Source organism: Enterococcus sp. DIV1096b (assembly GCF_050498765.1).
In the GTDB taxonomy this organism is placed as follows: Bacteria; Bacillota; Bacilli; order Lactobacillales; family Enterococcaceae; genus Enterococcus_D; species Enterococcus_D entomosocium.
This window is the reverse complement of record NZ_JBMHEK010000001.1, coordinates 115,344-230,686: the sequence shown is the minus strand read 5'-3', so window position 1 is coordinate 230,686 and position 115,343 is coordinate 115,344. Positions and strand designations below refer to the sequence as shown.

The following is a 115,343-nucleotide window of genomic DNA, read 5'->3' as shown; positions in this document are numbered from 1 at the left end:
CCGCCCTCACGAAGGTCCAACGAAATCGTCGTCGTCAACTCGTGCACGCGCACATGCCACTGACCAAATGGATAAATCTCAGTTTCAATCACTACCTCCCCAAAGGGAGCCCATTGGATAAAGATGCCTTTTTCCGTCACTCGATAATCCATGACTGCGCCCTTCGTGCGAAAATAGCTGCCATCTCGAGCAATAGCTAATGTACTATCGAAGGCGCCTTCGGCATACGTGACGCCGGCTTTCGGCACACTGAAGCCAAATTTGCTCGAATAGACGAATTTGCTGTATTTTGCTTGAGCATGCGCTTGCTGTTCAAGCATCAAACCTGCAGGATACCCCAACAAATGATGGTTTTTTTCATTGTGCACCAGCAACATATTGCCTTTTTCAATCCGTTTTTGCGGCTCTCTCTTGATTGGCTCAGGTTCAGCCCGCCAAAAAGGATGCGTTTCTGCGACCGCTAAAAGCAAAAAGGTCTTAAGCCCCCAGTAAGGCGAGCCTGGTGCATTGTACCCTTCTGCCATCACTTGATTTTCATAGTGGTATCCGATGGACAAGCGACCATCGAAAGTGAAAATCTCCTGCGCCATCCAATTGCGCAAGTATTTCGCCAGTAGTCCTCGCACCTGTCCCCATGGGATCGCTTCGACATCTGCGAAAACCAGCGCCGAGAAAAAAGCACCTTGCGCAAACCGATAGGTCAGGCTGCGGCCATAGGGCAAGGCTTCGCCGTCTTCATCAAAATAATAGATGAAATCTTGGGCAAATCGGGTGGCTCGTTCTTTAAAACGCTGTGCCCATTCTGGGTCTTCGTCTTGCATAAATGTAGCGTAAATCAAGCCATAATAATGAAACGCAAAAGGAATATAGTAATCTCGCTGCGTCGTTTTCCCATCTACGTACCAACCATCGCCAATGTACATGGAATCGATCAATGCCAACTCTTGGGACAATGCTTCTTTTGCCAACGGTTCCCCACAGTGAAACAGGGCAACGCGAATCAACACTTTGAAGAATGTCCAGTTGTTCTTAGGAATCTTGCACTCAAGTGCTTGGGATAGCCAAGCCACTAGCTTTCGCTGGTTCTTCTGCGGCAACGCTGTCCAAAAAGCGTCCTTTTGCAATAAAAGAGTCAATGACAATGCGGCTGCTTCCACGATGTATTGATCATAATCCGTGATCCTTCCCCAGTAAAATGCGTGTTCAGGATCTGTCCCCGCGATCACTTTTTCCACATAAGCTGCTCGTAACGGATCATCTGAGCAAATCCTCCAATAAGGCGCCAGCCCCCACAAAGGACGCACAAGCGCTTCCATCTCAGCCCGTGTTCGGTCATACACGGCCCCACTGCTACCTAGATTCAATCCTGGATAGTCATCTGCCAAGATCGCTTCTCGCAAAGGAGCGATCATGTCTTCCACTGCCCGCTGATAATCCAGACGCGTCAAAAACGGATTCTCTTTGATTGCCATTTGCTTCATACGCTATCTCCTTCTGTCAATTTACAGAACAGAATAGCAAGCCACGACTTTTTTATCAAGCGATTTTCTACTGGCAATACTTCTGAAAAATGAGAAAAGATTTTGAGGGATTTTTAACTTAACCTGTTAAGAAAAAAAGAGGAATTGAAACTATGGGAAAGTGATTGGAGAAATGGTGAAAGTTAACTGATTTAGTATTAAGAAAATATGATAATCAATAGGAATATTTATTAAAAAAATCATAGAAAAGTTTTAAACTCATTTACTAATCAACACATACAAACACCATTGAAATACAAATACGCGACAGCAGTTGAAACTGCTGTCGCGCGCTTTGGGTCTTATGCTTTTAAAAAGCCAAGCATGAGGCACACTCCTACTTGCAACGATTGTCTGAGTTTTTCTGTTTCTATCTTTTTGCTCCCCTGCTCATTCACAGCCTTTTTTATAATTCATCTCCATTAGAAGCAATCACTTTCTTGTACCAATAAAACGAGTCTTTCCGATAACGAGCCAAACTTCCTTGTCCTTGGTCATCTTGATCCACATAGATAAAGCCGTAGCGTTTTGACATTTGAGAAGTTCCGCAACTGATCAGATCAATGCAGCCCCATGGCGTGTATCCCATGAGATCAACACCGTCTTTAACGGCTTCGCGCATTTGTTCAATGTGTTTTTTTAAATAATCGATTCGATACGCATCGTGGACTTCCCCATTGACTAACTCATCTTTCGCTCCTAATCCATTTTCACAAACAAATAAAGGTTTTTGGAAACGATCATATAATTTGATCAATGATATTCTTAACCCAATTGGATCAATTGGCCAGTCCCATTGAGAGAGCTCTAAATATTCATTTTTAATTGGGCTATCAAAAGTACCTGCTAATTTAGATGCATCTTCTCTCGCCTCCGCAACATGAGACATATAATAACTAATGGCCACAAAGTCCACTGTCCCCTCTTTAAGGATATCCGCGTCTTCTGGTCGGATATCGATGGACAAGTCATTCTCTGAAAAGTAGCTATAAATATAGCTAGGATAATACCCCCGTGCTTGAACATCTGGATAAAACATATTCAACTGGTTGGATTTCACTGCTTGCAGTTGATCTTCTGGCTTTGTCGTATGTGCATATGCTTCTATTTGATTGATCATACACCCAATCTCTACATCAGGAATAATTTCTTTCGCAGCTTTTACAGCCAATGCGCTTGCCAAGAATTGATGGTGAGACGCTTGATATGCCGCTTGCAATGAATCATCCACTAAATCTTCTAAGATCCCCGCCCCTGTATATAAGCTATTAAGATTCATATTCATTTCATTGAACGTGATCCAATACTTCACCTTATTTTTATAGCGTTCAAGAATGACTCGGGCATACTTCTCAAACAAGGGAACTAGCTCACGACTGATCCATCCGTTGTACTTCTTCGTCAGTTCGATCGGCATTTCATAATGTGACATCGTTACCAAAGGCTCAATACCATATTTCGCACACTCATTGAAAACAGCATCATAAAAAGCTAGTCCTGCTTCATTCGGCTCATCTTCAAGTCCCGTGGGGAAAATCCTCGCCCATGAGATTGATAAGCGAAAACATTTAAATCCCATTTCTGCAAATAAAGCAATATCTTCTTTGTACCGATGGTAAAAATCAATGCCCCAACGTTTTGGGAAAAGATAATGTTCAGGATGCATCGCATACTCAGCTAACTCTTTTGAAGTAACGTTAAAAGTAAAATTATTTACTTTTCCAGAAGCATAAGGGTCTTTGTATGCGGCAAAATCTGAAGTGGATAATCCTTTTCCGCCTTCTAAATAAGCACCTTCGATTTGGTTAGCAGCGGTAGCTCCTCCCCATAAAAAATCATCTTTAAATCCTGTAAATTTTTTCATTATTTTCTCTCCTTTTCTATTATTGAATGCACATCATCAAGCGCGATGTCGTTGACTCCACATGCCTATCTCCAGTAATGATCACGTCTAAAAATTCTGAGCTATTGGTCACAATGATCATTGTTGTTAGATCATACCCACTTCTAGCTATTTTTTCTAAGTCAAACCTAATGATGGGTTGTCCTTTTTCGACTGTTTCGTCTGCTGCAACAAGATAATCAAAAGATTCGCCTTGCAGCTTGACAGTATCGATCCCAACATGGATCAAAAGATCGACACCTTCTTCTGAACGTATTCCTACCGCATGCTTCGTCGGAGTCATCATCGTGATTTTCCCGGAAAATGGTGCGTAGACTACGCCTTCTTCTGGAAAAATTGCTACCCCTTTTCCCATTAGCCCTGTTGAAAATGTCTCATCTGCAACGGTCGCTAAATCTCTGACCTCGCCTTCCATAGGAGAATAAATTTCAATTGGATATTTGGTTTCAACTGCTATATTGGTCGTTTTTTCTGATGCTTTTTCTGATGCTTCTTCTTCAAATCCCAAAAACATTGTTAGAACAAACGAAACGACAAAACTAGCGATATAACCGATCAGCGCATAAATAAAATTATTCGAATCCTGAATAATGTATGTTGGTAAAGCAGTAATACCAGGAATAGAAAATGCGGTCACTTTGACAGCAAAAAAGCCAAAAATCGTTCCTCCTACAGCGCCCCCTGCCAATGAGGCATAGAAAGGTTTCTTCAAGCGCAACGTTACGCCATAGATAGCTGGTTCAGTAATTCCGAAAATTGCAGGAATCAGAGTAGAAAATGCCAAAGATTTCGTGGTCGCTTTTTTCGCCTTCAAAGCTACCCCTAAAACAGCTCCAGCCTGTGCACTATTCGCAACCAAATTCATCGGCAAAAGCATAATATCGTAGCCTAATTTTTGAAGACTAGCAAATGTTCCAGGAAAGAAAGCATAATGCATACCTGTTATGACGATCAGCGGCATCAGTCCTCCCATCAACAAGCCCGCTAAAGGACCTGCAACGGTGAACAACGTGGTAAAGATTTCTTCTAAATATTTACCTAAAAAATTTCCTAGTGGTGCAACGATCGCTAATAGAATCGGTGCCGTGACTAGTAAGGTCAACATTGGACTAAAAACGATGTTAACTGTTTTAGGAACTACTCGATCCATCCATTTATTGATATAGCTCATAAGAAGTACACCTAAAATAATCGGTAATACCGTAGAAGAATAGTTATTTAATGGAATGGCTAGACCAAATAACGATAATGCACTTCCTCCTTCTGCCGCACCATTGATCAGCGTGGGATACATGAGGATCGCTGCTAATGCAGCAGCCAGCGACTCTTTCGTCTGAAATTTTCTAGCTGCTGTGATAGCAACAAAGAAAGGCAAGAAGTAAAATACCGCATCTGAGAAGATATTCAATACTTCATAGGCAGAGCTCTCTGGTGAAAGCCACCCAACTACAACGAATAATGCCATGAGACCTTTGATCAAACCTGACCCGATGATTGCAGGCATCAGTGGCGTGAAGATTCCACTAATCACATCGAAAATTTTATCTAAGAAGTTCATTTTCTTATTCGAAGACCCTTCCATAGTAACCTCTTCCCCTAATTGATCGGCAACTTCTTTGTAGACTTCAGCCACCTTGGCACCAATGATCACTTGATATTGCCCCCCACTAAATTGACTGCCGATCACTCCTGCTAATTCATTGATCTCATTCTTTTCTACTTTCGAATCATCTATCAAATTAAATCGTAAACGGGTAATGCAATGCCAGCTTTGGGATATGTTACTTTTTCCACCAACTAAGGCAATGATTTTTTTCGCTAATTCTTTATTTTCCATTGTTGCTCCTCCTTTACTAAAGAAAAAGCCCAAGTGAAAAAAACTTCCACTTAGGCTTATGCTCTTTTCTAGATAACACACCTTATCTTTATTTAGTTGTAATTCGTTCAATATGAATGACTAAATATACCAATTCATCCTCAGAGATTTTCCAATGGTACTCTCTATCCAGCATATCTTTAATGAGCAGACCACAGGCATAACTTTTCATATATCGTTCCTGAATCAGTTCACGTATTTGCTCGTCCATCTTCAACGACGTTTTTTTGTTTTTTTGGCGCATAATGAAATAACGAATATGAGTAATAAATCGTGAATAATCTGCTGTTGTTTTATCTAAGACTGTTCCATAAAGGATTTGGACGATTTTAACAATTTTTTTGATCACTTCTGTTATTTGCAATGTATCTGCCATATTCGACTGATCAATCTGTCCATTCACAAAATGAAGCGCAATAAATGCTGCTTCCTCTGGCAATAATTGCACAGCTAACTCTTGTTGAATAAGTGCCAACGCTTGCTTACCGATTTGATATTCTTTGTAATATAGATGAGGAATCTCCCATTTGATGGGATTTTCATTTTCTACCGAATTGTTCAACGAAAAAGTTAAATGGTCTGCTAAAGAAAACAACAATCCGGTACCAAACTTTTGATTTAATTCTGCTTCCCCAAGATCAATAATTTTTGCTGCAATACTTAATACTTCCGGCGTATAATTCTCTATCTTATGGCTATGCTTCTCCTCTTCATTGGGAGTAAAAATTTTACTGATCAATGCTTCATCAACCATGTCTCCACGTTTCTTTTTAAACCCAATTCCTGTCCCAAATAAAACTTTCTCAGTCCCTTGATCATCTCGTACCAAAACAATATTGTTATTCAGTGTTTTTACTATAGTCATCATTTCCACCTCCTTAAAGACAAAAAAACACCAAACCTAAAACGAAGCTTCCTGCGCTGTTACGCGAAGAATAACTTTGCTTTTGGACTTGGTGGTGCCTGACTTGTTTATCAGTAACACTCCTGCATCTTTGACAACATCGTACTATCTACAAAAGAAAATGTCAACCCTTACATTTTCCTTAAAATCGATGACTATACAAATCGATAAGGGCACCAAGTCGCAGTATTAGTTATAAAAACCAACGATTTTTTATAGCTACTTTTTCGTAATGTTTACTCATTTATTTAGGATTGTTTTCCAGAAAATCTAATTTAATAAGGAGGTTTTTTAAATTTTCATAACCGAATGATTTGTTATTTCATTCTTGCTTCACCTGTTGTTTAAGAATTTCTGATCTTTTTCTCAAAGCAGACCACACTTACCTTCTGATCACTGACTGTTGTCACGGCTTTTCGTGTCTCTTTAAATCCTTGACTCTCCCAGAAAGATCTACCGGCTGTGTTTTCTTCAATAACAGCGAGAGAAACGAGAGAAATCCCTTTTAAGCGCCAGTCTTGTTCTACTTGCTGATAAATAGCTTGCCCGTGTCCCTTACGCCTTTCGCCAACCAGCAGCAAGCCAATATACGCAGTGCCCTCTTGCGGATAATCAACAAGATAATCCATGATAGCAATAGGTTTTTGATCATAATAAATAATAGAAAATACCTTTTGCTCTTGAGCCACAGATGGCGGTAGAACAGTCATGTCCCGCATGAGTTGTTCGATGGAAGGTGTCTCTTTCGTTAAAGCAAAATAGGCCTGGTTTTTCTGATAAATACTATAGGCAGCTTGTTGGTTTTCTGACGTGACGGAATGAAACGTATACACGTTCATGAATGCTCCTTTATTGTAGGTTTATTGAACCTTATTTCGACCAAAAGTGAAGCAAGTGGATTTGATGGCTTTTACTGCTAGTTTATCCTATTCAATTCCCCTTGTAAATTACTCTCTAAACCTCTTCCTGTTTACGTTTCATTCCTACGATGATAACCGAACTTGTCAAGGTATAAAAAAGACACCCTAGAGCCTTAAGTCAGAAGCCTGCACTTCTTCTCAAAAGCCCTTAAGATGTCTGATCATTGGCCATTTCTCTTGTCAAACAGCGAAAAAACTATTCTTCGACCGTAACTTTGTCCCACCAAGAAGTAGCGGTCTTTTGGATCACTTCATTCAAGTCTTCGATGTGCTGTTTTCCGGTACTTGCTAGCCATTCTTTGGCTGCTTCTGTTCCTTGTTTTACAAAGGGTTCAACGCCATCTTTCCACGTTGCCCGGCCGCACAAGACGCCATTGAAGGTGGAACCGGCTTCTTTGGCAAAAACCAGTGTTTCTTGGAATAAGCTGGCTGATACGCCTGCACTGAGAAAAATAAACGGCAGATGCGTTGCATCGCTTTGCGCTTTGAAATACGCGGCGGCTTCTTCCTTGGTATGCACGGCTTCTTCCTTGGCAAAATCTGCCACATAATTCATGTTGACTGGTACTTCCACCTTTAACACATCGACTTTGTACTGTGGTTTTGAAAATTCCTTCATCAATCCGATGACTTTTTCTGGTTTGCGTTGCGCATATGCTTTTGAGTCGACTTCAGGCAACTTAGCATCATAGGAAAGAACTTCTAAAAAGAAGGGCAGATCAGCGGCTTGGCATTCGCTGCCGAGTCGTTCCACAAAGACGTGTTTCAACTGATTGATCTGGGCATCTTCATCTACATCATAATAAAGCAAAAATTTGATGGCATCGGCGCCTGCTGCTTTTAATCGCTCAACTGACCATTCCCCTAATAAATCAGGCAAACGTCCCGGCGTAGTCGCATCATAGCCGGTTTTCTCATATGCCAGCAAAAGCCCCGCCTCTGGATCACGGCTTTGCGCAGCTGCTAACCCATATTCTGGATCTAATAAAATAGAAGATGCGTAAGGGGTCAATTCTTGTGAGACTAGCTTTTTAAACTGGCTGATTTTTTCTGCGTCAGCCTCCACGCCAAGTGCTGCCATCATTTTTTTCAAGGCACCACGTTGGTCGATCGCTAAAGCCGCGATTACTCCTTCTTTCGTTGACAGGCGATCCATCGCTGCTTTTTTGGCTTTCGTTACGGTTGCTTTCATTAAAATTCCTCCTTTTTTGTCCATGCCAAAGAATCAACCGCTTTCACTTTTTTCAGTGTTGGCGAAACGGTTGTCAGCATGTATAAAAATGTCTATTGATGAAGCCGTTCGACTGATTGACCACCGCACGTATCGACTTCGTACACGAAAAGATACGTGCTCGTGGTGGTCTTTCTCAGTCATCGTTAGTTGTTATACGGATGAATCGTCACGCCTTTGACCACCCGATTGACGGTACGCGTTGGCGAAGGGGTATCCGGTGTATTCCCGACTTTGATCGATGCCAACAGTGCGATCGTTTGCGCAAAAACAATGTCTGCTAAGGCAAGATAGCCATCTGGCAGTGAAGTGTCATCTGGAAAGAAAAAGTTTGTTCCTGAAAAATTCACAGCTGCCGGCTGTCCGATGGCGGTCACTGCGACGGCGATGCCGTCACTCTTTAATTCTTCCAACATATCAAGATCATACTGCCGCGTGTAGGGCGTATTGCTGACAAAGACAAAGACGAGGGTTTGATCATCTACGAATGATTTTGGTCCATGACGGAAGCCCATCGAAGAATCGAACACGGTGGCGATTTTTCCCGCAGTCAGTTCCAATACTTTTAGCTGTGCTTCCCTGGTCAACCCCGACAACGTGCCTGAACCAAGGTAAACGATTCGCTTAAAGGAACGGTCCGTCAGTACTTGGAGTTCTGTTTCTCTGTCGATCACTTCTTGCCCCAACCGGCTAAGGGTTTCAACATAATGCCCTTTTTCCGCCAGAGGCGTCTGGTCAAAAATCAGCAGTGCCGAAAGGGCCATGCAAGAAAAGCTTCCCGTCATCGCAAATCCAGCATCATTTGACCTCTCAGGCATCAATAACAGATAACTCGCTTCATCAGCGGCAGCTTGTTGTGCCAAAGATCCGTCGGCTGCACAAGTGATCGTCAAATGATAGCTGTCGGCAACAAATTGATCGACGATTTTGACCGCTGCTAAACTTTCTGGTGAATTGCCGCTTCTAGCAAAAGAAACGAGCAGTGTTGGTTCATCCGCAAATAAAACTTGTTCTGGAGCTGCGACAATATCCGTCGTAGCAATACTTTCAAAAAGATAATCCGCAGTTGCGCCGGTCTTATTCAAGTAAGGAACGATCGTATCTCCAACATATTGCGACGTCCCCGCTCCCGTGAAGACCACTCGGATTCGTTTGTCCGTCTTTTGCTTGATGGTACGTAAGAAAGTCGCGATCGCCTCTTGCTTTTCTTGATAGATCGTCAAGGTTTCTTGCCAAAGTTCTGGCTGTTGTTTGATTTCTCTTGTTGTAATATCCGCACCTAATTCTGCTAATTCCTTTGTTGACAGTTGAAACATCTTTCTTCCTCCTAGCTACTGTTTTTCCAGTATGTATTCCCAGTGACGGTGCGAGGAGCGCTTGTCTTGGATGAATGCTTAGCGATCACCCAAAGGGCAAACTTCCTCGACCTCACTGGTTTTGAATACATGCCTTTTCTTTGCTCGAGTGGATCATTTCAGACTGTCTAGGAAATGCGCTACTCGTCGTTACGCAAGTGGCGGACTTTGTATCTAAATTGGTCTGCTCGAGCAACACTCAAGGTGTATTCGATCACTTCATTTTCAATATTGAACGTGCTGCGTACCAGGTTCAACACCGGCGCACCTTCGTGGATTTTTAGCAATGCCGCATCTTTCGCACTGGCAATGCTGGCAAAAAATTCTTCGTCCGCGAGGCGGATCACTTGATGAAAGTCTTCATGAAATATATCGTACAATGGTTTTTGCTCGATCATCTCACTCGTTAAATGCATGAAGCGTTTGACGGGCAGATAAGAACGCTCGATCATCATCGGTTGGCCATCAGCAAGACGCAATCGTTTTAACTTGTAGATCGGCTCGCCGATGGAAACTTGCAACTGAGTGGCAAAATATTTTGTCGCTTCCATTTTTTTGAATGCCAATACTCTAGTTTCTGGTTGTTTCCCTAGTGCTTTCATCTGTTCGGTAAAACTATACGAACCTGATAAATTGGTTGCCTGCTTGCGGATATCCGAGACAAAGGTGCCTTTGCCATGTTGGCGATAAATATAGCCTAATTTTTCTAACTCCTGTAGAGCCAAGCGAACGGTGGTCCGACTTAACCCGTAGCGCTTTGACAGTTCTCTTTCTGAGGGAAGCATCGTGTCTGCTTCCATTTCATTTTCGATTTTTTCAATCAGTAAATTTAACAATTGATCGTATAATGGTTGTCGATTTTTATTGATATTCATAAGCCCCTCCAAACTGGTTACTACCACATAACGAGTGTACTATTTCCCGATAGGCGTGTCAAACAATCGTCTACAGGGGCTCTGTTTCCTGAGCTTGCATCTCTTCACGTAGGAAAATGAACCAATTGCCAGCACGAGCTAAGCTAAAAAGTCAGCTTTTGCTTGCTTAGCAAAACTCCTCCTACGGTTTGCGCCGTTTCTTCTGCTAGCTTGCTTATTGCGGCCAAATGGATGGATACAGACCAAAGCCAGAACCGATCAAGCCGATCACTAGCAGCAAAGCGATACATTTCAATGGCGTCCAGCCGCGTTTTGATAAGAAGAAATACAGCATCAGTGTGATGGTCAATGGAATCACTTGCGGCAAGATCCCATCGAGGATTTTTTGAATATCGATCGTCACGGGCACTTCGTTGACTTTGTTAAACGTCAATTCATATTTGCCGTTAGCCAATTCGTTGACCGCCGCATTTTCTTGCAGTGTGTCGGTCAATTGTCCATTCTCATCCGTGGTATACAGCATGTCTTCGTAAGCGGCAATGGCTGCTTGATCGTCCACGATCGTCGTCGCTTGTGTCACTTCATTGGTAGTACCGTTAGGGATCTGAATATCCAAAGACGTCGCCCCATACACGCAGGTCAAGGAACCGACAACAAAAATCCCTAAAATACTCGCTGCTCTGGTGAACTCTTTGGCATTTTCCGTTAAGATCCCAATCGCATCTGTCCCTAAACGATAGGACCAATGCATCAAGAAGAACCGTAAACCAAATTGGGCCGCATTGAATACCAGTAAGAAAATAAACGGTGCAGCGATGTTGCCGTTGATCGCCATATTGGCTGTGATACCAGCTGTTATCGGTACCAGAGTGAACCAGAATAACGCGTCACCGATCCCGCCTAGCGGTCCCATCGCGGCGACTCGCACTGCCCGAATCATGGGAATATCGGCTTTGTTTTGTTCCATCGATAGAATGATCCCCATCACAAAGTTCACGAGGAATGGATGAGTATTGAAAAACTCTAGGTTATGGCTCATTGAAGCAGCCAAGTCCTTTTCATTTTTGTGGATCTTTTTCAATCCCGGTAAAATACTGAATAACCAGCCTCCTGCTTGCATTCGCTCATAGTTGAAAGAGGCTTGTAGAAATAAGGAACGCCAGACCATATTGTTCAAGGTCTTTTTATCCAGTTGTTCTGCGGGCGCTTGTTCGCTATAAGAATCGGGAATATTATATGCCATCTTCATCGCCTCCGAAATCATAGGTATTGGCTGTTGCTACTTTAAATTTGGACTGGATTTGATAATCCCAAAAGGCTAATGCAAAACCGATAAAGGCTAGAATGATCAAGGCTGGTCCTTGCAAGGAAGGTGCCGCCATTACGATCGTGGCTAAACCAAACCCCATAAAGAAGAAGCCCCACATTTCTTTGGAAACCATCACTTTTAGTAAAATCGCAAAACCGACATACCGCATCATGCCCCCAGCTGCGCCGAGCCCACCCATCAACCATTGAGGGATCGCTGCGACCGCCTGATTCCCGAAGGCAGCACCGCCGATAAAGAATAAGACCACAATCAAGCCGAAGATCGTTCCAAGACCCACCATCGCTAAATAATTGATCCGGTCAATGCCCTTCGTATTGGCATCATGGGCGTAGCTGTCAGCTTTTGACATCACTGGCGACATTAGTGAGAAGATAATCGTCACCCCATATTGCCCCAGCAAAGAAAACGGAATCGCCGTAGCGACGGCCACTGTCGGTTCCAGCTGCAGCGTGATCGCTAAGATTGCTGCCATAATTCCGCCAATCACCGCATTTGGCGGTTGCGCGCCGCCCACCGGCATATTGCCGATCGTCATTAACTGATAGGTTCCGCCAACGATCAAGCCGGTTTGAAGATCTCCAAGAATAAGTCCGATAACCATCCCGGTAACAATGGGCTGGTACAATGATTCTAAAAAACTAAATTGATCGATTGCGGCAATGAATGTAACTATGAAGACTAAAATGATTTGAAAAATCGTGTAATCCATTTTCTTTCTCCTTCCTTATCTCTGCATCACTGAAATAATTTCTTTTCATCTTCAACAGGTGTCGTTGGAACCCGCTGAATCACTAATTGCACCCCCATTTCCTTCAGTTTTTTAAAGGCATCGACATCTGCTTCATCGACGGCAACTGTCGTAGCAACCTGTCTTTTCCCTTCTGACATATGCATATTCCCAATGTTGAGTTTCTTGATTGGCACCCCACCTTCAGCTAATTTCAACGCATCTTGAGGATTTTCAACCACCATGAAAATCTTTTGTTTTGGCGATGCTTTATGAATGATCTCGATGGTTTTTTGAATCGAGAAATACCTCGTTTGGACGCCAGCTGGCGCCGCCATATCCATCAACCCTTGTCTGACTTTGTCTTTGGCGACCTTATCATTTGCCACTAAAATTAGATTTGCCCCCAACGTACCGTTCCATTGGGTGGCAACTTGCCCATGAATCAACCGATTGTCGATTCGCGTCAACAAAATATTTGGTTCTCCCATAAATATGTCCTCCTTCTATTTACTGCATGATTTCTGCAACCGCACTGCGTTCTACTTCGATCACCGTTCCCGATTTCACCCTTAGATCGACCGTCTCTTTCCCAAGTGCTTGAATCTCCCCAATAATGCCGCCGTATAATTTGATTTTCTGCCCCTTTTTCAAGGACTGCTGCAATTCAGCGAAATAGCCTTTTTGCTTTTTCAGATGTTTCCCATTCAAGAAAGATGAGACCGCCAAAAAGAGAAAGAGAAAAACAAGCACCACGATTGAGGCTGCTAAGATCATTTCCCACATCGTTAAATCCCTTCTTCCTCATTGGTTTCCTCATGGCCTTTGATCTTTCCGTGAAAAATACCGCTCTTGCCAATCTCTGCCAGTTCTTGACAAAAACGCTCTGGATCAGTTGCCGTATATCTAGTCAACGAACCTTCCACTAGCAGCAGTAGATTGATGCCGCCGATGACCTCGACTTGCGGGTCCTCATTGGCAGCGGTCATCGCAACATTAAAAGGGGTCCCGCCTACAAGGTCTGCACAAATCACGACCCCATCACAGGTTTCCTTTAATTGATCGATTGCTCCTTGCAACTCTTTTTCAAAGTCAGCTAACGGATTTTCCTCTAAAAACGACACTGCTAGAAACTGTTCTTGCGGCCCTGCAATCATCGCAAGCGCATTTTCCATCCCTTGCGCAAATCCTCCATGACCTGTTAAAACCAAACCAAGCATCTTATGTCCTCCCCTTACTCTCAACTGGTAGTAACCACATATCCAATATAAACGCTTTCATTTTGTCTGTCAACAATTTTTTGTTTTTATATAAAAATGTCTTTGTTATCTTTAAATACGAAAAATGGCGCCAAAACAATGATTATCAATTAATAACCCAATTGATAAAGGTATTGAAATCCATCAAGGGAACGACCTTAATGTTATTTTTAACAAGTACGTTCACTGGTTTTTGAGTCTTGGTATCTAAAGAACCACAAGTCACTCACTATTCACCGATACAACAATCAACGTTGTTAAATAAAGGAACTATCAACAAATTTGCTTCCTTACTAAAAAAACCAGCTAGGTATAATCCCTAACTGGTTTTGATCATCACCAAACTCATTTTCCATTATGCGTTTTATTAAATTGTATTACCATTTTTTTTAGGAATAATTCATGTTATTAACTTAAACAGGTTAGAGATAACAAGCTACCGTATAATCCAGAAGCTTTAAGAATATAAAAACCACCCATACTAACAGAACTAATGTAAAGCATATCTTGGTGGAGCTGATGTACTCTCTGTTCAATGTTTTCACGTGAAACAAAAAAAACTAACCAACCAGCAGGATCGCTGTTTGATTAGGAAATGGGCACTGCTTTATTGTTTGGTCAACCACGTGCGCGAGTGTTCAACTTCTTCATACGTTAACTGATGACTTGGGGTCCAAACGGTTGAAAGGACTGCGCCCCGCGAGGTAAAGATCTCTTGGACGTAAGCACTGTCAGCTAGGGAAACGATCGGGTCGTTTCTGCCAAAACTCAGAAACACATGAGTGTCAGGCAAGGAATTCGTCGGTACATTCTCGACTGGATACATGGCGTGGTAGAGGATCGCTTTTTTGAAGTGGTCGCTATCATTTAGTAATAAGCGAATGGCAATGTTGGCGCCATTGGAATAACCCACCAGTACCACTTGCGCTAACGAAAAGTTGTATTCTTTGGCGGCTTGCCGAATGAAATCGGCTAATTCGTCGCCGCGAAGTGCTAAGTCGGCTTCATCGTACACCCCTTCAGCTAGGCGTTTGAAGTAACGGGGCATGCCGTTTTCTAAGACATTGCCGCGAATACCTAATAGTGAAGCTTGGGGATCAAGGGCTTTTCCTACTTCTAGCAGCGACTGTTCGTCGCCACCAGTGCCGTGGAGCAGCACCAAAACTGGTGCGTCGGCTGCTCCTTGTTGGTAGATTGCTTTCATCGAAGTTCCTCCTTTAACTTGGTCGTTTGATATCGAAAATCTCCCCAATCGTTGCGTAAGAATTTCCCGCTAGCCGGCTGACTGCTTGTAAGGCACGGGGATCGATCTTGCCGTCTTGATAGACATCCTCTGCAACCTGGTAGCCGACGACTTCCAACAATAAGAGATCGGCAGTGATCTGCTGGTCTTTTTTGATGGGTACGTGCTGATGCAGAATCGTTTCTAAGCGGACACTGGCTTCGTTCAAGCCAGGAACGGCAATCGTTTTCGATGTCGTTGTGGTAAACCCAGAAACCGTCAACTCGCTTTGGTCTGCGGGCAATAATGCCGCGGTTTTATTGGCCTCTTGGACATTTGTTTGATCCAAAATATGCACGACGGCTTCTTTCGTCGCCAACAGATTGCGGGCGGTGTCTTTCAGTTCCCCCTCTTTGCGCTGGATAGCCAACGAGAGGATCACAGGTTCTGAGCTGACGATGTTAAAAAAACTAAATGGGGCGATGTTGACGATACCATCGGCTGATTGCGTACTGACCACTGCCACTGGCCGTGGAATGATGGAGCCAATCAGTAACTTATAATTTTCTCGTTGGGTCAAATCCTTGGGATCTAAATAGTGCATACAGCGTCTCCTTTTTTCTAAACCGATAAGTCTGGCAAGCGATCCTCGATCTCTGCACGGCGGCTTTCAAATTGGGCGGGCAGCATCAACTGCTGTCCTAACGTTTCTAATGGTTCATCAACTAAAAAGCCTGGGGTTTCTGTTGCGATCTCAAAGACGATGTTGCCCCGCTCTTGGAAATAGACGGCTTTGAAATAATTGCGGTCTTTGATTTCAGTGACTCCGTATCTTTGATCGTACAAGTACTCTTGCCACTCTTTTTGCACTGCTTCCGTTGGCACGGACCACGCGATGTGATGGACGGTGCCGACACCCCAGCGCCCTGCTGGCATTGCTTCATGGGGCACGACGATCTCATGAGCGAGGGTACCTGCGGTATGGAGATGCGTGCTTTTATTTGTTTGATTAAAAATGTCCAGACCTAGATCATCTGCCAACGTTTGAATGGTCGCTTCTGGTTGTGCCGAAAGCAAGACGGCCCCATGAAAGCCTACAATCGCTGGTGTTTCCGCCGATTCTTCGGCTTCGACTAACGCCAAAGACAGGTCATGCTGATCATGAAGTTCTAAAGTTGGCCGATCAAACAATGTACTTTCTTGGACAGTTACTTGATGTTTCGCCAGATGTTCTTGCCAATAGGCACTGCTGCCTTTAGGAATACGAAACGCGATCGTGCCGACTTGTCCGCTTCCTACTCGCCCAGGATGGGCATTTGCCCAGGGGAAGAAGGTGATGATGGTCCCATTTTCTAATGCTTGATTGCTGTAATAAAGATGATACGTGTACGGATCATCAAAATTGACGGTTTGTTTGACGAGGCGCAACCCCAACACGTCGCGGTAAAAGGCAACGTTCGTTTGCGGATCGCCTACGATGGCTGAAATATGGTGGATCTGTTGAATGGGTTGCATACTATGTGCCTCCTTAGGCGCGTTTTGTATTGAAGGGTTTGATGACTCCTTCGATGTATTCACGGCGATTTTCTAAAAATGGTGCCAATGATAAGGACTCACCCAATGTTTCGTATGGCTCATCCCCCATGAACCCTGGTTCATCTGTTGCTAGTTCAAAAAGAATATGGCCGATGCGCACATACAAGGATTCAAAATAGTAGCGATCCACATAGCCGGAGTTGGCCAATCCCAAGTTATCAAAGATTTCTTGCCAAACTGCTAATGAGTCGTGGTGAGCTAAGCGAAAAGCGACATGATGCACTTCGCCATCGCCTTGTTGCGCTTGCGGGCTCGTGGTATCTTCCACTAAAACGACTTGAGCGCCATTGCCGCCTTCACCAACTTCTAGCAAATAGCGATTATCTACTTGATCAATGGTTTTGAAATCAAAAACGGATTCCAGCAGCCCTTTGAAATCTGCCAAGTAAGAAACAGACATTTCGACAGGACCTAAGCCATAAATCGCAAATTCAGTAGGAACCGGTCCTTTTTTCCAAGGAGTACCAGCTTTCACGCCAGTATTGTGTTCGTCAGAGATCAATTGATAAGCTTGCGTATCAAAATCCCAAAAACGCATCACTTTTTTCCCAAATTCGGTGGTGATTGCTTCGTGTTTTACCTCAAATTCATCAAAGCGTGCGGCATAATAATCAAGGGCAGCATCACTGGGTACTCGGAAACTGGTGCGGGTGATCGAGTTGGTTCCTTTGCTGCCGCGAGCGGTATTGGGAAAATCAAAGAACGTCATGGTCGTTCCCGGTGACCCTAAATCATCCGCAAAGTAGGTATGGTACGTATAAATGTCATCTTGATTGACGGTTTTTTTCACTAAACGCATCCCTAACACATCTGTAAAGAAATGGTAATTCCGTTCCACATCACTTGTCATGGCCGTCACATGGTGTACCCCTAATAATTGATCTTGTTTTCTCATTTTCTTTTCCTCATTTCTGATCGTAAGTTATTTTTCGTAAAATTGTTTTTAATTGTTGCAATTCTTCACTGCTGAGTTCGGAAAAACTCGCCGCAATCTTTTGTGCATGACTGGGAAAAATTTTCTCCATCAATGCCCTGCCTGCTTCCGTAATACTGACGTAAGTTACTCGTTGATCTTCTTGGCTAGGTTCCCGGCGCACGCAGCCTTTTTTGACTAATTGATCGACTACATAGGTTGTCGAGCTGCTGGCGATCAAAATTTTTTCCTTGATGGCTTGCGTCGTATGGGTGCCTTTATGGTAAAGCAATTCCAGTACAGAAAACTCTGTGATATTTAAGCCATAACAACGAACATCTTTTTTTGCCACTTGTTCCAAACGACTCGCCGTACGCAGCAAACCGATGTACGCTTTGAGCGCTTCTTCTTGATGCGCCATTTTCCTCACCTCTTTATTTCGAATTCGAGATAATCATAACTTACTTTTTGTAAGTTGTAAAAAGATATGCTTTGGTTGTTTAAGAAAATCATTCAATGCTTATTTTTATAGAGGTTAAGAACGGTTAGACACTAACGAAGGTCCCACCTTTTCTCTACGTCCCCTTCAAATCTAATAAAAAAACGGAACTCATGAAAGGTTCCATGAGTTCCGCTAAATATATATTTTACTGAAGAGGATTCGATCCATTCCATGTACCGATGAATGAAGCGCTGATTCCGACGCATACTTGTCCTTTTTAGATCATTGTGGTCGGCTGCACCTGCTTTTCCAAAGCCAGTAACCACTTTTTGCGTTCGACACCGCCGCCATAGCCGCCGATGCTGCCATCGCTATTGATGACGCGGTGGCATGGAACGATCAACGCCAATTGATTTTTTCCGTTGGCATTGGCAACAGCTCGGGTAGCTTTTTCATTGCCGATTCGCTGTGCCAATTGTTTGTAAGAGTATATTTCTCCGATCTTCATCGCCAACAGCTGCTGCCAGACGGCTTTCTGAAAATCGGAGCCGATCAATGCAATTGGAATCGTGAAAACAGTTCGATTTCCTGCAAAATATTCCGTCAGTTCTTGCTTAAGCTGCTGGATGATTGCTGTTTGCTGGGGAATAATCACTGCATTCAAACGGCTTCTCAAAACAGCGATCTCCGTTTCTAGCCCTCTGCGATCCACGAATTCTAACAAGTAAAGCTGCTGCTGGTCGCTGATCGCCAACATCGATCCCAGCTTGGTCTCAAGCCAAGCAGAAGAAAGAATCGTTTTTTCGCGGCTGTTGGAAGGCAATTCCCCCATAATCCGGGAAAACGCATCTCGAAAGCCGTTGCCAGAATCGAAGCCGGCTTCTAATTGTGCTTGGATCAGCGGTTCTCCTTCACGAATCTGCTTAAACGCTAACCCTAAACGGCGTGAACGGGAATATTCGATAAAGGTCATGCCAAAATATTTTTTAAATTGTCGACGCGCAGTATTGGGATGGATCGCTAGCGCTTCAAAATCTTTGTCGGTCCACTTTTTCTCCGGGTTGCTCTCCACCGCTTCCACAAGGCTTTTCACGTCAGGGGATAAGTGGCTAGGTGAGCTGAGCGGGCGACATCGTTTGCAGGGACGATACGCCGCCAGCAGCGCTTCTTGTGCCGTCTGAAAAAACTCGCAGTTTTTCTTGAGCGGTTTTTTCGCTGGACAGGTAGGACGGCAAAAGACGCCGGTGGTTTTTACCCCAACGTAAAAAATCCCTTCATATTGGGAATTTTTTTCAATCAGCATGTCGTAATAGTGGTCCCGTTGTCGGCTATCTTCAATCATCTTGCGCATCCCTCCTTCTTTTCTACACTTACAAAAATACTTTGTACCTGTCCAAACACACGATCAACCAATGCAGCAGCCTGCAAAGGCAGGTCGAAAATTTGCCCACATCCTTCTGATGACATACGATCACCCTTTCCTCTGAATGACCTTAGTGTACAAAGAATGGTCTTGACGCATCCCATAAAAATTAACACCAATTTTTTAAAAAGGATCGAAGGCAGTTATCCTCCGATCCTTTTGATTTCCCGTTTGCCTATTTTTCGGCGAATCTTAAAAGCAACGCCTACATGAACCTAGACCGTCGCCTTCTGCTTGACTTGCAGGGCACTTTTTTTCCGCAAGACTCGCTCCAAACGGGGGCGATTATAGCGTTGGATCATGATGAATGGGCAGTTGGCCAATAACGCATAGGCGATCATCACCCAGCCCGCCCACGTAGGATTCCAGAGGAAAAAGAACGGTGCTGGAACAATCAGCAGCCAATGGGTCAGCTCTGCTCGGCGTGTTTCGATGACGAATTTTTCCAGATAGTCCTTTTGTTGCTGAGCCAAGCGAGATTTGTCAAAGCCTTTTTTGGCAATCACAGTGCCGTCGGGCAATTTGTCTTTCCACTGACGAATACGAAATACCTCCGCCCAGATTCTGCCGCCTTTTTCAAAGGCAAAAGAACGGAACCAGTTGGCATGACGTTCAAAAAAAGCATCACTGACTTTGCGCAAGCTAAACGAGATGCCTAGATGAAACAGCAGCCAAGCCAAGCTGTCTGTAATGAGCAAGAGCAGTGGAGATAAGGTGATCAGCGGCATGTGCATCGCCTCCTATAAATTGATTTTTCGTCCTTTCCAGGTCACGGATTTCAACAAATGGGTTTGGATCCATGACCAACCAAATAAGCCTAGGAAAAAAAGAAAGTAACATGGGAAAAAAAGCAGCAAGACTCGGTTGAAGTTGCCGACACGGCGGGCAAAGCACACGGTTTGTCCAAAATAAGCAGCATAAAAAAGCAGTCCTAGCCAAAGCGGTTCCATCAGAAACGGTGCCGCCAGTACCCCAATGCTGCCGCTGATCCACAAGATGACACCTGCCATGATCAAAGGGTGAGTGAATTGCGAAGCAGTGGCAAAGTCCTTCGTCCAGCCTTGAACAAGTTGACGAACACCAGCTGGATACATCCGAAAGGCCAACAGGTCTTTTCCACCATACAAGGCGATCGGCAAGCGTTTTTTCTTAAAGCGTCTCGCTAATGCTAGATCATCTAAGATTCCTTGTGGCATGTCCTGATGCCCATTGGCTTGAAGGTACGCTGTTTTGCTGCACAAGATACACGGACCAAAGGCGCCGCCGGCTGAGAGTTTTTCGCCTACGATAGAAAAGCGGTTCAACCCGACAGGTAAGATGACATTAAAGACGGCAGATAGTTGTTCATACAGGCGCTTCGTTTGATGATAGGGCTGCACCGAGAGCAGGCCTTGTCCCGATCGCTCCTCATACGCAGCGAAAAGGCGCTCTAAGCCATCTTCTGCTAGAAAGAAGGTATCGGCATCCAAAAATAATAGATACTTGCCCACCGCTTGTGAGGCGCCTAACCAGCAAGCCGCCGCTTTCCCAGCAGAATCAGCAGCGGTTTTCAAGACCGTCGCACCGAAGCACTCGGCACAGGCGATCGTCTCGTCTTCCGATCCGTCATCAACCACCAAAATCTCCACAGGATAAAGGGTTTGCTGCTGCAAGGATGCCAACAATTGCGGCAAATTTTCTGCTTCATTGCGGGCGGGGATGATGATCGACAATTCTGCCCTCTCCTTCAAGTCTTTGGATGCGGCTGTCTCCTTGCGGGTGGGTATCGTCGGCAGGCGGAAAAAAATCAGCCAGCCTGCCAGCCAAGCAGCGCAAATACCAGCGAGCAGCAGGTACACAGTCATCATCCTTTCTTATCTTAGTGTTCTCTTTTGGTGATCATCTCACTGACTTGCTGGCCACTAAGGGTCACCATCGGCATACCGGCACCGGGATTGACCGTACCGCCAACGAAGTAAAGATTGTCGTAGCGTTCGCTGTGTTTCGGGTGTTTAAAGCCATGATTTTTTTTGCGATTAGAGACCGTGCCGTAGATGGCGCCGCGATGTGACAAATAATTCTTTTGGATGTCTTCGGGTGTCCAGCGGTCTTCATACACGATGTGCTTGCGTAGATCCGTTAAGCCCATGTTTTCCAGCTTGATCAAGATCCGTTCACGAAAGGCATCGTATTCCGCTTCCGTAAAGGGTTTATCCTGCAAATAAGGGATATGAGGCAAGATTTTGATGTTCTCATGCCCTGCCACTGTTTGCGAAGGATCGGTTTTGTTGGCATTGACCAAATAGATCGTTGGGTCTTCCGGCAGCTGATGCTGATGGAAATTTTGATCAAAGTTTTCTTTTGAGGCATTTGAAAAGAAAAAGTTGTGGTGCGCCAGTTGCGGATAGGAGGTTTTGACCCCTAAGTGCAAGACAAAGCCAGAACTTGCTGGTTCAAATTTTTCTTCCAGTTTTTGAGTAAAGGCCGGCGCTTCTTCTAACAGCTCTTCATATGCCGGGATCACTTCCATATTGGAAACAAAATAGTCCGCTTCGATCAACGTACCATCATCCAAACGAGCGGCACGGATTTGTTCTTGTTCAACGATCAATTTTTCCACTTTATGTCCCGTATGGAAGGTCACACCGATCTCTTTTGCTAAGCGAACGATGCCTTCGGCTAACCGATGCATCCCGCCTGGCACGTACCAGACACCTTGGGCATGCTGCATGTAGATCATCATGTTCAAGACGGCTGGGGCGTCATAAGGAGACGAGCCGACATACTTGATAAAATAGCTCAGCATGTCTTGCAGCTGCGGATTGCTGATACGTTTTTGAATGGCATCATGCATGGAAGAGAAATAATCAAAGCCTTTCAGCGCTTTGATCACGCCGTGATACTTCAAGATTTCTTTCGTGGTATCTAAGCCTTTCTCGAAATAGCCTTTTTCCGTGATATCATAAATCTTTTGCCCATAGTCCAAAAAGTCTTGGTACTCTGCCATGTCTTTTTCCGACAAGTGGGGGTTTTCCTTTGCCATGCGGGCAAGATCGCCATAGAGATCAATCTTGGTGCCGTCGGGGAAAAAGGAGCGCCATTCCAATGGCAATCGGCGAATCGCAACATAATCCGCCATATCGCGATTGCTGCCAGTAAATAATTTTTCAAAAATCTGCGGCATCGTCAAAATCGAAGGACCTAAGTCAAAGCCGAAGCCGTTTGTTTCCAGTCGGTTCAATTTGCCACCTAAATGGTGATTTTTTTCATATAGTGATACATCAAAGCCATTTTGGGCTAATGAGACCGCCGCTGATAGACCACCAAGTCCGCCGCCGATCACTACAACTGTTTTTTTCTCATTCATTGAATTGCTCCTCGTTTGCTTTAATAAACGTCCCTATTTAGCCAATTCTTTTCACCGAAACAGACGGTTGCGTCTCACTGCAACTGCGTGTCTTCGCACTATTTTGGCATTGGCAACTTGAATCAAAGGATCGTTTTTCTAGATAATTCTATAGTATCACACCTTTGAAAAAATGACGGGGATGAGCCTACCGGTCAACTGATGCTGTTTTTTCTCAACCATGATTTCAGCGAATGAAAAAACAACCTGCTGGAAAAGAAAGGAAACCCAGTCATTTCGCCCATTCCGAAAATATTCTTTTTATAACAACAATTATCAGAATAGTTGAACATTTTTGACGTTAATACCAGCGAAAAACAAATCTTCGTATGGTTACGAAAAAACGCGTTTGAGCCAATTTGGAATATCCTGTACATTGAATGTAGCGAAAGTCCTTCCCCCAATCATTAAAAAAAACAAATGGGCCTTCTCAGTAAGACATTGCTTAACAGTGACTCTTTTTGATAATGACACGTATTGTCGCCCTTTCCTAACACTTATAAGGAGTATTGATATGAACTTAAAAACGATCCAATCAGCCGAAGAATATGTAAACTTTTTTGACGTAGAATTTATCCACTCTCCCTGTTCTTATACACACCCAAAAATCTTTAATTTTTATCTCTCTTTGCGCCAACGATTCTTGGCGATCTATGAACAAGACGAGGGTACTTTTTTCGAAAAAATGTCGTTGCTCTTAGATATCGACGCACAGCTGCAAATACTAAAAGAACTTTATGTTTTAAAAATTTCTTCTCTAAACGAGTATACGGAAGAAGAGATCATTCAGCTGACGGTCAAAGACAAAACCTGTTTCTATCGGGAATTGACCGGTCTTCAGCTAAACCAAAAGGCGCCTTGGAGTTTGATTTACTTAAGTGAAGCCCAATGATTTCGCCCACATTGATCGATTGAATTGAAAACCGCTGGTTCCAAAGGCTTGCATCCGTACCTGATGCATTCCCCACTTCCCCTTCCCACACTCCTGCACAGCTGCGGAGAGTCAAGCCATTAAAAAAGAAAGCATCTTTCCTTCTCACTGTCTAAGCAGTGAAGGAAAAATGCTTTCTTTTCATGTAAAAGGCCCTTTCTAGCAACTCTTTAGGTCAAAACAGAATGGGAAACTAGAAGAGGTCTTTTAGGGCAAATTGGCGGGTGACGTTAGGATTGATCCGTTCAAGCAGCCGATTCCAGTCAGAAGAAGAAGGGATCGTTTTGAAGACGATACATTCAACGATATCTCGAAATTCGGTCGCATGCTCGGCATAGTTCGTCACTAGCAGATCAATGGTATTTTGTTCTAAATACTGAGCATTGACTTCCCCTGAGTCAGGATAAAAGACTTGATGGGATCGGCTAAAATAGCGGTTGGACCAGCCCTCAATGTACTGAACGATATTGTTATTTCCTTCGAAGATAAAGGCGATATTTTTTCGGGGAAACCAATGACGTTCTCGAACAGATTCAATAAAAATCACTAAGTTTGCACAAAAATCCGTCAGATACTCCACAGAATAAAGGGTGTGGTACTCGCAACTACTTTCTAAAAACTCTCGGTAAGCAGCAAACTCCTTAGAAAAAGTTTTCTTAATAAACGCATTCACATCATAAATATTACGATTGGCCGAAGTGGATAAGCACTCCTTCAATTTGGCAGAAGTAAAAAAGGATTCGATCAGAATCTGATCTTCTTTAGGCTTTTTCGACGATACATTCAACATCTGATAAAACTCGTTGGTCAACGTGCGAATCTCGGTCCAATGATTATAAGAAAGACAAAACTTTTGTTCGACGATCACATTTTGCAGTTTTTTCTTTGTGATAATACTAACAAACAAAAAGATAAGTTCATCGTTCGTCAATCGACATTGAAAGTACTTTTCAATAATGCCATTGATTCGCTGAAAGTGCATCAGCTGAATACTGTGTCGCAAGGCGTGGTACAATTCGTCGTTGATTTGCACAGTTTTGCCTTGCATAAATCGCTCAAGCGAAATATAAAGTAGATACGTATATTGTGAAAACGAAACGGTGTGATAACTATTTTTGTCAAACATCCTGCCGATTTCCGTTACTGCCTGTTGGACCGCAGCAGGCGGAAAGACAGTATGGGGTGTGCTATCTGTTTCATAGAAAAAGGTACAGAAGAAATTGCGGATATCTGCTTCTTGTCCAACGATATTCAGGGGATCTAGTGCTAGTTGGAGATCAAAACGTGCCAGTTGTTCATGAATGCGCTGCAAGTATTTTGATAAGGTACTCTTGGATAAAAACAAGCAGTCCGCCCACTCATCGATCGTCTTTAACTCTCCAATAAAAATATTTTCCAATAAAATAAAGAGCGGTTCATTCGCTAAAAGCGAGGCTTTTTTCTTTTCATACTGTGAATAATCAAATAGTTCAAACGAATAGCCTTGATTGGTGGAAGTGATCAGGATCAACCCACAGAAATAATCATTAATCTGACTGATGTCTTTGCCAATCGTCCTTGTAGTACTACTTGTTACTTCAGCCAAATGGCTGGCACTGCAAATTTCATTTTTTTCAAATTCACTTAGAATCTGCAGCCATCGGACGGTCGATTTGCTTGTGACAAAACTCAATTGAAAATTTTTCAAACATAAGCTCCTTACTAAGAATTTCTTTTTTGCGGCTAATTTACGCATGAAAGGCGCCTAAGCAGTCTCATTATATCGGTTTTCATCCTACATAAAAAATCGGTTTTTTCATAGACTGATGAAAAAAAGCGTTGTGTCCAGACTACTGTCTTATAACAATTATTTTATCGGCTATTAAAAATAGTGCAAGGATTTCGCTTTTGCTTTCATCAGATTCTGCTTAAGAAATAAGAAAATTCTTTGTATCATTTGCTTCATTTTGAAAAAAAGCTGCTATGTTGAAAATCACCTATGTTTTCTTTATTTGTCTAAATGTGTCTGTCATGATGTTTAAAAGCTGTTCATATTGCGTTTCTTGACTTACTTTTTTCATCTGCACGTTAAAGTCCTGTTCAATAAATTGTTTGGGTATCAACTGATCCATTTCTATTTTTGAAAGCATCTCGGTACATTCCGCTAACAGTTGGTAATCCTTTACGAGTGTTTGCGGCAGCTTGTATGTTTGTGTAAAAAAGGAATAGCTCGCATTCTTTTGAATCGTTAGTGCCACCTGCTTTTGAATCAAATAGTGTAATTTTTCTAATTGCTTATCTGTGACGGATCGTTCACCGTTTTGTTCAAATAATTGACAGTAATAGTCTAAAAATTCGCTATTGGCCATCACTGCCTCAAAATCCGTTTTATTTATTCTCATAAAATGTTCCCCTCTTTTTTTATTTTATGCATCACTGTGTAAAACATTCTTTTCGTTTAACAGAAAAAAAGAGCAGCTCATTTATCTCTTCTACTTTTTTATGGTTAATCATTTCTTGTTAGTTCTTTTCAACGATCAATACTGATTAGAAAAAAAGGAGTAGACTTATAATTGATGCACTTCCTGATTATTCGCTCCCCTACTTCGTTAGCAAGTTTTTATTCGTAGGGGTAATAACTGTAACGATTTTGCTTCTCCGCTCATCATCAATAGCATTCGAACCTACCATTTGTGCTGCTGGCTGACCGATCTGTTCACGCCAGTTTATGGGTTAGCAACTGTTACGGTTATGTGAAAATTATAAAGAATCTATGCACGATTTTTTTAAACATTTTTTCGGTTTTCATGAAAAAAAAATTAAAATCGTTGCTCCCAAAAAATTGCTGGAAAAAGACAAAAAAAGAAAGTATCCACGATACTCTCTTTTCGGCAATCCTTATTTTGTTAAAAAAGCGATTGGATCGACCAATTTCGCTTGGCTCAAGCTAGGCGATGCACTGACTTCAAAGTGCAGGTGTGCGCCTGTGCTATTGCCCGTACTACCCATGAGCGCAATCGTTTCTCCTTGTTCCACTTGTTGACCAACCTTCACAAGGTTCTGTTGATTGTGAGCATAGAGTGTCGTCATCCCGTCCTCATGGAGAATCGCTACATAATTCCCCCAAGAAGGATGAACCTCTGAACGGATGACCGTTCCAGATTGACTCGCCATGATGGGTGTCCCAAACGCTGCGGCAAAGTCAACGCCCCGATGAAAGCTTCCCCAACGTGGGCCAAAAGTAGAAGTGACAACGGCTTTTTCAACAGGAAAAAGATACGTCTCACTTGCGGTCACATCAGGTTTTTTCTGATCATAACGGGTCAACGCATAGGCTTCGATCAATGCGGTCAGCTTTTGATCATACGCGGTATCAGTGGCATACCGACCAGTCAAATAATGGGCAGCTTCTTGATAAGAAGCCGCTTCTGATTTCCATACACCTTTATAAAAATCAGACTGCTGTCCGACCCCTTCTTTCAACAAACGAGCATAGTCCATCAATGACTCTTTGTACCCAGTATATTGGCGGAACGTTGCCGTGATCGTATAGTGATTTCCCGAACCATCATCTTCTTGTGTCCGAAAGGCAACACCCTGTCCGTGATAGGTTCCTTTGATACCAAAGAGATTGAAGTACGGCGCCTGACTCAATCTGCTTTGACCGCCACCTGATTCTAAAATAGCCTGTGCAATCATGACAGAAGCGTACAAATCATTTTTCAAGCCAATATCTCGGGCATCTTCGCCGATTTCTTGGATAAAATCCCACACTTCTTTTACTGGTGTGACCGTCAAGCTCGTTTCGCTACCTTGCTGCGTTATAGGATCGGATTGACTTGGCCCGCTTGGTGCTTGGGTACTTGGTGGTATGATCGGAGACACAGCCGCCGGTGTTTCTTGACTTGCATCACTGTTTGCTTCTGGTGTCGGTTGCGTTTCTACAGGTTCTGACGGTTGGGGCTTCTCTGGCTGCGTCTCAGGTTTGGGCGCTTCAGGCTTCGTTGGTTTTTCTGGTTTCGGTGCTGGGGTTGGTTCTTCTGGCTGAGAAGGCTCTGGCTTACTCGGTAGTTCTGGCTCTGGTTTCGGCTCTGGTTTCGGTTCTGGCGTCGGTTGGGGATCTGGGGTTGGTTCTTCGGTTTGCTCTGTTCCCTCCGGCGCTGTCTCAGATCCTTCTGGTACACTTTCTACAGGTGCCGATCCTTGCTCCGAATCGGACACTTGTCCTTCCCCTGCTGGAGCAGTTTCTTCAACCGTCCCTGCTGTGCTGCTACTGTCACTTTCTTGTGCAGCTGTTTCTGATGTTTGGGCAACGATCGTACCTTCCGATGCAACAACCGCAGCTGAAACTGGCACACCAGCTAAAAGTTGTCCGCAAACCAAAAGAAGCGCTACCCCTTTTTGCGAATGCTTCATAGGCGATTTCCTTTCTCTCCTTTTTTCACTTAACAACCTCTATCAAAAAAACATGTTGTCATCCAAATAGTAAATAAATATCAATTCTCTTTTATTATACTACGCTTCGTTTTTTCGACTCAAGCAAATGACTCCCGTGCTTGTCAAAGAGAACGAGTTGTTGGAAGAATGGGTCTACTAGTAAAGGATCACGTTTTGCATCCAATTCGTTATCGAGTCTGGGTTGCAGCTTTTACTTTCTGTTGCCTAAGATCCTCTGGCGTCATCAGAAAAAAACACAGTTGTTCAAATGGGCACCTGCCAGTTGAACAACTGTGTTTTTATCGTCTTTTCTTACTTCATTAGCTTTTTATTTAGCGTTTGGAGCCTTTCTATTAGCGTTTCGTTTTCTCAAGTTTATGTATGATTTTTGGCAATTGGTTTCTCAGGTCCTTGCTATACTTACCGTGAACGATTGATATTCCCGGAAATGTTCTACTGGTAGTCAGAGCCTTCAAGGCACTGTGGCAAGAACGCCTAACAGTTGAACGTTTCATTATCTGTGTAAATGATTATGCTATAATTATTTAAACTTATTTTTCGGAGGCTGACATGAAAACATTTCAATTAAAATTCATGCGAAATCGTACGTTGATTCGCTGGCTGCAATTGTTGAATGAATTTGAGAAAAGTCCCTCCCGTACACTGGGAGAACTCGCTGAAGTGACCGAGAGCAGTACGCGTACGTTGATTACTGACATTGCTAACTTGCGAGAGTATTTTAAAGGGGCTATGGCGATCCATACAGCAAAAATCGGGTATCTTTTTGAAGAAATCGATCATGATAGGTATCGAAAGCAAAAGCAAGAATTGATAAAAGATGAACCGATTTTCCAGATTTTAGAAAGTATTTTTTATGATGAGCAGCAAACCCTCTTTGATTGGAGCTTAACGCTTAATATTTCTGAACAAGCGCTGATCAGCTACTTCCGGAAAATACAGCCATTTTTATCCCCTTTCTGTTTAAAAATCAAAACGGATCCCGTCTCTTTGGCAGGTTCGGAGATCGATATACGAAAATTTTTCTGTCTTTTTTACTACGAGTCTGACATTAATGTCCACACGTTATTTCCCTCGATCCATGTACAAGATGCGGTGATGGAAATCACTGACCTTTTGGAAACGAAGGCCTTACAGAGCTCTTCGTTTTCTTATTTTGCTTATATCCTTTATATTAGCGTGGAGCGCAGCAAACGCGGTTTACTTGCTGCCCCCTCTCCAGAACTAAGCGAGTTAGTTAAAAAAAATGGTTTACTTTCAAATTATGAGGACCTTAAAAAGATTATCCAGCGTTATTTTACCTTTGAGTTTCCTCAAGAAGAAGCAATCTATCTTTTGACTTGCATCATTTGTCGTCGCAAACTCAACACCGATCTAGAAACAAGCAAAGTGTTTTGTCTTAACTATAACCACTGGCCCGCGATCAAACAGATCACTGCTGATTTCTATGCCCAAAATCGCGGCAACAGCTTTGATGAACAAAAAGATTTGCTTTGGTTAGAGTCATTCTTCACTATTTTCAAGCTTCGTGAGTTGTTATCGCCAACGATGAACGTCAACATCGATGATTTGAATGCTTTCGTCAAAGAAAAATTTGCGGCTGAATATAAAAAAAATCGCCAGTTTTTGCTCTCACATCCTCTTGTGAAAACACTCTATTCTTTCGACCATTTGGATGATTTTTGTGCAAGTCTCACCTTCCACATGGAAGCCATCATTGAAGAGAATTGGGGCACACGGAGAACTATAGCTGTTATTTTTGAAGGTAACGAGTATGTTTGTGAGTACGCCGAAAGTATTATCCGAAAATATCTTGGCGTTTATCATGAAATGTACTACCCTGATTCAAACGAACTCTCCCACGAGTATTTAAAAGAAAAAAACATTAATTTTCTCATTACTAACTACTCCGAATACGCCACTGAATACTTACTGGATGTTGAAAGTGTCTTATTAAAATCAATACCCGACGCTGCCGATTGGAATTATCTTTTGAATCGAATCAATCCGAGAATTTTGCGGTTGGTCGTTCTTGATAATACGTAGTAATTCCAATCATTCACGCCGCTTCTCCAAAGAAAGAGAATTGATATTTCCTTGTCGCCTTTAAACGAACGCCTGACTAATCCTCCCATATAAAGCTGTTCTTTTTTAGTGGAAGCAGCTTTATATGGGACTTTTCCAATGAATCAAGTACGCTTTTTCCTTCTACGCCGCTACTATCAGCAATCATTGCTCTTTGGATTGATCTGCACTTAAAAATGTCCGTTTCGTAAAAGCCAGTGCGCCTACGAGGGTCATGAGTACGATGATTGGATGAGAAGATGCAGACAAGATCCCCAAAATCGCCGTCAACAGCGTGCCCGTATAACTCAAACCGACTGCCCATTGCTGAAGCCTTGAAAGCTCTCGCAGCTGCCCTTTAAAGGCCACCCCCAGCATCATTGCTCCGACAAAAGATAAAAGACCAAAAACTACATGTAAAAGTAACATTCTTTTTCCTCCTTTCTTAAATGTTCACATCGATCGCTTCAGCGATTCGTCTGCCGTATTCTGGGTCCGCACGGTAAAAATGCATGACCTGCCGTTCTTTGATCTGTTGATTTTGAACCTGTCCCAAACTTCCCGCAATCGTTTGAATTAAACGTGTTCGTTCTTCTTCTGAGAGCAAACGATAAAAATCACCTGCTTGGCTATAATAGTCTTCATCGTAATCAAAGGAACCGATCTCTCCTTCTAACGAATAGTGGATGCCCTTGGCATGCGGGTTTTCTTTGATGCCATCGAAACTGTTCGGTTCATAATTGATCCCTGAAGAATTCGTTTTGGTATTCATGAAACCGTCCTGTTGGTGATTATGGACAGGCGCTTTTGGCGCATTGATCGGCAACTGGCTGCTGTTGGGTCCAACTCGATAACGATGCGCATCACCGTAAGCAAACAGCCGACCTTGCAATAGTTTGTCCGGAGAAAAATCAATCCCTGGAACGATATTGCCCGGTGAAAAAGTGACTTGCTCGACTTCGTTGAAATAGTTCTCTGGATTGCGATTCAAAGTCATTCGTCCCACTTCAATGAGCGGATAGTCTTTTTGTGAGACTGTTTTGGTCACATCAAAAAGATTGACGGCAGCTGACCAACCTTCTTCAAAGGGAATGATTTGAACATAGAGTGTCCAAGAAGGATACTCCTTTGCCTCAATCGCTTTATATAGATCTTCAATATGATAATCAGGATTGCTTCCCGCAAGTTCTGCTGCGAGTGCCGCACTCATGTTCATAATGCCTTGATCCGTCCGAAAATGATATTTCACCCAAAAGCGTTCTCCCTCTGCGTTGAGCCAAGCGAATGTATGGCTCCCATACCCATGCATATGACGAAAGGTTGCCGGTAAGCCCCGATCCCCCATCAACAGGCTGACTTGATGGAGGGATTCCGGTGAATGGGACCAAAAATCCCATACCGCCTCTGGATTTTTCAAGTGCGTTCGCGGGTCTCTTTTTTGGGTATGGATAAAATCAGGAAACTTCAACGGATCACGAATAAAGAAAATCGGGGTATTATTGCCCACGAGATCATAATTCCCCGCTTCCGTGTAAAATTTAACCGCAAACCCCCGAGGATCGCGCAACGTATCCGCAGACCCTAGTTCTCCGGCAACCGTTGAAAAGCGAATAAACATCTCCGTTTCTTTCCCGATGGCTGAAAGAAACGCCGCTTTCGTGTACATCGTTACGTCGTTTGTTACTCGGAAGACCCCATGAGCCCCCGCACCTTTCGCATGAACGACCCGTTCGGGAATCCGCTCACGATTAAAATGTGCCAGTTTTTCTAGCAAATGGACATCTTGAATCAACACTGGGCCACGGCGCCCCGCTGTCAAAGAATTCTGGTTATCCGCTACACTGGCTCCTTGCGCAGTCGTCAACTTTTTTTTCATATCTTTCCTCTTTTCTCTATAAAATCAGTCAAGTGCAATTACTCTCAACAAAATACTTCTAATTAGTACAAAAATTATCATTATTCTTAAAATATATCAATTTATTTGCTTATAAGTAGGAATTATTTCAGATTTTTGACTATTTTCCAGCTTTTCTATCGAAGCATCCAGGTTTTGCAGCAATCCGCATGAATAGAAGAAAGCACAAAAAAGCAGCGAAGCGTTGGCTTCACTGCTTTTTTGCGTTCCATTCGATCCGAGACCACTCTACTGGCGATCAATTATTTTTGCTGCCTGCTGCTTATTCGGCAGCTTCAATATCTTTGGCGATTTTTGCGACATCGATCTCCCGCTGCAAGTAGTCTTGGTTGTCGATAGGAAAATGCTGACGAAATTCGGCTAGTTCCATCAATTCGACTTCACCAGCTGCCACTTCAAAGTCTAAGACATGTCCAGCAAATGTGCGATCATCACTAATAAAATGCAGATGGAAACCAGCAGCCGCAGCACCGTGGAACAACAACGGGGTAAAGAACCCAACGATCGTTCCGCTGATATCTTCTGCTTGAAATTCCGGCTGATGCTGGATGATCTCAATGAATTTTGGGTACGGTTTTTCTTGCTTTGGGGCAACGCGGACGTGCATCTTGGTAAATACCCCATGAATCTTGACAGCGGAAAACAAATTCGGGCTGACTTCTGTCAGGACGTGGTTTTTCACTTCTTCATCGGTCATTTCTTGGCTGACCTGCAGGTGCTTCGCCGCAGAAAAATCAACGACTGCCGCATAGGGGGTTCCTTCATTTCCTTGGAGCACTTGTACCTTGCCCGACTCGTCTACATGGTAGATTTCACCATCTAAAATAATCACTTCACCATTGGAACCAGCCAACGTACCGATCCCAAAATTGCCATATTCAAGCATTTTGCCGATTTGCTCCGTGCCATCCATTAAATCCTGCATCAACCCACCTAGGGTGCCATGCTGATATAAATAACTTTTGTTTTTCACTTTCATCTTGCTGCTCCTTTGGTCTTAATAAAATTGATCAGGTAGGATCGTTTTGCCCAGATCGGCATTGTCTGAATAATCCACAGGGATATCAATGATCACTGGACCATCCGTTGCAAAGCCTTCTTCGATGGCTGCCATCAATTCTTGTTTAGTGGTTGCCCGTAGGCCTTTGGCACCAAACGCTTCGGCATATTTTACGAAATCAACGGGTCCAAAATCAACCCCAGAAGCACGATCATATTTCATTTCTTCTTGGAATTTCACCATATTGTAGGTACCGTCATTCCAAATCAAGTGAATGATGTTTTGTTTCAAACGGACAGCTGTTTCTAACTCTTGGGCAGAAAACAAGAAGCCGCCATCGCCAGATACAGAGATCACTTGAGTATTTGGTCGCACGAGCGCTGCAGCGATCGCCCATGGCAAAGCGACTCCTAAGGTCTGCATGCCATTACTAAAGAGCAGATGCCGTGGCTCATAACTACGGAAATGACGGGCCATCCAAATGTAATGGCTGCCGACATCCACCGTTACCGTCATATCGTCGGTCACTTCTTGTTGCAAAGCATCGATGATTTCCAAGGGATGCAAGGTATTGTTACTGCCTTCGACATCCGCTGGTTTTTCATTGAGTTTGGTTTGCAGCGTCGTTAAATAGTTTTGGGCGTCTTCGCTCAAGTGATACTGATCGATGGCTTTTGATAGTTGTTCAATAATTTTCGCGATACTGCCCATCAGTTCAACTTCTGGCTGCATAAATGGATCGATCTCCATCGGTACTTCATCGATAACGATCACGCGGGCATCTTTTTCCGCATTCCAGTTGCGGGCTTCGTATTCGATCGGGTCGTACCCTACAGCAATCACTAAGTCGCTGCGTTTCAACAACATATCACCAGGCTGATTGCGGAATAAGCCGACGCGGCCAAAGAAATGCTCTTCTAATTCACGAGAAATGATTCCAGCACCTTGGAAGGTCTCTACGACAGGCAACCCAGTTTTTGCAACTAACTGACGAATCGCTTGTGTTTCTTTCACGCCTGAAGCCCGCATCCCTAAGAGTAGGACAGGCAGCTTGGCTTCTTTGATCCGATCGACGAGTGCCTGGATATCTTCTGCATCGGCACTGCCTAATTTAGGCGAAGATAGTGGTTTGATCGCTGCCCCTTGAACGGTTCCGTCCGTCACATCTTGAGGAATGGATAAAAAGCTCGCCCCTTTTTTCGCTGTTTTTGCGATGCGAAAGGCGTTGGCAATACTTTCAGAAAGGGTTTCAGGATCTTGGACTTCACTGCTGAATTTCGTGATCGGCGCAAACAATGCCGCATTATTCATGCTTTGGTGGGTCAATTTTGAAAGGTCAGAACGCTTCACTTGGCCTGCTAGTGCCAGGACGGGATCACCTTCGGCAGTTGCCGTGACCAACCCAGTCGCTAAATTACTGGCTCCTGGTCCACTTGTCGCAATGACGACTCCTGGCTCTCCTGTCAGGCGACCGATTGCTTGTGCCATAAATGCCGCGTTTTGTTCATGTCGTGCCAAAATCAACTCTGGTCCCCGATCACTCAACACGTCAAATACGCCATCGATTTTTGCACCGGGAATCCCAAAGATATAAGGCACCCGATGATTTTCTAAACTTTCAACAATGATTTCTGATCCTTTTGCACTCACTGTATTACCTCTTTTCAAAAACTGTATTAATCACAATACATATAATAGCACTTTCTATTTATTTATCAACGAAAAACACTTATTAATATCTGTACTATAAAAACGTATTTTTTTAGAGAGCGTTTGCATCTGCTTCAGACCGCAGGTGTATGTCTTTCCATTTTTCCGACAAAAAAAGGAGTGGATCGCTCCACCCCATAAATCCTTTACTGTATCAGAACACCTCTAAAAAGAAGCTTCTTTTGTCGGTTTTTTATTCTGCTGGGACATTTTTTTCCGTCAGCCAACCGACAGCCAGTGTCATGGTAGCTCGTGCAGCTTGGGTCTGATCCATCGCATTGACCATCACAAAATCATGGATGATTCCTTGCAGACGTGCTTGGGTAACTTCCACGCCAGCTGCTCGTAAATGCTGCGCATAGGCTTCCCCTTCATCCCGCAAGACATCTGCTTCCCCCGTAATGATCAACGCTGGTGGCAGATCGGCTAACTCCTCTTTGGTCGCTCGTAAAGGAGAAGCGGTAATTTGATTCCGCTGTGTTTCATCCGTCGTGTATTGATCCCAGAACCATTGCATCCCTTCTTTGGTCAGAAAATAGTTTTCGCCAAATGCTTCATACGAAGGCGTATCAAAGCGGGCATCTGTCACAGGATAGAACAATAATTGCTGTGCGATCGGAATGCCACCACGGGCTTTCGTTAACAAGGTCATAACAGTCGCCATGTTCCCACCTACGGAATCGCCAGCCACGGTCAAACGGGTAAGGTCTAAGCCTTTGACATCGATAAATCCCGGTAATTGCTGCAAGACCGCATAATTTTGTTCGATCGCCGTTGGGTATTTTGCTTCTGGCGAACGACTGTATTCAGGAAAAATGACGATCGAGTTGGTTCGTACCGCCAATTCACGGATCAATTTATCATGAGTTGCGGCACTGCCGAAGACCCAGCCAGCGCCATGGAGATAATAAATAACAGGGAGAATCGCATGATTTCCTTCGGGACGAACAAAACGAACATTGATGGCCCCCCACTCGCCTGTATCTACGGTCTGATCTTCTATCTCAACCGCCAGTTTATTGACGGGTGACTCTTGGACTTGTTCCAAGAGTGCGCGCCCTTCTTCTGGCGGTAATTCATAGATCCGTGGGTGCGGTGCATTTGCCTCACTAAATTCAACGGCTGCTTTTTCCAACGAAATTCTATCTGTCATACGATTCTCTCCTTTTGTTTGAAATCGTTCGTGTTGATCTTAAGGGTACCACCAAGTCATTCTGATGCAAAGAATCTTGCTTTCTTCTGTTTCCAAGCATTTTGTTCGACAAAAAAGGTGGTTTTTGCACTCTTAACTGCCTTGCCTTCATGACCGATAACTGTAAGACACTCGCTGTGTAAACTTCCCAAAAAACTGAAAGGCGTAGGTAAGTACGTATGAAATTCACATTAGATGAAACACAAAATAACCGTCTGCTCGCTGCTATTTTTCAAGAACTCGCTGTCATAGTCTTTGATCCGCAAAAAGAAGTTGTTTTCGCCAATGCCAACATGACTGATATCCTAGGGTACAGCCAAGAAGAAATCATTGGCTTGCCGCATCGGACCTTTTGTTTTGACCATTATGCTGCCAGTACGGATTACCAAGCTTTTTGGAATCAACTGCTGTACTCAAAGCAACGGTTTCAAGACAAAATCATCCGAAAAAACAAACAAGGAGAAAAACTGATTTTAGAAGGAATCTACTTTCCCGTCCTCGATGAGCAGCAAGAAGTCGTCAACGTCGTCAAAATCGCTTTTGACATTACCCAAAGAGAACAAGCCTTAGCGGTCACTATCAAAAAAGTGCAAGAAAGTGCTGCTTCCCTGACACGACTTTCTACCAACGGGCATCAGCAAGTCGATCATTTGTCAGAGAACTTGGCGCAAGTCAAACGGCTGTCTGATCAAAATCAAGCAACGACCCATGCCTTAGAAATGGATAGCCAACAGGTGACAGCGGTGCTGCATGACATCGACCGCATTGCACAACAAACCAAACTGCTATCCTTCAACGCTTCCATCGAAACAGCACGGATCGGCGAACAAGCAGCTGGCTTTCGGGTAGTTGCCGATGAAATGCAAAAATTAGCCGAACAGACCAAGCAGTTGACCCAAACCATTGCCGCAACCATGCAAGCCATCAACCAACAAGCCTTAGTCGTGTTAGATAGTACCGAGTCGACGACTATGAAAATCAGTGATTCGCAAAAAAGTCTCGCTGCCGTTTTGCATTCTTACGACACGCTGCGAACGACGGCCAGTCTTTTAAACGATGAAGCCGAGTATTTAACAGAGACCAACAATGCTGAGTTGGAAACCACATGAAGTGAAAGAGAGCGCCGCTGTTTGCGACGCTCTCTTTGTTTTTTTGACCAATAAATTGATTCCCTATTTGATTTCATCGATACTCAGCACTAGCCAGTCTCCCACTCTTGCAGCAACTGCTGTAATTCTTGCAAAAATGATTGGGTCGCAAAGCCCAATGCTTGAAGAGGAACACGATATTCCTGTTGAATCACCAAAAAGCTACTAAACATTTTATGCTGGACCTCAAAACCGAGGTTTTTCCAAACAATCCAGGAAAAACTGACTATTCGTTTTTCTTTCTTTTCGTACGTGCACAAATACACTCGTTCAACGCCAAAAAGCAGTCCCGCATTCGCTTTCTTGCCAGTCATCTTTGACGTTAGCAACGCAAGAGGGGTCTCCGTTTCAGGCACTTGAAAACTAGCGAGGACTTGTCTTTGCCATTGCCTTGGTAGCACTTGTCTTTCTCCAGAAAAATAGAACAAAAAATTTTGTTTTTGAAAAAAAGCATTCAAACGATTTTGCCGCTGGTTGCGCTGATGGATGGGCGCCCTTTGAATCGGAGACGCCTGGTTTCTTGACGTTAGTTTTGGCTGCTCTTGTCCAACGAAAACGTCGGCTGATGGTGCGTTTTCCCTAAGAGCAGCAGATGGCAGACTGATTTTCTTCAAAAGAGCCGCCAGCTGGGTCAGCGCAAGCTGTTTGTCCGTCAGGGGACTGGACTGGGCAATTTTGGCGTGGTCAAAGGGCAATTTGATCACCATTTTCCCACGACAATACAGACAAATCGCCGTGCCGACACCCCAGTTTACTTCTAGTTCCCCTAAACAATGGGGACATTGAATGGGAATGATATCCATGAGATCATCCTTTCGTTTTGATGCATCGATCAGAGCTATTCGTTGTAAAAATACGGATCGCATTCCAGCTGACAAACGCCAGCAGCATGACAAAAGACAAGCCGTAGAAGCCAAAATACCAAACCAATATTGCTAAGAAGAGAATCAATGCGAATTCATACGCCATATTTTCCAGACCACTGTAAAATACTGTCTTTCGGACGAGTTTCTTTTTTCGGGCTTCAAATGTCTGCAAAATAGCTATTTGATTTGCCTGTGGCTGACTGAGTGCTTGATTCAGATCCTTTTTAAACTTTTTATGTTCTTTAAAGAAGTTGATTTTTTGCGTAATCAAAAAAAATGAAACTACTAGCCAAATGACAAAAAGCACGATCGATGTGCCAATCAAACTAAAGGCAACGGCAGGCATTAAAAATCCACCAAAAATAAAATTTAAAAGGGTCCCTGAAATTATTCCGAATGAAAAAAAGGTATAGCAGAACTGCCATAGGACACTGCTGGTCTTCGAAAAACTTTTTTTCACTTGCACCAGCTGTTCACATTCAGGGAGCTGGGTTGGAAAAAGGCGTTCAGCATCGGTGCCATCAGCCACGAAAGAATAGGTTTGGTTTCCGTATTTGAATTCGCCAATGTAATAAGGAAAATACAGTTTTTCCGTATCACATTGTTTCGGAAAAAGAGTCAGTTGAACCTCATTGGCAACATCTGCTCCCACCAAATGGTCTTTGGCTTTTGCTTCAAAGACTTCCATTAGATGGGTATCAGAGAGTGCCGCTTCTCTGGAAATATCAAAGGGCAGCACCTGAACGCCTTGGCTAAGTGCCGAAAACTGCTGCATATCCGTGCAATAGGCGGCTCCTTTTTGAAGATGCAGCGGCAGCTTACCATTGATACTGTAATCCGCTTCTTTTTGGGTATCTGTAGGGAAATATTCATTGAAAATTGTTGTATTCCCGCTGTTATGTAAAGAAATGTCGGCAGTAATGCGCCCACTCCCCCTCTGCTGTTCCTCGTGGACATAGCTCCCTCTCACTTGAGCATCATAAGCAATTTGAAAATAATACATCGGGATAAATACACGTTTTAGATGAACCATCTCTAGCTCAAAAAAGATACTTTCCGAGATGGTGTCTTGCCATGCTAGTCTATTTTTCAACGCCGCTTCACATGCCTTTTCATCATAGGCAAACGGATAAAATCCTTCTTTGACGGTCCCTTGAATGCGTGACAACTCTTTCAGCGAGACGACTTGTTTTGTTTGTTCCTGTTTTTTTTGTTCTGGTTTGATCAACAGCTCATTCAAGCAATACTGACAGACTGCTTTTCCTGAGTCCCAATCAACTTCTAGACGCCCTAAGCAACTGGGGCATTGGATTTGTGTGATTTTCATTTTTTCTCCTTTTTTATGAATCATTTTTTTCAACAAGATGGCTTATCAAAAAAACCGACGAATGTTCCAAATAATATTCCAAATAAGGGTAGCGATCACGACCACATAAGCGAGCGTATCGAGCCATTCATAAAATTTCCTGATTCTTGCAAGGTGCTTCCCACGCTTCTCGTAGTTTGCTAACAAAGCTGCCCCGGTCGTTTTCTTACCTAATAATTCTCTTTGGCACTCATCTCTAAATTTTTGGGCTGTTTTGAGGTACTGTTCTTTTAGAAAGTGCAACACTATCCCCGATACTATCCAATAGACGGCAGTTGGCAGGGAACTCATGACAATCCCCCCTATGACAGCTCTGAACACTCTTCCTAAAGGGATCCATTCAGAAATGAATAGCGCCAAGATCATCAGGAGCACACCTAACGTAAAAAAGAGTACGGAGGACCAGCCAAAAACCTTACGAGCTTTTGAAAAATTCGCAACCGTTTGATAGGTAGCTTGGCACTGTGGGATAATCGGCAGCTTCATTCGGTCAGGATCTTTGCCGTCGATCGCAAATTCAAAGGATTGCTCTTGGTACTTGAAGGTGCCCATATACAGGGGAAAGTAGAGCTCTTCTGTAGCACAGCTGATCAGGGAAAGATTTAGGTGCAGCTCTTTTAGATGATCGGCAGATTCTTTCTTCTGGATCACCGCATTCGCATGAGCTCTCAATTCCGCTTGTTTTTCAGAACCAAAGAGCGCCTGCTCTTGCTCAATATCAAAGGGAAAAACATGAATAGCATGTGCTGAGACTAGCTGTTGAAATTCCTTTTGATCGGTATTAAAGTGCGGTTTTCTTTTCATTTCATCATTGACCTCAAAGCTCTGAGGAATTTCTTGTTCGATCACCTCCGAACTGCCGCATTGATAGAGTATGACCGTCTCATCTGGATGGTCGCCGCGCTTCTTTTCCCACGTGGTCGTATGCGAGCCGTCCCAAGCAATGGAATGGGTATCGTAGCCAAAGGCCCCCTCCCAGTGCATCGTATAGGTCACCTGAAATTCATAAATCGGAATAAAATATCGTTTTACCTCGCTGACTTCAAGATGAACGACAATGTCCTCAGGAACTGATTCCTGTTGGATCAGCCATTTTTTCAAGGCATTTGCTACCTCGTCTTCATTAAAGGTAAACGAATAAAACCCTTCTTTGACTTCTTGAAAAACTACGGGAGCTTGTTCATTCGAAGCTTCTTTCGTTTGTTTTGGCGGCGAATGTAGGACTGACTTAGTTAAGCAATACTGGCAGACTGCTTTTCCTGTCTCCCAGTCAACGGTTAACTGACCCAAGCAGCTGGGACATTGGATTTGTGTGATTTTCATTGCTTCTCCTTTTGCACATACTGATTTTCTTATCAATGAAGTGGCTTGGTTGCAAGTGAGGGGGAATATCTTTTTTATGGTGTTATTTGGGGGAAAGAACAAAAGGAAACTGCTGATTTGCAGATGTTTGCTCGTTTCAATCCTTTTGGTTCAAGCATCTGTTTCTAGTGATAAAGCAAACAAGTGTATTGGTATCAAGTGCCTTTTTGGAAAAGGCAACCCAAACACAAAATAGTTCTTTATGTATCATTTTATAACAAAAAATAAGGTAAATCTATTTATTATTGATAAAAAATAAATATTGATTGACGATTAGTCCTCCCTACTACTCTCATCACTATTGATGCCAGTTATTAATGGCGGATAAGTTAGGAAAAATGTTATAATTAAACTATTCACAAGAAAGGAAATGGAAAAAGTTATGGAGATATTTATTTTTGTTATTGGTTTTTTAACAATGGTTGTAAGCGGAATCTTTTTTGTTCTTAGTTTGATCAAGAAAAAGCCGCTTCGCAACAAAATCGTTATTTTTATGGGTGGTTTTCTCTTATTGATTGGCGGAGCACTAATGACTCCAGCAGCAACACCGGAGCTTCACGTAGATGAAGCAGAACTGGTTACGAATGAGCAAGGTGAAGCAGTGATCACTGGGCAAACCAATCCAGAAGCGCAACTGACGATCAACGGGGTGGAGGTTTCGCTGGCGGACGAAACATTTTCTTACACCGTGCAACTTGAAGATGAAGAGGAACAGGAATTTACTCTCCAAGCCTCAATGGGTGGAAGCACCAAAGAAGAAGTCGTCACCGTCAAACCTTCTCGCGCATTTCTAGCGAATTTACAAGCTGAAAGACAAGAACAAGCAGCACTCGAAAAAGCTGAGACGGCACTGGCGCTTGCCGAAACCCAGCCAAACCAAAAGAATTATGACGAAGCCGTGACGCTGATTCATGCTTTAAGTAAAACCTACGAAAATTTTGCTACCCGGCTAGCTGTAGTTGAAGAACACCTTGCCATCGGCAAAGCCCTTGATACCGCTGAAGCTTCTCTTGAGCGCAAGGATTTCGATCAGGCAAAAGAATTGGTCGCACAAGCGGTGTTGAACAAGGAAACGTTTGAAAGTCGGTTATCCACTGTAGAAACTAAGATTTCTGAGAAAGAAGCAGAAGCACTCGTTGCAGAAGCTGTCCAAGCGGTGGAAGCGGCAGAGGCGGAGCCGACAAAAGATACCCTTGCTCGTGCAGAAGATGCTGTCGCTCGTCTCAAGACCCCCGATGAGGAATTAGCTACTCGAACAAAAACAGTGGCGCAAACGATCGCTGCCAACGAACAAGCAGCCGCTCAAGCCAAGGCGGAGGAAGAACGGCAGGCAGCCGCCGCTGTGCCAGAACAAAGTCAGCCAGTCGCTGCTAGCAATCAAGCCCAAACGTCGGTCCTCGTTACACCAACAGGTTCGAAATATCATACGAGAAAATGCGGCAACGGTACCTACACGCCTGCCACTTTAGCAGAAGCGCAAAGTCGCGGACTTACTCCTTGCGCAAAATGTTTTCCGTAATAGCCACTAAATTTTACAACAAAAAAAGACAAACCTCATTTTTGTCTAAGGTTTGTCTGCAGTCTAAAGCGGTTGTCTCGTCGGAGGCAGCTGCTTTTTTGTCACTTGCTATTTCTCATCGTAAGAAAACTCGTACTCGTTTTGTTCATCATCGATCAGACGCTTGTCATTGTTGTCCACCATTTTGAATACTTTCTCAAAATCATCGCCAGTCATGCGCACTTCCTTTTTCTCTTGATCAATGATCACTTGGGCATTTGTCACTTCAAAGGTGTGCATAGTGCCGATGTCTGCCGCAGTCAGTGCTTTGCTTTTGGGAAACTCTGCTTGCAGTGTTTCGTTGATCTGCACTAATTGCGCCTCTTGTTCTTCTACCAAGTCCGCAGGTTCCTGATTCGGATCGACCAAAAAACTCAGCGTTTTATTGACGGTGAGCTTTCCATCTTCCAAAACGTACAAGGCATTTTGTTGATGACTGTTGCTATTGGTCAATACTTGATTTGTAGCTGCAGAGTCAACCCCTGAGCGGCTACAGCTTGCCCCAAAAAATAGCACCGCCAAACAAACGGTAGCAAACATTCTTCTACCTAACTTGCTTTTCGTTTTCATTTTTCCCCTCCTCGTTGTCCCTAAGTACCCTTCTTTCATGATTTTTCGCAAACCCGTGGGTTTGTGTTTCCTGTCAAGTTGAGTTATTTTCAGTATAGCATAAACAATTTGCTTTTATAGCTTTTTTTTATAATGAGATTAATTTCACGCGCAAAAAAACCAACCTTGTCGAGACAAGATCGGCTTTCTTTAGGATTGATTCATTGAGATCTTTGAACGTTCTCGCTGGGATATGATCGCTGCCTATTGTCCAATTAGTCCGACAACAAGCCCTAAAACGATCACTCCTAGAAACCCATTCACAAGGTGCAGCCCAACTAATTTACGGGACTGTCCCGAGTAAACAGCCATCACGAAGGTGGCGACCCCATACACCCCTAGCCACAATAAGCAAGCGACTTGCAAGGAGGTCATCAGCCAACCATCATGATCGAATGTTGCAAACCAATAGACGACTTGATAGGTCGCTGCCGATAAGAGAATCCCACCAACAATCGTGCCGCCAAAGGTAAAGAGCATGTCACCGGTCGTCATCTGCTGACCGTCCATCTTCTCTGCCATTCCTGATTCTTTCGCCCAAAACTTGCCCCACTTATGCATCGGGTTGTAAAGCAGACTTTCCACCACAACCCAGCTGAGGGTGCCGAAAATCAATGTCCAAAAATTAACCATTTTCGTTTTCTCCTATACTTTATTTTTAGCCATGTTCCTGAGAAGCGAAAAAATAGCCAAGCGGGCTGTTCCTTCTCCATCAGTTTATGCCTTAAGGGAAGGTTCTTCAACTTTTTCCACTGGTGTCCCCTATTTTTCGATGGTTCCAATAAAAACTAAGAAAAATGATCGTATACAGCAATGCGGTGAAACCTGTAACCGCTAATGGGTTAGTGATCAAGATACCGGCAAACAGCAAAAGCAACGCAAGGATCGCCCCGCCCAAAAAAATCGTATAGCCCATTTTCTTCTGCTTGCGTACCAAAACAAACGCCGCCACACTGATCAACAACCAAATCAGTAATACAGTATACGACAGGGAGCCTGCCAGATAATTGAAGAGTTTGTCGCCTAAAAAGTAAGAAAGAACGACTCCAAGATATAAAGTACCGCTGCAAAACATGATCGCTCGTTGGGGCACGCTGTTTTTATTCAGCATCGTGAAACGGCTTTTTTTCTGGCCATTGTTGCTTAACCGGAAAAACAACGTTCTTGAAGAAGCATAGACCCCAGAATTGATGGAGGAAAACAAGGCCAAAATGATCACTAAATTAACGATGTCGGAAGCAAAAGGCACATGGATTTTTTGAAACACCATTACAAAGGGACTGACATTTGGATCTGCTAATTGATTCCACGGATAAATGATCAGTAAAAGAAACATGGGAATGATGTAAAAAGCGGCAATCCGAGTCATTACTCCTTTGATTGCTTGAGGGATCGCTTTTTTTGGATTTTCTGCTTCACTAATCGTGATGGCTACTAACTCAGAACCGCCATACGAATAGATTACGACCAATAAAGAATTGATAAATCCTTTGAGACCGTGAGGGGCAAAACCACCATAGTCTGTCATTTGTCTCATCGTCGGTAAAAAGCCCAGATCAAAGACTTGCGTGGCAACCAGATAGAGACCCACCAAGATCAGCACAATCACCACACTGATTTTGGCCCACGAAAGCCAGTATTCCGTTTCTGCAAACAAGCGGACCGAAAACAAATTGATGATGGTCGTGAGTAGTGCCAAAATCAAAACAAAGATCCAAGCTGGAATATTGGGAAACCACAGCTGCAAAAAGCTTGCGGCAGCAACTGCTTCGGCGATGATGTTGATCATCCACATTGACCAGTAGATCCAATCAATGAAATCAGCTGTATGCAAGCCAAGATACGGCTGGACTAAGCCCGAAAGGCCATGTTGTTTTTGGTCAGATAAAACCAACTGTCCCAGTCCTGTCATGACGACAAATAAGATCATCCCACAAAAAATAAACGCTAGCAAGACCGCAGGCCCCGCTAACTGGATCGCTTCCCCACTGCCTTTGAATAGGCCGGCACCGATTGCGCCACCTAGTGCCAACATAGTGATGTGTCTGGTTTTCATCTGTTTTTTTAATTGATTTTTTTCTGTCATACGTTCCTCCTCGAAAACCGTTGATCCTTCATACACGGTGATTCTCTCACTGTTGCTATTTTTAATTATATGAATGATTTTTTTTAACTACCTCATAGAGAATACCAGACGTTTCTACTATTGCAACTAAGAATTGAAAAAATTATCTATTTTTTCTGAAAATTCTATCATCCTCTAATCTTTTTCACCCAAATCAAATCTTGGCGAACTTTTCTTTAGGTGAAGGTACTAAAAAAGCCATCTCCCAACATGTGGGAAATGACTTTCTGTCCGTTTCTTCAAGCAGGCTCGATGATCAATGGGTCGTAACCAACTCGTCTTTGATAGCGTCAGGGAGATCTTGCTCGGTCACCTCTTGATACGACTCCACATGTTTGCCCTTTGCATCAAGCTCTAGGTAGGCATTTTCTTTTAATTTTTGTGGTGCCCAAAACGTGATTTTTATTTTTTGTCCATCTTCATTGATTCCTTCTTGCGTATATTCATAGGCATCATGTTCTTGCGGCACGCCATACTCATCGGATGTTTTGACATAAACCTTTTTCTCCGGTACGAAAGGATTGAAACGATCCACCAGCTGAACCAGTTCGCTGGAATCATCTTTCGTAAAATAAGACCATGTAACCAATGTGACGGTCCCGATCGTTAACACGAGCAGGATCATACTAATTGCTTTTTTCAAGTGATTGTCCTCCGTTTTTTCTATCTACCTTCAGTATAAAAAAACAAGCGATAAATATAATCAAACTTAAGACGTATTTTTCCGTCGGTCATTGTGACTAAGGTATCAATGGAATATTTCCTGCTTTTTCCACCTAAATGTATAGACAAACAACTAAGTTACTCCTACAAAAACGTCCCTTCTCACAGGAAGACCAGACTGTTTAATAAGTATCGTGATTTTTCATTCTTTGTAGTAAACTAAACTGCAACAACTTACTTTTAAATACTCATGATTGAAAACTATAGAAAATCGAGGTGTCCCATGCTAGAAATCAAACTGATCGATCAAGAACACCAAGCTGATATCCGCTTGAAAAACGAACCCTTCTCCTTATGGGGGAAAATGCTGCCGTCTTATAATGAGGGCAACTGGCAGTACACGATCTGTAAATTTGCACCTGAAGACATTCAGACGATGCGTTTCCCAGATGAAAATTATTGCTATGATGAAATGAGCCGAAACAGTCTGTTTATCGGTGCTTATGATGATGGAAAATGCATCGGCTTAGCGATCGTTCAAGACGCTTTTTTCAAGTATCTGTACCTCTATGACTTAAAGGTCAACACAGACTACCGCAAGCAAGGAATCGGTCAACTGTTGATCCAACAGGCACTGAAAGCGGCCCTTGCCAAAGACTATCGCGGCATCTATACACAAGCGCAGGACAACAATCCTTCTGCCTGTCTGTTTTACTTGCGAGCAGGCTTTCGTATCGGAGGCCTGGATACAGAGGTGTACAACGGAACCAATCAGGAAGGCAAAAGTGACATTTTGTTTTATTTGGATGCAGCGGAAACGGCTGTCAAAAAATAGCTGAAAAAAGAAAAAAATTCCTCCTGCCAGATGGTACACTTAAGGCAACAATGTTTTGAAAGGTGAGGAAGAAGAATGTACGTAGGATTTGATATTGGCGGAACAAGTATTAAATATGGGGTTTTAGATGAAACCGGAGTGATCCTTGAAAAATCAGCGATCCCCACTAGCTATGAGCCAGCCCAGTTTTATCAGGATCTACTCACGATCATCGAAGATGCCCAGAGCCGCCACACGATTGATGGCATTGGGATCAGTGCCCCAGGGATCGTTCAAAAAGACGGCTTTATGTTAACGGCTGGAGCCATCAAATCGTTATATGGTGAAAATTTTAAAGCAGTCTTGGAAGCGCGTACAGGATTGCCGGTGGCGGTGGAAAATGATGCCAATGCAGCAGCGATTGCTGAAAAATGGATCGGGAATGCGCAAGAGGTAGCCAACTATTTGTGTCTTGTCCTAGGCACTGGTGTAGGCGGTGGGATCGTAATCAATAATCAAGTCTACCGAGGTGCTCATGGCATGGCTGGTGAATTTGGTTGGATGGTGATCGATCAGCTGCCAGAAGAAGGCAATATCGAGGAAAGTTCCATCAATAAAAAAACTGCCGTCGTGGGCGGCTTGATTCGCCTCTACAATTTATCTGGCGCAGCAGTTCCTGGCTTTGAACCCACCCAAGACGCCAAAGAGATTTTTGACCGCGCGCAGCAAGGCGAAGCATTGGCGTTGAAGCTGACGGACCAATTTCTAACGGATTTGTCTGTAGGGTTGATCAATTTGATCAGCTGTTTTGATCCAGAATTGGTATTGATCGGCGGCGGCATCAGTGCCAATCCTTATTTCTGGGAACGCCTGCAGGCTCGCTTGACGATCACGGAAACACGGCATGAAGCGATTAATTATTTGCGCGGACAAACCATCGCGCCTGTTCGTCCAGCGAAGCTAAAAAACGATGCCGGCTTGATCGGCGCAGTCTATCAGATCCACCAACAGCTGCACCGTTAAAAGTTCGGATATGCTATACTGGTGTAAATTGATTATCTAGGACAGCGAGGAACCAGCATGGCGCTTTTTGAACAATTAAACTTGAACAAGCTCTCTGCGGTAGAACAAGAAATCTACCGTTTTATCGTCAATCACTTAGAAAAGATCCCGTATATGCGTGTGCGCGACATTGCCGATGATGCTCATGTCTCTTCGACTTCGGTCTTTCGTTTTATTCAAAAAGTCGGCTTTCAGTCGTTTCCAGAATTTCGCTTCTATATCAAAAATCATTTAGAAAAAGCCCATTTTGACGCGCATCCTGAACACTTAGGTTTAGAAGCGCGCATCAAAGGCTTGAATATGCAGATCTTCCACCCTGATGCGGAATACCAAATACGAAAACTTGCCGAAGCGATGCGAGATGCCGATTTGATCTTATTTATGGGGATGGGGGCATCCGGTGCGATCGCGCAATACGTTGCCCGCAAGCTAGCCAGTCTCGGTTACTTTAGTATCAGCATTGATGAGCTGACCTACCCAATCAAAAGCTTTTTGCGAAAAGATCAAAAAAATGTTTTGGTTTTTCTGAGTGTCTCTGGTGAAACCAAAGAACTGATCGAAGTCATTACCGGTTTAGACAATCAAGCGATCGTGCAAAAATATTGCATTACCCCCAATCGGGAAAGTACGTTGGCACGCCTGTGCGATTATTCGATCGAGTATGCGATCAAAGAGGAACGCAAAGACATCTTTCTTGATTTGACTAGTCAATTGCCTTCAGTAGCGATTTTAGAAACACTGATCGGCTATTTACAAGATTATCGTTCCAACCCTTGATGGTTCAGTTTACTGAACCATCTTTTTTTGTAACACTGTGTTCCGGATGCGGAATTTTTTTCATTTCTTGAGAGATATGTACGGAATCCGTATCCGCTTACTTTTAGCCGCTTTCATTCGCTATAATGATGGCATCAATTAAGGAAAGGTGTTATTATTATGCAAAAATTCAATGACCTGTTAGACCGCTCGTTGGTACCAATCGCAACAAAGTTGAACAATCAACGCCACGTAGCAGCGATCCGGGATGCATTCATGCTGATTTTCCCACTGACCATCGCTTCTTCTCTCGTTATTTTGGTCAACAATATTTTATTTTCCAATGAAAGTTTCATCGTGCAATTATTTCAACTGAATCGACTTTTCCCGAATCTGGAAAGTGCCCAGCAAGTCCTAGCTTCCGTGGCGAACGGGACCATCAACATTATGAGTTTATTTATTGCGTTTCTTGTTGCTCAGCTTTTAGCCAAGCATTTCCAAGCAGATGCTACGCTAGTTGGTTTGACAAGTGTCGCTGCCTTTATGATCTTGTACCCGACCTCCTTTGCAGTAGATGATGTCAATGTGATCTCCACACAATATTTAGGCGCCCAAGGGTTGTTTGTAGCTATGATTGTGGCTTGTTTGGTCGGTGAATTCTTGCCGAAGCTTTTCAAAGTCAAACGACTGCAGATAAAAATGCCTGAAATGGTACCACCAGCAGTTTCTCGCTCCTTTTCTGGCATGATTCCGATCGTGATCATCGTGGCAGTCACTGCTTTGATCAATTTCTTAGTTTTGATGATCGCGCCAGAAGGCATCAATGAACTGATTTATAATGGGATCCAAAGTCCATTGCGGGATCTGGGGGGCAATGTCGTCGGTGTCTTGATCTTGGCGTTCTTGCAAACTACGTTGTTTGCGATCGGGATCCATGGACCAAATACTTTGAATGCGGTTCGTTCAGCGATTTTTACCGAACAGGACCTAGCTAACCTAGACTTTATCAACCAAGGCGGCTCCTTGTGGGATGTTCCTTACAAAGAAACTTGGGGCGTTTTAAATGATATGTTCGCAAATATGGGCGGTACTGGTATGACATTGGGCTTGATCATTGCGATTTTCATCGCCTCAAAACGTCCAGAACAACGTGAGATCGCTAAAATGTCCTTAGTTCCAGGAATTTTCCAAATCAATGAGCCGATGATCTTCGGTCTACCGATCGTCTTGAACCCAATCATGATCATTCCGTTTATTTTGACGCCAATGGTCAATATTTTAGTGGGTTATTTTGTCACTGTTGTCTGGCCGATCATGCCGACCCCAGCGATTGGGGTACCATGGACGACCCCCGGAATCATTAATCTCTTTTTAGGAACTGGAGGAAATGCGATCGCTGCGGTTGTCGGTGTCGTTTGTCTTGCGATTTCGGTCTTAATCTATTTGCCATTCGTGATCGCCTCTAACCGTTCCCAAAAAGTAGAATTATAAGCAAACGAATGAGTCGAGGAGGAATGAAATTTATGTCCGCAAAAATGCCAAAAGATTTTTTATGGGGCGGCGCGATCGCTGCCCATCAAGCGGAAGGCGCTTGGAATGTTGCTGGCCGTGGAATGAGTACCGCTGATGTTATGACGGCCGGTGGCAACGGTATTCCCCGTAAAATCACCAAAGGCGTCATTGAAGGAGAGTATTACCCAAACCATGAAGCCATTGACTTTTATCACCGTTACAAAGAAGATATCCAGTTATTCAAAGAGCTGGGCTTGAAATGTCTACGGACATCGATTTCTTGGAGTCGGATCTATCCAACTGGAACAGAAGAAGAACCAAATGAAGCCGGTCTCCAATACTACGATGATCTTTTCGACGAATTGCAGGCAAACGGCATCGAACCCGTAATCACTTTGTCCCACTTTGAAATGCCTTATGCCCTCTATGAAGAATTTGGCGGGTTTGCTAACAAAGAAGTGATTCCCCTCTTTGTCAAATTCGCCAAGACTGTTTTTCAACGGTATCGTGACAAAGTAACGTATTGGATGACCTTCAATGAGATCAATAATCAAGCAGATGGGCAAGAGCCGCTGCACGTTTGGACCAATTCTGCCATGATCATCGAGGATGACAGTCAAAAAGAAGCACTCGTCTTTCAAGCGGGCGTCAATGAGTTGATTGCCAGTGCGGCAGCCGTGATCGAAGGCAAAAAAATCAATCCAGAGTTTCAGATTGGCTGTATGATGGCCTATGTCCCAGTCTACCCCTACTCTTGCGCACCCGCTGATTTGATGGCATCCGTCAAAGCCAATGAACGGCGCTATTTTTACAGTGACGTCCATGTACGAGGCAAGATCCCAACCTATGTGCAAAAATATTGGGCGAAAAAAAGCATCACGATTGAGATCACGCCCGAGGAACAAGCGCTATTAAAAGCGGGAACCGTTGATTATATTGGGTTCAGCTATTACATGTCAGGAACGATCTCAACCCTTGATGAAGTGGCTGGCACACCAACTGAGGATATCCCGGGAGCAAAAATCGTGAGTAATCCTTATATCAGTGCTTCTGATTGGGGCTGGCCTATCGATCCAGTCGGGTTGCGCTATGTGTTAAATACGATCTATCAACGCTATGACTTGCCGCTATTTATCGTAGAAAATGGCTTTGGTGCTTACGATCAATTAACCAATGAACAGCAAGTCCATGATGACTACCGCATCACTTACCTGAAAGAGCATATCGAACAGATGGAAAAAGCGGTGGTTGAAGATGGTGTACCGCTATTAGGTTATACGCCTTGGGGGATCATTGATATCGTCAGCTTCGGCAGCGGCGAAATGGAGAAACGCTATGGCATGATCTATGTCGACAAAGACAATACCGGCAAAGGAACCTTGAATCGTTTGAAAAAAGATTCCTTTGCGTGGTACCAGCAAGTAATCGCCTCTAATGGTGAAACGCTCTAATTACTGCTTCCATGACTAACACAAAAACCGCCCCCTCGTTTCGCCATCCTCCTTTTTACATTAGGAGCCTGGCAACGAGGGGGCGGTTTTCTTATTAAAGAGGTGCGCCATTGCGAGGATGCTTTTCTTATCATCACTAAACACTACCTCGATGCTGTGGTACACTATAGCTATTCATTTACTTTTACGTTAAGGAGGAACTGCATGAAGCCGATATTTCGTCCGATCCAATCTCAAGATGATGCGCCATTAGCTGCTATCATTCGCAAAAGCTTGACCAACCACCAGTTGGCGGTTCCAGGAACTGCCTATTTTGATCCCGAGTTAGACCACTTAAGTGAATTTTATGCAGCAGATCCTGCTAGCCGCCATTATTTTGTCGTCACCGATGAATCGGGTACCCTTTTAGGCGGCGGTGGTCTTGCCGCTTATGATTCAGAAGGGCAAATCGCCGAGCTGCAAAAATTTTATCTTAGTGATGCCGCCAAAGGGCAGCGTCTCAGCTATCCCCTGCTGGCGAAGATCGAGGCCAAAGCTTTTGAACTAGGCTATCGGCAACTCTATTTAGAATCCCATCATTCTTTAGAAGCTGCCTTGCATGTCTATCAAAAAGCCGGCTATCGCGCATTGTCCCAGCCACTATTGGCGGCACAGCATACCACGATGGATCGCTTTTATGTGAAAACACTCGTTGAAGAAAACGAATAGAACAGCAGCCATTCCTTGATCGCTAGGAATGGCTGCTTTTCCGTTATCCTTGTCCATAATAAGCATGTTCGCCATGCTTGCGGAAATAATGTTTATCCAGCAAATAATCAGCGATCGGTGTTCGCTCTAAGGTCAAAGCTTCGGTACCTAGTGCCATTTCTGCAACCTCTTCTAAAACAATACTATTGCTGACCGCTTGTTCCGCAGATTGCCCCCAAGTAAAGGGACCGTGTCCCGCTGTGAGGACAGCTGGGCATGCAAGCGGATCTAATCCCCGCTTTTCAAACGTCTCGACAATGACTTTTCCGGTTTCTTTTTCATAGTCTGCCGTTACCTCAGAGGCCCGTAATGGTCGTGTACAAGGGACACTACCATAAAAAGTATCCGCATGCGTCGTTCCATATGCAGGAATGTCTCGCTGTGCTTGCGCCCATTTTACCGCATTTGTCGAATGCGTATGGACGATCGCCTTGACGCCTTCGAAGTGCTTATACAATAGCGCATGGGTTTTGATATCCGAGGAAGGCTTCAACGTCTTCGCCTCTTTCGGTGTTCCCGTTAAGTCGCAAACCACCATTGAATCAACCGTCATCTTCTGATAATCAACACCACTTGGTTTAATGACGATGATCCCTAAATCTCGATCAATCTCACTAACATTTCCCCAAGTCAGCTTTACTAGCCCTTCCTCAGGTAGTCTCTTATTGGCTTGATAAACTCGCTCTTTCATCAATTGAAGCTGATTGATCAAGGTAACCGACCTCCTTTAGTTTTGGTAATAAATATGCTTTGGCTTGTTCAATCTCCCCAATCGGGTCAGCGCTCGTCTCACTCCACATCTCGATGACAAAAGAACCGTTATAATTCAACCGCTTCAGCGTGCGTAAGCAGCCATCAAAATCAACACACCCAGTGCCAAACGGTACTTCTTTAAACTTTCCTCGAAACTTATCTGAGACCGCCAATGTATCTTTCAAATGAATCTGGGTAATCTCGCAAATGCCTTTTTCTAATTCATAACCGACATCATTTTCTGGCCAGGCCGACAGGTTCCCGACATCTGGATAGACTTGTAGATAGGGTGAAGGTATCTGCTCCTTGATCCGTAAATACTTTGAGATAGAATTCAGAAACGGATCATCCATGATCTCTAGTGACAAAACGACCCCCTTTTCAGACGCCCTGGCGACGGCTTCTTTTAGATTGGCAATGAACCATTCTCGGCTACAAAGACTTTTTCCCTCATAATACACGTCGTATCCGGCTAATTGGATGCAGCGAATACCCAAATCTGAAGCCAAGTCGATGGCTTTTTCCATCAGATGCATCGCGTGCTTGCGCTTTTTTTCATCGATCGAACCAAAGGGAAACCGCCGATGTCCACTGAGACATAAAGACAAGATTTTGATCCCCGAGTCATAGATTGCCTCGACGATCTCTTTGCGCTGTGCTTGGTTCCACTCTAGGCGTGCCAAGCGTTCATCGGATTCATCGATGGACATTTCAATGAAGTCGAAACCTCGGTCTTTGACAAACTGCAATCGTTCCGGCCAAGAAAGGGCTTTGGGTGTTGCTTTTTCATATAGACCGATCAAACTCATAGAAAACTACCCCCAAATCCGTAAAATCTCTTGCTTGAAATCAACTGCTGCTTGTTGCGGATCGTCAGCGGCAGTGATGCCTCGTCCTGTGATAAAGGTATACACATCAATGCCGGCAAACAGAGCCAACGTCTCGACGCTCAATCCTCCCGTGACGGACACTCGAAACCCCATATCGATCAATTTACGGACTTTCGTTAAATCTTTTTCTCCCCATGTTTCACCAGCTAACAATGCGTCACGACTTTGATGATAGATAGCTTGTGAGATGCCGGCATCTAGCCACTGCTGTGCTTGCTGGTAGGTCCAGTCACCATATAATTCTACTTGGATCTCAGCAATTTCTTTTGCCGCTGCCTTCATTGTTGGGATCGTTGCTGCACAAATCACGGTCATATAATCCGCGCCAGCTTGCTGGCAGTTTTTGGCGACCGTCCCACCGGCATCGGCACATTTTGTGTCTGCTACGATCAACTTCTCCGGATACATTGCTCGGAAACAGCGTAATACCTGTTCTCCTTCTTGCAACAATAAAATAGTCCCTGCTTCAATAATATCAACCACATCGCCGACTTTTTTGATATCTGCTAGTGCACTAGCTAAATCGGAGTGATCGCAAGCAATCTGTAGTTTTGGTATGCTCATGAAATTCCCCTCTCTTTTGTTTGACCAACCTTTTTGTTTTGCCACATCCTGTTACGCTGACTACTCCTTTGAAAGACCCGCTTCTCTGACCCGCTCAATGATTTCTTTTGGAGACATCACATTTTTGACCCCGATTACTGTTACGCCCTTTTCTTTTGCTTTATCGAACATATTGACAAAGTTCATTGGCGTAAAGACCACATCGTAATTCTTGGCGGTGCTTTTGCCTTCAGAAATCGCGCAGTGGTGGATAGAGGTGATTGTGATCCCTTCAGACTTCAAAGCTTTTTCAACACTCCGCATCATCATCAAACTTGTTCCTGATCCATTTGCACAAGATACTAATACTCTCATCGTTTTTTCCTCCTAAGAATTCATTATTTTTGTTTTTCTACATACGCATCGTAATCATCTACGATCAAGAAATATCCTTCTGGATCTCTGCGGTACTGCAATTGCGGAATCACTAATAAGATCACCACCACAAGAACCACACCAATGATGCCTAAGAATTTCATCAATACTGTAAAGAATGGCCAGACGGTCGCCCAGTCGAACATACCAAGATAGCCGCCATATTGGGACAATCCTACCCAAGTAGCGATCAAGGCCGAACCACCGATCTGAATGATGCCTGATAAGAATGGGAAAAGACAAGCCGCCTTGATACCTCCACGGTTGTTGGCAAAAACGGCAATCGCTGCATTATCAAAGAACAGTGGGATAAACCCGGCAATCACGATCGTTGGTGACCGGAACAAAATCAGTAAAGCAATCATTAAAAATTGTCCTAATGCACCGAATAAAAAGCCCACCGTCACAGCATTTGGTGAACCAAAGGCAAAGGTTGCCGCGATATCGATCCCCGGAACAGCACCTGGTAAAATCGTATTTGAGATTCCTTGAAATGACTCGGTCAATTCGGAAACGAAGGTGCGCACACCTAATTGAAGAATTGCTAAGTAGACGGCAAACATCAGTGATGTTTGTAAAATATAAAATAAGAAACTTTGTCCTTCTGCCATAAATCCTGCTGTTATTAAATAATCTTGTCCAAGTGTCACTAAAATGATACCGAAGAAAAAGAGCATCAGGATCGAAGTCGATACCATATTTTCATTGAAGACCGATAAAAAACCCGGTAGTTCGACATCTTCTAATTTCCGATTGGATTTGTTCTTTTTGAACCGTTCCGCAAGTCTCGCAAAGAAATAAACACCAAACATCTGTTGATGGGCAATCGCAAAACCAGCACCTTCCGTCAAATCTTGACAGATGCCCACGGTCAAATTGGAACCAACCGCCCAATAGCAGCCTAAGATCAAGCCCATGACAAGTAAGACTTCGATCCGACCCAAGTCTGGAAAACAAAATAGCAGTAACCAAAAGGCCGTTGCGGCTTGCTGTACTTGCACATTTCCAGTAGTAAAGACGGCCCGCAGCTTCGTATATTTTTTAAAGCGAACGAGTAAGATATTAAAAACAAAGGCAATCAATAATAAGAGCATCGTGTCACCAAAGGTGCGTCCGAATCGTTCTTCAATGCCGGCGGTGATCGCATTTTGACCAAAATACGGGTCAGTGACCATCGCATCTAATTCAAAACGCTCCTTAAGCCCCACCAAGATCGGACGGAAATTATTGACCAATCCACCAGAGCCAATCGTCAAAATCAAGTAACCAACGGTGGCTTTTAAGAAACCTGCGACACATTCAACAAACGGCCGTTTCAATAGTAAGTAACCGATCAGTACAATAAAACCGATCAAAAAAGCTGGCTGCATCAAAATATTCTGAGCAAAGTAATCCCAGCATCTCAATAAGAAATCTCCTACCACTTCCATCTAATCCCTGCTTTCTTTTTGGTCATATTTCTCCATCACCATTTCAAAATCTGCCATCGTTTTTACACCTAATAGATCTTCTACCAGCCCCTCTTCCATCAACATCTCTGATAAACCAGCGATATTGTTCATATGTGCTTCAGCGTTTTTGGCAGCGAGCATAAAGAACAACTGCGCCTCCTTGTCCGGATTATCTTCCTGAAACGAGACGGGCGCTGGAAAAATCGTCAGCCCGATCCCTGTTCCTAAGACGCCTTTGCTTTCTGCTGAAGAATGGGGCATGGCTACTTTGGGAATGATCACAATATAAGGACCGTATTGATGGACATCCCGAATGACATCTTCAATGTACTGATCCGTAATCAACGCCTTTTGCTTTAATCCTTCGCCACTCGCCCAGATAGCAGCTTCCCAGTCTTCGGGCTGTTCATGGTTGATTGCAACCAACTCATTTTCATAAAAATAACGCAGCATTACGTTTGCTCCTTTCAAATTTGGCTTTTGCAGCATCCCCCCTTCTTTTATAAGAAAGAAGGGAATGGCGTATCATTGTCGACCGAAAAAACATCTTTGAAGCCACGATAGAAATTAAATTCAAGATCATCTTTATTCGTTGGGTAGGTGAATTTGCCGCCAACTTGCCAAATATACGGTTTAAACTCATAGTTCAAACGATCTTTTTTAAACTTCCAAATCTCGGTGATCTCTTTTGGATCAGCCATAAAATTGGACCAGATATCATAATGTACGGGAATCACCACTTTGGCATTGAGGGATTCGGCCATCCGCAACATATCGACTGATGTAACTTTGTCGGTGATGCCCCGCGGGTTTTCGCCATATGCACCTAAGCAAACATCGATTTTGTACTGATTCCCATGTTTAGCAAATACATTCGAATAATGAGAATCTCCTGCATGATAAATCGCCCCACCGGAAGTCTCAAACAAGTAATTGACTGCGATACGATCCATGTCCTGTGGCATTTTTCCTTTCAAGCTGGTATCCGGATCTTCACAAGTAATCAGAGCGGTTCGATCGAATGCTTCTAAAGCGACGATTTTCACCTGCCCAATAGTCACTTCATCCCCCGGTTTGACCACGATGGTTTTTTCTTCTGGTATTCCCCATTTCAACCAAGTTGCAACGACTTCATGGGGACCGACGAATTTTGCTTCTGGACAATTTTGATGGACTGCGGCTGCGGTATTGATGTCTAAATGATCGGAATGGATGTGGGTCACCACTAACGCATCCACTCCTTTGATTGCAAATGGATCGATCACAAAGGGCTGAGTCCGTAGGTTAGGCTGCATTTCTTGTACACCACTCATTCGCATCATTTGATGGCCTTTTTTCATTTGCCCATTCCCATGACTGCGCTTGCCAGTGCCACACCAAAGGTCGCATAAAATATTGGTTCCTTCCACACTCTTCAGCCAAATACCCGTACAGCCTAGCCACCACATGGAAACTGTGCCTTCTTTCACAAGCTCATTTTCAATCTCTTCGTTCAAATAGGTCCCCCATTCTGGAAACGTATTTAAAAGCCAACTCTCTTTCGAAACATCATTTACATGTGCCATTCTTATTCCTCCCTTGCTTATTTACACTTTGATTCTAACATATAGAAAAACGCTTTCAATCTAGTTTTATGTTAATTTAGCTTATTATATGTTAATTAACCCATAAATAAATGTGATTATTTAATATATATGGTAATGTATAGGGGATATGTTAAAATGAGTTCGAAAGAAGAAACAACAAACACATCGTGGCTTCTCAACAAGTGGTGTGGGATCATCACTTGAACTTGCGAGAATGAGGCGAGAAGGTTTTTGCTATGCAAAGGCAATCGCAATCTGGATAAACGATGAAAGACAAGAATAGAATAAAGCGCATGTAAGGAGGAAGTATCGTGAAACGTTCCAATGAAGAAGTGAGGCAAAGGAGAAAACAATTGATCGATCTGATAAAAACATCTGGTTTTTCTGATGTGAAGACCCTCAGTCATCAGTTGGGAGTATCAGAGATGACGATCCGCAGAGACTGTACCGTACTGAGTGAGATGGGTCAGATCAAACAAACCCACGGAAAAATCGAATACTGTGAAGCTTATGAAGATGAAGCGCATCCCACCGACTCGATCGAGTACATCAAAGATCGACTAGCCAAAGAAGCGGCTCGCCAAGTAAAAGATGGCGATACCCTTTTCGTCAATACGAGTACTAGCGCCGCTCAAACGTTGCGCCATCTAACGGACAAACGAATCAGTTTGTTGACGAACAATACAAGTGTGATCCAAATGGAACACCATCCAAAATCAACGATCGTTTTAAGTGGCGGCGAAATACGCTATCCTAAAGCGGCCTTGTCAGGGGATATCGCCGTGGAGTCGTTTTCTCATGTTCGTTCTGATGTTACGATCATTGGTTGTAGTGGGTTAGATTTACAGACCGGCATTTCCACTTCAGTGATCCACGAAGCCAAAGTCAATGCGAAAATCATCGAAAATTCTGGCAAGTTGATCGTTATCGCGGATTATCGAAAAATCGGTAAGCAATCCAATTTTACGATTGGCGCAATTGCGGCTATCGATCTGCTGATCACCGACCATTATTCTGATCCCAAAGTCATCGACTTGATTGAGCAACAAGGTGTTCAAGTCATCCAAGTCCCCGTCTAACCATCTTTGTCGCTAAAAAAAAGCCCGACAGTTGATCTGAAAAGGCACGCTTTGCTGCCTCTTCCAAAAGAAACAGCAAAGCGTGCCTTTCGATCAACTGTCGTGGCTTTTTTCGTTAAACAATCGTACGCTTCAAACGTGCTTTATGGGATGTGCCTCGTGTGAATTAGAGCCGCAGCAACCAAATCAACGCAACAGCACCCACGGTTTGGACGGCTCCAACGGAAAGACCATAGAATAAAAAGCGCGGTCCTTCTTTTAAAAACTTGCGGAAATCCAGGCGCAAACCGATGGCTGCCAACGCCGTTGTTTCAAACCACGTACTGATAAAATGAGCCCCCTCATTCAACCAGCTAGGCAGCGGCAAGAAGCTGTTCAAGATACAGATGGTCAAGAAGCCCAACACATACCAAGGGATTGGCAGCCGTAGCTTACCTTTGCCTTTGGTTTTGGTGGGGGTCTTTGTCGTCATTCGTTCAAAAACAATGACGACGACTGCCAACATGATGATGCGCGCGATTTTAAAGAGCATCGCGTATTTGACGGTGTCGGCATCAATCAAACTAGCCCCCGCCACGACTTGCCCGACGGATTGCAGTGTGCCGCCAAGTAAGGCGCTTTTTTGCAATAGATCATCGCCGTATAAGGCCAAGCCTAAAAACGGCAGCGTCAGCATCATCACCGTTCCTAAAAGATTGACCAAGGTGATGATCTGCCCTTTTTCTTCATCATCGGCATCAATGGCTGGTGCGATCGCCGCAATCGCAGAGGACCCACAGACAGCATTGCCGCCTGCCATCATCAGGCTCATCTTTTGATTAAAGCCCATTTTTTTCCCTATCAAATAAGCAGCGGTAATGACCAAGCTCATCATCAGCAAAATAAAGAGAAAGCCCCGAAGACCCATTTCACTGATAGTCTGGAAAGTGACGGTAAAGCCCAGCAAAACCACCGAATATTCTAAGAGACGACTTTCCGCAACCTTCGTCCCGACTTGATAGCGTTCTTGCTTGAACAGTGTATTTCCTAAAATGATTCCTAATAAAATAGCAAGGGTTGCTCCCCCTAATTTTGGCACAGCCAAAGCCATGATTCGGGCGATGACGGCTACCGAAAAGGACAGGAACAAACCGGGAAGTATCAAAGCTGTTTGTCGTTGCTTCATTGCTTTCATCCTTTCATATAACATCCATTATACACAGATTGACCGATCAGTAGGATTTATTGGTATAATAGTTATGATTGAATTTTCTAATGGAAGGGATTGCAATGTTAAAATTACTGGAGACCTTTAAGATGGTCTATGAAACGAAAAATTTTTCGAAAGCTGCCGAATTGCTATTTATTTCGCAGCCCACGGTTTCTGCTCAAATCAAGCAGTTGGAACAAGACCTGGATACACCGCTTTTTTTACGCAATGGTCGCAAAAACGTGATCGCCACACCCCAAGCAGAGTACCTTTACGAAAAGGCACTGAATTTATTGGATGAGTGGTCGACGATCACCAGCGAGATCCATACCAACACGCAGCACCAAAGCCACTGTGCCCTAGGCATCTCTCATACCTATGCGATGGCCTTGATGCCTAACTTGATGATTGCTTTATACAACGCCTTTCCCACGGTACGTTTTCGGGTATCGATGATGAACTCCGCTGAAGTCTTAACAGCGCTTGAACAACATCAACTGGATTTAGGGATCATTGAAAAACCCTTATCCGCACCGAGTATTTTGCGTTTTCCGATTTTGAAAGATCAGCTCGTCTTAGCTGGCGATCCCCAAACCGGTCCTTGGCTCGTCCGAGAAGCGAGTTCTGGTGTCTACTATTACACTAAGCGCTATCTGGAGGAACAGAACATTCAAGGACCGATCATCGAGATCGCCAGCAATGAATTGATTGTCGCTTTGCTGAAACAAGGCTTCGGCTGTTCGATCCTTTCCAAGCGAGCCTCCCACGGCATTGGCTATCAACTGCTGGATAAAAACTTTGAGCGCCAATTTTACTTAATCCAGCGCAAAGTAGTCACAGAACCAGCCATCGAGGGATTGCGGACCTTCATTCAGGAGTGGTCGCAAAACGATCCCTCACAGGTGGCAAGCGTATAATAACAAACTGATTTTTTGGGGGAACCACCGCCTCGTGGGATTTCTTAACCTTTTCTTACGATTACGCTTCCTCGCTGCTGATCTGGTCCGATTGATTGTTTCTTAAGAAATTTGTGCTAAAATGAGGAGTACTGGCTATGGGCTCTAACGTTCCCCTTTTTGAGGGAAACTTAGACCGCCCTTTGACTACTTATGCAGTTCGTGAAGCAAACCAGTAAGAAAGGATCTTGAAATGAACGAACAAATCAAGAACAAATTAGCGCTGCTTCCTGATCAACCTGGTTGTTATTTAATGAAAGATAAAAATAACAAAATCATCTATGTTGGGAAAGCCAAAATTTTAAAAAATCGTGTCCGTTCGTATTTTACCGGCAGCCACGATACGAAAACCGAACGGCTCGTTCAAGAAATCAATGATTTTGAGTACGTCGTTACCGAATCAAATACGGAAGCTTTATTGCTGGAAATCAATTTGATTCAAAAAAACAAACCAAAATACAATATCATGTTAAAGGACGACAAGTCGTATCCTTTTATTAAAGTGACCAAAGAGCGCTATCCGCGTTTGATCATCACTCGTAAAGTTTTAAAAGACGGGGCTTTATACTTCGGCCCTTATCCTGATGCACGAGCAGCCAATGAAACCAAACGGGTGCTAGATCGCCTCTTTCCTTTACGAAAATGCGGTCCTTCTCAAAAGCGGCCTTGTCTTTATTATCATTTGGGTCAATGCGTCTGTCCTTATGTCAATAATGTAGACCCCAAGGATTATCAAAAGATCGTGGATCAAGTCAAACACTTTTTCCACGGCGGTCACGTCGATATTTTGAAAGATCTGAAAGAGAAGATGGGCGAAGCCATTGAAACATTAGAGTTTGAGCGAGCGGCTGAGCTGCGGGATCAGATCCAAGCGATCGATACCGTCATGACGCGACAAAAAATGACCTTGACCGACCTGATGGACCGTGATGTCTTTGGCTACAGTGTCGACAAAGGCTGGATGTGTGTCCAAGTATTCTTTATCCGTCAAGGAAAGCTGATCGAACGAGAAGTCTCTTTGTTTCCTTTCTACAATGAAGCGGATGAAGATTTCTTGACCTTCGTCGGCCAGTTTTACCAAAAGAATGAACACTTCATTCCCAAAGAAGTCTTTGTTCCGCAAAATGTCGATGCTGCCCCATTAGAAGCGCTGTTGGAAACCAAAGTCCTGCAGCCCCAACGAGGCGACAAAAAGAAATTGGTCGATTTGGCCAATAAAAATGCCCGCATTGCCTTGGCCCAAAAATTTGCGTTGATCGAGCGTACTGAAGAACGGACGATCGGTGCTGTGGATCGTCTAGGCGATGCCATGGGGATCCCGACACCTTATCGGATTGAAGCCTTCGATAACTCCCACATCATGGGAACCGATCCGGTTTCTGCAATGGTGGTTTTTGTCGACGGGAAGCCGTTTAAAGATGATTATCGGAAATATAAGATTCGTACCGCACAAGGCGGCGATGATTATGGCTCTATGCAAGAAGTCATCTACCGCCGATACTCTCGTGTCCTAAAAGAAAACCTGCCTTTTCCTGATCTGATCATCATCGATGGTGGGAAAGCCCAAGTCGGTGCCGCCCAAGAAGTGCTGCATAACCAGCTAGGTTTAGATATTCCCGTTGCCGGATTAGTGAAGAACAACAAACACAAAACCAGCGAGTTGATTTTCGGAGAATTTTTAGATCCGATCCAGCTGGAACGCAATTCTGTCGAATTCTTTTTGCTGCAACGGATCCAAGATGAGGTCCATCGTTTTGCGATCACCTTCCATCGCCAACTGCGCAGTAAAAACAGCTTTTCTTCCAAGCTAGATGAAATTCCTGGCTTAGGACCAAAACGCAAGCAACAGCTCATGAAAACCTTCAAGTCGTTAAAAAACATCCAAGCAGCTTCCGTGGAAGAGATCCAGCAAGCTGGTATTCCCAAAGCCGTTGCGGAAACTATCTTAGCCAAACTAGGCGATCAAAACCAACCCACTTCTTAAGTCAAAACAAAAACGCTCCATAGCCAACAGTAGCTATGAAGCGTTTTTTCGTTGAAGAACCATTTTGTAAGCCGTTACTTTTTGCGGTGCTGTAACAGATCAGGCTTCATGTCTAACATGGAATAGCCACGAACATCATACCGATTGCGGCTGCAGGAATAGTCCACTGGACGTCCCGATTCTAAATAGATGATCTGTTCTAATTCCAATACTGGATCATCTGCTTGGCACGCTAAATAGGTTTGATCGTATTCATCACTTTTGGCAGCCTGAAAAGTCCGATAAGCACCAGCAAATTTGTAGCCTAAATCTTGCAACAGATAGTCATAGACGGATTCTTCCAAGATCTCTTTCGTCAAACCGCTGACCAGATCCAACGGCATATAGGAATGCTCGAGTATGTATGGATTGCCTTCTAAGATCCGCAAACGGATCACATGATAGATTGGTTGTTCGGCAGTGATCTGAAGCATCTCTTGAATTCTTGTTGTAGGAAAACAGACTTCAAAGGTGATGACTTGGCTAGTCAACGTCCGTTTTTCTTGTTTCATCTGATAGCTCAGGCCTTTGTATTCTGTCACCGATGAGGTATCTTTGCCCCAAAAGGAATGATTCAAAACTTTGGTCCCTAAGCCGCGCTTTGTCAGCAGCAAGCCTTCCATAATCAGGATATTCACCGCATTTTTAATCGTCATTCGGCTGACGCCAAACTCTTCCACTAACTCTGTTTGATAAGGTAAAAGACTGTCTTTCGGATAAGTTCCGTCCTTGATTCTTTTACGCAGAACATCTGCGATCTCCATATATTTGGGCATTTTGCCACCTCCAAAACGTGTGTTGTATTGATTGAAAAACGAGAAAAGAACCGGCCAAACGAAAAGAGTGTCATCACACCACTGCACCTTCCAATGAAGCAGTGTGATAAGGGGTATTGCACTCTGATCGCGGCCAGATAAGGTCTATTACGTTTGGCGCTTGTTTCTAATCGACTCGATCAGACATTACGCATTTTTTAAACGGCGTGTTTCTTGAATTTGCGCCATTTTCACGAACGGCAAGTAGATAACGATCGACAAGATCAAGTTAACAGCTGCCAAGATTCCGCCAGCAATACTTTGTGTCGACAAAATACCGCCGATGATTGGTGGCGTCGTCCATGGTGCGATGACGGTACTTGCAGGAACTAAGCCAGTTGCAGTTGCAAAATAAGCAGTCGTGACTAAAACAAGTGGTGTCAACACATATGGGATGAACAAGATTGGGTTCAAGACAACGGGTAACCCAAACATCACTGGTTCATTGATCATGAACACACCTGGTGCAACGGATAGTTTTGCGACAGTCATATACGCTTTATGATGACGAGCAACTAAAAAGATCGCAATCAAAAGACCTAGTGTCGCGCCTGTTCCGCCGATGTTCACGAAAGAATCAAAGAATGGTTTGTTGACGATATAAGGCAAATCTGTGCCTGCTTCTAATGCTCGTGCGTTTGCTTCGATCGCTGGCACATTGATCGTTTGCATGAACGGGTCGATGATGTTGGCACCATGCAAACCAAAGAACCATAAGAATGCAGAGATAAAACCTAATAGCAAAGCAGCTGGATAAGAGTTTGCCAAGCCCATGAATGGTTGTTGCACCAATTCATAGAAGGACAATACGATACTTGTCACACCAAATGCTTGGAAAATTGCTGTAAACAAAGCAAAGATCGATACGGTGATCATTGCTGGGAATAATGCAGCAAATGAACGTGAAACTGCTGGTGGTACGCCATCAGGCATGTTGATGACTAAGCGTGGGTTGCCAGCTAGACGACGGAAGATCTCAGTAGAAATGATCGATACGATTAATGCTAAAAATAATCCTTGAGAACCAAGTCCGGCAGCTGTTAACAAACCATCTGGGCCTGTCGCCATTGCACCTAATGCGAAGAAACTTGCAACTGAGATCGCCCCAGCACCTAATGCGTCTTGATTGTAGCTTTTAGCTAAATTATACGCTACTGTGAAAGCGATTAACAGACCAAGTATTGAAAAAGTACCTGCTGACAAGTTGTTCCCAAAGGCTTGCCATGTTCCTTCACCAAAAATGCCATTCATAAAATCAATATAGGCAGGGATTGGTAAGTTGTTGATCAATACCCCAAAAGAGCCTAAGATCATCAACGGCATCGTTACGATAAATCCGTCACGAATGGCCACTAGATGTCTTTGAGAGCCTATTTTGGAAGCGATCGGAATAAAGTGCTTCTCCATAAATCCAATAAATTTATCCATTGTTTTTTCTCCTTTCAAACCCTAAACAAAATAATGAAACCGATTTCTACTAAAGAATACCACGAGAACGTTTCCATGTCTAGTCTTTTCTTTATCAAAACTGTGCTTTTATTTAACCCAGCTTATCATTTGCAAAAACAGGTGGTTTTTTAATAGAACCCCCCCTTTGAAATTAGCCAGAAAAAATCCGCGATTTTACACAAAAAAAGCAATGCTGATTCCTACAGCATTGCTTTTTTCATTGTTATTAAAAGCCGTTATTATCTGAAACTTCTTTAAACCAACGACCTGATTTTTTCACCGTTCGTTTAGCATCATTTGCTAAGTCAACGGAGATAAATCCGTAACGGTTCTTGTAAGCATTGGTCCATGACCAGTTGTCCATGCAGGTCCACATATGGTAGCCAACACAATTGGTTCCTTCTTGGATCGCTTGGTGGACGTACTTTAGGTGGTCAGAGACAAACTCGATGCGGTAATCATCTTCGATCACGCCATCAGCATTGACGAAACGTTCTTCTCCTTCGACACCCATGCCATTTTCAGAAATGTAGCACTTGATATTGCCATAGTTTTCTCGCGTGTTTGTCAAAATATCATAGATCCCTTTTTCATAGATTTCCCATCCACGATACGGGTTCATTTTCTTGTTCGGCATATCATAGTTATCAAAGTAATCATCTGGCATTGGACTTTTCGCTTGATCGATCGGTGATTCTTTCTTCATGATACGACGAGGTTGGTAATAATTGATCCCCAACAAGTCGATCGTATTTTCGCGAATCGTTTGTAAATCATCAGCTTCCATCGCTGGTACCATATCTAATTCCTTGACGATGGTCACTAATTCTTCTGGGAACGTGCCTTTGACCGCAGGGTCTAAGAAAGAGCGATTAAAGAAGGCATCTGCGATTTGCGCTGCTTTGACATCCTCTGGATCGTTCTCATCTCTTGGATAGCTTGGCGTCAAGTTCAAGATGATGCCGATCTCCCCACCAAGGTTCATCTCATGGTAGACTTTGATGGCTTTAGCACTCGCCAACGTTTCGTGGAACCCAACTTGGACTGCATGTTTCATGTTGATCTCATTCGGATAATGGAATTGGTAAAGATAGCCGCCTTCAACAGGGACGATCGGTTCATTATGAGTGAACCATTTCTTGACACGATCACCAAATAACGTAAAGCAGGTTTGCGCAAACGCGACATAGGCATCCACGGTCTCTCGGTTCAACCAGCCGCCTTTTTCTTGCAGCGCCATTGGCATATCGAAGTGGTATAAATTCATGAAAGGTTCGATCCCGTTGGCGATCAACTCATCAATGTAGGCATTGTAAAAATCAACGGCTTTTTGATTGACTTCTCCTTTGCCTTGCGGGAAAAGACGACTCCATTGGATCGACGTCCGAAACGTCGTATGGCCGGTTTCTTTCATGAGTTGAATATCTTCTTGATAGCGTGTGTAGACTTGCGAGGTTTTTTCAGGACCTACCCTATCGAAAAATTTCTCTGGTTCTTGCTGATACCAGTAATCCCAGATGCTTGCCCCTTTGCCATCACCTTCAAATACACCTTCTGTTTGTGGGCCACTAGCGGCTGACCCCCACCAAAAGCCTGCTGGAAATTGATAATCCATCTTCATTCACTCCTCATTTTTTCTTTGCTGCCCTAATCATAAAGGAAGCAGTTACAAAAATCAATCTTTTTTAAAATAAATGTATAGACATTTAAAATAAAACATGATACATTATCAATGTAATCGATTGCAAAAAGAAATTTAAGGAGTGAACTAATAATGAATGGTTTTATGGACAAGTTATCTGAAAAGATTTTGCCCTTGGCGAATGCCTTAGGACAAAATCGCTACCTGACCGTCTTGCGGGACGCGTTTATGCTTTCGTTCCCAATCACTATGTTTGGATCGATCGTGGTCGTTTTAAACAACCTGCCCTTCTTCAGTGATGCCACTAAAGGAACATTAGGAACGCTGTTTGGCAATGGGCAAAACGCAACAATGAGTATCATGACTGTTTTCGTTACTTTCGGTATCGGCTATTATTTATCAAAATCATATGATGTGGAAGGGATTTTTGGCGGCGCCGTTTCTTTTGCCAGCTTTTTGATCTTAACTCCTTTCTTTATGACTACTGAATCTGGCGAAACGATCTCCGGCGTGCTGTCTCTTGATCGTCTTGGCGCAAAAGGGATGTTTATCGGGATGATCGCAGCATTTTTAGCAGCTGAAATCTATTGCCGCATCACAAAACGCGGCTGGCAGATCAAAATGCCTGATGGGGTGCCACCAGCAGTTTCTAAATCTTTTGCCGCTTTGATTCCAGCAATTATCACCTTAACGGTATTTTTAGTGATCAATGCCATCATGACGGGTGTCTTCAATGCCAACTTGCATGACTTGGTTTATGAATTGATCCAAAAACCATTGACTGGACTAGGCAGCAGCTTGCCAGCAACTCTATTGGCTTTGTTCTTTGTCCAATTCCTTTGGTTCTTCGGTCTACATGGTCAAATCATCGTCAACTCTGTGATGGACCCGATTTGGAATACATTAATGTTAGACAACTTAGAAGCGTATCAAAATGGGGATGCACTGCCGCATATCGTCACAAAACCATTTATGGAAACCTTCACCGTTGGATTAGGCGGTTCTGGTATGACGTTAGCAGTTGTTATCTTGATGGCTTTTGTATTGAAGAAAAAACAATACCGCGATGTTGGTCGTTTGGCTTTAGCACCAGGGATCTTTAACGTCAACGAACCAGCAATCTTCGGTATGCCGATCGTCTTGAATGCGACGATCCTGATTCCTTGGGTCGTGGCACCTCTTGTGGTAACGACCTTCAACTACTTAGTGATGGCGGCTGGACTTGTTCCTGCACCAACTGGTGTTTCTGTTCCTTGGACCGTTCCAGTGGTCTTCAGTGGTGTCTTAGCAACCAACTCTTGGTTAGGTGGTTTGCTGCAAGTCATTGACGTGGTGATCGTCGGCTTAATCTGGTATCCATTCTTACGTGTTTTAGATCGTCAAGCAGAACCATCGATCGATTAAGCGCAACGGCTGGCTGAATTTTTTCAGTCAGCCGTTCTTTTTATAAAAAAACCAAGGTTTGATTGTCGAAACCGCTTTTTTCAGCTATACTTCTTGCGAGGTGATCAGATGCCAAAATACCAAGAAATTGCCAATATTTTACGCACACGTATCAAAAACAAAACGTATCCGCCTGACAGCTTACTGCCGAATCAAACTGATTTAGTCGAAGAATTCGGAGTCAGCCGGATGACCGTCAAAAAAGCCATCGGTATTTTAGCCATGGAAGGACTGGTTTATTCTCAGCGGGGCGCTGGAACAAAAATATTGAACCACCCATTCTTAAAAAAAGACACCACTGCTTTAACGGTCTATGAAGGCTTGTCAACAGAAATGGGCAAAGCTGGCCGCAAGCTAGTCAGTCAGGTCATCGATTTTCAAGTCGAATTTCCTGACCAAACGATCCAAGAAAAGTTGATGTTGACGGAAGAACAGCCGATCTATAGTATTGTCCGCTTGCGGATTCTTGAAGACCAGCCGTTTATTTTAGAATATACCTATATGCCGGTCCATTTGGTGCCCAATTTAACTCGTGGCCATTTAGAAAGTTCTATCTACCGCTATGTCAAAGAGGAACTAGGGGTCCAGTTTGCCGGCGCTTACCGCACCATTGCCGCTGATAAAAGCACCGCGTACGATCAACGGTATTTGAACTGTAAAGCCGATGATCCGGTTTTAGAGATCGAACAGATCGTCTATCAGAAAAATGGCTCACCTATCGAATTTTCCCGTAGTCGCAACCGTTATGACGTGCGGGCCTACTCTTATTTAGATGTCCAGCACTAAAAAGACCTATCCACGGTTTTCTTCCATCAGAAACCGTGGGCAGGTCTTTTTGTTGTTGCATTCGTTGCTTCGTTTATTTTTTTGCTGAGGGTTGGAATCGTTTCAGCCGCAAGGCATTTAATAAAACGGATACCGAGCTGAAGCTCATGGCCGCCCCGGCGATCATTGGATTGAGCAAGGGGCCGCCGAAAAGATGCAACACACCCATTGCGACAGGAATGCCTAAGACGTTATAAGCAAAAGCCCAGAAAAGATTTTCTTTGATGTTTTTGATGGTTGCCCGACTTAACTCGATCGCTGATGGGACGTCCATCAGATCGCTGCGCATCAGTACGATGTCTGCCGATTCGATGGCGACATCGGTACCAGAGCCAATCGCGATCCCTACATCGGCTTGGGCTAACGCCGGCGCATCATTGATCCCGTCACCTACCATCGCAACCTTTTGGCCTTTGGCTTGGAGGCCGGCTACTTTGGCGGCTTTATCTTCTGGCAAGACGTCACTGATTACTTCATCGATACCGACTTGTTTGGCGATGGCTTGGGCTGTCCGAGCATTGTCGCCCGTGATCATTGCTACGTACAAGCCCATTTGATGCAACCGCTCAATGGCTTTTCGACTGCTTTCTTTGATAGTATCTGCCACAGCGATGATCCCGATCGCTTCGCCGTCTTTGGCAACATACATCGGTGTTTTCCCTTCGTGAGCCAATTGTTGGGCTTGCTCGATCAGGCCATCGATGGCAACGTTTTGTTTTTCCAGCCATTTCTGGTTGCCTAATAGGACTGGACTGCCAGCAATCGTGCCTTGAATCCCATGCCCCGGAATCGCTTCAAACCCGTCAACTTCTTGCAGGGCGAGGGCTTGCTTGCGGGCTTCGATCACAATGGCTTCGCCTAATGGATGTTCTGAGCCTTTTTCAACAGAAGCCGCCAGTTGCAGCAATTCCGTCGGCGTGTGGTTGCCGGCAGGCAGGAGATCGGTTACGACTGGTTTGCCTTCTGTGATCGTGCCAGTTTTATCAAAGACGATCGTCGTCACGTTTCTAGCTGTTTCTAACGCATCGCCGCTTTTGATCAAGACGCCATTTTCTGCCCCTTTGCCCGCACCCACCATGATGGCGGTCGGTGTCGCTAATCCTAAGGCACACGGACAAGCAATCACTAATACAGAGATCGTAATGGTCAATGAGAAGATCCAGGTTTCTTGTCCTAAGAAAAACCAGGCAAGTCCTGCAAAAACCGCCAAGACCATGACAATCGGGACAAACACACCCGAAACTTTATCTGCCATGCGGGCAATCGGCGCTTTGGAGCCTTGGGCATTTTCTACTAACTGAATGATTTGCGCTAACGTTGAATCTTCTCCCACATTGGTGGCTTCGTATTGAAACGAGCCATTTTTGTTGATACTAGCGCCGATCACCCGATCACCGACTTGTTTTTCGATAGGTAAGCTTTCTCCGGTGATCATTGATTCATCGATGGCAGAGCGTCCTTGGGTAACGATCCCATCCACAGGAATCTTTTCACCAGGTCGTACGACTAAGATATCGCCGGCTGCGACTTCTTCAATACCCACTTCGACTTCTTCGGCTTGATGCCCGCTGCCGCGAAGCACGCGGGCTTTTTTCGGTGCGAGATCCAACAACTTCTTGATGGCTTCGGAGGTTTTGCCCTTTGAGACCGACTCAAGGTATTTTCCTAAGGTCACTAATGCCAAAATAACGGCGGCCGTTTCATAGTACAAGTGCATCGCATAGTGGGTCGTGCCCAGGTAGACCATCACGGTCCCATAAATACTATAAAAGAAGGCAGCACTGGTTCCCAATGCGACGAGGGAATCCATGTTAGGATGGCCTTTCCAAAGCGCTTTGAAACCAGCAATGTAAAAGGCGCGACCGAGGACCATCACCGGTAAGACTAAAATCAATTGAGTGGTAACGAAATTGACTGGATAGGCCATTGGATCTAAAAAGCCAGGGATCGGCAAACCGATCATTTCCCCCATCGTCAAATAGAACAAGGGGATCGTAAAGAGCGCCGAAAGCCAAAACCGTTGCCATAAAGCACGAATCTCTGCCTGTTTTGAATCCGCCTTGTCGGCAGAAGCGGTCGGCAGCTGTGCGTCATAGCCCGCCTCTTTCACGGCAGCTGCGATCTTCGCGGCGGACACTTGGTCTTGTTGATAGCTGACCGTCAGTTTTTCTGTCGCCAGATTGACGGAGGCTTGCTCCACACCCGCTAATTTTTGGACAGCTTTTTCTACTGTTTGGACACAAGACGCACAGGTCATGCCCGAGATGGCAAAGGTCTCTTGTCTTTGAGAGCCGATCAGTTGATAGCCCGCTGCTTTGATGGCCTCAGCGAGTGTTTCTTCGGTGAGCTGCTGCTCATCATAACGAATATGTAATTTTTCAGTAGCCAAATTGACAGCTGCTTGGTCGACCCCCGCCAGCTTGCTGACTGTTTTTTCGACTGTCTGGGAACAAGACGCACAGGTCATCCCTTTTACCCCATAATTCTTTTCGATCATTGTTTCCTTCCTCCTTGCTTGCTATGCAAACCCATTCACCTTTTATGTTTACAGTTGTAATCTTCTTCTACTTTACAATTATCGTTTACACTTGTCAACGATAATACTCAAAAAAAGGACGTTCTCCTTTGAAGCGGCCCAAAAAGCGAGACTTTTGGTCTACCTTTGGGCGGTCGCTACAGGTGGAACGTACTTTTTTCTAAGAAACGATCACTGCCGTTGCAGGGGTCGTTTCGCTTATTCAGGTATTGGCTTTAGGAGGCTAGCACTCTTGCCCGTTGGTTTTGATCAGCTCTTGGTACCAGTAGAAGCTGTCTTTCTTGTAGCGTGCCAGTGACCCTTCTTGGGTTTCATCTTGGTCGACATAGACAAAGCCATAGCGTTTTTGGTAGCCGTTCAACCAGCTTAGCAAATCAGTGAAGGACCAGGTGCAATAGCCAAGAACTTCCGCGCCGTCGCTGATCGCTTCTTTGATGGCATGGACATGCCCTGCTAAATAATCGATGCGGTATTGGTCATGGATTTGGTGATCGTCTGTTAGTTTATCGTATTCACCAAGTCCGTTTTCCGTAATGATCACAGGCACCCGATAACGGCTAGTGATTCGGCGTAAAGCGATCCGCAGCCCTTGAGGATCGATCTCCCAATCCCAATTCGTCCGTTCCACAAATGGATTTTCAGCTTTTTTGAACATTCCTGGTGTCCCGGTTTCTTCGGAGCTACCTTTTTTCCCAGTGGTGTTCATTTTACCGGCACCGACACCATCTAATGGATTGTAGGCATTCGTTGCTGTTTGGTAATAGTTGATCCCTAAGAAATCTGGTTTTGCTGAACGCAGCAAGTCCATATCTCCTGGTTCGATCGTTGGTGCGATCCCTTGCTCGTTCAAGTAATTCATTGCAGCAATCGGGTATTCGCCCCATAGATAGACGTCTAACCAATAATGCGCCATCAAGTCTTCGGCGTTTTCAGCTGCCAAAATATTTTTCGGGTCGCTGTTGATTGGGTAGTTTGGTGAATAGGCGAAACTTGGTCCGATTTTCCCTGGGATTTTCATCTCATGGAACTTGTTGATCACCGACGCATTTGCCAAATTAGCGATATGATTGACTTCATACATCCGTTTAGGATCGGTCACTCCTGGTGGATGGGCAGCTAAAAGATAGCCTAAAGAAGTAAAGATATTTTGTTCATTCAAGCTGACCCAATAGTGAACTTTGCCGCGAAAGGCTTCAAACAATACCGCCGCATAGTTGGTGAAATCTTCAATGATTTTGCGAGATTCCCAGCCGCCATATTCTTCTTGCAACGTACGTGGCAGATCCCAATGGTACAAGGTCACCATTGGTTCGATCCCTGCTTTAATCAGCTCATCGATCAATGCTAAATAAAAGTCTAACCCTGCTTGATTGACTTCTCCTCGTCCTTCTGGAAAAATCCGTGTCCATGCAATGGAAAAACGATAGGTTTTCAATCCTTGTTCTTTCATCAAGGCAACATCTTCTTTGAAGCGGTGGTAATGGTCGACCGCGACATCTCCGTTCGTTGCTTTAAAGGTTTTGCCTGGAATGCGGACAAAATCGTCCCAAACTGAAGCGCCTTTGCCGTCTTCTTGCCATGCGCCCTCTACTTGATAGGCTGCTGATGCTGAACCCCATAAGAAATCGTTGGGGAATTCTTTTAGTTGTTTATGATCCAATTGTTTCCCTTCTTTCTGTTTGATGATACCCCTTTCTTAAGTATACCGATAATTGCCTGATTTGTCATAAGAAGATTTTTTACCTGTGCCAAGAAAGCCGATGGCACGCAAAAAACATCCGTGCAAGCAGTGGGTTACTCCTTGTACGGATGCGGACTAGTTATGGATCATGCGTCAAATTGTGCCTGATAGAGTGCGGCATAACGCCCCTCTCTGGCTACTAACTCTTCGTGGGTCCCTTGCTCTACGATATTGCCCTGTTCCACCACGAGGATCGTGTCGGCATGTCTAATCGTGGACAAGCGATGGGCGATCACAAAGGATGTTTTGCCTTTCATCAATTTGGTCATCGCTGCTTGGATCAGCAGCTCCGTTTGCGTGTCGACATTCGATGTGGCTTCATCAAGAATCAGCAGATCGGCATCTAACAGCATTGCTCGCGCAATCGTCAATAGTTGTTTTTGCCCTTGTGAAATACCGGTTCCGTCTTCAGAAATCAAAGTATCATAGCCTTTTGGCAGGCTCATAATAAAGTCATGGATATGGGCGGCTTGTGCAGCAGCTTGAACTTCTGCCAACGTCGCATTCGCCTTGCCGTAGGCCAAATTGTCGAAAACCGTTCCCGTGAACAGCCACGTGTCTTGCAGCACCATTGCATAGCTTTGCCGTAAGCTGCGGCGTGTCGTTTGGCGGATATTTTTTCCATCTAAACGAATCGCTCCTTGGTCAGGGTCATAAAACCGCATCAAGAGGTTCACAATGGTGGTTTTCCCGGCTCCGGTCGGTCCGACGATCGCGACCAAGCTGCCAGCTGGTACTTGCAGCGAAAGGTCTTTGATGATGGGCTGCTGTGCTTGGTAGCCGAAGGTCACATGGTCAAAGGCGACCTCACCAGACACCTCGTGGTATTCGTAGGCTCCAGGAACATCAGAAACTTCCGGTTCTTCATCCAGCAAACGGAAGATCCGTTCTGCCGCCGCCAATGCCGATTGCAAATCGCTGAAGATGTTGGCTAACTCATTGATTGGTCCTGAGAATTTTCTGGAGTAAAGAACAAAGGAAGAAACATTTCCGAGTGTCAGATGACCGAACAAAAACAGCAAGGCGCCAAACATACTGATCAAGGATAACGACAGATTGTTGATAAAGTTGATGGAAGGACCGGTCATACTGCCGTAGTATTCGGCATTGTAATAGGCATCCACCGCTTCTTGGTTTTTTTCATCAAAACGGCTGATGATCGCTTCTTCTTGGTTGTAAAGCTTAATCGTTTGCTGACCAGAAATAATCTCTTCCACAAAGCCGTTCAGCTCGCCTAATTTGCGGGACCGATGGCGAAACAATGGTTGAAATTTGCTCATCAAAAAGCGAGTCAAAAAGATCGAAGCAGGGACCGTTACGACAAAAATCAGCACTAGCAATGGCGAAATCAAAACCATCATTACAAACGAACCAATGATCGTCACAAGACTGCTGAGAACTTGAATGGCATCGCTGGCCAATGACGTATTGATGGTATCGACGTCATAACTGATGCGGCTGATGATATCCCCAGTGGCGACCCGGTCAAAATACCCCACCGGCAGTTCGGTGATTTTATCAAAAATCGCCTTGCGCATCGCTGCCACCACCCGCTGACTCAAGCGGATCATCATCAGAGAAATCAGATAACTAAGAAGGGAAGAAGCAAGATAAAACAGGAGCATCAGCCCGCAATAAAAGAAGACCCGCTCAAAAATGACCTTGCCGGGACCCGGTTGAATGGCATCAATGGCGTACCCGGAAAGCAACGGTCCCACCAAGGCGAAGATGTTGCTGACCATCATTAAAATAGCGGCTGCCAACAGGAGTCCTTTGTACTCGTAGAGATAGCCCCACAAACGGCGGAGTGTTTTCTTGCTATCCTTTGGTTTTTCCGTTTTTTTCTTCGGCATCTTCGGCATCATCGGCACCTCCTGTCTGCCCTTGATAAATGGCTTGGTAGATCACATTATCTGCTAGTAATTCTTGGTGACTGCCAAAACCGTTCATTTGACCATTTTCCAGTACCAAAATTTTGTCGGCATGCTGGATCGAACTGATCCGCTGCGCGATCAAGATCGTCGTCGTCTGTTGAAACTGCTGTTTCAGGACCTTGCGCAACTGAGCGTCGGTCCGATAATCTAGCGCACTGGCGGAGTCATCCAAAATCAAAATTTCCGGATCCCCCGCCAATGCCCGCGATAACAAGACCCGCTGCTTTTGACCGCCGCTTAAATTGCTGCCTTTGGCATGCAGTGGATGAGCTAAGCGCTTGGGTAGTTGATTGATAAACTCCTTGGCTTGGGCGCGAGCCGCCGCTTCTTCGATCTGCTCTTTGGAAAACCGCCGGCCAAAGGCGATATTTTCTTCAATCGTTTCCGCAAAAAGCACGTCTTTTTGTAAGACGACACCGAATAACTGATGCAACTCCGTCGGATCGATGGAGCGAATGTCGCGACCAGCGATGCGGATCATACCCTTCGTTGGGTCATAGAGCCGCAGCAGTAATTTGACGATCGTTGATTTTCCGCTACCAGTCGCACCGATGATCCCTAAGGTTTCTCCCGGCTGCAAGGAGAAATCGATGTCTTTCAGCACCCGGGTACCGTTAGGATAAGTGAAGGAAACTTTTTCAAAAACGATATGCGCCGACTCTTCTTTGACAGGTGCCTCAATGACTTGCATATTTTGCGGGAGGCGCAAGACGGATTGGATCCGATCGGCAGAAGCGAGCCCCTTCGACACGATTACAAAGATGCGAGTGATACTGAGCATGGCATTCAAAATGATCGTAAAATAGGTCAAAAAGGCAATGATGACCCCTGGTTGGGTCAACCCTTGATTGACGCGAAAGGCACTGACGACGATCACCAATGTCAACCCGATATTCAAAAAGAGGTCCATCAGAGGTGGTGTCGCAGCCATGGTTCGATTAGCAGTGGTTTCCGCAGCTACTACGTCTTGATTGACGTGATCAAAGCGCTTTTTCTCGTAATCTGCTTTAGACAAGGCCTTGATCACCCGAGCCCCAGTTACATTTTCTCGGACAGTCCGCACCAACACATCCACTTGCTTTTGCAATGAGGCAAACAAGGGGATCCCCCGTTTTGAGATCGTGACTGCCGCCACTAAAGTGAAGGGCAAGACGCCTACTAAAACCAGTGTCAAAACGGGATCTAATGTAGCAGTGATCATGATTCCCCCTAATAACAGAATCGGGGCACGAATCCCCATCCGCTGGATCATCCCTACCGTTTGATGGATGTTGTAAGTGTCTGTCGTCAAGCGAGACACCAAGGAAGGAATCCCGACTTCTTCGACTTGCGGAATCGACAGATAGGAAACTTTTTCAAATAAATCATGGCGAATACTACCGGTGGTATCGCGAGCAACACTAGAGGCCATCCGATTGGCGATGATATTGGTGACAACTGCGATGATGGAGCAGACCACCATCGCCCCGCCCCAAGCAAAAATCGCTGATACTTGCTTCGTGGGAATCACAGAATCGATGATATACGCCAAAATCCAAGGCAATAGCAAGTCCATCAATGACCCGAAGAATTTGATGCTGACGCCAAGGGAAATGCGGCCGATATAGGGTTTTAAATATTGAGTCAAAAGATTCATTCCATCGCCTCAACTTTCGCTAAAAGCCGTTGGGAATTTTCTTTGACGATTTCCAGATCAGCGATCAACTGCTGCTGTTGGGCAGCAGAAAAACCTGCTACGACTTGTTCATTCCAGCTTTGAAGCAGCTGTTGGATCTTTGGTTGGACAACAAGTGCTTTTTCGGTTGGATAAACCAGTAATTGTCGTTTGTCGGTGGGACTGCTGGTTCTAGTGACAAATCCTCGTTCTTCTAAGATCGCTAGTTGACGGGCAACATTGCTTTTATTAACAAAAATCTTCTTGGCTAAGGCTTCTTGACTGATCCCCGGTTGACGGCAAATGTTTAAGATATAGGTATGATGCATCCCACCTAAACCAAATTTTTTCAGTTCTTTTTCCCGATAAAGGGTGGCGAGACGGGCAATATGATTGATTGAGCGGATAATGGCTTCCATGAGCACTCCTGCCTTTCTTGGTTCTTCAAAGTGTCTTATCTATTATAAGGAATAATCGTTGCGCACGCAACGATTATTGTTTCTCTCGGAAAAAAATAGGTACACTGTTGCTGATCAACAAAAAAAGAACTTCAGCCCTCTCGCTGAAGTTCTTTTCTGATTCATTTTATTCAGATTCTTTCAATAAAGCTTGTACGACCTTACGACGACGATACAGCTGTCTTGTTTTCCAGCTGATAAAGCCGATGAGTAAAGCGATCCAAGAAATGATCGTCAGCCATAAAGCTCCGTCGAAAAACCAAGGTGCGTCATAGTCAACGACTAAGACATTCTCCCCTGCTTGCTGTTGGACAGAAACGGCACCAATGGCACTCAAAGAGACATCTTTCTCAGTTAGTGGCTGCTGATTGAGGGTCAATTCAGTATAGCGGTAATTGATGATCGGTAACGCCTTCCACGCCTCTTGATCACCTTGCCAACGTAAAGTAAGTTTCCCGTTTTCTACGGTTTTTGCCACGGTATCATTTTTTTCAATGATTTCTTCCCCGTACAAATTGTACTTGTTCTTCTTGGTCTCTTGATAGAGGGGCAGATAATCTGGGGTAGAACGTTGATACAGCGCTAATGCTAAGGACTTGTCTTTACTAAAATAGGCTTCCTTCAATTGCGCTTCAGATTCCGCCGAGAGATAGGTGTGGTTTCGCAGTGAAACTGCCGCTTCATCGGAGTGCCAGTCCTGCATTTTGACCGTGTTTTGGATCAGGATTTGACCAACACTCAAAACTAAAACGAGGACGAACCAACGCGGATTTGCCAATGGCTTGCCCCGATAATAAGGAACCAGCAGGCACAAACCGACTAAGATCAAAATCGTGGCAGGAACAAAGAACCGAAAAGGGAATTGTAGTAAATTGATCACACCATTGTCCAGACTGCCTAGCCATTGCCAAGGAATAGCGTTCGATGATAAAACGAAAAAGACCGCTGCAGCTGCTGTCATTAATTTGAAGCCGCCGGATAGACGAGGCCATACACGAATCGCACCGCAAAAGAACAAGGCACATAAGATTGGCAGCAGGTACGGAGTCGTCCACCAATAGCTGCTGGTTCCAGTAATGGTATTGTTCTGCATGTTGCGATTCACAAAAGGCGCGATCAACGTGTTACTCGTATAGAGATCCAACATCCCTAACCAAATATTGGCGGTCAGCAGCAAGAAAATCCCGATCGCTCCTGCTAAGCGCAGCACCAATTGTCGTTTTTCTTCGCCGGAAGTTCCAACAAAAAAGGCGCGTAAGAAAAAGGGCACATATAAGAGCACTAACAAGATGCTTGAAAACACATGGATTTGAAATAAGACCGCCACGGAAACCCCTACCGCAAAAGGCCGCAACCGTTTATGTTCCCCTAGTGCGATCAGTGGAATCAGACACAGCGGTAACACGGCTGCTCCCCAAGCAGAAAAGCCCTGCCGCTCAATCCAATACTGGACAGAATAGGTCGCCATAAACAGGATGCTCATCCCCACTGACAGCCAGCCATTGACTCGTAGTTTCTTTAATAAGCCAAACATCGAAAACCCTGCTAGCAGATAGAGCAGCCCATTGGCGAGCAGTTGGTAGGAAAACCACGAAGGACTCAGCAAGACCAGCAGACCTTGGAAATAGGCAAAAAAGGGACCGTATAATGCATTGACGATACGAGCAGATTGCTGAAACCCGTAGATAGAAAGAAAATATTGAAAATTGCCCTCTTTGATCTGCTGGCTGGTCTCATAAAAACGATTGAAGTGAAAGACCACATCAGAGCCCAAAATCATGCCTTGGCCTAAGATCTGCGGTAATAAAAAAACACCACTCATTGCAATCAGAATCACCACTTGCCAGAAAAGCGGCTTTTGTACTATTTTTTGTTTCAAAAAAAAACCTCCTTGCACCTTTTCGGTACGCTCATAAAAAGAGTACCAGATAGGGACGAGGAGGGGAAAAAGAAAGCTTAGTGAAAAGGGATACATGGTAAAAATTTAACCAATTACTAAACTTTTCTAGGTTTTAGGTGGTCGTTTCTTTGCTTTTTCTCAAATTTATTGGGTGATCGTTTGCCAGCTTTCCAGTAGTTCGCTTAAAAGCGGGACGACCGTTTCTGCAGGGGCTGCCTCTTTTTGGACATTGGCACTGACTAGCTGATCGTACATATAGCCATACAGCTGATCGAGATCTTCAGCAATAGCGCCGCCTTGCTCACGGTCTAAAGAGACCCGTAATTCCAATAAAATATTCTGCGCCTTGACAAATTGCTGATGGGCTTGGCTCAACTCTTCTTTTTCCAATGCGATCACTGCTAATTTGATGTTTTTGATGGCTGCTTGCAACAGCATTTCAATCAGTTTGTTGGGGGAGGCACTCATTACTTGGTTCTGCAGATAGTTGTTTTGCATTTTTTGATAATTCATCTTTTTTTCCTCACTATAAATCAAATTCGACGAAGGCGGCACTGTCTTCTTGCTGCAAATACGTTTTGACAAGATTGTTTTTGCGGTTCAAACGCCCCAATTCTTGTTTGATCTCTTGCTGCTGGGCTTTGACCTGGTCTAGGAACGCTTGATACGCTTGGATCACTTGTTGCGCCAATGCACTGGTTTGTGGACTATGGCTCTGTTCTTCTGCTTGCATGGCTGCTATGACCGCTGCATTGGCTGCCATCAAACGACTGGCTTCTTCGCTGTCGCCGCGCCATTGGGCAAAACCAGTTAAAATCTGATTCAAACGTTCATCTAATGATACGTGTGGCTCCATAGGTTGTTTCCTTTCTTGTTGACGAGGGTTTCTTATGCGAATGAAAAAGTGACTGCTTTAATCGGCTATCCTGCCTAGTTTGACGTATTGGCAAACTGATTGCTTAGGTAACTCAGCTGATTTTCAGCCTCCATCATCACGGAGTCTAATTTGGTAAACATTGTGATGTAACGCTCTTTTTTCATTGCTAAAATAGCATCAAACCGTGTAATCTGTTTGTTCAAATCCTTGATGGTACTGTCATAGGTCGCAGATTTGGTGGCAATGATCCCTTTATTGGCTGAAGTATTGACAACATAGCTGTTGGCTAATTCTTTTAGCGCTAATGTATAGCCGGTCTCTTTCGTACTCGCAGTGCCATCGGCTTCTTTGGTTTTCGTACTTGCATAAAAGAAGGACTTCACAGCAGCGGGATCTTCCGCTAGGGCTTCTTTTAACTTGGTCGTATCCAGTCCCAATGTACCATCATTATCGACGGTGGAGATGCCTAGCTTATTAGCAGTCAGCTTTGATCCGCTGACGGCTGGAATGGTGATCAAATTTCGCAATTGAGTCTGTAGACGGGTCAACGCACTGTCTCCCACCAAGGTCCCCGTCTTGTTGTTTTCACTACTAGGATCTCCCACGGTCAAATTATCGCCGATAAAACTCATCAAGCTATTGTATTGATCCACTAATCCTTGTACTGCATCAACGACTTTCGAAGTATCATTGGCTAAAGAAAGCGTCACATGCTCCTCGCTTTTTTTCGCTAACGTCAGAGTGACACCATCGATAACATCCGTCACACTATTGCTGTCGCGGGTGATCTCCATGCCGTCTAGTTCAAAAATAGCCGGTTGGCCTTGCGTCGTAGCCGCAGTTGAACCGATCCCTAATCCTTCGGCGGCATTGCCGTCGATCAAGAAGTTTTTGTCGCCCATTTTCGTATTCGTTAAAATCAAACGGTTATCCACGATGCTCGCTGCAACGAAGGTCGTCTTGCTTTGGCCATTGATCTTAGCTGCCACATCTTTTAAGCTGTCTTCGGCAGTGATCTCGATCGAAGCGGTGATCGGTTTGCCATCTTCATCGACTTCCGAACTGGTCAATGACAGCTGACCACTGACATTTAGGGCCGTTTTGCTGCTTTGAGCTACTTGACTCCCCGTCACCTTCGTGGCTGTTGCTAGTTGGTTGACTTTTAGATCATAGGTGCCTTCTGGGGCTTCCGTTGTTCCTGCAATTGAAGCGATACTACTATTGGTGGTCGTCGCTTTTTTTGTTTGATAAGCATCATCTTTTTGTAACGCATCGACTTTTGACAAAAAGTTAGTCAAGCGAGTGCTGATATCACTCCATGCCGTTTTTTGTGCTTTAAGCGACGTGATTTTATTCTCAGCACGGGTCTTATTGATCGCATCTGCCGCCAATAATTTTTCAATATCTTCTGAAGTCACGCCAGAATAACTCCCTAGCGTTGTACTGATTCCTGAACTGCTGGTTACACTTGCCATAGTTTCATCCCTTTCGATCGACCGCAATGCCCATGTCATCCCATATTTTTCCAATCACATCTAGCATGTTGGCTGGTGGGATCTCTTTGATCACTTCGTTGGTCTGCATATCCACTAAACGCACCATCGTACGCCCTGTGCGCTCATGTACTTCATAAGCCAATTTCATATCTTTGCCAAGTAGTCGCTGATTCACTTCCTCCACGGAGGCTGCGATCTTGTGCTGATCGGCTACTGAAAAATAGTGGATCGGCGGTTCAGTGACCACTGTCCGTTCCTTTTTCTCCGCCATTTTCCCCTCTTGGTGTTGCGGCTGAAGGTTGGCGGTCTCTGGATCTAGGGATTCGATCGGACGTGCTTTAGCGACCGACGCAACGGCTTCGATCGGGTGTATTCCTGACATTGGCTGAATATCCATCAGAGCTTCCTCATTTCTAAGCGTTTTTGTGCTGCTATGTAAAACACAAGAACTGCGCTTCCCCTAGGCAGTCCTTGTGTCAGTGGTTCACTTGATCAAAAATTATCCTTGTAACAAGCTCAATACGCTGTTAGGCATTGAGTTTGCTTGTGCCAACATTGAAGTTGCTGCTTGAGAAAGGATGTTGCTCTTCGTAAAGCTCATCATTTCTTGGGCCATATCAACGTCACGGATACGTGAGTTTGCTTCAGATAGGTTTTCTTGTGTTGTACCTAAGTTGTTGATTGTGTGTTCTAGACGGTTTTGCGCCGCACCAAGATCCGCACGTTGTGCAGAAACTGCTTTGATCGCTTCATCGATTTTCGTGATTGGGTTGTTTTCAACGCTGACAGTTGCCGCTGCTGCTTTGCCTTCATCAGAAGCGGTAAATGTTGCTAAAGCATCATCGTATGTTTTTTGAGCTGTTGCTTTTGCTGTATCATCCGCAGCTGTATCGATGGCTGTTTGTAATTCAGCAACTGTTTTACCAGCTGCCGCATCAACTGTGCCGTCCGCTGCATATTTTGTTGTAGCATCTGCTTTGAAGGCAGTCGCTACTGCTTTATCTTTTGCTGCAGCAACAGCTTTGGCATCGCTTGTGTCAATGGCTTGTGTTAAATCTAAGCCTTTTACTTTCAATGCAGATGAGCTCATGTTGTTGATTGAAACGCCCATTGTTTGGTTTGCGTTGGCACCGATTTGGAAAGTGAATGATTTCGCATCATCGCCTTCACCAGTTAACAAGCTTTTTGTATTGAATTCAGTGGTATTGCTGATACGATCGATTTCATCAGACAATGCGGTGTATTCTTTGTTGATCGCACTGCGGTCGTCATCACTTAACGTACCGTTTGAACTTTGAACCGCAAGGTCACGCATACGGCCTAAGATGCTGTGGGTTTCATTTAATGCACCTTCTGCTGTTTGGATCAATGAGATACCATCTTGTGCATTGCTTTTTGCTTGTGACAAACCGCCGATTTGGCCTTTCATTTTTTCAGAAATTGCTAAGCCAGCTGCGTCGTCCCCAGCTTTGTTGATGCGTAAGCCTGAAGATAATTTAGACAAAGAATTGCTTTTAGAAGCATTTGCTGCCGTTAGGCGTGAGTAAGTATTCAATGCTGAAACGTTTGTATTGATTCTCATGTGTAGTTCCTCCTAATTTTTATTCGCTAAGGTTTCCCTCTGCTACTATTTATCGGAAGAAACCGTTCAGGGTTAAGCCTTTTTTCTAAAAAAAATAAAAAACTTTTGCTCCCGTCAAAGAACAAAAGTTTTTTGGGTTAATTTAAATAATCTAGAATGGACATCTGCATGATCTTTGTTCCCATTGCTAATGTTGAGCGGTAGGCAGTCATTTGATTTTGATATTCCATATACTTTTCCGCAATATCGACGTCTTGTTTGTTGGACAGTGTTTCGGTCAAGTTCAGCTTTTCCGTCTCATTTCGATCAGCTGCCGCCTCCAAGCGATTGTAGAGGGTGCCGATCTGCGCCCGTACATTCACTACATTGGTGGCATGCTGGTCATGAGCGGTTAAAAGCTCGCCCCCTAAGGCATCTTTATCATCACTGCGCAACGCAGACAATAAATCATTGAAGTAGGTGCTTAAATTTTGGGGATCCGTAGCGGTGCCCGTCTCGTTCATCAGTCGATCACCGCTGGCTAACAGATCCACCGAGACCCCGTTTGCGATTTCTCGGGGCAAGTCTTCACTGGTGCCATTGTATTTGATACCGACGATGGCGTCATTTTCTTTGACGATCTCAAAAGGCGCCGTCGTCGTATTCGTTCCGCTAAATAAATAGCGGCCATCAAAGTTGGTATTTAATGATTCAACGATACCTTCGATCTCTTGCTCGATCTCTGAACGATTTGCGCCTAATTCCTCACTGCCGGCTGTCGCATTGGCAGAAGATTGAACCAATGAGCGAATCCGCAGCATCGAGGTACTGACGCTTTCTAAAGCAGAATCTTGGGCTTTTGTCCAAGAAATACTGTCTTTGATCGTATTATTGTAGGTTTTGTTTTGATTTAACGACACATTGAGATCCATGATTTTTGAAACCAGCAGTGGATTATCCGAGGACTTGCTGACTTCTTTCAAGCTCGATAGCTGATTCAACGTGGATTGGACTTTGGAGGCGTTGGTTCCTAGATTTCGTAAAAAATCATTGTAGGTGATTGAATTGGAAATACGCATGTTCTACACTCCTGTTCGATTGATCAATGTGTCTAACATTTCAGAAACGACCGATAATATGCGGGCATTGGCCTGAAATCCTTGTTGGAAACGAATCACATCTGACATTTCTTCATTTAATGAAACACCGGACACTGATTGATTTTTGTATTCTAGTTGATTCAGCAGCGACAATTGGGCACTGACCGTATTGTCGGCTTGCTGTTTTGAGATCCCGTTTTTGGTGACGATGCTGTTAAAATAACTGCTGACACTCATGCCGGATGCTGCATTAGCAAACGTCAATGTCTCAGAATCAAAAGAAGCGATCGTCTTTTCTGACAACGGGAAATCCAATTTGGCACTGCTGAGTTTCGCCATTGCAGCAGCTCTTGAACCATCTCCTGCTGCATTGCTCGTTCCGCCGGTCACCAGACTTGGGTTATCTAACAGTGCTTGGCTGACCCGAATCGTCGTCGCTGTGCCGGTATCATCTTGGCCGATCTCAAATAGTCCGCTTGTACGAGAAGCGCCGCCGGTAAAGACCATGTTCATGGCTTGCGCGATCGTCGTCGTAAAGTTGTTCAATTCCGTCAAGCGGCTGCCGATTTCACTAGATGATGCTTGCAGGCCACCGATCGCCCCTTCTTTGATCGGCAATTCTGTATAGGCGGTATCGCCATTGTCGGTGGTTTTCGTCAACAAGACGGTTCCAGCTGGATAAGACCCTGTGATGGTTTCGGCAGGATTCAAGGCGTTGCCGTCTTTGGAAACCAAGGCGCCTGTCTCGCTTTGTCCCACCACCACACTAAGGGTATTGCGTTCCTCCGCACTTAAGATCGTCTGTCCGCTCATGGATACAAACCCACGGCCATACTGATCGGTCTTGGTTTCGATCCCTGCTAGACCCGAGAGATCTTTCAACAGACTGTCTCGACGATCTAAAAGATCATTGGGTGTCTCACCACTCGTCGTCAACCCATAGATCTGTTCATTCAAGGATTGCAGCTGCTTGACCTTCTCATTGAAGTCCAGCGCGGATTTTTCGATGGTATCCAGCGTGTCGCTTTGCAGCTGCGTCATTTGTTTGCCCATTTGGTTGATGGTATCGGCAAATGTACTGCTGTTTTCCAGCACAAGGGTCTTAGACGTATCCAGTTCAGGATTGTTGGCTAATGCGGTCCAAGAATCAAACATCGTTGCCAGCTGTTTGGACAGTCCGTTGTCAGAAGGCTCATTCATTAAACTTTCCAGCTGTCCTAATATGTCTGCTTTTTGTTCATAATATGTATAGGTAGAATTGGCATTGCGTACTTGTCCAATGACAAAATCATCGACGATCCGTTCGACACTGCCGACTTTCACACCCATACCGATGCTGCCGACACCCGCTAGATGGTAAGACGCTTCGGCTTGCAAGTTGACTCGTTGTCTTGAGTAGCCGTCTGTATTGGTATTTGCAATGTTATGGCTGCTGGTTTGCAACGCTGCTTGATTGGCGGTCATGCCCCGGGTTGCGGTGCCTAATGAACCAAATAGTCCTGTCATAGAAGTACTCCTTACATTTTTTGATCGATGATCGCTGTTGAGACAGCTTGTTTTTTTTGGTATTTCGAATACGTATTTGCCGGTGTCTTGATATTTTCTTTGACTGCATCCATCAAAACGGTTTGGAAACTAATGGCTTGTTCCGTCAGCAGGAGATTCTCGGCTTGCTGCACTTGGATCTGGCGGATGAGTTCTTTGATCGCCCCTGAAAGAGTTCCTTCATACGTGGAAAAAACGGGTACGAAGGCGGTTTTTTTCTCGACGAGTTCTGGTAATTTTTCTGCTTGATTTTTGATCAAGCAGGTCTTTTCTTTTTGCAGCAACCGCAAGAACTGCTGTAGCTGACGCTCAAATTCCCGTTCTGTCATCTAGTCGACCTGCTTTTCATCTTGTTGCAGCATTTTATCGGCGATCGTTTCGGCAGATACTTGGTAGGTGCCTTCTTTGATCGCTCGTTTCAATTCTGCCACTCGTTCACTGCGACTGGCTGTTTGATTGGCACTCTTTTGAATGGCTTGAGCTGTTTCGGACAATTGAACATCGACGGTTTTTTCTGTCTGAGCAGCAGTTGGCTTTTCTTGTTTGACCGCTTCACGTTTGATGGCCTTGTCGCTGTATTCTGCGTAACCTCTTTCGATTTTCATAGGTTCTCCTCCGTTCTCATTCTTCTACCCTCTACTATCGGTCAAATCACAAAAAAGTTAAACCCATATGTTTAACTTTTTGCGATTTCTTCAAATTAATGCAAATTGTGGATGCGTTGTTTTTGCGAAAGAATGTTGGTGATCCGTACGCCGAAGTTTTCATTGATGACCACGACTTCCCCAGTAGCGATCAGTTTGCCGTTCAACAAAATCTCTAGCGGTTCATCCGTCAGTTTTTCCAGCTCGATGACGGACCCCGTATTGAAAGATAAAATGTCCTTAATGGTTTTTTTGCTGCGGCCTAACACGACACTTAGATCCAGTGGCACATCAAGAATCAAGTCCAAATTATCCCCATCGCTCACCCCGCTAGAGGCCAATGTTTGAAACGCCGGTTTGCTGACTTCAACGGGCTTTGATGCAGCCGCTGGTTCTGGCGTAGGTGCAGCAACAGGTGCCGTTGGCTGCGGTGTTGGTGTTTCCCGAGTAACGACAGTCGCTTCATCGGACAGCATCGCACTGGCGATATCGTTGACCACCGGATCCGTAAAGATCTGCATGATTTTGCTTTCGATCAAACCTTCGACGCGCAAAGAAAATGAGATACAGTAAATCTCTTCCTCTGCCTCGATCCCGCTATACTCAATGTTTTCTGGTGTCTCCCATAGTTTGACGATCGGCGGCAAGATATCCACTTTGCGGCTGATCATCGTTGCCATCGAAGTCGAGGCAGTCCCAATCATTTGGTTCATGGCTTCTGCCACAGCACTTAGCTCTAATTCCGTAAATTGAGTGTTGCTGGTTTCACCAGTTCCACCCATCATCAAATCAGCGATCACGATGGCATCTTTGACTTCTAACAGCATCAAATTACTGCCTAAAAGGCCTTCTTTAAATTCAACTGTCGTTGCTACTTTTGGTGCAACGAGGTCGTTTAAGATCTCACCAAATTTGATTTTAGACACCCGGGGAGTCGTGATGCTGACCCGACGATCAAGAATGGAAGACAACGTCGTCGCCGCTTGCGACATGGAGATATTGCCAACTTCGCCGATAATGTCGACTTTGACTTGCTCTTCTAATCCTTGCGGCTGGGTTGGGGCACTTTGATTCAACAATGCATCGATTTCTGCTTGGGATAAACGTTCACTCATAGTTCTTGCTCCTCTTCTAACTTGTCTAATAATTCAATGGCTAAATGGTCCTCTTGCTTCCCAGGTTTTGCTCGGAAGTAAGGTTTTCCATCGATGAAGGTCTCTAATGGTTCAGTAATTTTTTTGTCTAGTTTGATGACATCGCCTTCTTCTAAGTGGAGAAACTCAGAAAGACTCATTTGAGCATGGCCCAACAGAACTTCTAGATTCAATCCGACCCCATTCAAACTTTTTTGCAACTCGCGGCTATCGTCTTGGTTGACTGGCTGATTGCTATCAAACCAATTGCGGAAACTTAATTTATCAATGATCCCTTCAAAGAAGACATAGGGGATACATAGATTGATAAAATGTTTCACTTCAAAAATTTTGATAGTAAAGGTCACTAACACGACGGGTTCGTTGGGCGACATGTTTTGCATCAATTGCGGATTCGTATCGATTCCATCCAAAACCGAATCCAAGGCAACGATGTCCTTCCAAACATTTTGGTAGACCCGTACAAATTGTGCTACTACTTCTTCCAAGATCGCTGTTTCAATATCAGTAAAACTTTTTTTCTCGCTAAAATCCATTTCGATCGGCTTGTTTTGATAAACATCCAAGCCGCCGCACAACAACTCCACTAACATCATACACAGTTGTGGATTCATCTCGATCATCTGGATCCCGCTCAAAGGCTGAGAATGAAAGAGCCCCAACAAAGTAAATTTTGGTATCGAATGGATAAATTCGTCATAACTGACTTGTTCGATAGCTGCCAACTGCAAAGAAACATTGGTCCGCAGTTGGGTAGAAAGCATGCTGCTGCTCATCTTCGAGAAATCCTCGAAGATCATGTGCAGGGTATTGACGTATTCTTTCGACAGCTTTGTTGGTCGGCGAAAATCGTAGGCTTTCACTTTGGCTTGTTTGTCTTCTATCTCAATAATTTCTTGATCGATCTCTCCGCTGCTCATCGCATTCAACAATAAATCAATCTCTTGCTGCGTCAATACCTGATCCACACTAATCCCCCATTTTTTTAAAAAATCATGTGATCGATTTGAATCACACTGGCTACTTTTTCACCGATCGTCACGACCCCAACGGCATGTTCTGTCTCTTGATTGCTTAGTTGGATATCGTCTTCGGTGATATCAAGAACTTCAATTACTTCTTCTACGAGGACCCCTTTGGTCTCCTCTTGCTTCTTCATGATCAATATGTTTTTTTCGTAGGCTGGTTCCATGATGGGAATCAATTTTGCCAAACGAATCACCGTTACGACAGACCCCCGCAGATTGATCAACCCTTCCACCCACTCTGGTGCTAAGGGCACCTTCGTAAAAGAAGGGGCATCAATGACCTCGTCCACCGAGTCCGCCGAGATCAAATAGTACTGCTGAGCCATTTTGAAAAGAATCATCTGCATGTCGCTATCCTCCTAGGCATTAGGCAAAGGCTTTGTCGATGGCAGTGATTACGCGGTCCGTGTCAAAGGGCTTCACGATAAAGTCCACCGCACCGGCGCGAATCGCATCCATCACCATTCCTTGTTGTCCCATGGCACTGCACATTACGACTTTGGCCTGCGCATCAAACGTGCGGATCATTTTTAATGCCTCTAAGCCATCCACTTCTGGCATCGTGATATCCATAGTCACTAAGTCTGGTGTCGTTGCTTGGTATTTTTCAAAAGCCTCTTGGCCATTTTGGGCTTCCCCCACGACTTCATAGCCGTTTTTTTCTAAAATATCCTTTAATTTCATGCGCATAAATACCGCATCATCCACGATCAATACTTTTTTTGACATTGTATTTGCCCCTTTCAAATTCCTAATGAATCAAATATGTTTTCTAGTACACCGATTTCTGGAATCAAAAATAACGATGCCTCTAATGTTTCTTTGGCGTAGACGAACTCATTACGAATCACCATCACCTGCTCATCATACTGGGCCATCGCCAGATAGATGGAGCTGATCGCTGCGCCAAAGAAATCATAGCTGGCGCTTGGTAAAGACGCACTCAGCTGAGTTTCCAATAGTTGGCCGATCGCGATCAAAAAAGAATTGGTAAGAATGTTAGTCAACTCGTTGATGACCGATTGCTTCAATTCTTCAGACGGATCGCTTTCTTGGATCATCAACTGACGCAATTTTGCGGCGGATTCATCCGTTAAGACAAACAAGAAGATCCCTCGAAACGCCCCTTCGATCTGGCTCATCACCACATGAACTTCTTTGTCTTCCGCCATGATCTGCTGATACAGGTCCTCATACGCTAGAATCTCGACTTCCGGTACCCGCATATCGATCGGTTGTTGGACGAGCTTTGATAAACTAGTCGCAGCGTGACCACCGCCGATATTGATCAGTTCTTTTAGGCCATCGATTTGCAGCGCTGTATAACTCATAGGCGGTCATCCTTTTTTTCCTGACAGATGGCATGAATGTCTAGGATCAATGCGATCGAGCCGTTGCCCATAATCGTTGCCCCTTGATAGCGATTCAGCTTTTGCAGCAATGGATCGATTTTCTTGATGACGATTTCTTGCTGGCCGATCAGCTCATCTGCCAAAATGCCGTGAAATTGCTGGTCATTGTTGACGATGATGGCGAATTTTTTCTCAGATGGATCGCCTTCGATCGCTAAGAGTTGATCGGTCCGAACCAAGGGAATCAACTCCTCTTGAAAACGATAGACCTCATCCGAGACCGTCTGGATGATCTCTTCTTCTTTGACCATCACCACGCGTTCGACGAGATTTAGTGGAATCGCAAAGGTTTCTGCTCCGACGCGAACCATCAACGCTTGAATGATCGACAGAGTCAATGGCAATTTGATCACAAACTGCGTGCCTTTATTTGGCTGGCTCTTCATTTCGATCGTGCCCCCTAGTTGGGTGATCTTCGATTGCACGGCATCCATCCCGACACCGCGCCCAGAAATGTTAGTCACTTCTTGCGCCGTTGAAAAACCAGGATGGAAAATCAGCTGCTGCAACGCTTCATCGGAAAGACCTTCCGTTGCTAAGCCTTTCTTTTCAGCACTTGCTTTGATTACTTGCGGATCAAGGCCTTTGCCATCATCCTCTAAAGTAATGATCACGCGATTGCCTTCTTGGTAGGCCGCCAAGCGAATCGTGCCCTTGCGCGGTTTGCCCAGTTTTTCCCGAACATCGGGTGCTTCGATGCCGTGATCGACAGAATTACGCAATAGATGGACCAGAGGTTCACTCAACTCAGAAACCACTGTTTTATCCAATTCCGTTTCTTCCCCAAAAATGACAAGTTCCATTTCCTTTTGCAGTTCATTGGATAAGTCCCGAACCATTCGCGGAAAGCGACTAAAAACGACATTGACTTGCTGCATGCGGATCCGTAAGACCAAATCTTGCAGCTCAGAGGTCAATCGTGAAACTTGCTCTAAGGGGTCTTTGACTGCTTCGATGTTTTCCCGCTCACTGACATCTTCTAATTGATTGCGATAGACCACCAATTCGGACACGAGATCCAAGAATGAATCTAAGCGATTCAAGTCGACTCGGATCGATTGATTTTGGGCGGACGCATGATGCGCGGGCGCCGGCGATTTTTCTTTCGTTTCTGTTGTCGCTTGCTGAAGAGCAGAAGTCTCTGACTCTGGGGTCGGCACTGGTTGAAGCAGCTCTTCTGCCTCCTCCAACACAGCAGCTGAAGGATCAAACGGTGCCACCACGAAGGCTTCGATCTCACTATTGCTGGCGATGTTTTGCTCGACATCAGCCAGTGTTTGCTGCGTCAAATACAGCAGTGAAAAATCTGATTCAAAGGTGCCTTCTTCGAGTGTTTGGGCATCTGGTTCTGTATAGAGAACATCCCCTGCTTGGCCAAGCTTTTCCATGATCAAGAAGGCACGAGCACCTTTTAACATGGATTGGGCATCTAAGCGAACAGCAATTTGGACCGCTTGATAGCCATCTCCAGCCGCTTGCTCGATCACATACAGATCAGAAGGATCGATCTGTTGAAGCTGTGGGGTTAACGCGCCCACTGCGGTGGGTTTTTGGTTTGCTTCTGTCTCGGTTGATATACCGCCAGAATGTTCCGTTTGGTCAAGTTCGGCCAATAAATCGGCAATTTGAGCTGGCTGCAGGTCGCGTTCTTCCCGCAAGTCCTCCACAAGTTCTGACAGGCGATCCAGACATTTGAAAATCAATGAGATCGATTGCTGGGTCACTTGCAAGGTCCCTGTTTTAAATAACTCAAAAATATTTTCCATTTTATGGGTCAGCTGCGTCATGACGTCATAGCCCATCGTTGCCGCCATCCCTTTAAGGGTATGGGCAGAACGGAAAATATCATTCAGCAAGGCGCTATCTTTTGGATCGTTTTCCAATTGCAAGACATGATCATTCAACTGCGCTAAATGATCGTCTGTTTCTTCAAAGAAAAGGGTACGATAGACACTATTGTCATCCAAATGGGTCCCTCCTTTACAAAATTATACTTTTTGATAGATAAACGAATCGATTTTCTTGAGACCGAATTGTTCCGCAAAATTGATCGTTTCTGTCGCTCCCGTAAACAAAATGCCCCCTGGCACCAATGCATCGCTGAATTTTTGATAGACGGCATCCCGAGCATCACTTTTGAAATAAATCGTCACATTGCGGCAAACGATCACATCAAAAGGCCCATTGTACGGGTCTTTCAAAAGATCGTGTTGCTTAAAATGAACTCGCCGTTTGATTTCTGGTTTGATCTGAAACTGGTTCTTTTCTTTTGCATCAAAAAAACGGGTACGTTCTGCCGCTGAGACATTCCGCAATTCGTGGTCTCGATAGAGTCCTTGCTTGGCTTTTGCCAAAATTTGCGTATCGATATCGGTGGCCAAGACATTGGCTGCGGCAATTTGGTTTTTTTCTAGCAGCATGGCGATCGTATAGGGTTCTGCCCCAATCGAACATGCGGCACTCCAAATTTTTGGCAGCGTAGTTTTCGGGAGAACAATGGTTTTCAAGACGCGTTCAAAGGCGTCAAACAGTTCTTTGTTGCGATAAAATTCCGTTACGTTAATGGTGATATGGGCTAAAAAAGCCGCCCGCACCCCTTCATCTCCTTCGATCAACTGCTGGTATTCCCTCAACGTTTTTGCCCCGCTGTTTTCCATGATCGTAAGGATGCGGCGCTGCATTTGATTTTCTTTGTATGCGGCTAATGGAATCCCTAATCGGCGATCCACCCACGCATTAAATAAGGCAAATTCTTCTTCCATCTTCTTCACCTGACCATCTGTGCAATTTTTGCTTCAATGCCCTGCAACGGCAGGACTTCATCCACGACTCCTTGTTCAATGGCATACCGCGGCATCCCAAAGACTGTACACGTTTCTTTGTCTTGAACGATCGTATAGCCCCCAGCCGCTTGAATCTGTCGTAAGCCAGCGGTGCCGTCTTTTCCCATCCCCGTCAAAACGATTGCCGCTAGTTGCGGGCCATAGTAGTCAGCTGCTGAGGAAAAAAGATAATCGACGGTTGGCCGCGTCCCATGTCGTTTTTCTCGCTGGTCCAGTTGCAAGTGCCCTTGTTTGACCGTCATGTGGTAATCCCCTGGGCAAAGATACACTTGATTTTCGATCCGCATGCCATCGACTGCTTCTTGTACTCGGACGGTTGTCTCTGTGTCTAAGCGCTTTGCAAAGGAAGCCGTAAATCCCGCAGGCATATGCTGAACAATCAAAATGGGACAACGCAAACGCGCAGGCAAACGGCGGATTATCCCCAGCAAGGCACGCGGTCCGCCTGTTGAAGCACCAATGACTAGCGCATCAAGTGATACCGGCAAGCTGTTTTGCGTCAGCTTAGTGGGCTGGGCAATCGTTGGCATCAGGGTTTGAACCGTGCCGGCTTCATGATCCATCGCCAAAATTTTTTGATGAAATTCAGCGATCCATTCTTTTTCGATCATCGATAGACTGACCGGTTTTTCGACAAAATCTCGGGCGCCTAGCGCCAATGCCTCAATCGTGGTTTCTTGATTGGTTAATGAACTAAGCATGATGACGGGAATGGCTGATTGCTGTTTCATCCTCCGCAAGGTCTCTAATCCGTTCATCACAGGCATCTCCACATCCATTACTACCAAATCGATCGCTTCTTTGGTCAGATAGTCCAATGCTTGTTTGCCATTGCGGGCAGCGACGGTCACTTCGATATCAGGCAGCTGATTCAATAAATCTGTCACTACTTTCCGCATGAATGCCGAATCATCGACGATCATTACTTTTTTCATATCCCTGTACTCCTTTTACAAATAAACGATTTCTTGTTTGACTTGCCGAACCATGGTCTTGAAATCCTGAAGATCCACGATCATCGTTCGACCAGCACTGCCGCCAACATGTTTGGCCACGATCGGAATGTTTAGCCGAGCCAAGACTTCCTCGACGGCTTCAATATTGCGCTGGCCAATATTGCTGGCAGCGTTAAGCGTCTGGAACTGAAACATATTGGCGCCGCCAACGATTTTCGCTTGAAAGCGAGGCCGACGGATCTTTTGTTCCAGCTCAGCCACCATCGCCGGCAATGCCAAATCCGCAAACTTCTCGGGCTTGATTTCCCGCTTGTGCAAAAAAGGCTGACTATCTGGCAGCATAATATGACTCAAGCCGCCGATATGACTGGCTTCATCGTAAATGATCGTGCCGATGCAAGAACCTAAACCCACCGTGATCAAACGCGTTGGCGCTTGGGCGATCTTATACTCCGAGATCCCCACATGCAGTTCCTCATTCACGGTCATCATTGTCATCGTCATTGGCGGCTGCCAATTCCTCTGTCTGATAGGCGTCTAACTCAGCCGTCATCTCAGCGGCTTGTTCATAGCTGAAGAGAAATGGCAGCTCCAATGCCAGCACAAGTTCATCGTCTTTTTCCAAAAAGGCTTCGATATAGTTTTGCTTGAGTCCTGACGTATTTAATTCCGCATTGCTGGGACTTTCAACTAGCGGTAAAATGCCGACGATCTCTTCCACGTAAAGGCCGATCGCTTGCTCTTGCCAGTGACACAACAAGACCACATTTTGCCCAGTTTCCGGCGTAAATTCATCAAACAGCTTTTTGCGGATGTCAATGATCGGAACCATTGCCTCTTCAAAAGGCTGGATCCCCAACACGAAATCCGCCACTTCCGGCAGCTGTGTAAAAGAAGCAGCCTCAATGACCCGTACCACATAGTCGATACGCAAGGCAAAGAGTTGTTGATGACTTTTAAATACAACGTATTGTTCCATTGGCGTCACTGCTCCTTTTTAGAATTTGAAACTATCCACTTGGAATTTAAGGATAGTGGCGATCGTTTCGATCTCTTGCACATTCCGTTCAAAGTCTTCGATGACTAAGTAGAAGTCTTCTAAGTTTGCCGTTACTTCTTGGGTGCCGGCAGAGGTTTCCGAAACAGCAGCCGAAATGTTGCTGACGGAAACTTGAACCATGTCTTTTTTCTCAACGATCCCGGTAATATGGGCTTCCACGGCTTGAATACTTGAAACCAATTTTTCTACAATATCAGAGATCTCATTGGCTGACTCGATCGCTTTGTTGATATTGTTGGTTTGTTTTTCGCCGCTTTCAAAGGAATCCGTCACTGCAGAGACCACTTTTTCCGATTTTTTGCGGATCGTTTCAATGATCGAACGAATGCTTTTCGTTGATTGACTGCTTTGTTCCGCCAAGCTGCGGACTTCTTCCGCAACGATGGCAAACCCTCGGCCCGCTTCTCCAGCTCGAGCTGCTTCGATGGATGCATTCAATGCCAGTAAGTTGGTCTGATCAGAAATGTCATTGATCAGCTGAACGATCTTACCGATGCTTTGGACATCTTCGTTCATGTCGTTCATGCTTTCCACTAATTCCGCTTGGTTTTGCCGTTCGATCTCCCAGCTTTCAAATACATGGAACATCATTTCTGAATTGTGGACATTGCTGCTTTGGGATTGACCCACATAGCCGTTCATCAATTCGATCTCTTTGTGGATCTCTTCGATACTTAAGGCTAGCTCGTCCATATCAAAGGAGGTTTGTTCCGCTTCGGAGGCTTGTGAACTAGTGGCATCTGCGATGGCATTCATCGTCTGACGCACATTTTCAATTGAATTTTTGGCATTTTTTGAGGTTGTCGTTAGGCCGCCTACCATTTTTTCCATTCGGCTGCTTTCTTCGTGCATGCCAACGATCACCGCTTTGAAGGTGTTTAAAACCCCTTGAAAACGATTTTGAACTTGCCCAAAAAGGGAATTTTGGTCGCTGCTGCCGATCTCATCGATATGCGACAGATCACCAGAACCAACTGCTTCTAGTTCTGTCAACAACGTATCCATGCCCGAGTGGGTCTCTTTTTTTACCAAATAGGTCATTCCTACTAACACTGCGATTTCTAGCAGCAATACGATCACTGAAAAAATAAAGAAACTTTTTGCTGCTTGTCCGTCTCCGTGGGTGCGGATCACGAAGAAATAGCATCCTAATAATACGATCAGGGTAAACCCTAGCGGAATCAACGCCGCCAAGCGGATTTTTTTGATGATAGCTTGTACCTTCTTCTTCATAACAGTATCCTTTCCTATGCAAAATGATCAGTCGTGCTGTTTATCAAGATTCGCTCTTCACTTGATAATCGTTGGGTCACTCCTTCTTTATCCGATTATGAAAACAATCTTCTAGTTCTTTAATCGGATCTTTTGCTAGAAAAGTTAAGCATCTTCACCAGACATATGTATCTTTTGGATCAGCAAAGCGCGTATAGCCGCCTTGGTATTCATCACGAACCAAGCGACCGTTTTGCAGCTCGACCACCCGATTACGGACCGTATTGACCATCGTACTGTCGTGGGTCGCCAAGAGGATCGTGGCACCGACTTGATTGATCCGCAAGAGTAGTTTCATGACTTCAACGGCTGATTTCGCATCCAGATTGGCGGTGGGCTCATCGGCGATCAAGACTGCTGGCTCTGTGACGATCGCCCGCGCGATCGCTACTTTTTTGCGCTGTCCCACGGAAAGCTCTTCAGGATAGTGATCCTTTTGAGGAAACATACCCACCAGTTGCAGTGCTTTGGCGGTTTTTTCCTGACGCAGCTTACGGGGAGTGCCTAGTACTTGCATCGCATAGTCAACGTTTTTGGCAACCGTCAGATAAGGAAGCAAAAGGTCTTCTTGTCCGACGATACCGACTTGTCGTCGAATCATATAGAGATGACGGTCTTTGAGTTGTTCCAACAAGACATTGCCGACTTGGATAGAACCAGCCGAAAGCTCTTCTTCTTTCAAGAGCAATTTGAATAATGTCGATTTGCCGGCACCACTGGGACCCACCACATAGATAAATTCTCCTTGAGGGATCGCAACAGAAATATCGGCCAATGCCAACGTACCATTGCTGAATTTTTTACTGACCTTGGTTAAGCGAATCATGTTCTTTCTCCTCTAATCTGTAAAACGATTGATCACGGACCACATCTCATCAGCTGTCTGCATGGCTTTCGTATTCAATCCATACGCACGCTGGGTCGTTAACAAGTCTGTCATGGAAGTCGCTAGATCCACCGTCGACTGTTCTAACTGTCCTTGCAACACGCTGCCAAAGGCTGCCGGATTGGTTTGCGAAGTAAGCAACGCTTGATCACCGGCACTGTACAGTTGGTTGCCCACTGACGTGATGTTTTCTGTATTCGTCGGCTGATAAAGGGTCAGCTGTCCCAACACGCGAGTCTGACCATTTTCTTCCGTCGTCAACTGACCGCTGGCATCTATTGCGATTTGCTGCGCATCTGGCCACTGCGCGGTCGGTACGTTTGTGGTCATTGCCACAGGGTACCCTTCACTATTGACTAATTGCTTGTTCTCACTTAAATGAAAATTGCCTGCTCGACTTAGCAGCAATTGACCGGTTTGGTCCCGAACCCCGAAAAAGCCATTGCCTTGGATCGCGAGATCTAATGGCTGAGCAGTGCCCGCCAGATTGCCTTGGGCAAAACTGGTGGTCGTGGTTGCCTTCGCCCCCATTGACGCACCATATTGGGCGGCGTTGCCATTAAACAGCGTTTCTTCTGCACCGATGGCATTTTCCATCAATGCTTGAAAGTGCGTCGTTTGTGCTTGGTAGCCATTGGTATTGACGTTGGCAATATTGTTGGCTGTCGTGTCTAAGTTTGTCTGCAAATGATTCATCCCAGAACGGCTGATTCCTAATAATCCACTGATATTCATTGACTCATCCTCAAATCTTTCCTAATTCGTTGACCGCTTTTTGCAATGTCTGATTCGTTGAACTTAAGACTTTCTGATTGGCTTCAAATTCCCGAGAAGTCTGGATCATCGCCACCATTTCATCGGCAACCGCTACATTGGCTTGTTCTAAGGCACCTTGTTGGATCACTGGTGCATTCACCGTGGTTCCTGCTGCGTTGCTAGTCACGTAGTTTTGACCATCTGTAGTCAATGCTTCTTGGGGGAATGTTTGGATCTGAAAGTTCGCTGGTCCTAAGGCGCTGACTGCTTGTCCATTGGCACCCAAGACAAGATAGCCTTCTTGTGTCACGTATTGATTCTGCTGATTGACAGTAAAGTCGCCATTTCTCGTATACAACCGCTGACCCGCATTGTTTTGAACGACAAAGTAGCCTTCGGAAAGCAGTGCAAAATCACTGGCTTGTCCCGTCTGTTTGACAGCACCTTGGTCTTGACTGATGGTACTGCCTGCCAATTGGGTCCCTAAAGACAATCCACCGATGTCACGGCGGGTATCCGCATTGGGCCCGCTTTGGTAATTATGCAATGCCACTTCGTCTAGCGTCGACTGGAATAAGGTTTTTGCTTGATACCCTGTTGTATTGACATTGGCAATATTGCCGCTCGTCGTCTCTTGTCGCTTTTGTAATAATGAAATGTTCCGTGATAAGACATCCAGTCCTCGAATCATGCCAGTTCCTCCTCAATCAATGTGCGCAATTTGGCAATCGTTTTGCCATGAATTTGTGAAACTCGCGGAATCGAGACTTCTAAGATTTCAGCGATTTCTTTTAACGTCAGTTCTTCGGTATAGTACAAACTTAAAATCAATTGTTCCCGTTCCCCTAATTTTTTGATGCACGCAACCAAAGCGGTGCGTTTTTCTTCGGCGACCAAGGTATCTTCGACATTCTCGGCAGGATCTCGAACCATATCTTTTAACGTCATGCCTTCTTCTTGGTAAGCAAACAAGGTATCTTCCAAAGAGACGCTGGCTAAGTAGTGCAGACTCTCATAAATATCCGCTAGTTGACTTTGGTTGATTCCCAACTGTTTGCAGATCTCGGTGTCGGTCGCTTCTCTTTTGAGGCTTTGCTCCAACTCTTGCCGCGCTTGATAAAACTGATTGACTGCCGCCATTTTGTAACGGGAGATTTTGGCGTGCTTGCGTACTTCATCAATGATAGCCCCTTTGATGCGAATCGCTGCATAGCTTTCAAAAGGAACTTTTTTTGAGGGATCGAATTTCCGCAAGGCATCCATCAGCCCAATCACCCCAATATTGTAGAGATCGCCTGATTCATAATCGGCGGTTTTGATAGACAGGCGCTGAACCACCCGTTCCACTAGCGGCAGATACTTGATGATCTCCGCTTCTCGATCGACTTCATACATCGGCGATGCCCCTTCCTAAGAAAATTCTGCTTAAATGTCAATACTGCCCACCGTTTCGATCGCAATTTCATTGGGAATCTCATTCAGAGAAAGAACGGCGATATCTGGGAAATTAAAAACGATCATTTTTTTGAATGCTAACCGGATCTTAGGCGATGCCAGAATCACGAAATTGATATTTTGAGCGATCGCTGCATGTTGGATCCCACTGATGGAATCCAACAGCTTGGTCACGGTATCTGGTTTTAAGACCGGGTACGAGCCAGTTGCGGTTTTTTGGATACTTTGAGCGATGATTTCTTCTAGTTTCGGCTGGATCACCGCCACTTGCAGCTCGTGGTTCTCATTGGCATACTTGGCAGCGATCGTCCGTTTCAATGCTTGGCGGACATATTCTGTCAAAACTTCTACGTCTTTCGTGACAACGCCGTAATCGGCTAAAGTTTCTAAGATCGTTGCTAAGTCATTGATGGGAATTTGCTCATCCAATAAATTTTGTAAAACTTTTTGGACCTCGCCGAGCCGTAAAATATCGGGGATCAATTCATCGATCACGACATTGTACTGCTCTTTGATGCCCTCCAATAATTTCTTGACTTCTTGGCGACCTAACAGCTCTGGTGCATGGGCATAGATGATTTCTTTTAAGTGTGTTGCGATCACGGTCAACGGCTCGATAATCGTAAACCCTTGCAGATCCGCCATCTCCTTATCGGATTCATCGATCCACATAGCATCCAGATGAAAGGCTGGTTCTTTTGTTGCGATTCCTTGAAAAGGAAACGGCTCTTCATTCGGGCTGATCACCATGACTTTATTCGGGTAAATATCGCCGCGGCCGACTTCGTTGCCGCGGATCTTGATCACGTAATCGTTGGCATCCAAATAGAGATTGTCGCGAATACGAACGGGACTGACTAAGATCCCTAATTCTCTAGCACTCTGTTTACGGATCGCCACGATGCGGTTCATCAAGCTGTTGTCGATCGAACTATCCACGATAGGGATCAGACCATAACCGATTTCCACTGAGATTGGTTCCACTTGGAAGGAAGCCACGGAATCGTCTTCTTCCTGTGCTTCTTTTTTGCGTTCCAGTGCCAATTTTTGTTCCCATTGTTTTTGTTCCACTCGCTGCTTTTCTTCTTTTTGCGTCACCAGAAAGCTGGCTGCGAAAAGGCCTAAGCCAATCAACACAAAAGGCACAAAAGGAAACCCAGGAACTAAGGCTAAGACGAAGAGAATCGCCCCCACGATCCGAAACAGTTGGGGATTACGCATCACATCTGCCGCAATATCTAAACCAAAGGAACTATCGTTATCAGAACGAGTCACGATCACCCCAGAAGCAATCGAAATCAATAAAGAGGGAATCGAGCTGACCAAGCCATCCCCGATCGCCAGTTTCCCGAATTGGGCGAAGGCTTCCATGACGGTCATTTGTCCCCCCATGGAGAAAATGATCGCCCCGCCGACTAAATTGATGACAGTGATCAAGATCCCTGCGATCGCATCCCCTTTGACAAACTTGCTGGCACCATCCATCGAACCAAAGAAATCAGCTTCTCGCTGCAGATCTTTTCGTCGTTTGCGGGCATCCGCTTCCGTGATCAAACCGGCATTTAGGTCGGAATCGATCGCCATTTGCTTGCCGGGCATCGCATCCAATGTGAATCGAGCAGTCACCTCTGAGACACGCCCTGCACCATTGGTCACGACGACTAGCTGAACGACCATGATGATCACGAACAAAATGATCCCCACGATATAATTGCTGCCGGCAACGACATTGGCAAAGGCATCGATCACGTGTCCGCCATTTCCTTGGGTCAAGATCAAACGAGTGGAAGATAGGTTCAAACCTAAACGAAACATCGTTGTGATCAGCAGCAAAGTTGGAAACGTAGTGAATTCCAACACTGATTTGGTAAACAGGGTGATCAGTAAAATGTTGATCGCAATCGTCAAATTGATAATGATCAAAATATCTAATAATGCACTCGGTAATGGAATAATAATCAAACCAATAATAGCTAGGACGATCACCGAGATTAAGATATCCGCCAGACCAATGCCTTTTTTCGGTTTTGAGGCAGCCTCATTCATTTTTGTTCCTCCTGTTTCCTTAAATCTTGCCGCGTTGGCTTTCTTCTAACTGATAGACCAAAGCGATGATTTCGGCAATGGCTTCATACATTTCAACAGGGATCAGATCCCCGGGTTCTACTTGACGATAAAGGGCCCGTGCCACTTCACGGTTTTCGATCTGTGGGATATTTTCTTTCAGGGCTTCTGCTTTCATCCGCTGCGCCAGCTGATCTGCCCCTTTGGCCAAGACCCGAGGCACCCCTTCACTGCTGGCATCGTAACGAATCGCAATGGCGAAGTGGGTCGGATTGGTGATCAAAACCGTCGCTTCTTTGACGTTGGCGATGGCATTTTGGGTCATCGCACGGTACTTCGCTTTGCGCTGTGCTTTGACTTGCGGATCACCTTCCATTTGCTTGAACTCTTCTTTGACTTCCTGCTTGCTCATCATCAAGTTCTTACGATGGCTATAGCGCTGGTAGCCGTAGTCGACTACGGCTAAAATGATCAAGAAAATCGAGATCTGTAAAAACAATTCTTTGGCCCGCAGCAGCATGAACAGGATCGTTTTTTCCAACCCCACTTCACTCAAACCCAGTAAAACAGGGACGGCGGCTAAAAATTGTTGATAGCACAAGTAGACGATCACGCCGAATTTCGCCAATGTTTTGCCTAAATTCATCAACGAGCGCAAACTGAATTGCTGCTTGATCCCGCTGATGGGGTTCAGCTTTTTAAAATCTGGTTTGATGGCCTTGCCGGAAAACAACAGACCGACTTGGGCATAATTCGTGATAAGCCCGACTCCGAGCGCAACCAGAAAGACGGGCGCACACAACAAAAGCAGCAGCAAGATACTCTGCACCCCCAGTTTTGGCAGATCCGCCAAACTGGTTTGATAATCAGCCAGCTGCGCCAAACTTTGGGAAAAATAAGGCAAAAAAGAAGCGGCGAAAAACTGCCATAAAGACAGGATCAAAAATGAGAAGACCAGCAGCGAAACAGCAGCTGCTAATTCCTGGGTCTTAGGTACCTCCCCGCGTTTGCGGGCATCCCGCAGCCGCTTGGCACTGGGTAGCTCGGTTTTGCCATCTTTTTCTGCCATCTTCTCACCTCCTGCTGGCTGCCTGTTACTTTATTGAAAGGACTCGATAAACTCCTGCAAGTAGCGGACCGTATCTGGCAAGTGTTTGCCTAAGTACGAAAGGACATTGGGTAATAGCAAGAGAAACACCACAAAACTGATGGCAGTTTTCATCGAGAGACTCATCATCAAAATATTGATCTGGGGGATCGAACGAGAGATCACACCTAGCACGAGGTCCACCAACAGCAGCGCAATGATCATTGGTGCCGCAAGATTGACTGCCATCACCATCATTTGGCTGAAAAGTTTGACGATGCCTTCAACCGTCGTGCCTTGGATCACCACAGAGCCTAAGGGCACGATCCGAAAAGACAACAGCAGTGCTGTGATCAGTCGATGATGCAGATCAAGACCAAAAAACACAGCGATCGTCAGCCAATAGTACGTTTTGCCATACTGGGAAGAGGCGATTTGCAACGTCGGATCATAGGCTTGCGCCATCGAAAAGCCTACTTGAAAGTCGATCAATTGGCCCGCAATTTCCACGCCGGTAAAGACCAGCTGGCTCAAATAGCCCATCGCCATCCCAAACAGTACTTCTTTGATGACGAAAACCGTCAGCATAAAGAGGGAAAGCTCGGGAATCGCAGGTGCCGTCGGCAGACATAGGACCGTCAACGCCATGCCAATCACGATTTTTGCCAGTGACGGAAAATTTTGCTGTAAGAAGATCGGACAAAGGACGACAAACGCCAATATTCGACAAAAAATCAACACCGTCGCTTGAATCGTCGCCATCAGGTTTCCTCCTTACATTGCCGCAATCATTTTGAAGATCATTTCGGTAAAATTCAACAAGAGATTCAGCATAAAATTTCCCGCTAAGATCAAAGTCAAAAAAATCGCTAATAGTTTCGGCACAAAGCTCAACGTTTGTTCTTGGATTTGGGTAGTGGCTTGAAAAATACTGATCACCAATCCAACGAGCATGCCGACCAATAAGGCGGGGCCAGATATCGCTAGAATTCGAAGAAAGGCTTCCCTTAGCACATCAAGTACCATTTCTACTGTCATTTCCTCTTGGCTCCTTTCTTAGCGGCTATTGAAAGCTCTTGATCAGCGACTCCACGATCAGATACCAGCCATCCACTAAAACAAAAAGTAAGATCTTGAAGGGCAGTGAGATCATGATCGGCGACAGCATCATCATCCCCATCGACATCAAGATACTAGAGACGACCAGATCAATGATCAAAAAGGGGATAAAAATCAAAAAGCCGATACTGAAAGCCGTTCGTAACTCACTGATAATAAACGCCGGTACCATAACGGTCAGAGGAACATCGTCAGAAGAATGATACTTTTCGGTCTCCCCATCAGCTTCCGCAAACAAGGTAATGTCTTTTTCCCGTGTCTGTACCATCATAAAGGCCTTGATCCGTTTTTCTGAGCGGTCAAAGGCTTCGGCTTGGCTGATCTCTTGTCGATCAAACGGTTCAATCGCTTGCTGGTAGACGTCGGTATACACAGGTTTCATAATAAAAAATGTCAAGAATAAGGCCAACCCGATCAACACTTGATTGGGCGGGTTTTGCTGTGTACCTAACGAACTGCGCACAAAGGACAAAACCATGATGATACGAGTAAAAGAAGTCATCATGATCAGCAAGACTGGTAAAAGGGAAAGCAGCGTCAGCAACAAGAAAGTATTGATCGTATCACTTGAGCCATTCCCATTCGACAATAAATTGTTGATGGTGGAACTGACGTCTTCCGTGTCTAGCGCAAATGCCGTCTGCGGAAGCATCAGACTGCTGAAAAGGACCGCAGCCATGATCTTGATATCTCTGCCTTTGATCTTCATTTTTGCTTGCCTCGTTTTCCAGCAATTTCCGCCTTGGCTTTGTTTAGCCATTCAGAAAAATCTTTGCCAGCTTGCACTTGGGTGCTTTCTAGGCTTTGCTGTAAAAAAGCGGCCGTTTCTTCTTGCGTCAACTCTTTGATGATCTGATTTTGCTGTTCAGAAAAGCTCATGACGTAACATTTGTCCATGATTTGGACGATCCCGATCGAAGACGACTTGCTGACGGCGATTTTTTGCAAAATACGCAACTGATGATTGTGCTGGTTCGTGTAACGATTCAAATATTTCAAACTAATGTTGATCAAATAAAGAATAAGCAGCAAAAACCCAATCATTTTGACCAGCGATAAAAATGTTTCCATCAACATGCCTCTTTCTATTGGATCACTAAATCCGTCACATAAACATCCTTGGCGATTTCTGATCCGTATTCCTGATTAATTGTTTCTTTCAATGCTTTTTTTAAATTCGGTACACTTTCGGCGGAGCTCAAAATACCGCTGGCCTTTTGTTGGCGCAATAAGTTTACGACGCTGTCACGAATGACAGCCACATTTTTCGTGGCTTCCGCGCTTTTTTCCTCATCCGCCACTAAAATCGATAAATTGACCTTCATGTATTGCTGCTCTTGGTTGTCTTCTTTTGCCAGATTGACTAAAAATTCATCCAATGCCACGATCGCTTCGTCTGAGGAGATTTTGCTGCTGTCTTTTGCTGTTTCAGCAGCTGCTGTTTTTTCCCCCGTCAAAAAGTGATTCGTCACTAAGGTTCCGCCGATACTGCCGCCGACTACCACGATCAAGAGGATCGGCAGTAAAACAACCATGTTCAAGCCTTTTTTCTCTTTTTCTGCTTTTGGTACTTTTTCTTCTTTTGCCATCTTTCCCACCCTTACGTTTTCACTTGGTTCGAATGGATCACCGTATGATACTCGATCACCCGCTGCGCAACTTCTTGCGCAGCTTCCGTCACCACTAAGGTTTTGCCGTCTGTCAGTGTGATCAATGTATCCGGCATTTCTTCGATCCGATAAATCAATGTTGGATTTAAATAGAATGGCTTGCCATTCAATGCGGTCACTAGAATCATGGTCAAACTCCTCTCAACGATGAAGCGTCACGTTCTTAACGTTTTAGATTCAATAATTCTTGCAGCATTTCATCAGAAGTCGTAATACTTCTTGAATTTGCTTGATAGGCACGGCTCGCAATGATCATTTCGGTAAATTCTGTCGAAAGATCGACATTCGACATTTCCAAGGCACCTGCTTGCAGCGTTCCCGCTCCATTATTGCCGGGGCCTGCAACGATCGCATTTCCTGAGTTGCTGGTTTGGATATAGTTGTTGCCGCCGACTTTTTCTAAGCCTTCTGGGTTATTGAAGGTTGCGACACCGACTTTTCCCATCACAAAGGTTTGATTGCCGTATTTTGCCAACACTAAGCCATTGGCATCGATTGCCATGGAGTTATAGGTCAAGGTTTCCCCATTGACGGTCAGTGTGCTTGGGATCGACAAGGGAGATACCGCACCTTGTCCGCTCAATGCCGTGTTTTCATCAAAGTTGTCATCATAGACAACTGGTTGACCGCCATTGACTGAACGACCTAAGACTTGCATCCCATCACTATTGGTCAAGGTTCCGTTGCTGTCGCGAACAAATGCGCCATCTCGTGTGTAATAGGTTTCGCCATTTGCTCCTGGTCCTTGTACCATAAAGTAGCCTTGTCCGCTGATATAAAAATCCATGCTGCGACCAGTCGATTGCGGGGCACCGACTGTATTGATGGTATCGATGGAGCCCGTCTGAACCCCTAAACCGATCTGCGTTGCATTGATCCCGCCTAAGCCGTTGCCTGGTGCAGTTGCGTTAGACATCGTTTGGCTCATCATGTCTTGGAAAAGGACTCGACTTGATTTGAACCCGACCGTATTGACGTTGGCGATATTATTTGAAACCACGTCCATTTTCGTTTGAAGATTTTTCATTCCACTGACACCTGAATATAATGATCGTAACATGCTTATTTTCCTCCTTATGGTTGGCGTATTTTCCTCTGTCATTCAGAAAATACTTGCAGCCCCTTTTCAGTCCAGCTGCTATTTGATAAATGTGGCGCTGTCAATATTGGTGACGGTGTGAAGCTCATTCATCCCCATCGCCGTAATGATGGTTCGTGAATGGACATCGGCGATCAAGCCCATATCTTTGTAAACAAGCAGTGATTCTTTGCTGCCTTTTTCCGCTAGCTCGCTAAGCGCCGTTGAAAGGGATTGGTAATCATCGTCTTGTAAGGTCAATTCCCTTGCGGTCAAACGCTTTTGCGCATGGTGCGAGACTTTGATGTCGTTTTGTTTTTGTTCAAGCATTGAAGAGAAGGCTTGTTTGTCCACGGCTTTGCGGGGATTTTGATAAGGCTCCTCGGCAACTTTTTGCAGCCCCTGTTGAATCGTCAAACTCATTTTGCTTCGCCGCCAATCTCTTGGATCGCACTCATACTGTATTCTTTGCCATTTACGACGATCGTGGCGTAGCCATTGGCAAAGCGGACCTTTTCGATGGTTCCTGACAATGTTTCTGTGCCGTCCATCAGAGTGACTTGTTTATTGATCAAGCTAAAAGCTTGCTGCTGTTGCTGTAAAATCACCGAGGTCGTCAACGTTTCGCTCAATTCATTCAAGCTCTCTAAGGTCGTAAATTGAACCAGTTGCGAGATATAGTCGGTGCTACCACCACCAGAAGAATCGCTGCCTCCCATCGATGGGTTGCTCATAGATGCTGCTAAGATCTTCAAAAAATCATCCATGGAGATATCTGAAGATTTTTTTGTTTGCGTTAATGCCGATGTATTGGCAATACCGGCCGCAGCTGCTGTAATTTCATCTGCCATAGGTCTCCTCCTTTACACTAAAATACTGATCGCATGATCGATCGGTGCTAATTGCTGCTCTTCTTCAACCGTATTGCTTTGATGAAATGGCTTTTTGCTTTGTCCTTTTTGAGCCTGTAAAAAACGCTGTTGGTTTAACTGACTGTCACTTGCCATCATACTGCCGGCAAAGGATTGATTTGACAGCGGACCAGCCTGCTGGACAGAAGCTAACGTAGGTTCTTTGATTGCTAGGATCGGCTGCTCTTGCTTTTGCAAAACTTGCTCTAGCTCATGCTTGATGGACAGCAATAATTCTTTGGCTTGCGGCTGCTGAACGGTCAGTTCTAAGCGGCTGCCTTGGGCATTCGTTTCTAGAGAAAGCTGGATCGTGCCTAATTTCTCGGGAACGAATTGCAACGTGATTTTTTTCTCGCTTGACGTGCTGCTCGTTTGGACGAGTTGGGCAGTCGCTTTTGCTAAGGGCAGAGCCGCTTGCTCCATACTCGCTTTTGTTGGCGCTAGTCCTTGCTTGCTCAAAAGGGGAGAAACATCAAGCAGTTGCAGTGCTGGTGTCGCCATTTCATTGTCGGTTACTGCCGAAAAAGCAATGGCTTGTGCAGAAACAGCTTCCGTATTTTTGGCGACTGTTTCCTTCGTGCTTTGCAAGGTGCTAGTCGTATCCGTCGCTTGGTGGGTCACTGGCGACACTTGATCCAATGGTCCCGTTTGGCCCAATTGAGCGGTCCCTTCGGTGGACTGTTTCAGCTGTGCTTCTGTCGTCTGCGCAATCGCGGCTTTTGTTACTGAATCGATTTCCTTGAAAGTCGCGATCCCTTTTGCCGTGGACTGCTCTTCGCCTACTAAGTCTTCTGGCAAAGGCGTTTCAAGCGTTGGTGCTGCGGCTTCACTTCTGTCATTTGTCATCAAATCCAGACCTTCAAGCGTAGACTCGGAGGGGTCGATGACTGTGGTGGCTACGTCTATTGGTGCTAAAGCTGCTGTGGCGCTTGTTTGGTTCTGCTCCGTCGTTACCATTGATGCCTGTGCCGCTTCCTGAACCAAGCCTGCAAAAGGTGTCTGGCTGATCTGGCTCATTTCTGGCGCTTGCGTCGTTGCAGATTGTTCAGCTGCTGAAGTGATTTCTGACTCCTGCGGCAGATGTTCCATACTGCTGGCCGTACCCATTTCTGGTGCGGCGGCGATTTGCTCCGTCATCCCTGATGTTTCGATAGGGGCTGGCAGGTTGCTGCCTGCTTGAACTGTCAGCTGTCGCATCATCAAACTGAATACCTCTGGTGACGCCTCCATCTTTTTTGATTTGCTACCGACAGGTACAGCGGTTGCGGCACTTGTTGTGATCTCTTTCATTGTTCACCTCCTCTCAGCTGATGCTTTAAAACCAAGGTCATCTCATCACTAAAACATTAGTTCTTTAAGAAAATAAGGCGCGATTGCCGAACTCATCCAATTGTTTTTGCTCTTCCAATTGCTGTTCATAGGTGTATTCAGCAAATTGTTTTTCTCGCAGTTTTTCCACGATCTTGCGTTCCTGCTGCGCTTCTACCACTACCGATAAAGACTCTGCCAATTCTTGCTTCACGTGAAACATTTTGTTCTGAACCTCATCGATGGTGGCATTCAAAGCAAGCAAATAGCGTTGCTGCACTTGCATCCGCCCAATGGTCATTTCATTGACATCAAAAAGCTGGGCTTTTTCCTGTGCCAGCGTGTTCAGGTGCTGTTCTTGCTGAATCAACAATTGCTGTTTTTGGGCGTACGCTCGTTTGGCTTCTTGCTCAATGGTTTTTCGGTGATCCAATACTTTTTCTAAGGAAAAGTGAAATGCTTGCATGGTTGCTCCTTTATGATCTGTTTTACATGGTCGAACGCTGGCGCTCGATCAGCGCTTCTTCACTGAACAAATGCGCCAATTCAAAAATCGTTTGTTCAAATGGGATCCGCTCATCCACTTTTTGCTGTAAAAACCGTAGGATGGGGTGATGCAACGCGATCGCTTGGTCGGTCAACGCATTACTGCCGCTTTTGTAAGCACCGATATCGATCAAATCCTTGGCCTCTGCATAAACGGCCATGTTTTCTTTTAGTTCCCCCGCATGTTCATGCTGTTCCTCAGAAACGAGGGTCTTCATCAAACGGCTGAGGCTGTTTTGAATATCGATGGCAGGATAATGATTTTGAGCGGCGATTTTCCGTGACAACAGAATATGACCGTCAAGAATCCCCCGCACCGCATCAGCGATCGGTTCATTCATGTCATCACCTTCTACCAAGACGGTATAAAAGGCAGTGATCGAGCCTTTGTCAGACATCCCACTGCGCTCTAACAACTTCGGTAAAGCTGTAAACACAGAAGGGGTATAGCCTTTGGTCGTCGGTGGTTCACCTGTTGATAAACCGATCTCCCGCTGCGCCATCGCAAAACGGGTCACCGAATCCATCATCAATACGACTTTCTTGCCTTGATCGCGGTAATACTCAGCGATCGCCGTTGCCACATGAGCCCCTTTTAGTCGTACAAGGGGTGGCATATCGGAGGTAGCACAGACAACGACCGACTTGCGGTAGCCTTCTGGGCCTAGATCATTTTCAATAAATTCTTTGACTTCTCGTCCTCGCTCGCCGATCAAGCCGATCACGATGACATCTGCTTCGCAATAACGAGCCAGCATCCCCAATAAGGTACTCTTACCGACCCCGCTGCCAGCAAAAATGCCGATCCGTTGGCCAAGGCCGACGGTCAAGAGACCATCGATCGCCCGGACACCTGTCGGCATGATCTCAGCGATTTTTTGACGACGAAAGGGGTCAGGAGAATCTTGACTAACTGGATATTCTGACGCAGTTTCCAGATCCAGCGCCATATCTAACGGTCGCCCTAGTCCATCTAAGGTGTGCCCTAGCAGCGTATCATCGATTTTTACCGTCAACGATTTGCCAGTTGGCCGCACTAAACAGCCCGGTCCGATGCCTTCTAGCTGATCAAGGGGCATCAGGAGCACGGTTTTTTTCACAAAGCCCACGACTTCGGCTAAAGCTGTATGTGTCTTGTTTTGCAGTGCGACTTCACAGATTTCTCCTATGAAAACCGACAACCCTTCGACTTTGATCAGCAGACCTACGACTTCGCTGACTTTGCCGTAAGTGGTAAAGAACGGCTGTGCTTGCGCTGTTTTGCGCAGCGCTGTGATCGGTAATTCAAACGTCATTCCTTCACACTGCTTTCTAAAAATTGGCTCAAAAAGCGAGCGATTTCTTCCCTCAGTTCAAAAACCACCAAGGCATTTTCAGATTCGATACAAAAATCGTGTTCCGCCAAGCCGTCATCTGCCATGAGTAAATAGCGAAACCCGCTGATCGTCTGTTTTTTGGTTTCCAACAATTCTCGCAACCCTGCAAGATGCTGCTCTTGGCTGCGAATAGTCACAAATTGATCGGGTTGTTCAAATTGCCATAGCACAGACTCCACAAAAGGCAGGAAGCCTGCTTGCTCGTCTGTAAAACGTTGATTGATCAAGGCTTCGGCGATTGCCGTGCCGTAAGCGATCATTTCTTGCTTTTTCTCTGAGCGAAAGGTGTTGATTTCAGAAACGGCTTCAGCGACATTGGCTTGGGCTTGTGTCATCAATGCTTGCGCGGCTTCTTTGCTGGCATTGAGTCCTTCTTGATAGCCTTGTTGAAAGCCGTCTGCTTGTCCTGCTTGAAAGCCTTCCGTTCTCGCTTCTGCTAGAATTTGCGTCGCTTGCGCTTGTGCATCGGTCAAGATTTGCTGTTTCAAGGCTTCCATTTGCTGCAGATGCCGTTCCTGCTCCAATTGGCGTGCACGTCTAGCCGCTTGCAGTTCTGGGTCTAAGCTCGGTTTCTCAATCGGCGCTTTGATGGTCGTATCCGTCAAAATACTGCGAGCAGCTTCAGTCGTTTTGATCGCCTGCTGCTTCAATAAACTGCTATTTGACCACTGCATCTTGGTCGCCCCTTCCGATGTAGATCTCACCGGTTTCATCTAGCCGTCGAATCACAGCCACCACACTTTGTTGGGCTTCTTCTACAGCAGACAAGCGGGTAGGACCCATAAATTGAATTTCTTCTTGCAGATTTTCCACCGCCCGTGATGAGAGGTTGGAGAAAATAAAGTTCTTGATGTCGTCGGTCGTGCCTTTAAGCGCTAAGACTAAGACATCGTTTTGAACATCTCGCAAGACTTTTTGAACATCCAAGCGATCGAGGGTCACGATATCCTCGAAAGTAAACAAGCTTGATTTCACTTCGTTGGATAGTTCCGGTTGCCGCTTTTCCAAGTCGTTCAAAATGTTCTTTTCAGTACTGCGGCTGACTGAGTTCAAGATTTCTACCAGTGTATGCACACCACCGACATTTTCCGTATCGTTCTCAATGTAATTCGAGAATTTGTTCTCGATCACTTTTTCAATCCGTTCGATCACCAAAGGCGACGTACTGGAGATCGTCCCGATCCGTTCAGCGATCTCCACTTGCAAATGATCGGGAAACTGTGACAAGACGCTGGCCGCTTTGTCCGGCTGCATGTAGCACAAAATCAACGCTACCGTTTGTGGATGTTCGCCGATCAACAGATTGGTCAACTGTTGAACATCGGCTTTGCGAGCGATATTAAAGGGCCGTTCCCGCAGCTGAATCTGAGTCAATACGTCAATGACTTCTTTGGCTTTTTGAGGGCCTAATGCTTGGTTCAGCAAATTTTTGGCATAATCGATCCCGCCGTCTAAGACATATTTGCGGGCCGTTGCGGTATGAGAAAATTCCTCCAACACTTGATCCCGCTCTTCGGGACTGACAAAGTCGATGTTGGCGATCTCATAGCTCACTTTTTGTATAAATGATTCTGGCAGCAGCTTCATGATCTTTGCAGAGGTATCTGATCCTAGAGAAATCAGAAGAATCGCTGCTTTTTTTACCCCGTCTATTGTATCCATGGCTGCCCCCTTATTTTTCTTTCATCCAAGCTTTGATCAATTCCGCCGCTACTTCAGGATTGCTTTCGGCATAATTTCTAGCCGTTTGATCCAATGTTGGTTCTCCTGTATGTTCTGCTGTGGCTTCTTGTGTGGATGCTTCTGGCACCGCTGGTTTCGTTTCAGCAGACCGGTTGCCGACACCGCCAAAAACGACTTCTTGTGCAACTGGGTTACTCGCTCCGATGCTAGCAGCGGATGGTTGTGCAAAAGTGACCATTTCATCCGTCACATCCACTTCCAACTCGTCTTCTTTGCGTCGGCGTCGGATCACGCCAACGATCATTAAGATCACCAAGAACAAGGTCAACACGATACCGCCGATGATGGCATACTTGACATAACCTTTGGCAGCTGCAATCTGTTCATTCCCTTGAGGATCAGCGGCTGGATCAACCTCTGCTTGGGCAAAGTCAAACCCTTGGATCGCAATTTGATCGCCACGATCATTGTCATAGCCGACGGCGCTAGCAATCAACTGCTGCAATTCTGCTTGATCCGCTTGCGAAAGGTTCGCATTGATCACGATTGAGCTGGTCATTCGTTCGATCATGCCAGGAGCCGTAATGGTCGTAGTGGTCTCGGTATCCAATTCATTTTCAACGGAGCGACTGTAGGAATTGTTCCCCTCTCCATCCGTGCCCGTCACATTGGAGACATTGTCATCCACGGTCCCTGTTTGGGCTTCTTGGACGGTCCCTTGCGAACCAGCAGCCTGCACTGTTTCACTCTTGATCTCTGGGTCATCATAAGTGACTTTCTTCCGCTCGATCGAATCAAAATTCAAGTCTAAATTGATCGACACTTGGAATTTGTCTGCACCATAGATCGGTGTCAGCAACTTCGCTACTTTTTCTTCTAGCGTTTTTTCATAGGAATCTTTGATGGCAATGTATTTATTGTTTAAGCCACTTAATTGACTGGCTTCATCTTCGGTTCTAGTCAACGTATTGCCCGCGCTATCAACGACTTTTACATTTTCAGGCTTCAGCTTTTCCACTGCGCCGGAAGTCAAGGTAACGATCCCTTGCACGGACTCGTCTGAGATTTGCTGATTTTTCAAGGACAACACGATAGAGGCCGTCGGCGCACTTTCCTCCGAAGAAAAGACACTTTCTTCTGGCATCACGAGTAAAACTTTGGCGGATTTGACCGCATCGATCGACTCGATTGCTCGCTGTAGTTCGCCCGTTACTGCCCGCTGATACATGATTTTGCGGTCTTCATCCGTTGTCATCATGTTGGCATCATCAAATAATTCAAAGCCTGTACTGGTATTTGGTAACTTATTGTCCACGGCAAGATTGATGCGGTATTCATCGACTTGGTCCTTATCGATCAAAATAGTCGTCCCATTGTCGGCTAATTTGTAGGCGATCTGCTGTTCATCCAAATCCTTGCTGATCGTTCCCGCATCGGCATCGCTTAGATCCGTAAACAAGATACCGTATTCAATTCGCGTATTTAAATAATAAACAGCTGCTGTGATTCCGAGAACGCTGATAACGGAAAGAACAACGATCATTTTCTTTAAAGAGCTTTGCATTTGCCAACGGTCTTTGAGTTGTTCTGTCCATTCTTTCACTTTATCCATCATTTATTCTTATTCCCTCACCCACTGCTAAAACTGCATATTTTTCACGTCATTGTAAGCTTCTAAACACTTGTTTCGTACTTGAACGGCTGTTTGTAGCGCCAATTGCGCCTCCGTCATGCGAATCATCACATTGCCTAGATCGCTTTCATCGCCGGTGATCAAATTAACAGTATCTTGATCCATGACCGCCGTTTTTTGATTCAACTGATCGACCGCATTGGTCAAGTAGGAAGAAAACTGGTTTTCCTTGGTGCCCACAACACTAGTCTCTTTTGAAGCAGCCCCCGTGCCTAGTGTCCGCAAAACGTTTTGGTAGTCTGTTAATCCTGTCGTTAAAAGTCCATCCATTTTCTCGTTACCCCTTTGATATTTCTAATGCTTTTTTCAAGATTGTTTTATTCATTTCTGAAGCAGAAACATTGGCTTCGTACGTTCGAACCGCTTGCAACATTGCCACCATTTCATCGGCAATATCCACATTTGATTGACCGACATATCCCTCAGCGTTGGCAGCGGGATTGGTAGGATCATAGGTCAGTTTTTCCGTCTCATCGGCAGCGATCCCCGTCACTTTGACACCGTATGTAGCCGGTGTTCCTTCACGACTATTTTTTAAATTTTCTGAAAAAAGAATACTCTTTTTTTGATAAGCCGCGGTTGTTTGTGTTTGATTTGTATTTACATTTGCGATATTGCTGGAGATCGTATCTAGTTTTAACCGTTCCAATGCTAGACCGCTCGCGTTGATCGTTAGTCCGTTAAATATACCCATTTGTTTTTCCTGCGCTTTCTATCAATTACTCAAGACAAGGTTCATCATTTGCAAGCGTCCGTTGACTTGTGCGGTCAATGCACTGTAATACAACCCATTGGCTGCTTGATCCAACATCTCTACCTCAAGATCCACGTTATTGCCGTTGTCTTTGATACTGGTAGTTGCATTTTCAGTGATTTTCGGTTTTACTTGAGAAACTGACGCTTCTGTTACAGCGTCGGTCCCTGACGAAGCGAGTGCCTGCTTTAATTCGCTTTCAAACACGATGCGTTTTGCTTTGTACCCATCCGTGTTGACATTAGCGATATTAGACGAAATCAATTCTGCGCGTTGTGCAGAAACGTTCATAGCTGTTTTTAATAAATCATAGGTATCCAACAATAATTGCTCCTTCCACCTTCTGTACCAAACGTTTTTTTCATCGATGGAACAGAAACAAATATATTTATTTATTTTTTTGTTATAGATTAAAAAAACAAGAAGACGTGATGTCATTATAGTAGAATTATTTTTATTTTACAATTTGATTTTTGCAACTTTACGGATATGACATTTAAGTTACAGACGTGTTATGTTATTTGTTAAACACTGTTTCATC

At 44.8% G+C, this 115,343-nt stretch carries 113 protein-coding genes (1 of these 113 only partly in view); 15 read left to right on the top strand and 98 right to left on the bottom strand.

The window, feature by feature from the left end:
* From IGJ17_RS01070 to IGJ17_RS00965, 22 genes are all read right to left on the bottom strand, one after another.
* On the bottom strand, window positions 1–1,481 hold the 5' portion of the coding sequence (locus IGJ17_RS01070; RefSeq protein ID WP_429961032.1) for a DUF2264 domain-containing protein. 286 nt of this gene lie to the left of the window's left edge; 1,481 of the gene's 1,767 nt are visible here — the first part of the coding sequence; it begins with the start codon at window positions 1,479–1,481; the stop codon falls past the left edge of the window.
* Between the two features lie 445 nt (window positions 1,482–1,926).
* Complete coding sequence (locus IGJ17_RS01065) at window positions 1,927–3,384, bottom strand: glycoside hydrolase family 1 protein (RefSeq protein WP_016619586.1); 1,458 nt, start codon at window positions 3,382–3,384, stop codon at window positions 1,927–1,929.
* Window positions 3,385–3,403: 19 nt separating this feature from the next.
* The gene (locus tag IGJ17_RS01060) at window positions 3,404–5,260 is read right to left on the bottom strand and encodes a beta-glucoside-specific PTS transporter subunit IIABC (protein ID WP_034872083.1); all 1,857 of its coding nucleotides are present in this window, start codon (window positions 5,258–5,260) and stop codon (window positions 3,404–3,406) included.
* A gap of 88 nt (window positions 5,261–5,348) precedes the next feature.
* A complete protein-coding gene (locus IGJ17_RS01055; protein WP_223347153.1) occupies window positions 5,349–6,164 on the bottom strand; it encodes a PRD domain-containing protein in 816 nt (271 codons plus the stop codon).
* Between the two features lie 383 nt (window positions 6,165–6,547).
* A complete protein-coding gene (locus IGJ17_RS01050; protein WP_016611527.1) occupies window positions 6,548–7,042 on the bottom strand; it encodes a GNAT family N-acetyltransferase in 495 nt (164 codons plus the stop codon).
* A gap of 277 nt (window positions 7,043–7,319) precedes the next feature.
* On the bottom strand, window positions 7,320–8,315 hold the full coding sequence (gene lacD, locus IGJ17_RS01045) for a tagatose-bisphosphate aldolase (RefSeq protein ID WP_308810316.1): 996 nt from the start codon (window positions 8,313–8,315) through the stop codon (window positions 7,320–7,322).
* Between the two features lie 185 nt (window positions 8,316–8,500).
* Window positions 8,501–9,670, bottom strand: coding sequence for an SIS domain-containing protein (locus IGJ17_RS01040; RefSeq protein WP_016611531.1), 1,170 nt, complete (start codon window positions 9,668–9,670; stop codon window positions 8,501–8,503).
* Between the two features lie 179 nt (window positions 9,671–9,849).
* On the bottom strand, window positions 9,850–10,584 hold the full coding sequence (locus tag IGJ17_RS01035) for a GntR family transcriptional regulator (protein WP_005226773.1): 735 nt from the start codon (window positions 10,582–10,584) through the stop codon (window positions 9,850–9,852).
* 214 nt (window positions 10,585–10,798) lie between these two features.
* A complete protein-coding gene (locus tag IGJ17_RS01030; RefSeq protein WP_008376454.1) occupies window positions 10,799–11,827 on the bottom strand; it encodes a PTS system mannose/fructose/sorbose family transporter subunit IID in 1,029 nt (342 codons plus the stop codon).
* A complete protein-coding gene (locus IGJ17_RS01025) occupies window positions 11,817–12,623 on the bottom strand; it encodes a PTS mannose/fructose/sorbose/N-acetylgalactosamine transporter subunit IIC (RefSeq protein ID WP_005232623.1) in 807 nt (268 codons plus the stop codon). Before IGJ17_RS01025 ends, IGJ17_RS01030 begins: the two co-directional genes overlap by 11 nt.
* Window positions 12,624–12,649: 26 nt before the next feature.
* On the bottom strand, window positions 12,650–13,132 hold the full coding sequence (gene agaV, locus IGJ17_RS01020; RefSeq protein WP_005232625.1) for a PTS N-acetylgalactosamine transporter subunit IIB: 483 nt from the start codon (window positions 13,130–13,132) through the stop codon (window positions 12,650–12,652).
* 19 nt (window positions 13,133–13,151) lie between these two features.
* On the bottom strand, window positions 13,152–13,427 hold the full coding sequence (yajC, locus tag IGJ17_RS01015) for a preprotein translocase subunit YajC (RefSeq protein ID WP_008376459.1): 276 nt from the start codon (window positions 13,425–13,427) through the stop codon (window positions 13,152–13,154).
* 2 nt (window positions 13,428–13,429) lie between these two features.
* Window positions 13,430–13,861 carry a PTS sugar transporter subunit IIA gene (locus IGJ17_RS01010; RefSeq protein WP_008376461.1) on the bottom strand — a complete coding sequence of 144 codons (432 nt, stop codon included), beginning with the start codon at window positions 13,859–13,861 and terminating at the stop codon, window positions 13,430–13,432.
* Between the two features lie 646 nt (window positions 13,862–14,507).
* Complete coding sequence (locus IGJ17_RS01005; RefSeq protein ID WP_005232636.1) at window positions 14,508–15,104, bottom strand: alpha/beta hydrolase; 597 nt, start codon at window positions 15,102–15,104, stop codon at window positions 14,508–14,510.
* Between the two features lie 13 nt (window positions 15,105–15,117).
* Complete coding sequence (locus tag IGJ17_RS01000) at window positions 15,118–15,726, bottom strand: flavin reductase family protein (RefSeq protein WP_115231570.1); 609 nt, start codon at window positions 15,724–15,726, stop codon at window positions 15,118–15,120.
* 17 nt (window positions 15,727–15,743) lie between these two features.
* Window positions 15,744–16,637: a VOC family protein gene (locus tag IGJ17_RS00995; RefSeq protein ID WP_413134953.1), complete on the bottom strand. Its 894-nt coding sequence runs from the start codon at window positions 16,635–16,637 to the stop codon at window positions 15,744–15,746.
* Between the two features lie 13 nt (window positions 16,638–16,650).
* Entirely contained in the window at window positions 16,651–17,613 is a 963-nt protein-coding gene (locus IGJ17_RS00990; RefSeq protein WP_061053593.1) for a ring-cleaving dioxygenase, read from the bottom strand.
* Between the two features lie 10 nt (window positions 17,614–17,623).
* The gene (locus tag IGJ17_RS00985; RefSeq protein ID WP_016611544.1) at window positions 17,624–18,052 is read right to left on the bottom strand and encodes a MarR family winged helix-turn-helix transcriptional regulator; all 429 of its coding nucleotides are present in this window, start codon (window positions 18,050–18,052) and stop codon (window positions 17,624–17,626) included.
* A 298-nt stretch (window positions 18,053–18,350) separates the two neighbouring features.
* Window positions 18,351–19,415 carry a bifunctional transcriptional activator/DNA repair enzyme AdaA gene (locus IGJ17_RS00980; protein WP_429961031.1) on the bottom strand — a complete coding sequence of 355 codons (1,065 nt, stop codon included), beginning with the start codon at window positions 19,413–19,415 and terminating at the stop codon, window positions 18,351–18,353.
* Window positions 19,416–19,711: 296 nt separating this feature from the next.
* The gene (locus tag IGJ17_RS00975) at window positions 19,712–20,230 is read right to left on the bottom strand and encodes a glycosyl-4,4'-diaponeurosporenoate acyltransferase (protein ID WP_086332881.1); all 519 of its coding nucleotides are present in this window, start codon (window positions 20,228–20,230) and stop codon (window positions 19,712–19,714) included.
* A 6-nt stretch (window positions 20,231–20,236) separates the two neighbouring features.
* The gene (locus IGJ17_RS00970) at window positions 20,237–21,343 is read right to left on the bottom strand and encodes a glycosyltransferase (RefSeq protein ID WP_429961030.1); all 1,107 of its coding nucleotides are present in this window, start codon (window positions 21,341–21,343) and stop codon (window positions 20,237–20,239) included.
* A gap of 11 nt (window positions 21,344–21,354) precedes the next feature.
* Complete coding sequence (locus tag IGJ17_RS00965) at window positions 21,355–22,842, bottom strand: phytoene desaturase family protein (protein WP_086332879.1); 1,488 nt, start codon at window positions 22,840–22,842, stop codon at window positions 21,355–21,357.
* A 553-nt stretch (window positions 22,843–23,395) separates the two neighbouring features.
* Between IGJ17_RS00965 and IGJ17_RS00960 the strand changes: the two genes are divergently transcribed.
* The gene (locus tag IGJ17_RS00960) at window positions 23,396–23,773 is read left to right on the top strand and encodes a DUF7006 family protein (protein ID WP_005232663.1); all 378 of its coding nucleotides are present in this window, start codon (window positions 23,396–23,398) and stop codon (window positions 23,771–23,773) included.
* 232 nt (window positions 23,774–24,005) lie between these two features.
* Here IGJ17_RS00960 and IGJ17_RS00955 read toward each other — a convergent pair whose 3' ends face one another.
* From IGJ17_RS00955 to IGJ17_RS00945, 3 genes are all read right to left on the bottom strand, one after another.
* Window positions 24,006–25,499, bottom strand: a complete 1,494-nt coding sequence (locus tag IGJ17_RS00955) for a helix-turn-helix domain-containing protein (protein ID WP_223347152.1) — start codon at window positions 25,497–25,499, stop codon at window positions 24,006–24,008.
* Window positions 25,500–25,788: 289 nt separating this feature from the next.
* A complete protein-coding gene (locus tag IGJ17_RS00950) occupies window positions 25,789–26,193 on the bottom strand; it encodes a hypothetical protein (RefSeq protein WP_429961029.1) in 405 nt (134 codons plus the stop codon).
* Window positions 26,194–26,689: 496 nt separating this feature from the next.
* A complete protein-coding gene (locus IGJ17_RS00945) occupies window positions 26,690–28,207 on the bottom strand; it encodes a peptidoglycan DD-metalloendopeptidase family protein (RefSeq protein ID WP_005232667.1) in 1,518 nt (505 codons plus the stop codon).
* Window positions 28,208–28,798: 591 nt separating this feature from the next.
* Between IGJ17_RS00945 and IGJ17_RS00940 the strand changes: the two genes are divergently transcribed.
* A complete protein-coding gene (locus tag IGJ17_RS00940) occupies window positions 28,799–30,292 on the top strand; it encodes a helix-turn-helix domain-containing protein (protein ID WP_429961028.1) in 1,494 nt (497 codons plus the stop codon).
* Between the two features lie 183 nt (window positions 30,293–30,475).
* Here IGJ17_RS00940 and IGJ17_RS00935 read toward each other — a convergent pair whose 3' ends face one another.
* From IGJ17_RS00935 to IGJ17_RS00915, 5 genes are all read right to left on the bottom strand, one after another.
* Window positions 30,476–30,739 carry a hypothetical protein gene (locus IGJ17_RS00935; protein WP_005232670.1) on the bottom strand — a complete coding sequence of 88 codons (264 nt, stop codon included), beginning with the start codon at window positions 30,737–30,739 and terminating at the stop codon, window positions 30,476–30,478.
* A 16-nt stretch (window positions 30,740–30,755) separates the two neighbouring features.
* Window positions 30,756–32,186, bottom strand: coding sequence for a catalase (locus IGJ17_RS00930; RefSeq protein ID WP_005232671.1), 1,431 nt, complete (start codon window positions 32,184–32,186; stop codon window positions 30,756–30,758).
* 301 nt (window positions 32,187–32,487) lie between these two features.
* Window positions 32,488–33,204 (bottom strand): acetolactate decarboxylase, encoded by a 717-nt coding sequence (budA, locus tag IGJ17_RS00925; RefSeq protein ID WP_005232672.1) that lies wholly within the window; start codon window positions 33,202–33,204, stop codon window positions 32,488–32,490.
* Between the two features lie 18 nt (window positions 33,205–33,222).
* A complete protein-coding gene (gene alsS, locus IGJ17_RS00920) occupies window positions 33,223–34,875 on the bottom strand; it encodes an acetolactate synthase AlsS (RefSeq protein WP_010748583.1) in 1,653 nt (550 codons plus the stop codon).
* Window positions 34,876–35,128: 253 nt separating this feature from the next.
* Entirely contained in the window at window positions 35,129–36,088 is a 960-nt protein-coding gene (locus tag IGJ17_RS00915; protein WP_429961027.1) for an alpha/beta hydrolase, read from the bottom strand.
* Between the two features lie 218 nt (window positions 36,089–36,306).
* On the opposite strand from IGJ17_RS00915, the gene IGJ17_RS00910 reads away from it, so the two are divergent.
* On the top strand, window positions 36,307–37,236 hold the full coding sequence (locus IGJ17_RS00910) for a methyl-accepting chemotaxis protein (RefSeq protein ID WP_429961026.1): 930 nt from the start codon (window positions 36,307–36,309) through the stop codon (window positions 37,234–37,236).
* An 89-nt stretch (window positions 37,237–37,325) separates the two neighbouring features.
* On the opposite strand, the gene IGJ17_RS00905 is transcribed toward IGJ17_RS00910, so the two are convergent.
* The 3 genes from IGJ17_RS00905 to IGJ17_RS00895 are packed head-to-tail and all read right to left on the bottom strand — an operon-like array spanning window position 37,326 to window position 40,830.
* The gene (locus IGJ17_RS00905; RefSeq protein ID WP_429961025.1) at window positions 37,326–38,078 is read right to left on the bottom strand and encodes a hypothetical protein; all 753 of its coding nucleotides are present in this window, start codon (window positions 38,076–38,078) and stop codon (window positions 37,326–37,328) included.
* Between the two features lie 4 nt (window positions 38,079–38,082).
* Window positions 38,083–39,468, bottom strand: coding sequence for a hypothetical protein (locus tag IGJ17_RS00900; protein ID WP_429961024.1), 1,386 nt, complete (start codon window positions 39,466–39,468; stop codon window positions 38,083–38,085).
* A 45-nt stretch (window positions 39,469–39,513) separates the two neighbouring features.
* Window positions 39,514–40,830, bottom strand: a complete 1,317-nt coding sequence (locus tag IGJ17_RS00895; RefSeq protein WP_429961023.1) for a hypothetical protein — start codon at window positions 40,828–40,830, stop codon at window positions 39,514–39,516.
* A 421-nt stretch (window positions 40,831–41,251) separates the two neighbouring features.
* Here IGJ17_RS00895 and IGJ17_RS00890 point away from each other — a divergent pair, with 421 nt between their 5' ends.
* On the top strand, window positions 41,252–42,388 hold the full coding sequence (locus IGJ17_RS00890) for a serine protease (RefSeq protein WP_429961022.1): 1,137 nt from the start codon (window positions 41,252–41,254) through the stop codon (window positions 42,386–42,388).
* Between the two features lie 108 nt (window positions 42,389–42,496).
* Here IGJ17_RS00890 and IGJ17_RS00885 read toward each other — a convergent pair whose 3' ends face one another.
* From IGJ17_RS00885 to IGJ17_RS00870, 4 genes are all read right to left on the bottom strand, one after another.
* Entirely contained in the window at window positions 42,497–42,997 is a 501-nt protein-coding gene (locus IGJ17_RS00885) for a hypothetical protein (RefSeq protein WP_429961021.1), read from the bottom strand.
* A gap of 243 nt (window positions 42,998–43,240) precedes the next feature.
* Entirely contained in the window at window positions 43,241–43,669 is a 429-nt protein-coding gene (locus tag IGJ17_RS00880) for a DUF1761 domain-containing protein (RefSeq protein ID WP_008376507.1), read from the bottom strand.
* 106 nt (window positions 43,670–43,775) lie between these two features.
* On the bottom strand, window positions 43,776–45,122 hold the full coding sequence (locus IGJ17_RS00875; protein WP_429961020.1) for an amino acid permease: 1,347 nt from the start codon (window positions 45,120–45,122) through the stop codon (window positions 43,776–43,778).
* Between the two features lie 295 nt (window positions 45,123–45,417).
* Complete coding sequence (locus IGJ17_RS00870; protein ID WP_016619558.1) at window positions 45,418–45,786, bottom strand: YxeA family protein; 369 nt, start codon at window positions 45,784–45,786, stop codon at window positions 45,418–45,420.
* 321 nt (window positions 45,787–46,107) lie between these two features.
* Here IGJ17_RS00870 and IGJ17_RS00865 point away from each other — a divergent pair, with 321 nt between their 5' ends.
* From IGJ17_RS00865 to IGJ17_RS00840, 6 genes are all read left to right on the top strand, one after another.
* Window positions 46,108–46,659, top strand: coding sequence for a GNAT family N-acetyltransferase (locus IGJ17_RS00865; RefSeq protein WP_086316757.1), 552 nt, complete (start codon window positions 46,108–46,110; stop codon window positions 46,657–46,659).
* Window positions 46,660–46,734: 75 nt separating this feature from the next.
* Complete coding sequence (locus tag IGJ17_RS00860; protein ID WP_005232693.1) at window positions 46,735–47,661, top strand: ROK family protein; 927 nt, start codon at window positions 46,735–46,737, stop codon at window positions 47,659–47,661.
* A 57-nt stretch (window positions 47,662–47,718) separates the two neighbouring features.
* A complete protein-coding gene (locus IGJ17_RS00855) occupies window positions 47,719–48,477 on the top strand; it encodes a MurR/RpiR family transcriptional regulator (RefSeq protein ID WP_005232695.1) in 759 nt (252 codons plus the stop codon).
* A gap of 159 nt (window positions 48,478–48,636) precedes the next feature.
* Window positions 48,637–49,947: a PTS sugar transporter subunit IIC gene (locus IGJ17_RS00850; protein WP_008376519.1), complete on the top strand. Its 1,311-nt coding sequence runs from the start codon at window positions 48,637–48,639 to the stop codon at window positions 49,945–49,947.
* Between the two features lie 32 nt (window positions 49,948–49,979).
* Window positions 49,980–51,419 carry a 6-phospho-beta-glucosidase gene (locus IGJ17_RS00845; protein WP_142437312.1) on the top strand — a complete coding sequence of 480 codons (1,440 nt, stop codon included), beginning with the start codon at window positions 49,980–49,982 and terminating at the stop codon, window positions 51,417–51,419.
* 204 nt (window positions 51,420–51,623) lie between these two features.
* Window positions 51,624–52,127 (top strand): GNAT family N-acetyltransferase, encoded by a 504-nt coding sequence (locus tag IGJ17_RS00840; protein WP_005232701.1) that lies wholly within the window; start codon window positions 51,624–51,626, stop codon window positions 52,125–52,127.
* A gap of 43 nt (window positions 52,128–52,170) precedes the next feature.
* Here IGJ17_RS00840 and araD read toward each other — a convergent pair whose 3' ends face one another.
* The 7 genes from araD to ulaG are packed head-to-tail and all read right to left on the bottom strand — an operon-like array spanning window position 52,171 to window position 57,803.
* On the bottom strand, window positions 52,171–52,857 hold the full coding sequence (gene araD / locus IGJ17_RS00835) for an L-ribulose-5-phosphate 4-epimerase AraD (RefSeq protein ID WP_005232707.1): 687 nt from the start codon (window positions 52,855–52,857) through the stop codon (window positions 52,171–52,173).
* Complete coding sequence (locus IGJ17_RS00830) at window positions 52,829–53,728, bottom strand: L-ribulose-5-phosphate 3-epimerase (RefSeq protein WP_005232709.1); 900 nt, start codon at window positions 53,726–53,728, stop codon at window positions 52,829–52,831. The genes araD and IGJ17_RS00830 overlap by 29 nt, the downstream gene beginning before the upstream one ends.
* Before the next feature lie 6 nt (window positions 53,729–53,734).
* Window positions 53,735–54,373 carry a 3-keto-L-gulonate-6-phosphate decarboxylase UlaD gene (locus IGJ17_RS00825; RefSeq protein WP_008376529.1) on the bottom strand — a complete coding sequence of 213 codons (639 nt, stop codon included), beginning with the start codon at window positions 54,371–54,373 and terminating at the stop codon, window positions 53,735–53,737.
* A gap of 60 nt (window positions 54,374–54,433) precedes the next feature.
* Window positions 54,434–54,727, bottom strand: coding sequence for a PTS sugar transporter subunit IIB (locus IGJ17_RS00820; protein ID WP_005232713.1), 294 nt, complete (start codon window positions 54,725–54,727; stop codon window positions 54,434–54,436).
* Between the two features lie 23 nt (window positions 54,728–54,750).
* On the bottom strand, window positions 54,751–56,217 hold the full coding sequence (locus tag IGJ17_RS00815) for a PTS ascorbate transporter subunit IIC (protein ID WP_016611581.1): 1,467 nt from the start codon (window positions 56,215–56,217) through the stop codon (window positions 54,751–54,753).
* Complete coding sequence (locus IGJ17_RS00810; RefSeq protein WP_005232715.1) at window positions 56,218–56,691, bottom strand: PTS sugar transporter subunit IIA; 474 nt, start codon at window positions 56,689–56,691, stop codon at window positions 56,218–56,220.
* A gap of 47 nt (window positions 56,692–56,738) precedes the next feature.
* A complete protein-coding gene (gene ulaG, locus IGJ17_RS00805; protein ID WP_086372518.1) occupies window positions 56,739–57,803 on the bottom strand; it encodes an L-ascorbate 6-phosphate lactonase in 1,065 nt (354 codons plus the stop codon).
* 332 nt (window positions 57,804–58,135) lie between these two features.
* On the opposite strand from ulaG, the gene IGJ17_RS00800 reads away from it, so the two are divergent.
* Entirely contained in the window at window positions 58,136–58,903 is a 768-nt protein-coding gene (locus IGJ17_RS00800) for a DeoR/GlpR family DNA-binding transcription regulator (RefSeq protein WP_005232717.1), read from the top strand.
* A gap of 166 nt (window positions 58,904–59,069) precedes the next feature.
* On the opposite strand, the gene IGJ17_RS00795 is transcribed toward IGJ17_RS00800, so the two are convergent.
* Window positions 59,070–60,092: a YeiH family protein gene (locus IGJ17_RS00795; protein WP_016619553.1), complete on the bottom strand. Its 1,023-nt coding sequence runs from the start codon at window positions 60,090–60,092 to the stop codon at window positions 59,070–59,072.
* Between the two features lie 65 nt (window positions 60,093–60,157).
* Here IGJ17_RS00795 and IGJ17_RS00790 point away from each other — a divergent pair, with 65 nt between their 5' ends.
* Both IGJ17_RS00790 and uvrC read left to right on the top strand, forming a co-directional pair.
* Window positions 60,158–61,009, top strand: a complete 852-nt coding sequence (locus IGJ17_RS00790) for a LysR family transcriptional regulator (RefSeq protein ID WP_016611586.1) — start codon at window positions 60,158–60,160, stop codon at window positions 61,007–61,009.
* 232 nt (window positions 61,010–61,241) lie between these two features.
* Window positions 61,242–63,032, top strand: a complete 1,791-nt coding sequence (uvrC, locus tag IGJ17_RS00785) for an excinuclease ABC subunit UvrC (protein WP_005232721.1) — start codon at window positions 61,242–61,244, stop codon at window positions 63,030–63,032.
* Window positions 63,033–63,106: 74 nt separating this feature from the next.
* Here the strand turns inward: uvrC and IGJ17_RS00780 are convergent, their stop codons facing one another.
* The 3 genes from IGJ17_RS00780 to IGJ17_RS00770 all read right to left on the bottom strand — a co-directional run bounded on the left by IGJ17_RS00780 (window position 63,107) and on the right by IGJ17_RS00770 (window position 66,950).
* On the bottom strand, window positions 63,107–63,847 hold the full coding sequence (locus IGJ17_RS00780; RefSeq protein ID WP_008376546.1) for a GntR family transcriptional regulator: 741 nt from the start codon (window positions 63,845–63,847) through the stop codon (window positions 63,107–63,109).
* Window positions 63,848–64,033: 186 nt separating this feature from the next.
* A complete protein-coding gene (locus IGJ17_RS00775) occupies window positions 64,034–65,314 on the bottom strand; it encodes a PTS sugar transporter subunit IIC (protein WP_005232725.1) in 1,281 nt (426 codons plus the stop codon).
* 247 nt (window positions 65,315–65,561) lie between these two features.
* On the bottom strand, window positions 65,562–66,950 hold the full coding sequence (locus tag IGJ17_RS00770) for a glycoside hydrolase family 1 protein (RefSeq protein ID WP_429961019.1): 1,389 nt from the start codon (window positions 66,948–66,950) through the stop codon (window positions 65,562–65,564).
* Window positions 66,951–67,109: 159 nt separating this feature from the next.
* On the opposite strand from IGJ17_RS00770, the gene celB reads away from it, so the two are divergent.
* Window positions 67,110–68,381, top strand: a complete 1,272-nt coding sequence (gene celB, locus IGJ17_RS00765) for a PTS cellobiose transporter subunit IIC (protein WP_005226670.1) — start codon at window positions 67,110–67,112, stop codon at window positions 68,379–68,381.
* Between the two features lie 108 nt (window positions 68,382–68,489).
* Window positions 68,490–69,206: a GntR family transcriptional regulator gene (locus tag IGJ17_RS00760; protein WP_144330757.1), complete on the top strand. Its 717-nt coding sequence runs from the start codon at window positions 68,490–68,492 to the stop codon at window positions 69,204–69,206.
* A gap of 73 nt (window positions 69,207–69,279) precedes the next feature.
* On the opposite strand, the gene IGJ17_RS00755 is transcribed toward IGJ17_RS00760, so the two are convergent.
* The 50 genes from IGJ17_RS00755 to flgB all read right to left on the bottom strand — a co-directional run bounded on the left by IGJ17_RS00755 (window position 69,280) and on the right by flgB (window position 115,123).
* Entirely contained in the window at window positions 69,280–71,742 is a 2,463-nt protein-coding gene (locus tag IGJ17_RS00755; protein ID WP_429961018.1) for a heavy metal translocating P-type ATPase, read from the bottom strand.
* Window positions 71,743–72,004: 262 nt separating this feature from the next.
* The gene (locus IGJ17_RS00750; RefSeq protein WP_005232733.1) at window positions 72,005–73,441 is read right to left on the bottom strand and encodes a glycoside hydrolase family 1 protein; all 1,437 of its coding nucleotides are present in this window, start codon (window positions 73,439–73,441) and stop codon (window positions 72,005–72,007) included.
* Between the two features lie 167 nt (window positions 73,442–73,608).
* Window positions 73,609–75,375: an ABC transporter ATP-binding protein gene (locus tag IGJ17_RS00745; RefSeq protein WP_429961622.1), complete on the bottom strand. Its 1,767-nt coding sequence runs from the start codon at window positions 75,373–75,375 to the stop codon at window positions 73,609–73,611.
* Window positions 75,341–77,092, bottom strand: a complete 1,752-nt coding sequence (locus IGJ17_RS00740; protein ID WP_077453096.1) for an ABC transporter ATP-binding protein — start codon at window positions 77,090–77,092, stop codon at window positions 75,341–75,343. The genes IGJ17_RS00745 and IGJ17_RS00740 overlap by 35 nt, the downstream gene beginning before the upstream one ends.
* Complete coding sequence (locus tag IGJ17_RS00735; RefSeq protein WP_016611594.1) at window positions 77,089–77,529, bottom strand: MarR family winged helix-turn-helix transcriptional regulator; 441 nt, start codon at window positions 77,527–77,529, stop codon at window positions 77,089–77,091. The genes IGJ17_RS00740 and IGJ17_RS00735 overlap by 4 nt, the downstream gene beginning before the upstream one ends.
* Before the next feature lie 166 nt (window positions 77,530–77,695).
* Complete coding sequence (locus IGJ17_RS00730; protein ID WP_008376564.1) at window positions 77,696–79,447, bottom strand: hypothetical protein; 1,752 nt, start codon at window positions 79,445–79,447, stop codon at window positions 77,696–77,698.
* Window positions 79,448–79,612: 165 nt separating this feature from the next.
* Window positions 79,613–79,981 carry a flagellar export chaperone FliS gene (gene fliS, locus IGJ17_RS00725; RefSeq protein WP_008376567.1) on the bottom strand — a complete coding sequence of 123 codons (369 nt, stop codon included), beginning with the start codon at window positions 79,979–79,981 and terminating at the stop codon, window positions 79,613–79,615.
* A gap of 13 nt (window positions 79,982–79,994) precedes the next feature.
* A complete protein-coding gene (locus IGJ17_RS00720) occupies window positions 79,995–80,324 on the bottom strand; it encodes a hypothetical protein (RefSeq protein ID WP_081117664.1) in 330 nt (109 codons plus the stop codon).
* 74 nt (window positions 80,325–80,398) lie between these two features.
* Window positions 80,399–81,820 (bottom strand): flagellar filament capping protein FliD, encoded by a 1,422-nt coding sequence (fliD, locus tag IGJ17_RS00715; RefSeq protein ID WP_061053564.1) that lies wholly within the window; start codon window positions 81,818–81,820, stop codon window positions 80,399–80,401.
* 4 nt (window positions 81,821–81,824) lie between these two features.
* Window positions 81,825–82,238 (bottom strand): flagellar protein FlaG, encoded by a 414-nt coding sequence (locus tag IGJ17_RS00710; RefSeq protein WP_016611599.1) that lies wholly within the window; start codon window positions 82,236–82,238, stop codon window positions 81,825–81,827.
* A 102-nt stretch (window positions 82,239–82,340) separates the two neighbouring features.
* Window positions 82,341–83,423, bottom strand: a complete 1,083-nt coding sequence (locus tag IGJ17_RS00705) for a flagellin (RefSeq protein ID WP_008376575.1) — start codon at window positions 83,421–83,423, stop codon at window positions 82,341–82,343.
* Window positions 83,424–83,560: 137 nt separating this feature from the next.
* Window positions 83,561–84,481: a flagellar hook-associated protein FlgL gene (gene flgL, locus IGJ17_RS00700; protein WP_016619541.1), complete on the bottom strand. Its 921-nt coding sequence runs from the start codon at window positions 84,479–84,481 to the stop codon at window positions 83,561–83,563.
* Between the two features lie 3 nt (window positions 84,482–84,484).
* Complete coding sequence (flgK, locus tag IGJ17_RS00695) at window positions 84,485–86,008, bottom strand: flagellar hook-associated protein FlgK (protein WP_008376579.1); 1,524 nt, start codon at window positions 86,006–86,008, stop codon at window positions 84,485–84,487.
* An 11-nt stretch (window positions 86,009–86,019) separates the two neighbouring features.
* The gene (locus IGJ17_RS00690) at window positions 86,020–86,376 is read right to left on the bottom strand and encodes a hypothetical protein (RefSeq protein ID WP_144330752.1); all 357 of its coding nucleotides are present in this window, start codon (window positions 86,374–86,376) and stop codon (window positions 86,020–86,022) included.
* Window positions 86,377–86,652 (bottom strand): flagellar biosynthesis anti-sigma factor FlgM, encoded by a 276-nt coding sequence (gene flgM / locus IGJ17_RS00685; protein WP_005232754.1) that lies wholly within the window; start codon window positions 86,650–86,652, stop codon window positions 86,377–86,379.
* 95 nt (window positions 86,653–86,747) lie between these two features.
* The gene (fliY, locus tag IGJ17_RS00680) at window positions 86,748–87,806 is read right to left on the bottom strand and encodes a flagellar motor switch phosphatase FliY (protein WP_081116145.1); all 1,059 of its coding nucleotides are present in this window, start codon (window positions 87,804–87,806) and stop codon (window positions 86,748–86,750) included.
* The gene (fliM, locus tag IGJ17_RS00675; protein WP_008376586.1) at window positions 87,803–88,813 is read right to left on the bottom strand and encodes a flagellar motor switch protein FliM; all 1,011 of its coding nucleotides are present in this window, start codon (window positions 88,811–88,813) and stop codon (window positions 87,803–87,805) included. The genes fliY and fliM overlap by 4 nt, the downstream gene beginning before the upstream one ends.
* Before the next feature lie 17 nt (window positions 88,814–88,830).
* The gene (locus IGJ17_RS00670; RefSeq protein WP_005226635.1) at window positions 88,831–89,220 is read right to left on the bottom strand and encodes a chemotaxis protein CheW; all 390 of its coding nucleotides are present in this window, start codon (window positions 89,218–89,220) and stop codon (window positions 88,831–88,833) included.
* A 19-nt stretch (window positions 89,221–89,239) separates the two neighbouring features.
* The gene (locus tag IGJ17_RS00665) at window positions 89,240–89,602 is read right to left on the bottom strand and encodes a response regulator (RefSeq protein WP_003129084.1); all 363 of its coding nucleotides are present in this window, start codon (window positions 89,600–89,602) and stop codon (window positions 89,240–89,242) included.
* Between the two features lie 14 nt (window positions 89,603–89,616).
* Window positions 89,617–90,204 carry a chemotaxis protein CheC gene (locus IGJ17_RS00660; protein ID WP_005226634.1) on the bottom strand — a complete coding sequence of 196 codons (588 nt, stop codon included), beginning with the start codon at window positions 90,202–90,204 and terminating at the stop codon, window positions 89,617–89,619.
* Window positions 90,201–92,252 carry a chemotaxis protein CheA gene (locus IGJ17_RS00655; RefSeq protein WP_086372514.1) on the bottom strand — a complete coding sequence of 684 codons (2,052 nt, stop codon included), beginning with the start codon at window positions 92,250–92,252 and terminating at the stop codon, window positions 90,201–90,203. Before IGJ17_RS00655 ends, IGJ17_RS00660 begins: the two co-directional genes overlap by 4 nt.
* A 21-nt stretch (window positions 92,253–92,273) precedes the next feature.
* Window positions 92,274–93,047, bottom strand: coding sequence for a CheR family methyltransferase (locus tag IGJ17_RS00650; RefSeq protein ID WP_034878173.1), 774 nt, complete (start codon window positions 93,045–93,047; stop codon window positions 92,274–92,276).
* 5 nt (window positions 93,048–93,052) lie between these two features.
* Window positions 93,053–94,063 (bottom strand): chemotaxis-specific protein-glutamate methyltransferase CheB, encoded by a 1,011-nt coding sequence (gene cheB / locus IGJ17_RS00645; protein ID WP_151195379.1) that lies wholly within the window; start codon window positions 94,061–94,063, stop codon window positions 93,053–93,055.
* Between the two features lie 15 nt (window positions 94,064–94,078).
* The gene (locus IGJ17_RS00640; protein WP_005226629.1) at window positions 94,079–94,588 is read right to left on the bottom strand and encodes a chemotaxis protein CheD; all 510 of its coding nucleotides are present in this window, start codon (window positions 94,586–94,588) and stop codon (window positions 94,079–94,081) included.
* Window positions 94,560–95,063, bottom strand: coding sequence for a chemotaxis protein CheW (locus tag IGJ17_RS00635; RefSeq protein ID WP_005232772.1), 504 nt, complete (start codon window positions 95,061–95,063; stop codon window positions 94,560–94,562). The genes IGJ17_RS00640 and IGJ17_RS00635 overlap by 29 nt, the downstream gene beginning before the upstream one ends.
* 18 nt (window positions 95,064–95,081) lie before the next feature.
* A complete protein-coding gene (locus IGJ17_RS00630) occupies window positions 95,082–96,377 on the bottom strand; it encodes a methyl-accepting chemotaxis protein (protein WP_008376610.1) in 1,296 nt (431 codons plus the stop codon).
* A 154-nt stretch (window positions 96,378–96,531) separates the two neighbouring features.
* Entirely contained in the window at window positions 96,532–97,242 is a 711-nt protein-coding gene (locus IGJ17_RS00625; RefSeq protein WP_144330749.1) for a cell division ATP-binding protein FtsE, read from the bottom strand.
* 12 nt (window positions 97,243–97,254) lie between these two features.
* Window positions 97,255–98,037, bottom strand: a complete 783-nt coding sequence (locus IGJ17_RS00620) for a flagellar hook-basal body protein (RefSeq protein WP_008376613.1) — start codon at window positions 98,035–98,037, stop codon at window positions 97,255–97,257.
* 10 nt (window positions 98,038–98,047) lie between these two features.
* Window positions 98,048–98,749 carry a flagellar hook-basal body protein gene (locus IGJ17_RS00615; RefSeq protein WP_016611606.1) on the bottom strand — a complete coding sequence of 234 codons (702 nt, stop codon included), beginning with the start codon at window positions 98,747–98,749 and terminating at the stop codon, window positions 98,048–98,050.
* Window positions 98,746–99,453, bottom strand: a complete 708-nt coding sequence (locus IGJ17_RS00610; protein ID WP_015508736.1) for a sigma-70 family RNA polymerase sigma factor — start codon at window positions 99,451–99,453, stop codon at window positions 98,746–98,748. The genes IGJ17_RS00615 and IGJ17_RS00610 overlap by 4 nt, the downstream gene beginning before the upstream one ends.
* A 30-nt stretch (window positions 99,454–99,483) precedes the next feature.
* Window positions 99,484–101,559: a flagellar biosynthesis protein FlhA gene (gene flhA / locus IGJ17_RS00605; RefSeq protein WP_005232779.1), complete on the bottom strand. Its 2,076-nt coding sequence runs from the start codon at window positions 101,557–101,559 to the stop codon at window positions 99,484–99,486.
* 19 nt (window positions 101,560–101,578) lie between these two features.
* On the bottom strand, window positions 101,579–102,646 hold the full coding sequence (locus tag IGJ17_RS00600; protein ID WP_005232780.1) for an EscU/YscU/HrcU family type III secretion system export apparatus switch protein: 1,068 nt from the start codon (window positions 102,644–102,646) through the stop codon (window positions 101,579–101,581).
* 30 nt (window positions 102,647–102,676) lie between these two features.
* A complete protein-coding gene (gene fliR, locus IGJ17_RS00595; protein WP_429961017.1) occupies window positions 102,677–103,426 on the bottom strand; it encodes a flagellar biosynthetic protein FliR in 750 nt (249 codons plus the stop codon).
* A gap of 12 nt (window positions 103,427–103,438) precedes the next feature.
* The gene (gene fliQ, locus IGJ17_RS00590) at window positions 103,439–103,702 is read right to left on the bottom strand and encodes a flagellar biosynthesis protein FliQ (RefSeq protein WP_005232782.1); all 264 of its coding nucleotides are present in this window, start codon (window positions 103,700–103,702) and stop codon (window positions 103,439–103,441) included.
* 25 nt (window positions 103,703–103,727) lie between these two features.
* Window positions 103,728–104,492, bottom strand: a complete 765-nt coding sequence (fliP, locus tag IGJ17_RS00585) for a flagellar type III secretion system pore protein FliP (protein WP_128488752.1) — start codon at window positions 104,490–104,492, stop codon at window positions 103,728–103,730.
* A complete protein-coding gene (locus tag IGJ17_RS00580; protein WP_008376622.1) occupies window positions 104,489–104,854 on the bottom strand; it encodes a flagellar biosynthetic protein FliO in 366 nt (121 codons plus the stop codon). The genes fliP and IGJ17_RS00580 overlap by 4 nt, the downstream gene beginning before the upstream one ends.
* Before the next feature lie 14 nt (window positions 104,855–104,868).
* Window positions 104,869–105,372, bottom strand: a complete 504-nt coding sequence (locus IGJ17_RS00575) for a flagellar basal body-associated FliL family protein (protein ID WP_008376623.1) — start codon at window positions 105,370–105,372, stop codon at window positions 104,869–104,871.
* Window positions 105,373–105,383: 11 nt separating this feature from the next.
* Window positions 105,384–105,581, bottom strand: a complete 198-nt coding sequence (locus IGJ17_RS00570) for a flagellar FlbD family protein (RefSeq protein WP_005226609.1) — start codon at window positions 105,579–105,581, stop codon at window positions 105,384–105,386.
* Window positions 105,582–105,616: 35 nt separating this feature from the next.
* Entirely contained in the window at window positions 105,617–106,513 is an 897-nt protein-coding gene (locus tag IGJ17_RS00565; protein WP_005232786.1) for a flagellar hook-basal body complex protein, read from the bottom strand.
* Between the two features lie 78 nt (window positions 106,514–106,591).
* Window positions 106,592–106,954 (bottom strand): flagellar protein, encoded by a 363-nt coding sequence (locus tag IGJ17_RS00560; protein ID WP_429961016.1) that lies wholly within the window; start codon window positions 106,952–106,954, stop codon window positions 106,592–106,594.
* Complete coding sequence (locus IGJ17_RS00555) at window positions 106,951–107,382, bottom strand: flagellar hook capping FlgD N-terminal domain-containing protein (RefSeq protein WP_003129052.1); 432 nt, start codon at window positions 107,380–107,382, stop codon at window positions 106,951–106,953. Before IGJ17_RS00555 ends, IGJ17_RS00560 begins: the two co-directional genes overlap by 4 nt.
* Window positions 107,383–107,394: 12 nt before the next feature.
* Window positions 107,395–108,732, bottom strand: coding sequence for a flagellar hook-length control protein FliK (locus IGJ17_RS00550; RefSeq protein WP_005232788.1), 1,338 nt, complete (start codon window positions 108,730–108,732; stop codon window positions 107,395–107,397).
* A 64-nt stretch (window positions 108,733–108,796) separates the two neighbouring features.
* On the bottom strand, window positions 108,797–109,216 hold the full coding sequence (gene fliJ / locus IGJ17_RS00545; protein WP_005232789.1) for a flagellar export protein FliJ: 420 nt from the start codon (window positions 109,214–109,216) through the stop codon (window positions 108,797–108,799).
* Between the two features lie 22 nt (window positions 109,217–109,238).
* Window positions 109,239–110,591, bottom strand: a complete 1,353-nt coding sequence (gene fliI / locus IGJ17_RS00540; protein WP_008376625.1) for a flagellar protein export ATPase FliI — start codon at window positions 110,589–110,591, stop codon at window positions 109,239–109,241.
* Window positions 110,588–111,346 (bottom strand): hypothetical protein, encoded by a 759-nt coding sequence (locus IGJ17_RS00535; RefSeq protein WP_429961015.1) that lies wholly within the window; start codon window positions 111,344–111,346, stop codon window positions 110,588–110,590. Before IGJ17_RS00535 ends, fliI begins: the two co-directional genes overlap by 4 nt.
* Window positions 111,330–112,334, bottom strand: coding sequence for a flagellar motor switch protein FliG (gene fliG, locus IGJ17_RS00530; protein WP_005226586.1), 1,005 nt, complete (start codon window positions 112,332–112,334; stop codon window positions 111,330–111,332). The genes IGJ17_RS00535 and fliG overlap by 17 nt, the downstream gene beginning before the upstream one ends.
* Window positions 112,335–112,344: 10 nt before the next feature.
* Window positions 112,345–113,967, bottom strand: a complete 1,623-nt coding sequence (fliF, locus tag IGJ17_RS00525) for a flagellar basal-body MS-ring/collar protein FliF (protein ID WP_050790974.1) — start codon at window positions 113,965–113,967, stop codon at window positions 112,345–112,347.
* A gap of 27 nt (window positions 113,968–113,994) precedes the next feature.
* On the bottom strand, window positions 113,995–114,318 hold the full coding sequence (fliE, locus tag IGJ17_RS00520) for a flagellar hook-basal body complex protein FliE (protein ID WP_016611614.1): 324 nt from the start codon (window positions 114,316–114,318) through the stop codon (window positions 113,995–113,997).
* Between the two features lie 7 nt (window positions 114,319–114,325).
* Complete coding sequence (gene flgC / locus IGJ17_RS00515; protein WP_005232807.1) at window positions 114,326–114,742, bottom strand: flagellar basal body rod protein FlgC; 417 nt, start codon at window positions 114,740–114,742, stop codon at window positions 114,326–114,328.
* A gap of 21 nt (window positions 114,743–114,763) precedes the next feature.
* A complete protein-coding gene (gene flgB, locus IGJ17_RS00510; protein ID WP_034872092.1) occupies window positions 114,764–115,123 on the bottom strand; it encodes a flagellar basal body rod protein FlgB in 360 nt (119 codons plus the stop codon).
* Window positions 115,124–115,343: the final 220 nt, after the last annotated feature.

What these genes read in the sequence shown, in the direction of transcription:
- IGJ17_RS00980 (WP_429961031.1), bottom strand. Translation starts at nt 19,415, where the DNA reads ATGATTGAAGATAGCCGACAACGGGACCACTATTACGACATGCTGATT.
- IGJ17_RS00820 (WP_005232713.1), bottom strand. Translation starts at nt 54,727, where the DNA reads ATGAGAGTATTAGTATCTTGTGCAAATGGATCAGGAACAAGTTTGATG.
- IGJ17_RS00575 (WP_008376623.1), bottom strand. Translation starts at nt 105,372, where the DNA reads ATGGCAAAAGAAGAAAAAGTACCAAAAGCAGAAAAAGAGAAAAAAGGC.
- IGJ17_RS00840 (WP_005232701.1), top strand. Translation starts at nt 51,624, where the DNA reads ATGAAGCCGATATTTCGTCCGATCCAATCTCAAGATGATGCGCCATTA.
- fliJ (WP_005232789.1), bottom strand. Translation starts at nt 109,216, where the DNA reads ATGCAAGCATTTCACTTTTCCTTAGAAAAAGTATTGGATCACCGAAAA.
- IGJ17_RS00850 (WP_008376519.1), top strand. Translation starts at nt 48,637, where the DNA reads ATGCAAAAATTCAATGACCTGTTAGACCGCTCGTTGGTACCAATCGCA.
- IGJ17_RS00630 (WP_008376610.1), bottom strand. Translation starts at nt 96,377, where the DNA reads ATGAAGAAGAAGGTACAAGCTATCATCAAAAAAATCCGCTTGGCGGCG.
- IGJ17_RS00870 (WP_016619558.1), bottom strand. Translation starts at nt 45,786, where the DNA reads ATGATCCTGCTCGTGTTAACGATCGGGACCGTCACATTGGTTACATGG.
- IGJ17_RS01005 (WP_005232636.1), bottom strand. Translation starts at nt 15,104, where the DNA reads ATGAAAGCAATCTACCAACAAGGAGCAGCCGACGCACCAGTTTTGGTG.
- IGJ17_RS00810 (WP_005232715.1), bottom strand. Translation starts at nt 56,691, where the DNA reads ATGCTGCGTTATTTTTATGAAAATGAGTTGGTTGCAATCAACCATGAA.
- flhA (WP_005232779.1), bottom strand. Translation starts at nt 101,559, where the DNA reads ATGAATGAGGCTGCCTCAAAACCGAAAAAAGGCATTGGTCTGGCGGAT.
- IGJ17_RS00775 (WP_005232725.1), bottom strand. Translation starts at nt 65,314, where the DNA reads ATGGATAAATTTATTGGATTTATGGAGAAGCACTTTATTCCGATCGCT.
- IGJ17_RS00570 (WP_005226609.1), bottom strand. Translation starts at nt 105,581, where the DNA reads ATGATTCTAGTGACCGCATTGAATGGCAAGCCATTCTATTTAAATCCA.
- IGJ17_RS00690 (WP_144330752.1), bottom strand. Translation starts at nt 86,376, where the DNA reads ATGACAGAACGGGAATTTGAGCGTCAGCTACAGCAGTTCTTGCGGTTG.
- cheB (WP_151195379.1), bottom strand. Translation starts at nt 94,063, where the DNA reads ATGAAAAAAGTAATGATCGTCGATGATTCGGCATTCATGCGGAAAGTA.
- fliP (WP_128488752.1), bottom strand. Translation starts at nt 104,492, where the DNA reads ATGAAGATCAAAGGCAGAGATATCAAGATCATGGCTGCGGTCCTTTTC.
- IGJ17_RS01010 (WP_008376461.1), bottom strand. Translation starts at nt 13,861, where the DNA reads ATGCTTGGTTTGGTTTTAACAGGTCATGGAGGATTTGCGCAAGGGATG.
- IGJ17_RS01060 (WP_034872083.1), bottom strand. Translation starts at nt 5,260, where the DNA reads ATGGAAAATAAAGAATTAGCGAAAAAAATCATTGCCTTAGTTGGTGGA.
- IGJ17_RS00740 (WP_077453096.1), bottom strand. Translation starts at nt 77,092, where the DNA reads ATGAATCTTTTGACTCAATATTTAAAACCCTATATCGGCCGCATTTCC.
- araD (WP_005232707.1), bottom strand. Translation starts at nt 52,857, where the DNA reads ATGAAAGAGCGAGTTTATCAAGCCAATAAGAGACTACCTGAGGAAGGG.
- IGJ17_RS00535 (WP_429961015.1), bottom strand. Translation starts at nt 111,346, where the DNA reads ATGCAGTGGTCAAATAGCAGTTTATTGAAGCAGCAGGCGATCAAAACG.
- IGJ17_RS00885 (WP_429961021.1), bottom strand. Translation starts at nt 42,997, where the DNA reads ATGAAAACGAAAAGCAAGTTAGGTAGAAGAATGTTTGCTACCGTTTGT.
- IGJ17_RS00615 (WP_016611606.1), bottom strand. Translation starts at nt 98,749, where the DNA reads ATGATTCGAGGACTGGATGTCTTATCACGGAACATTTCATTATTACAA.
- flgL (WP_016619541.1), bottom strand. Translation starts at nt 84,481, where the DNA reads ATGCGTATTTCCAATTCAATCACCTACAATGATTTTTTACGAAATCTA.
- fliI (WP_008376625.1), bottom strand. Translation starts at nt 110,591, where the DNA reads ATGACGTTTGAATTACCGATCACAGCGCTGCGCAAAACAGCGCAAGCA.
- IGJ17_RS00985 (WP_016611544.1), bottom strand. Translation starts at nt 18,052, where the DNA reads ATGGCGCATCAAGAAGAAGCGCTCAAAGCGTACATCGGTTTGCTGCGT.
- fliS (WP_008376567.1), bottom strand. Translation starts at nt 79,981, where the DNA reads ATGAATTATCAAAAAATGCAAAACAACTATCTGCAGAACCAAGTAATG.
- IGJ17_RS00915 (WP_429961027.1), bottom strand. Translation starts at nt 36,088, where the DNA reads ATGACAGATAGAATTTCGTTGGAAAAAGCAGCCGTTGAATTTAGTGAG.
- IGJ17_RS00975 (WP_086332881.1), bottom strand. Translation starts at nt 20,230, where the DNA reads ATGCACATGCCGCTGATCACCTTATCTCCACTGCTCTTGCTCATTACA.
- IGJ17_RS00745 (WP_429961622.1), bottom strand. Translation starts at nt 75,375, where the DNA reads ATGCCGAAGAAAAAAACGGAAAAACCAAAGGATAGCAAGAAAACACTC.
- IGJ17_RS00940 (WP_429961028.1), top strand. Translation starts at nt 28,799, where the DNA reads ATGAAAACATTTCAATTAAAATTCATGCGAAATCGTACGTTGATTCGC.
- IGJ17_RS01025 (WP_005232623.1), bottom strand. Translation starts at nt 12,623, where the DNA reads ATGGATTACACGATTTTTCAAATCATTTTAGTCTTCATAGTTACATTC.
- fliG (WP_005226586.1), bottom strand. Translation starts at nt 112,334, where the DNA reads ATGGATACAATAGACGGGGTAAAAAAAGCAGCGATTCTTCTGATTTCT.
- IGJ17_RS00880 (WP_008376507.1), bottom strand. Translation starts at nt 43,669, where the DNA reads ATGGTTAATTTTTGGACATTGATTTTCGGCACCCTCAGCTGGGTTGTG.
- IGJ17_RS00670 (WP_005226635.1), bottom strand. Translation starts at nt 89,220, where the DNA reads ATGCAGATGATTCTTTTCAAAATGGCTCAGCAGTACTATTTGATCTCG.
- IGJ17_RS00735 (WP_016611594.1), bottom strand. Translation starts at nt 77,529, where the DNA reads ATGGAAGCCATTATCCGCTCAATCAATCATATTGCCCGTCTCGCCACC.
- IGJ17_RS00905 (WP_429961025.1), bottom strand. Translation starts at nt 38,078, where the DNA reads ATGGATATCATTCCCATTCAATGTCCCCATTGTTTAGGGGAACTAGAA.
- IGJ17_RS00895 (WP_429961023.1), bottom strand. Translation starts at nt 40,830, where the DNA reads ATGAAAATCACACAAATCCAATGTCCCAGCTGCTTGGGTCAGTTAACC.
- IGJ17_RS00770 (WP_429961019.1), bottom strand. Translation starts at nt 66,950, where the DNA reads ATGGATTATCAATTTCCAGCAGGCTTTTGGTGGGGGTCAGCCGCTAGT.
- IGJ17_RS01040 (WP_016611531.1), bottom strand. Translation starts at nt 9,670, where the DNA reads ATGTTTCAACTGTCAACAAAGGAATTAGCAGAATTAGGTGCGGATATT.
- IGJ17_RS00900 (WP_429961024.1), bottom strand. Translation starts at nt 39,468, where the DNA reads ATGAAAATCACACAAATCCAATGCCCCAGTTGCTTAGGGCGTCTAGAA.
- IGJ17_RS01065 (WP_016619586.1), bottom strand. Translation starts at nt 3,384, where the DNA reads ATGAAAAAATTTACAGGATTTAAAGATGATTTTTTATGGGGAGGAGCT.
- yajC (WP_008376459.1), bottom strand. Translation starts at nt 13,427, where the DNA reads ATGTGGGAAATGATCTTAGCAGCCTCAATCGTGGTGCTTGTTTTTCTC.
- IGJ17_RS00890 (WP_429961022.1), top strand. Translation starts at nt 41,252, where the DNA reads ATGGAGATATTTATTTTTGTTATTGGTTTTTTAACAATGGTTGTAAGC.
- fliF (WP_050790974.1), bottom strand. Translation starts at nt 113,967, where the DNA reads ATGGATAAAGTGAAAGAATGGACAGAACAACTCAAAGACCGTTGGCAA.
- fliR (WP_429961017.1), bottom strand. Translation starts at nt 103,426, where the DNA reads ATGGCGACGATTCAAGCGACGGTGTTGATTTTTTGTCGAATATTGGCG.
- IGJ17_RS00865 (WP_086316757.1), top strand. Translation starts at nt 46,108, where the DNA reads ATGCTAGAAATCAAACTGATCGATCAAGAACACCAAGCTGATATCCGC.
- IGJ17_RS00950 (WP_429961029.1), bottom strand. Translation starts at nt 26,193, where the DNA reads ATGAGAATAAATAAAACGGATTTTGAGGCAGTGATGGCCAATAGCGAA.
- IGJ17_RS00795 (WP_016619553.1), bottom strand. Translation starts at nt 60,092, where the DNA reads ATGTTATATGAAAGGATGAAAGCAATGAAGCAACGACAAACAGCTTTG.
- IGJ17_RS00780 (WP_008376546.1), bottom strand. Translation starts at nt 63,847, where the DNA reads ATGCCCAAATATATGGAGATCGCAGATGTTCTGCGTAAAAGAATCAAG.
- uvrC (WP_005232721.1), top strand. Translation starts at nt 61,242, where the DNA reads ATGAACGAACAAATCAAGAACAAATTAGCGCTGCTTCCTGATCAACCT.
- IGJ17_RS00640 (WP_005226629.1), bottom strand. Translation starts at nt 94,588, where the DNA reads ATGACGATGACAATGATGACCGTGAATGAGGAACTGCATGTGGGGATC.
- IGJ17_RS00565 (WP_005232786.1), bottom strand. Translation starts at nt 106,513, where the DNA reads ATGTTACGATCATTATATTCAGGTGTCAGTGGAATGAAAAATCTTCAA.
- IGJ17_RS00875 (WP_429961020.1), bottom strand. Translation starts at nt 45,122, where the DNA reads ATGACAGAAAAAAATCAATTAAAAAAACAGATGAAAACCAGACACATC.
- budA (WP_005232672.1), bottom strand. Translation starts at nt 33,204, where the DNA reads ATGAAAGTGAAAAACAAAAGTTATTTATATCAGCATGGCACCCTAGGT.
- IGJ17_RS00555 (WP_003129052.1), bottom strand. Translation starts at nt 107,382, where the DNA reads ATGGCAGATGAAATTACAGCAGCTGCGGCCGGTATTGCCAATACATCG.
- IGJ17_RS00705 (WP_008376575.1), bottom strand. Translation starts at nt 83,423, where the DNA reads ATGAGAATCAATACAAACGTTTCAGCATTGAATACTTACTCACGCCTA.
- IGJ17_RS01050 (WP_016611527.1), bottom strand. Translation starts at nt 7,042, where the DNA reads ATGAACGTGTATACGTTTCATTCCGTCACGTCAGAAAACCAACAAGCT.
- IGJ17_RS00860 (WP_005232693.1), top strand. Translation starts at nt 46,735, where the DNA reads ATGTACGTAGGATTTGATATTGGCGGAACAAGTATTAAATATGGGGTT.
- IGJ17_RS00830 (WP_005232709.1), bottom strand. Translation starts at nt 53,728, where the DNA reads ATGAGTTTGATCGGTCTATATGAAAAAGCAACACCCAAAGCCCTTTCT.
- IGJ17_RS00965 (WP_086332879.1), bottom strand. Translation starts at nt 22,842, where the DNA reads ATGAATGAGAAAAAAACAGTTGTAGTGATCGGCGGCGGACTTGGTGGT.
- IGJ17_RS00635 (WP_005232772.1), bottom strand. Translation starts at nt 95,063, where the DNA reads ATGGAACAATACGTTGTATTTAAAAGTCATCAACAACTCTTTGCCTTG.
- flgK (WP_008376579.1), bottom strand. Translation starts at nt 86,008, where the DNA reads ATGACAGGACTATTTGGTTCATTAGGCACCGCAACCCGGGGCATGACC.
- IGJ17_RS00970 (WP_429961030.1), bottom strand. Translation starts at nt 21,343, where the DNA reads ATGATGACTGTGTACCTGCTGCTCGCTGGTATTTGCGCTGCTTGGCTG.
- IGJ17_RS01055 (WP_223347153.1), bottom strand. Translation starts at nt 6,164, where the DNA reads ATGACTATAGTAAAAACACTGAATAACAATATTGTTTTGGTACGAGAT.
- IGJ17_RS00790 (WP_016611586.1), top strand. Translation starts at nt 60,158, where the DNA reads ATGGAAGGGATTGCAATGTTAAAATTACTGGAGACCTTTAAGATGGTC.
- IGJ17_RS00650 (WP_034878173.1), bottom strand. Translation starts at nt 93,047, where the DNA reads ATGGAAGAAGAATTTGCCTTATTTAATGCGTGGGTGGATCGCCGATTA.
- IGJ17_RS00665 (WP_003129084.1), bottom strand. Translation starts at nt 89,602, where the DNA reads ATGTCAAAAAAAGTATTGATCGTGGATGATGCGGTATTTATGCGCATG.
- IGJ17_RS00990 (WP_061053593.1), bottom strand. Translation starts at nt 17,613, where the DNA reads ATGAGAAAACAAGATCAATTATTAGGGGTACACCATGTGACGGCCATG.
- IGJ17_RS00845 (WP_142437312.1), top strand. Translation starts at nt 49,980, where the DNA reads ATGTCCGCAAAAATGCCAAAAGATTTTTTATGGGGCGGCGCGATCGCT.
- IGJ17_RS01030 (WP_008376454.1), bottom strand. Translation starts at nt 11,827, where the DNA reads ATGGCATATAATATTCCCGATTCTTATAGCGAACAAGCGCCCGCAGAA.
- IGJ17_RS00710 (WP_016611599.1), bottom strand. Translation starts at nt 82,238, where the DNA reads ATGGATATTCAGCCAATGTCAGGAATACACCCGATCGAAGCCGTTGCG.
- IGJ17_RS00945 (WP_005232667.1), bottom strand. Translation starts at nt 28,207, where the DNA reads ATGAAGCATTCGCAAAAAGGGGTAGCGCTTCTTTTGGTTTGCGGACAA.
- IGJ17_RS00995 (WP_413134953.1), bottom strand. Translation starts at nt 16,637, where the DNA reads ATGCAACCCATTCAACAGATCCACCATATTTCAGCCATCGTAGGCGAT.
- IGJ17_RS00600 (WP_005232780.1), bottom strand. Translation starts at nt 102,646, where the DNA reads ATGGCAGAAAAAGATGGCAAAACCGAGCTACCCAGTGCCAAGCGGCTG.
- IGJ17_RS00755 (WP_429961018.1), bottom strand. Translation starts at nt 71,742, where the DNA reads ATGATCGAAAAGAATTATGGGGTAAAAGGGATGACCTGTGCGTCTTGT.
- celB (WP_005226670.1), top strand. Translation starts at nt 67,110, where the DNA reads ATGAATGGTTTTATGGACAAGTTATCTGAAAAGATTTTGCCCTTGGCG.
- flgM (WP_005232754.1), bottom strand. Translation starts at nt 86,652, where the DNA reads ATGAAAATCGAAAGAGGTTACGCAGAATACAGCGACAAGGCCATCAAA.
- fliE (WP_016611614.1), bottom strand. Translation starts at nt 114,318, where the DNA reads ATGGATGGACTTTTAACGACAGGATTAACAGACTACCAAAACGTTTTG.
- fliQ (WP_005232782.1), bottom strand. Translation starts at nt 103,702, where the DNA reads ATGACAGTAGAAATGGTACTTGATGTGCTAAGGGAAGCCTTTCTTCGA.
- IGJ17_RS00720 (WP_081117664.1), bottom strand. Translation starts at nt 80,324, where the DNA reads ATGGAGCCACACGTATCATTAGATGAACGTTTGAATCAGATTTTAACT.
- flgC (WP_005232807.1), bottom strand. Translation starts at nt 114,742, where the DNA reads ATGGGTATATTTAACGGACTAACGATCAACGCGAGCGGTCTAGCATTG.
- IGJ17_RS00825 (WP_008376529.1), bottom strand. Translation starts at nt 54,373, where the DNA reads ATGAGCATACCAAAACTACAGATTGCTTGCGATCACTCCGATTTAGCT.
- IGJ17_RS00910 (WP_429961026.1), top strand. Translation starts at nt 36,307, where the DNA reads ATGAAATTCACATTAGATGAAACACAAAATAACCGTCTGCTCGCTGCT.
- IGJ17_RS00620 (WP_008376613.1), bottom strand. Translation starts at nt 98,037, where the DNA reads ATGAATATCAGTGGATTATTAGGAATCAGCCGTTCTGGGATGAATCAT.
- IGJ17_RS00930 (WP_005232671.1), bottom strand. Translation starts at nt 32,186, where the DNA reads ATGAAAAAAAAGTTGACGACTGCGCAAGGAGCCAGTGTAGCGGATAAC.
- agaV (WP_005232625.1), bottom strand. Translation starts at nt 13,132, where the DNA reads ATGGGAGAACCAAATATTTTGTTGACGCGAATCGACAATCGGTTGATT.
- IGJ17_RS01035 (WP_005226773.1), bottom strand. Translation starts at nt 10,584, where the DNA reads ATGAATATCAATAAAAATCGACAACCATTATACGATCAATTGTTAAAT.
- IGJ17_RS00760 (WP_144330757.1), top strand. Translation starts at nt 68,490, where the DNA reads ATGCCAAAATACCAAGAAATTGCCAATATTTTACGCACACGTATCAAA.
- IGJ17_RS00960 (WP_005232663.1), top strand. Translation starts at nt 23,396, where the DNA reads ATGAACTTAAAAACGATCCAATCAGCCGAAGAATATGTAAACTTTTTT.
- IGJ17_RS00580 (WP_008376622.1), bottom strand. Translation starts at nt 104,854, where the DNA reads ATGGAAACATTTTTATCGCTGGTCAAAATGATTGGGTTTTTGCTGCTT.
- IGJ17_RS00660 (WP_005226634.1), bottom strand. Translation starts at nt 90,204, where the DNA reads ATGAGTTATACAGCGCTGCAAATCGATGGCCTAAAAGAACTGATCAAT.
- IGJ17_RS00560 (WP_429961016.1), bottom strand. Translation starts at nt 106,954, where the DNA reads ATGAGTTTGACGATTCAACAGGGGCTGCAAAAAGTTGCCGAGGAGCCT.
- IGJ17_RS00550 (WP_005232788.1), bottom strand. Translation starts at nt 108,732, where the DNA reads ATGAAAGAGATCACAACAAGTGCCGCAACCGCTGTACCTGTCGGTAGC.
- IGJ17_RS00815 (WP_016611581.1), bottom strand. Translation starts at nt 56,217, where the DNA reads ATGGAAGTGGTAGGAGATTTCTTATTGAGATGCTGGGATTACTTTGCT.
- IGJ17_RS00855 (WP_005232695.1), top strand. Translation starts at nt 47,719, where the DNA reads ATGGCGCTTTTTGAACAATTAAACTTGAACAAGCTCTCTGCGGTAGAA.
- IGJ17_RS00935 (WP_005232670.1), bottom strand. Translation starts at nt 30,739, where the DNA reads ATGTTACTTTTACATGTAGTTTTTGGTCTTTTATCTTTTGTCGGAGCA.
- lacD (WP_308810316.1), bottom strand. Translation starts at nt 8,315, where the DNA reads ATGAAAGCAACCGTAACGAAAGCCAAAAAAGCAGCGATGGATCGCCTG.
- ulaG (WP_086372518.1), bottom strand. Translation starts at nt 57,803, where the DNA reads ATGGCACATGTAAATGATGTTTCGAAAGAGAGTTGGCTTTTAAATACG.
- IGJ17_RS00625 (WP_144330749.1), bottom strand. Translation starts at nt 97,242, where the DNA reads ATGATTCGCTTAACCAAGGTCAGTAAAAAATTCAGCAATGGTACGTTG.
- fliY (WP_081116145.1), bottom strand. Translation starts at nt 87,806, where the DNA reads ATGAGTGAACGTTTATCCCAAGCAGAAATCGATGCATTGTTGAATCAA.
- IGJ17_RS01000 (WP_115231570.1), bottom strand. Translation starts at nt 15,726, where the DNA reads ATGCACTATTTAGATCCCAAGGATTTGACCCAACGAGAAAATTATAAG.
- IGJ17_RS00610 (WP_015508736.1), bottom strand. Translation starts at nt 99,453, where the DNA reads ATGTATGAAGTCGATCGAGAAGCGGAGATCATCAAGTATCTGCCGCTA.
- fliD (WP_061053564.1), bottom strand. Translation starts at nt 81,820, where the DNA reads ATGGCAAGTGTAACCAGCAGTTCAGGAATCAGTACAACGCTAGGGAGT.